Source organism: Micromonospora sp. NPDC023956 (assembly GCF_040639195.1).
Taxonomy (GTDB): Bacteria; Actinomycetota; Actinomycetes; order Mycobacteriales; family Micromonosporaceae; genus Micromonospora.
The window spans coordinates 1-114,992 of the sequence record NZ_JBEZZN010000007.1; the positions used below are offsets into that span (position 1 = coordinate 1).

General features: G+C 73.1%; 102 protein-coding genes and 2 tRNA genes (1 of these 104 running past the window's edge). 59 read left to right on the forward strand and 45 right to left on the reverse strand.

Annotated elements, in window-relative coordinates:
- Positions 1-94: 94 nt before the first annotated feature.
- The 3 genes from AB0F58_RS15380 to AB0F58_RS15390 form a co-directional block, all read right to left on the reverse strand.
- Positions 95-1,450, reverse strand: a complete 1,356-nt coding sequence (locus AB0F58_RS15380; RefSeq protein WP_357142744.1) for an AarF/ABC1/UbiB kinase family protein — start codon at positions 1,448-1,450, stop codon at positions 95-97.
- Between the two features lie 10 nt (positions 1,451-1,460).
- A complete protein-coding gene (locus AB0F58_RS15385; protein WP_357142745.1) occupies positions 1,461-2,570 on the reverse strand; it encodes a TOMM precursor leader peptide-binding protein in 1,110 nt (369 codons plus the stop codon).
- A gap of 190 nt (positions 2,571-2,760) precedes the next feature.
- Positions 2,761-2,928 (reverse strand): DUF5679 domain-containing protein, encoded by a 168-nt coding sequence (locus tag AB0F58_RS15390; RefSeq protein WP_170107818.1) that lies wholly within the window; start codon positions 2,926-2,928, stop codon positions 2,761-2,763.
- A gap of 530 nt (positions 2,929-3,458) precedes the next feature.
- Between AB0F58_RS15390 and AB0F58_RS15395 the strand changes: the two genes are divergently transcribed.
- Both AB0F58_RS15395 and AB0F58_RS15400 read left to right on the forward strand, forming a co-directional pair.
- The gene (locus AB0F58_RS15395) at positions 3,459-3,989 is read left to right on the forward strand and encodes a M48 family metallopeptidase (RefSeq protein WP_357142746.1); all 531 of its coding nucleotides are present in this window, start codon (positions 3,459-3,461) and stop codon (positions 3,987-3,989) included.
- A 147-nt stretch (positions 3,990-4,136) separates the two neighbouring features.
- Positions 4,137-4,745, forward strand: coding sequence for a hypothetical protein (locus AB0F58_RS15400; RefSeq protein WP_357142747.1), 609 nt, complete (start codon positions 4,137-4,139; stop codon positions 4,743-4,745).
- An 81-nt stretch (positions 4,746-4,826) separates the two neighbouring features.
- Here the strand turns inward: AB0F58_RS15400 and AB0F58_RS15405 are convergent, their stop codons facing one another.
- The gene (locus AB0F58_RS15405) at positions 4,827-6,110 is read right to left on the reverse strand and encodes a zinc-dependent metalloprotease (RefSeq protein WP_357142748.1); all 1,284 of its coding nucleotides are present in this window, start codon (positions 6,108-6,110) and stop codon (positions 4,827-4,829) included.
- Positions 6,111-6,311: 201 nt separating this feature from the next.
- On the opposite strand from AB0F58_RS15405, the gene AB0F58_RS15410 reads away from it, so the two are divergent.
- The 4 genes from AB0F58_RS15410 (at position 6,312) to AB0F58_RS15425 (ending at position 12,329) form a co-directional block, all read left to right on the forward strand.
- Complete coding sequence (locus AB0F58_RS15410) at positions 6,312-6,794, forward strand: hypothetical protein (RefSeq protein ID WP_357142749.1); 483 nt, start codon at positions 6,312-6,314, stop codon at positions 6,792-6,794.
- A gap of 77 nt (positions 6,795-6,871) precedes the next feature.
- The gene (locus tag AB0F58_RS15415) at positions 6,872-8,107 is read left to right on the forward strand and encodes an MFS transporter (RefSeq protein ID WP_357142750.1); all 1,236 of its coding nucleotides are present in this window, start codon (positions 6,872-6,874) and stop codon (positions 8,105-8,107) included.
- Between the two features lie 79 nt (positions 8,108-8,186).
- Positions 8,187-9,200, forward strand: coding sequence for a PDZ domain-containing protein (locus AB0F58_RS15420; RefSeq protein WP_357142751.1), 1,014 nt, complete (start codon positions 8,187-8,189; stop codon positions 9,198-9,200).
- A 138-nt stretch (positions 9,201-9,338) separates the two neighbouring features.
- Positions 9,339-12,329, forward strand: a complete 2,991-nt coding sequence (locus tag AB0F58_RS15425) for a UPF0182 family protein (protein WP_357142752.1) — start codon at positions 9,339-9,341, stop codon at positions 12,327-12,329.
- A 201-nt stretch (positions 12,330-12,530) separates the two neighbouring features.
- Here the strand turns inward: AB0F58_RS15425 and AB0F58_RS15430 are convergent, their stop codons facing one another.
- Positions 12,531-13,097: a hypothetical protein gene (locus AB0F58_RS15430; protein WP_357142753.1), complete on the reverse strand. Its 567-nt coding sequence runs from the start codon at positions 13,095-13,097 to the stop codon at positions 12,531-12,533.
- Between the two features lie 228 nt (positions 13,098-13,325).
- On the opposite strand from AB0F58_RS15430, the gene AB0F58_RS15435 reads away from it, so the two are divergent.
- From AB0F58_RS15435 to AB0F58_RS15450, 4 genes are all read left to right on the forward strand, one after another.
- Positions 13,326-13,402, forward strand: a tRNA-Met gene (locus AB0F58_RS15435).
- Positions 13,403-13,725: 323 nt separating this feature from the next.
- A tRNA-Met gene (locus AB0F58_RS15440) sits at positions 13,726-13,802 on the forward strand.
- A gap of 105 nt (positions 13,803-13,907) precedes the next feature.
- Positions 13,908-14,240: a glyoxalase superfamily protein gene (locus AB0F58_RS15445; RefSeq protein ID WP_357142754.1), complete on the forward strand. Its 333-nt coding sequence runs from the start codon at positions 13,908-13,910 to the stop codon at positions 14,238-14,240.
- A gap of 109 nt (positions 14,241-14,349) precedes the next feature.
- Entirely contained in the window at positions 14,350-14,601 is a 252-nt protein-coding gene (locus tag AB0F58_RS15450) for a hypothetical protein (RefSeq protein WP_357142755.1), read from the forward strand.
- A gap of 49 nt (positions 14,602-14,650) precedes the next feature.
- On the opposite strand, the gene AB0F58_RS15455 is transcribed toward AB0F58_RS15450, so the two are convergent.
- Complete coding sequence (locus AB0F58_RS15455; protein ID WP_357142756.1) at positions 14,651-15,985, reverse strand: extracellular solute-binding protein; 1,335 nt, start codon at positions 15,983-15,985, stop codon at positions 14,651-14,653.
- A 203-nt stretch (positions 15,986-16,188) separates the two neighbouring features.
- Here AB0F58_RS15455 and AB0F58_RS15460 point away from each other — a divergent pair, with 203 nt between their 5' ends.
- Positions 16,189-17,022 (forward strand): phosphoribosylaminoimidazolesuccinocarboxamide synthase, encoded by an 834-nt coding sequence (locus AB0F58_RS15460; protein WP_357142757.1) that lies wholly within the window; start codon positions 16,189-16,191, stop codon positions 17,020-17,022.
- A 107-nt stretch (positions 17,023-17,129) separates the two neighbouring features.
- On the opposite strand, the gene glpK is transcribed toward AB0F58_RS15460, so the two are convergent.
- Together glpK and AB0F58_RS15470 are read right to left on the reverse strand one after the other, a co-directional pair.
- Entirely contained in the window at positions 17,130-18,602 is a 1,473-nt protein-coding gene (gene glpK, locus AB0F58_RS15465; RefSeq protein ID WP_357142758.1) for a glycerol kinase GlpK, read from the reverse strand.
- 33 nt (positions 18,603-18,635) lie between these two features.
- Positions 18,636-19,097, reverse strand: coding sequence for an ATP-binding protein (locus AB0F58_RS15470; protein ID WP_357142759.1), 462 nt, complete (start codon positions 19,095-19,097; stop codon positions 18,636-18,638).
- A 121-nt stretch (positions 19,098-19,218) separates the two neighbouring features.
- On the opposite strand from AB0F58_RS15470, the gene AB0F58_RS15475 reads away from it, so the two are divergent.
- Complete coding sequence (locus AB0F58_RS15475) at positions 19,219-20,460, forward strand: DUF5931 domain-containing protein (RefSeq protein ID WP_357142760.1); 1,242 nt, start codon at positions 19,219-19,221, stop codon at positions 20,458-20,460.
- 55 nt (positions 20,461-20,515) lie between these two features.
- Positions 20,516-21,181: a response regulator transcription factor gene (locus tag AB0F58_RS15480; RefSeq protein WP_357142761.1), complete on the forward strand. Its 666-nt coding sequence runs from the start codon at positions 20,516-20,518 to the stop codon at positions 21,179-21,181.
- 29 nt (positions 21,182-21,210) lie between these two features.
- Here the strand turns inward: AB0F58_RS15480 and AB0F58_RS15485 are convergent, their stop codons facing one another.
- The 3 genes from AB0F58_RS15485 to AB0F58_RS15495 all read right to left on the reverse strand — a co-directional run bounded on the left by AB0F58_RS15485 (position 21,211) and on the right by AB0F58_RS15495 (position 23,618).
- Positions 21,211-21,783, reverse strand: a complete 573-nt coding sequence (locus AB0F58_RS15485) for a DUF5709 domain-containing protein (protein ID WP_357142762.1) — start codon at positions 21,781-21,783, stop codon at positions 21,211-21,213.
- Between the two features lie 69 nt (positions 21,784-21,852).
- Positions 21,853-22,572 (reverse strand): ATP-binding protein, encoded by a 720-nt coding sequence (locus tag AB0F58_RS15490; protein WP_357142763.1) that lies wholly within the window; start codon positions 22,570-22,572, stop codon positions 21,853-21,855.
- A gap of 59 nt (positions 22,573-22,631) precedes the next feature.
- Positions 22,632-23,618: an SDR family oxidoreductase gene (locus AB0F58_RS15495; RefSeq protein WP_357142764.1), complete on the reverse strand. Its 987-nt coding sequence runs from the start codon at positions 23,616-23,618 to the stop codon at positions 22,632-22,634.
- 231 nt (positions 23,619-23,849) lie between these two features.
- Here AB0F58_RS15495 and AB0F58_RS15500 point away from each other — a divergent pair, with 231 nt between their 5' ends.
- The gene (locus AB0F58_RS15500) at positions 23,850-25,049 is read left to right on the forward strand and encodes a glycosyltransferase (protein WP_357142765.1); all 1,200 of its coding nucleotides are present in this window, start codon (positions 23,850-23,852) and stop codon (positions 25,047-25,049) included.
- Here the strand turns inward: AB0F58_RS15500 and AB0F58_RS15505 are convergent.
- From AB0F58_RS15505 to aroA, 4 genes are all read right to left on the reverse strand, one after another.
- Complete coding sequence (locus tag AB0F58_RS15505; protein ID WP_357143236.1) at positions 25,007-26,014, reverse strand: hypothetical protein; 1,008 nt, start codon at positions 26,012-26,014, stop codon at positions 25,007-25,009. The genes AB0F58_RS15500 and AB0F58_RS15505 overlap by 43 nt on opposite strands.
- A 59-nt stretch (positions 26,015-26,073) precedes the next feature.
- A complete protein-coding gene (gene hisN / locus AB0F58_RS15510; protein WP_357142766.1) occupies positions 26,074-26,877 on the reverse strand; it encodes a histidinol-phosphatase in 804 nt (267 codons plus the stop codon).
- Between the two features lie 24 nt (positions 26,878-26,901).
- On the reverse strand, positions 26,902-27,783 hold the full coding sequence (gene rsgA, locus AB0F58_RS15515; protein ID WP_357143238.1) for a ribosome small subunit-dependent GTPase A: 882 nt from the start codon (positions 27,781-27,783) through the stop codon (positions 26,902-26,904).
- A 208-nt stretch (positions 27,784-27,991) separates the two neighbouring features.
- Positions 27,992-29,293 (reverse strand): 3-phosphoshikimate 1-carboxyvinyltransferase, encoded by a 1,302-nt coding sequence (gene aroA, locus AB0F58_RS15520; RefSeq protein WP_357142767.1) that lies wholly within the window; start codon positions 29,291-29,293, stop codon positions 27,992-27,994.
- 176 nt (positions 29,294-29,469) lie between these two features.
- Here aroA and AB0F58_RS15525 point away from each other — a divergent pair, with 176 nt between their 5' ends.
- The 8 genes from AB0F58_RS15525 (at position 29,470) to AB0F58_RS15560 (ending at position 36,011) form a co-directional block, all read left to right on the forward strand.
- Positions 29,470-30,198, forward strand: a complete 729-nt coding sequence (locus AB0F58_RS15525) for an SOS response-associated peptidase (RefSeq protein WP_357142768.1) — start codon at positions 29,470-29,472, stop codon at positions 30,196-30,198.
- A gap of 196 nt (positions 30,199-30,394) precedes the next feature.
- The gene (locus AB0F58_RS15530) at positions 30,395-30,787 is read left to right on the forward strand and encodes a WhiB family transcriptional regulator (protein WP_357142769.1); all 393 of its coding nucleotides are present in this window, start codon (positions 30,395-30,397) and stop codon (positions 30,785-30,787) included.
- Between the two features lie 44 nt (positions 30,788-30,831).
- Entirely contained in the window at positions 30,832-31,476 is a 645-nt protein-coding gene (locus tag AB0F58_RS15535; protein WP_357142770.1) for an alpha/beta family hydrolase, read from the forward strand.
- Between the two features lie 255 nt (positions 31,477-31,731).
- A complete protein-coding gene (locus tag AB0F58_RS15540; RefSeq protein WP_357142771.1) occupies positions 31,732-32,553 on the forward strand; it encodes a sigma-70 family RNA polymerase sigma factor in 822 nt (273 codons plus the stop codon).
- A gap of 1 nt (position 32,554) precedes the next feature.
- Positions 32,555-32,842 carry a mycothiol system anti-sigma-R factor gene (rsrA, locus tag AB0F58_RS15545; protein ID WP_357142772.1) on the forward strand — a complete coding sequence of 96 codons (288 nt, stop codon included), beginning with the start codon at positions 32,555-32,557 and terminating at the stop codon, positions 32,840-32,842.
- A gap of 510 nt (positions 32,843-33,352) precedes the next feature.
- Positions 33,353-33,568, forward strand: coding sequence for a biotin/lipoyl-binding carrier protein (locus AB0F58_RS15550; protein WP_357142773.1), 216 nt, complete (start codon positions 33,353-33,355; stop codon positions 33,566-33,568).
- 187 nt (positions 33,569-33,755) lie between these two features.
- Complete coding sequence (locus AB0F58_RS15555) at positions 33,756-34,064, forward strand: hypothetical protein (RefSeq protein ID WP_357142774.1); 309 nt, start codon at positions 33,756-33,758, stop codon at positions 34,062-34,064.
- Positions 34,065-34,250: 186 nt separating this feature from the next.
- Positions 34,251-36,011 carry a DHA2 family efflux MFS transporter permease subunit gene (locus tag AB0F58_RS15560; protein ID WP_357142775.1) on the forward strand — a complete coding sequence of 587 codons (1,761 nt, stop codon included), beginning with the start codon at positions 34,251-34,253 and terminating at the stop codon, positions 36,009-36,011.
- A gap of 54 nt (positions 36,012-36,065) precedes the next feature.
- Here the strand turns inward: AB0F58_RS15560 and AB0F58_RS15565 are convergent, their stop codons facing one another.
- On the reverse strand, positions 36,066-37,886 hold the full coding sequence (locus AB0F58_RS15565) for a tetratricopeptide repeat protein (RefSeq protein ID WP_357142776.1): 1,821 nt from the start codon (positions 37,884-37,886) through the stop codon (positions 36,066-36,068).
- 187 nt (positions 37,887-38,073) lie between these two features.
- Here AB0F58_RS15565 and AB0F58_RS15570 point away from each other — a divergent pair, with 187 nt between their 5' ends.
- Both AB0F58_RS15570 and AB0F58_RS15575 read left to right on the forward strand, forming a co-directional pair.
- Entirely contained in the window at positions 38,074-39,105 is a 1,032-nt protein-coding gene (locus tag AB0F58_RS15570) for an SIS domain-containing protein (RefSeq protein WP_357142777.1), read from the forward strand.
- Positions 39,106-39,166: 61 nt separating this feature from the next.
- The gene (locus tag AB0F58_RS15575) at positions 39,167-40,699 is read left to right on the forward strand and encodes a histidine kinase N-terminal domain-containing protein (RefSeq protein WP_357142778.1); all 1,533 of its coding nucleotides are present in this window, start codon (positions 39,167-39,169) and stop codon (positions 40,697-40,699) included.
- A gap of 29 nt (positions 40,700-40,728) precedes the next feature.
- On the opposite strand, the gene AB0F58_RS15580 is transcribed toward AB0F58_RS15575, so the two are convergent.
- Positions 40,729-42,294: a glycosyltransferase family 39 protein gene (locus tag AB0F58_RS15580; RefSeq protein WP_357142779.1), complete on the reverse strand. Its 1,566-nt coding sequence runs from the start codon at positions 42,292-42,294 to the stop codon at positions 40,729-40,731.
- A gap of 385 nt (positions 42,295-42,679) precedes the next feature.
- Between AB0F58_RS15580 and AB0F58_RS15585 the strand changes: the two genes are divergently transcribed.
- The 4 genes from AB0F58_RS15585 (at position 42,680) to AB0F58_RS15600 (ending at position 46,260) form a co-directional block, all read left to right on the forward strand.
- Complete coding sequence (locus AB0F58_RS15585; protein WP_357142780.1) at positions 42,680-44,392, forward strand: nitrite/sulfite reductase; 1,713 nt, start codon at positions 42,680-42,682, stop codon at positions 44,390-44,392.
- 49 nt (positions 44,393-44,441) lie between these two features.
- Positions 44,442-44,660, forward strand: coding sequence for a hypothetical protein (locus AB0F58_RS15590; protein WP_357143295.1), 219 nt, complete (start codon positions 44,442-44,444; stop codon positions 44,658-44,660).
- Positions 44,657-45,421 (forward strand): phosphoadenylyl-sulfate reductase, encoded by a 765-nt coding sequence (locus AB0F58_RS15595; protein WP_357142781.1) that lies wholly within the window; start codon positions 44,657-44,659, stop codon positions 45,419-45,421. Before AB0F58_RS15590 ends, AB0F58_RS15595 begins: the two co-directional genes overlap by 4 nt.
- 62 nt (positions 45,422-45,483) lie before the next feature.
- Positions 45,484-46,260, forward strand: coding sequence for a CbiX/SirB N-terminal domain-containing protein (locus AB0F58_RS15600; protein WP_357143240.1), 777 nt, complete (start codon positions 45,484-45,486; stop codon positions 46,258-46,260).
- A 124-nt stretch (positions 46,261-46,384) separates the two neighbouring features.
- Here AB0F58_RS15600 and AB0F58_RS15605 read toward each other — a convergent pair whose 3' ends face one another.
- A complete protein-coding gene (locus AB0F58_RS15605; protein WP_088982262.1) occupies positions 46,385-46,642 on the reverse strand; it encodes a WhiB family transcriptional regulator in 258 nt (85 codons plus the stop codon).
- Between the two features lie 423 nt (positions 46,643-47,065).
- Entirely contained in the window at positions 47,066-48,013 is a 948-nt protein-coding gene (locus tag AB0F58_RS15610) for a diacylglycerol kinase family protein (RefSeq protein WP_357142782.1), read from the reverse strand.
- Positions 48,014-48,054: 41 nt separating this feature from the next.
- Between AB0F58_RS15610 and AB0F58_RS15615 the strand changes: the two genes are divergently transcribed.
- Positions 48,055-48,447 (forward strand): hypothetical protein, encoded by a 393-nt coding sequence (locus AB0F58_RS15615; RefSeq protein WP_357142783.1) that lies wholly within the window; start codon positions 48,055-48,057, stop codon positions 48,445-48,447.
- Positions 48,448-48,499: 52 nt separating this feature from the next.
- Here AB0F58_RS15615 and AB0F58_RS15620 read toward each other — a convergent pair whose 3' ends face one another.
- Together AB0F58_RS15620 and sodN are read right to left on the reverse strand one after the other, a co-directional pair.
- Positions 48,500-48,904 (reverse strand): ATP-binding protein, encoded by a 405-nt coding sequence (locus AB0F58_RS15620; RefSeq protein WP_357143242.1) that lies wholly within the window; start codon positions 48,902-48,904, stop codon positions 48,500-48,502.
- 152 nt (positions 48,905-49,056) lie between these two features.
- Positions 49,057-49,461, reverse strand: a complete 405-nt coding sequence (gene sodN / locus AB0F58_RS15625) for a superoxide dismutase, Ni (protein ID WP_357142784.1) — start codon at positions 49,459-49,461, stop codon at positions 49,057-49,059.
- 84 nt (positions 49,462-49,545) lie between these two features.
- On the opposite strand from sodN, the gene AB0F58_RS15630 reads away from it, so the two are divergent.
- The 3 genes from AB0F58_RS15630 (at position 49,546) to AB0F58_RS15640 (ending at position 52,449) form a co-directional block, all read left to right on the forward strand.
- A complete protein-coding gene (locus AB0F58_RS15630; RefSeq protein WP_357142785.1) occupies positions 49,546-49,893 on the forward strand; it encodes a S24/S26 family peptidase in 348 nt (115 codons plus the stop codon).
- Positions 49,894-50,032: 139 nt separating this feature from the next.
- Positions 50,033-51,211 (forward strand): NADP-dependent malic enzyme, encoded by a 1,179-nt coding sequence (locus AB0F58_RS15635; protein WP_357142786.1) that lies wholly within the window; start codon positions 50,033-50,035, stop codon positions 51,209-51,211.
- A gap of 275 nt (positions 51,212-51,486) precedes the next feature.
- Positions 51,487-52,449, forward strand: coding sequence for a zinc-binding dehydrogenase (locus AB0F58_RS15640; RefSeq protein WP_357142787.1), 963 nt, complete (start codon positions 51,487-51,489; stop codon positions 52,447-52,449).
- Between the two features lie 75 nt (positions 52,450-52,524).
- Here AB0F58_RS15640 and AB0F58_RS15645 read toward each other — a convergent pair whose 3' ends face one another.
- Positions 52,525-53,568, reverse strand: a complete 1,044-nt coding sequence (locus AB0F58_RS15645) for a chlorophyllase (protein ID WP_357142788.1) — start codon at positions 53,566-53,568, stop codon at positions 52,525-52,527.
- Positions 53,569-53,675: 107 nt separating this feature from the next.
- Positions 53,676-54,569, reverse strand: a complete 894-nt coding sequence (locus tag AB0F58_RS15650; protein ID WP_357142789.1) for an alpha/beta hydrolase — start codon at positions 54,567-54,569, stop codon at positions 53,676-53,678.
- A gap of 143 nt (positions 54,570-54,712) precedes the next feature.
- On the opposite strand from AB0F58_RS15650, the gene AB0F58_RS15655 reads away from it, so the two are divergent.
- Complete coding sequence (locus tag AB0F58_RS15655) at positions 54,713-54,895, forward strand: hypothetical protein (protein ID WP_357142791.1); 183 nt, start codon at positions 54,713-54,715, stop codon at positions 54,893-54,895.
- A gap of 58 nt (positions 54,896-54,953) precedes the next feature.
- Here the strand turns inward: AB0F58_RS15655 and AB0F58_RS15660 are convergent, their stop codons facing one another.
- The 8 genes from AB0F58_RS15660 to AB0F58_RS15695 all read right to left on the reverse strand — a co-directional run bounded on the left by AB0F58_RS15660 (position 54,954) and on the right by AB0F58_RS15695 (position 65,952).
- Positions 54,954-56,072 (reverse strand): acetate kinase, encoded by a 1,119-nt coding sequence (locus tag AB0F58_RS15660; RefSeq protein ID WP_357142793.1) that lies wholly within the window; start codon positions 56,070-56,072, stop codon positions 54,954-54,956.
- Positions 56,069-58,141 carry a phosphate acetyltransferase gene (pta, locus tag AB0F58_RS15665; RefSeq protein ID WP_357142795.1) on the reverse strand — a complete coding sequence of 691 codons (2,073 nt, stop codon included), beginning with the start codon at positions 58,139-58,141 and terminating at the stop codon, positions 56,069-56,071. Before pta ends, AB0F58_RS15660 begins: the two co-directional genes overlap by 4 nt.
- A gap of 59 nt (positions 58,142-58,200) precedes the next feature.
- Entirely contained in the window at positions 58,201-58,887 is a 687-nt protein-coding gene (locus AB0F58_RS15670; protein WP_357142797.1) for a DUF998 domain-containing protein, read from the reverse strand.
- Positions 58,888-59,003: 116 nt separating this feature from the next.
- Complete coding sequence (locus tag AB0F58_RS15675; RefSeq protein ID WP_357142799.1) at positions 59,004-59,183, reverse strand: DUF6104 family protein; 180 nt, start codon at positions 59,181-59,183, stop codon at positions 59,004-59,006.
- Between the two features lie 73 nt (positions 59,184-59,256).
- The gene (locus AB0F58_RS15680; protein WP_357142801.1) at positions 59,257-63,048 is read right to left on the reverse strand and encodes a multifunctional oxoglutarate decarboxylase/oxoglutarate dehydrogenase thiamine pyrophosphate-binding subunit/dihydrolipoyllysine-residue succinyltransferase subunit; all 3,792 of its coding nucleotides are present in this window, start codon (positions 63,046-63,048) and stop codon (positions 59,257-59,259) included.
- Between the two features lie 269 nt (positions 63,049-63,317).
- On the reverse strand, positions 63,318-64,145 hold the full coding sequence (locus AB0F58_RS15685; protein WP_357142803.1) for an ABC transporter permease: 828 nt from the start codon (positions 64,143-64,145) through the stop codon (positions 63,318-63,320).
- Positions 64,142-65,077, reverse strand: coding sequence for an ABC transporter ATP-binding protein (locus AB0F58_RS15690; protein ID WP_357142805.1), 936 nt, complete (start codon positions 65,075-65,077; stop codon positions 64,142-64,144). Before AB0F58_RS15690 ends, AB0F58_RS15685 begins: the two co-directional genes overlap by 4 nt.
- Positions 65,078-65,265: 188 nt before the next feature.
- Positions 65,266-65,952, reverse strand: a complete 687-nt coding sequence (locus AB0F58_RS15695; RefSeq protein WP_357142807.1) for a hypothetical protein — start codon at positions 65,950-65,952, stop codon at positions 65,266-65,268.
- Between the two features lie 231 nt (positions 65,953-66,183).
- Here AB0F58_RS15695 and AB0F58_RS15700 point away from each other — a divergent pair, with 231 nt between their 5' ends.
- The 7 genes from AB0F58_RS15700 (at position 66,184) to AB0F58_RS15730 (ending at position 73,925) form a co-directional block, all read left to right on the forward strand.
- Complete coding sequence (locus tag AB0F58_RS15700; RefSeq protein WP_357142809.1) at positions 66,184-66,987, forward strand: GNAT family N-acyltransferase; 804 nt, start codon at positions 66,184-66,186, stop codon at positions 66,985-66,987.
- Positions 66,984-67,835, forward strand: coding sequence for a lysophospholipid acyltransferase family protein (locus AB0F58_RS15705; RefSeq protein ID WP_357142811.1), 852 nt, complete (start codon positions 66,984-66,986; stop codon positions 67,833-67,835). Before AB0F58_RS15700 ends, AB0F58_RS15705 begins: the two co-directional genes overlap by 4 nt.
- Positions 67,836-67,922: 87 nt before the next feature.
- Positions 67,923-68,624 carry a response regulator transcription factor gene (locus AB0F58_RS15710; protein WP_145836801.1) on the forward strand — a complete coding sequence of 234 codons (702 nt, stop codon included), beginning with the start codon at positions 67,923-67,925 and terminating at the stop codon, positions 68,622-68,624.
- Positions 68,621-70,204 carry a HAMP domain-containing sensor histidine kinase gene (locus tag AB0F58_RS15715; protein WP_357142813.1) on the forward strand — a complete coding sequence of 528 codons (1,584 nt, stop codon included), beginning with the start codon at positions 68,621-68,623 and terminating at the stop codon, positions 70,202-70,204. The genes AB0F58_RS15710 and AB0F58_RS15715 overlap by 4 nt, the downstream gene beginning before the upstream one ends.
- Positions 70,205-70,266: 62 nt before the next feature.
- Complete coding sequence (locus tag AB0F58_RS15720; protein ID WP_357142815.1) at positions 70,267-71,925, forward strand: trypsin-like peptidase domain-containing protein; 1,659 nt, start codon at positions 70,267-70,269, stop codon at positions 71,923-71,925.
- Between the two features lie 159 nt (positions 71,926-72,084).
- Entirely contained in the window at positions 72,085-72,756 is a 672-nt protein-coding gene (locus AB0F58_RS15725) for a BON domain-containing protein (RefSeq protein ID WP_357142817.1), read from the forward strand.
- Positions 72,757-72,875: 119 nt separating this feature from the next.
- Positions 72,876-73,925: a glycosyltransferase family 4 protein gene (locus AB0F58_RS15730; protein WP_357142819.1), complete on the forward strand. Its 1,050-nt coding sequence runs from the start codon at positions 72,876-72,878 to the stop codon at positions 73,923-73,925.
- Between the two features lie 174 nt (positions 73,926-74,099).
- Here the strand turns inward: AB0F58_RS15730 and AB0F58_RS15735 are convergent, their stop codons facing one another.
- Complete coding sequence (locus AB0F58_RS15735) at positions 74,100-75,566, reverse strand: protein kinase (RefSeq protein WP_357142821.1); 1,467 nt, start codon at positions 75,564-75,566, stop codon at positions 74,100-74,102.
- A 200-nt stretch (positions 75,567-75,766) separates the two neighbouring features.
- On the opposite strand from AB0F58_RS15735, the gene AB0F58_RS15740 reads away from it, so the two are divergent.
- The 7 genes from AB0F58_RS15740 to AB0F58_RS15770 all read left to right on the forward strand — a co-directional run bounded on the left by AB0F58_RS15740 (position 75,767) and on the right by AB0F58_RS15770 (position 84,535).
- Positions 75,767-76,597, forward strand: a complete 831-nt coding sequence (locus AB0F58_RS15740; RefSeq protein WP_357142823.1) for a patatin-like phospholipase family protein — start codon at positions 75,767-75,769, stop codon at positions 76,595-76,597.
- Positions 76,597-77,643 (forward strand): 1-acyl-sn-glycerol-3-phosphate acyltransferase, encoded by a 1,047-nt coding sequence (locus tag AB0F58_RS15745; protein WP_357142825.1) that lies wholly within the window; start codon positions 76,597-76,599, stop codon positions 77,641-77,643. The genes AB0F58_RS15740 and AB0F58_RS15745 overlap by 1 nt, the downstream gene beginning before the upstream one ends.
- A 10-nt stretch (positions 77,644-77,653) precedes the next feature.
- Positions 77,654-77,974, forward strand: coding sequence for a divalent-cation tolerance protein CutA (cutA, locus tag AB0F58_RS15750; protein WP_357142827.1), 321 nt, complete (start codon positions 77,654-77,656; stop codon positions 77,972-77,974).
- A gap of 47 nt (positions 77,975-78,021) precedes the next feature.
- The gene (locus tag AB0F58_RS15755) at positions 78,022-81,747 is read left to right on the forward strand and encodes a hypothetical protein (protein WP_357142829.1); all 3,726 of its coding nucleotides are present in this window, start codon (positions 78,022-78,024) and stop codon (positions 81,745-81,747) included.
- A 116-nt stretch (positions 81,748-81,863) separates the two neighbouring features.
- Positions 81,864-82,913: an acyl-CoA desaturase gene (locus tag AB0F58_RS15760; protein WP_357142831.1), complete on the forward strand. Its 1,050-nt coding sequence runs from the start codon at positions 81,864-81,866 to the stop codon at positions 82,911-82,913.
- A 177-nt stretch (positions 82,914-83,090) separates the two neighbouring features.
- Complete coding sequence (locus tag AB0F58_RS15765; protein ID WP_357142833.1) at positions 83,091-83,384, forward strand: 4a-hydroxytetrahydrobiopterin dehydratase; 294 nt, start codon at positions 83,091-83,093, stop codon at positions 83,382-83,384.
- Positions 83,381-84,535, forward strand: coding sequence for an FHA domain-containing protein (locus AB0F58_RS15770; RefSeq protein WP_357142835.1), 1,155 nt, complete (start codon positions 83,381-83,383; stop codon positions 84,533-84,535). The genes AB0F58_RS15765 and AB0F58_RS15770 overlap by 4 nt, the downstream gene beginning before the upstream one ends.
- A 105-nt stretch (positions 84,536-84,640) precedes the next feature.
- On the opposite strand, the gene rocD is transcribed toward AB0F58_RS15770, so the two are convergent.
- The 3 genes from rocD to AB0F58_RS15785 form a co-directional block, all read right to left on the reverse strand.
- A complete protein-coding gene (gene rocD / locus AB0F58_RS15775; protein ID WP_357143244.1) occupies positions 84,641-85,861 on the reverse strand; it encodes an ornithine--oxo-acid transaminase in 1,221 nt (406 codons plus the stop codon).
- Complete coding sequence (gene ddaH / locus AB0F58_RS15780; RefSeq protein ID WP_357143246.1) at positions 85,861-86,676, reverse strand: dimethylargininase; 816 nt, start codon at positions 86,674-86,676, stop codon at positions 85,861-85,863. Before ddaH ends, rocD begins: the two co-directional genes overlap by 1 nt.
- A 360-nt stretch (positions 86,677-87,036) precedes the next feature.
- Positions 87,037-87,930, reverse strand: a complete 894-nt coding sequence (locus AB0F58_RS15785; protein WP_357142837.1) for a thrombospondin — start codon at positions 87,928-87,930, stop codon at positions 87,037-87,039.
- Positions 87,931-88,290: 360 nt separating this feature from the next.
- On the opposite strand from AB0F58_RS15785, the gene AB0F58_RS15790 reads away from it, so the two are divergent.
- The 3 genes from AB0F58_RS15790 (at position 88,291) to AB0F58_RS15800 (ending at position 97,993) form a co-directional block, all read left to right on the forward strand.
- Positions 88,291-89,565: a glycosyltransferase family 4 protein gene (locus AB0F58_RS15790; RefSeq protein WP_357143248.1), complete on the forward strand. Its 1,275-nt coding sequence runs from the start codon at positions 88,291-88,293 to the stop codon at positions 89,563-89,565.
- 295 nt (positions 89,566-89,860) lie between these two features.
- A complete protein-coding gene (locus AB0F58_RS15795) occupies positions 89,861-97,549 on the forward strand; it encodes a polymorphic toxin-type HINT domain-containing protein (RefSeq protein WP_357142839.1) in 7,689 nt (2,562 codons plus the stop codon).
- A gap of 3 nt (positions 97,550-97,552) precedes the next feature.
- Positions 97,553-97,993: a hypothetical protein gene (locus AB0F58_RS15800; RefSeq protein WP_357142841.1), complete on the forward strand. Its 441-nt coding sequence runs from the start codon at positions 97,553-97,555 to the stop codon at positions 97,991-97,993.
- Positions 97,994-98,081: 88 nt separating this feature from the next.
- Here the strand turns inward: AB0F58_RS15800 and AB0F58_RS15805 are convergent, their stop codons facing one another.
- Positions 98,082-99,173, reverse strand: a complete 1,092-nt coding sequence (locus AB0F58_RS15805; protein WP_357142843.1) for an IS630 family transposase — start codon at positions 99,171-99,173, stop codon at positions 98,082-98,084.
- A gap of 321 nt (positions 99,174-99,494) precedes the next feature.
- Here AB0F58_RS15805 and AB0F58_RS15810 point away from each other — a divergent pair, with 321 nt between their 5' ends.
- Positions 99,495-100,445, forward strand: a complete 951-nt coding sequence (locus AB0F58_RS15810) for a phosphotransferase (RefSeq protein ID WP_357142845.1) — start codon at positions 99,495-99,497, stop codon at positions 100,443-100,445.
- 42 nt (positions 100,446-100,487) lie between these two features.
- Here the strand turns inward: AB0F58_RS15810 and AB0F58_RS15815 are convergent, their stop codons facing one another.
- Positions 100,488-100,835: a hypothetical protein gene (locus tag AB0F58_RS15815; RefSeq protein ID WP_357143250.1), complete on the reverse strand. Its 348-nt coding sequence runs from the start codon at positions 100,833-100,835 to the stop codon at positions 100,488-100,490.
- Between the two features lie 558 nt (positions 100,836-101,393).
- Between AB0F58_RS15815 and AB0F58_RS15820 the strand changes: the two genes are divergently transcribed.
- Positions 101,394-101,609 (forward strand): sigma factor-like helix-turn-helix DNA-binding protein, encoded by a 216-nt coding sequence (locus AB0F58_RS15820; protein WP_357142847.1) that lies wholly within the window; start codon positions 101,394-101,396, stop codon positions 101,607-101,609.
- Between the two features lie 431 nt (positions 101,610-102,040).
- A complete protein-coding gene (locus AB0F58_RS15825) occupies positions 102,041-102,850 on the forward strand; it encodes a DNA-formamidopyrimidine glycosylase family protein (protein ID WP_357142849.1) in 810 nt (269 codons plus the stop codon).
- A gap of 179 nt (positions 102,851-103,029) precedes the next feature.
- Here the strand turns inward: AB0F58_RS15825 and AB0F58_RS15830 are convergent, their stop codons facing one another.
- Entirely contained in the window at positions 103,030-103,158 is a 129-nt protein-coding gene (locus AB0F58_RS15830) for a hypothetical protein (RefSeq protein ID WP_357142851.1), read from the reverse strand.
- Positions 103,159-103,351: 193 nt separating this feature from the next.
- Here AB0F58_RS15830 and AB0F58_RS15835 point away from each other — a divergent pair, with 193 nt between their 5' ends.
- Positions 103,352-103,765, forward strand: a complete 414-nt coding sequence (locus tag AB0F58_RS15835; RefSeq protein ID WP_357142853.1) for a spore-associated protein A — start codon at positions 103,352-103,354, stop codon at positions 103,763-103,765.
- A gap of 130 nt (positions 103,766-103,895) precedes the next feature.
- On the opposite strand, the gene AB0F58_RS15840 is transcribed toward AB0F58_RS15835, so the two are convergent.
- The 3 genes from AB0F58_RS15840 to AB0F58_RS15850 form a co-directional block, all read right to left on the reverse strand.
- The gene (locus AB0F58_RS15840) at positions 103,896-105,317 is read right to left on the reverse strand and encodes a WGR domain-containing protein (protein ID WP_357142854.1); all 1,422 of its coding nucleotides are present in this window, start codon (positions 105,315-105,317) and stop codon (positions 103,896-103,898) included.
- A gap of 112 nt (positions 105,318-105,429) precedes the next feature.
- Positions 105,430-106,302: an aminoglycoside phosphotransferase family protein gene (locus AB0F58_RS15845; protein WP_357142856.1), complete on the reverse strand. Its 873-nt coding sequence runs from the start codon at positions 106,300-106,302 to the stop codon at positions 105,430-105,432.
- Between the two features lie 148 nt (positions 106,303-106,450).
- Positions 106,451-106,717, reverse strand: coding sequence for a helix-turn-helix transcriptional regulator (locus AB0F58_RS15850; protein ID WP_357142858.1), 267 nt, complete (start codon positions 106,715-106,717; stop codon positions 106,451-106,453).
- A gap of 76 nt (positions 106,718-106,793) precedes the next feature.
- On the opposite strand from AB0F58_RS15850, the gene map reads away from it, so the two are divergent.
- A complete protein-coding gene (gene map / locus AB0F58_RS15855; RefSeq protein WP_357142860.1) occupies positions 106,794-107,612 on the forward strand; it encodes a type I methionyl aminopeptidase in 819 nt (272 codons plus the stop codon).
- A 38-nt stretch (positions 107,613-107,650) separates the two neighbouring features.
- Here the strand turns inward: map and AB0F58_RS15860 are convergent, their stop codons facing one another.
- Together AB0F58_RS15860 and AB0F58_RS15865 are read right to left on the reverse strand one after the other, a co-directional pair.
- Entirely contained in the window at positions 107,651-109,018 is a 1,368-nt protein-coding gene (locus tag AB0F58_RS15860) for an FAD-dependent oxidoreductase (protein ID WP_357142862.1), read from the reverse strand.
- 4 nt (positions 109,019-109,022) lie between these two features.
- A complete protein-coding gene (locus tag AB0F58_RS15865; RefSeq protein ID WP_357142864.1) occupies positions 109,023-110,192 on the reverse strand; it encodes a glutamate--cysteine ligase in 1,170 nt (389 codons plus the stop codon).
- Between the two features lie 138 nt (positions 110,193-110,330).
- On the opposite strand from AB0F58_RS15865, the gene AB0F58_RS15870 reads away from it, so the two are divergent.
- The 3 genes from AB0F58_RS15870 to AB0F58_RS15880 all read left to right on the forward strand — a co-directional run bounded on the left by AB0F58_RS15870 (position 110,331) and on the right by AB0F58_RS15880 (position 113,140).
- Positions 110,331-110,630 (forward strand): DUF6412 domain-containing protein, encoded by a 300-nt coding sequence (locus tag AB0F58_RS15870; RefSeq protein ID WP_357142866.1) that lies wholly within the window; start codon positions 110,331-110,333, stop codon positions 110,628-110,630.
- A 161-nt stretch (positions 110,631-110,791) separates the two neighbouring features.
- Complete coding sequence (locus AB0F58_RS15875) at positions 110,792-111,688, forward strand: membrane protein insertase YidC (protein ID WP_357142868.1); 897 nt, start codon at positions 110,792-110,794, stop codon at positions 111,686-111,688.
- Positions 111,689-111,751: 63 nt separating this feature from the next.
- The gene (locus AB0F58_RS15880) at positions 111,752-113,140 is read left to right on the forward strand and encodes a cellulose binding domain-containing protein (protein ID WP_357142870.1); all 1,389 of its coding nucleotides are present in this window, start codon (positions 111,752-111,754) and stop codon (positions 113,138-113,140) included.
- Positions 113,141-113,196: 56 nt separating this feature from the next.
- On the opposite strand, the gene AB0F58_RS15885 is transcribed toward AB0F58_RS15880, so the two are convergent.
- Complete coding sequence (locus AB0F58_RS15885) at positions 113,197-113,865, reverse strand: DedA family protein (RefSeq protein ID WP_357142872.1); 669 nt, start codon at positions 113,863-113,865, stop codon at positions 113,197-113,199.
- 137 nt (positions 113,866-114,002) lie between these two features.
- Entirely contained in the window at positions 114,003-114,605 is a 603-nt protein-coding gene (locus AB0F58_RS15890; protein ID WP_357142874.1) for a DUF1349 domain-containing protein, read from the reverse strand.
- Between the two features lie 93 nt (positions 114,606-114,698).
- On the opposite strand from AB0F58_RS15890, the gene AB0F58_RS15895 reads away from it, so the two are divergent.
- Positions 114,699-114,992, forward strand: partial view of an alpha-amylase family protein gene (locus AB0F58_RS15895; protein WP_357142876.1) — the 5' portion only. It continues 1,359 nt past the right edge of the window; the window shows 294 of its 1,653 coding nt (coding positions 1-294); it begins with the start codon at positions 114,699-114,701; the stop codon falls past the right edge of the window.

The following is a 114,992-nucleotide window of genomic DNA, read 5'->3' on the forward strand; positions in this document are numbered from 1 at the left end:
TTCAGGCTCACCTGCCGTGTACCGGGAGAGAGGACCGTCCCATGCGAGTGCCCAGCCGAGGTCCGGGGCGACCCGGCCCGCCCCCCGTGTCGTCTCAGGCGACCGGGGCGAACCCGGGCAGCCAGCGTTCGAGGATGCCCCGGTAGGGGGCCTTCGCCTCCAGCTGACAGAGCACCCCGATGGAGCCGAGCGTGACCCGGTGGATGAGCAGGTACGACGGGGGCAGGTTGAGCTGCCGGCCCAACTGGTAGGCCGGTGACCGGGGGTTGGCGATCCGGGCCGCCTCCGCGCGCAGCCAGGCCCGGGTGAACTGGAACTCCTCCGTCGCCACCGGCTCCAGCATCGGCCGGACGAAGTCCAGCACCGCCTGCGCGTCGATCGGCTCGTTCGCGGGGACGAAGCCCTCGGCCCGCAGCCCCTGCACCACCGCGTCGGCCTCGCCGCGCAGGGCGAGACCGGCGAGCCGCCCGATCGGTTCCGGCGTGCCCTCCGGCATCCGGGCCACCGCGCCGAAGTCGATCACACCGAGACGGCCGTCGGGCAGCATCCGGAAGTTGCCCGGGTGCGGGTCGGCGTGCAGCAGCCCGGCCCGAGCCGGGGCGGAGAGGTGCAGGACGGCCATCAGCCGGCCGGCCCGGTCACGCTCCTCCGGGGTGCCCTCGCGGATGATCTGCGCCAGCGGGGTGCCCTCCACCCACTCGGTGACCAGCACCCGGGGTGCGGCGACGACGACCGCCGGAATGAAGATCTCCGGATCGTCCGCGTACGCCGCCGCGAAGGCGCGCTGGGACTCCGCCTCCAGCTCGTAGTCGAGTTCCTCGGTGATCCGCTCGCGCAACTCGGCGAGGAGGGGCTTGACGTCCAGACCGGGCTGGATCGCGCGGAACATGCCGCCCAGCCGGGAGAGCTGCTTCAGGTCCGCCAGGAGGGCGTCCCCGGCGCCCGGATACTGGATCTTGACCGCGACCGGACGCCCGGTCGGGGCGGCCCCCGACCGGCGTCGTCCGGTGCTCGGCTCCCGCCAGACCGCCCGGTGCACCTGGCCGATGCTGGCCGCCGCGGCAGGGGTGTCGTCGAACTCCAGGAAGCGGTCCCGCCAGTCCGGCCCGAGCTGCTCGACGAGCACCCGGTGCACGGTGGCCGCCGGCAACGGTGGAGCTGCCTCCTGCAACTTGGTCAACGCCTGCCGGTACGGCGCGGCGACCTCCTCCGGGAGGGCGGCCTCGAACACCGACAGCGCCTGCCCGAACTTCATCGCCCCGCCCTTGAGCTGCCCGAGAACGCTGAACAACTGCTCGGCGGTGCGCTGCTGGATCTCGGCGGAGATCACCTCGGAGGCGAGCCCGGTGACGCGCTTACCCATGCCGAGGACGGTCCGTCCGGCGAAGCCGAGCGGCAGTGCGGCGAGCTTGGCGGTCCGGGACACGGCCCGGCGCGGGATGTCGGTCACTCGGCCATTGTTACCGACCGGACCGCCCCGCTGCTGCTCTGCGGCCGGGCCGGGGCGAGTGGGGTGGGTCTCGCCGCACGTCCACGCACCCGCAGTCCGGGTGCGGAGGCCAGACCCGCCGCCGGAACCGGCCGGCCCCGCCGACCTCGACCGCCGCGCCGACCGTCTCGGGAGCCCCGCCGTCGAGGTGGCTGAGCGCCTCCGCCGTGGCCAGGGCGACGGCGGCGAGGAGGGTCGTGACGCCGCAGGCGGGGCTCGGATCGTCACCGGCGAGCTGGGCGGCGAGTCCGGGCCAGGCCGGATCCCGGTCCAGCCGGTGCCGGTCGAGGCAGTCGAGACAGGGCCCGACCGGCGGACGGACCAACGGGCCGATCACCGGTACGCCGTCGCGCAGCGAGAGCATCAGGTGTGGCTGCCGGCGGCGGGCGAACCCGGCGGCGAGCAGCGCGGCCGGCCGGTCGGTGCCCACCTGGACCACCAGGTCGGCGCGGCGTCGCCGGACCGGGCTGGTGACGGTGCCCGCCGCGGTACGGGCGATCGCGTCGGCCACCGCCTCGGCGGTGTGCCGACCGACGTCCCCGGGCAGGAGCCCGGTGCCGGCCAGGTCGGCCGGGCGCACCCGGCCGCCCAGGTCGGGGTCGACGTGCCCGACGCCGGCCTGGGCCAGCGCCACGGCGACCGGACCGCCCAGCCGTCCCGAGCCGGTGACCACCACCCGGGCGGCCCGGCGTCGCCGGAGCACCTGGGCGGGGGTGCCGGGCAGGTCGCCGGCACCGAGGGCGAGCGCGCCGGCCTCGTCGCGCAGCCGCGCCCGCTCCGGGTCGGCGAGGCCGGTGGGGAGCAGGGTGTGTGCGGCGACCACCAGCCCGGCGGCCCGGAGCGTCTCCAGCAGGGTCCGCGCGTCGTCGCGGTCGACCCGGATCCGGGTGGCGTGGTCGAGGATGTGGCGTTCGCTGTGGGCCCCGTCGAGCAGGTCGAGCAACCGGACGGCACGCGGGTTGGCCACCTCGAGCAGGACGGCCCGGCCGGGGTCCAGACCGAGTTGCAGCGTGTGCCGGTCGCGCCAGAGTCGGGTGAGGCCGGGTAGCAGCGTCGGTCGGTGGAGAGTGGCACGCGTCATGGTTACCAATGGTGAGCGTGTCCAGACGATCCGTCGATCGTTGTCCACAGCCCGGCAGCGCTCTCTCCAGGGTTGTCCACAGGCCGTGCGTAGTTATCCACAACCAGTCGGTAACATGCTTGGTCGCCGAAGGGTCACGGCCGGGAGGGGGCGGCCCTGCGGGACGCCCCCTCCCGGGTCGGTCTGACGGTCAGACCTTCGCCTTGCCGAGAATCCGGTTCACTGTTGTGCCACAGACCGGGCACTTGCCCTTGGCCATGTTCATGCCGGTCTTGGAGACCTCGACCTTGCCCTCGAAGTCGCGCTTCTCCTTGCACTTGACGCAGTAACCGTTGTAGGTCTGGGCCTGGTCGGCCACGGTGCCCTCCTCGTCTCGTCCGCCGGGCAATGCCGGCGGCTGCCCGGCGGCGGGCCTCGCGGGCTCCGGCGCTGGGGTCATCTGCGCGGTCACGCTCGTGACCGCTGGTCCGGCGGACCCTACCCAGGTGCGGGTGGATCCATGTCAAAGATCCATCGACACTGTGAGCTAGTCGACGTCGAGAGTGTGCATGCCGAAATACGTCGGATAAGTGAGTTTGGCGGGGACACGCCGGGCGAACCGCCCCGAAGTGGCCGTCGGGCACCCCCGGTGCCACCGACCCACCGAAGATCACCTACCGTGGGACGGTCGGTCCGGGTTCCGGCCCGACCGCCACCGAGCGTGATCGGATCGCCGTCCCGGCCCGGGTCCGACTGCCCCGGGGACGCCCCCGCAAACATTTTTTTCGGACTGGACGCCATCAACCTGGAGTTTCCGGGCGCGCGTCGGTGGGTTGACCCTTGCGGACCCCTGGTCAGAACGCATTAGCTTTCCCATGTGGCAGGAACACGAGGCTGCGCAGGCCAGTGATGGCAGGCGCGCGGAAGCCCGTCGTCGAGGTGCGACGCAGTCAGCGTCGGCGACGCACGGTGTCCGCATACCGGGACGGGGAACGAGTGGTCGTCCTGATTCCCGACCAGTTCTCCCGGGCCGAGGAGACCGAGTGGGTCGACCGGATGCTCGCCCGGCTCGCCGCTCGCGAGGGCCGGCCGGCCCGTACCGACGGTGAGCTGGCCCAGCGGGCCACCCGACTGATCAGCCTCTACCTCCCGGAGCACGGCTCGGCGGCGGTTCCCGCCAGCGTCCGCTGGGTGACCAACCAGACCGGCCGCTGGGGGTCCTGCACCCCCGCCGACCGGACCATCCGGATCTCGCACCGCCTCCAGGACATGCCCGACTGGGTCATCGACTACGTCCTCCTGCACGAGCTGGCCCACCTCATCGTGCCGAGCCACAACGCGTCGTTCTGGGCGCTGGTCTGCCGCTATCCCAAGGCCGAACGGGCCCGTGGCTACCTGGAGGGGGTCGCCTCGGCGACCGGCGTGCCGCTGACCGACTGACCGCCCCGCACCGGCTCCGGCCGCCCCGCACCGGCTCGGCGGCCCGCCCGGCCCGCCGCTGACGCCACGTGTGGACGACGACGGTCACGCCACGGCTGTGGACGACGGCGTGGATCACGCCACGGACGGAGAGGCTAGGGTCGGACCGTGACCCGACGAGTGGTGGTGGCCCTGCTCGCCCCGGTGGCCTGGTCGCCGCCGGGCGTCGACCAGGCGGTCTGGCGGCACGCCCTGGCGGAGGACGTGGTGGACCTTCTCGCCACCCTTCAGGAGGTGGAGACGGCGGTCGCGGTGACCCGCGCGGACCGGTCGTTGGCCGAGGCGGTGGTCTGGCCCGGTACTCCGGTGGTCGAGGTGGCGGTACCGACCGTCGACGCGGTCCTCGCCGCCTTGGACGGCTACGACCAGGCCGCGGTGATCGCGGCCGACGCGCCGGACCTGCCCGGTCTCACCGTCGGCAAGCTGCTGCGCCCGTTGACCACCCGGCCCGTCGCGGTGGCCCCGGTCGAGGGGACCGGGCCGGGCCTGCTCGGTCTCGCCGCCCGGCTGCCCGTGCCGGAGTGGCTGCCGGAAGTCGACCTGGACGACGCCGTACCCGCCACGATCCGCTCCGCGGCCCCGGACCCGGCCGACGTCGCGGTCACCGCCGCCTGGCGTCGGCTACGTGGACCGGCCGACCTCGCCACCCTCGATCCTGCGGTGGAGGGCTGGGAGGCGACCCGGGCGCTGCTCAGCACCGGCCACCACCCCGCCTGACCGCCAGCCCCGCCCCAGCCCGCCGGCCGGGCGGAGCACGCCGGAGCGCGCCCGTTGGTGGAAGCGGGCGGGGGAACGGGGTCAGGGGCGGTCGGTGTCCGGCGGTGGCGTGCCGCCACCCGGCGGCTGCTCCTCCGGGCCGCCCGGCGCGGTGAAGTCGAAATCGTCGAGTTCGGCGAAGTCGAGCTGCGAGCGGGCGAAGGCGTCCGGGTCGGCGAATTCCTCACCCGAGGGGAGCAGATCCGGGTGTCCCCACACGGCGTCGCGGCCGGCGATGCCACGGTGCTCGGTCAGGGCCGCCCAGAGCGCCGCCGCCTCGCGCAGGCGGCGCGGACGCAGCTCCAGCCCGACCAGGGCGGCGAAGGTCTGTTCCGCGGGGCCACCGGCCGCCCGCCGACGACGGAACGCCTCGCCGAGGGCGACGACGTTCGGCAGCCGGCCACCGGCCGCGTTGTCCACCACGTGGCAGACCCATCCCTCGACCAGCGCCAGAGCGGTCTCCAGGCGGGCCAGGGAGGCCTTCTGCGCCGGGGTGTCCTCCGGCGTGAAGATGCCCTCCAGGGCGATCGCCCGCATCGACTCCGGGTCGCTCGGGTCGACCCGGCCCATCGCCTCCTCGATGGCCTCCCGGTTGACCCGGATGCCGGCGGCGTACGTCTCGACGGAGCTGAGCACGTGTCCGCGCAGCCACGGGACGTGCTGGAAGAGACGCTGGTGGGCGGCCTCGCGCAGGGCGACGTAGAGGCGGACCTCGTCCTCGGGCAGCTCCAGGCCCTCGCCGTACTGCTTGATGTTGGCCGGGATGAGCGCGGCCGTGCCGGCCGGACCGAGCGGGAGCCCGATGTCGCCGGCGGAGAGCACCTCGGCGGCGAGCGAGCCGAGTGCCTGCCCGAGCTGCCCACCGAAGAGCGCGCCGCCGAGGGTGGCGACCATCGACTGCATCGGGCCGAGCTGGGCCCGCGCCTCCGGCGGCACGAGGTCGCCCATCGCGCCCACCATCCGGCTGGCCACCGGGTCGCAGAGCTTGCGCCAGACGTCGAGGGTCTTGTAGATCCACTCGTTACGGTTCCAGGCGACCGGGGTCTGGATGCCCGACGGCCACGACGAGACCGGCTCCAGCCAGAGGTCGGCCAGACGCAGCGCCTCCTCGACGGCGTTGCGCTCGTACGGCGTGACGGCCGGATCGCCGGCGGCGGCGAGCTGGCTGGCCGCCACCTGCCGGGCCAGGTCCCAGTTGACCGGCCCGCTGCCCGGTGCCGAGAGCAGGTGCTGCAACTGGCTCATGAACTGCTGCATCTGCGCAGGGTCGTTGGGGTCTGGTGGTTGCCCACCCGGGAGCGCGAAACCGAACGGAATATCAGGCACGGCTCTACGGTACGCGCGCCGCGCCGCTGGTCGCCGCCACCGGCGTTGCGCTGAGGGCGAAGTCGCGACCCGACCCGCACCACGGGCTACGCGGTGGTGTCGCCCGGCGGTGGCGGTACGGCGGGAACCCGGCCGGCGCTGCGCCTGCCGACCGGGTGCAGCGGCCGGTGAGCGGATGATCTGTCAATGTAACGTTGACAGATGCTGCCGGAGCTGACCCAGTTGGCCGAGACCACCGTCGAGCGTGTTCGGCTGGACGAGCGTGAGCTGGAACTGATCGACCGCGCACGTCATGCGGGCGCGACGTGGGCGGAGGTGGCCGCCGCGCTCGGTCTCGGCAGCCGGCAGGCCGCGGAGCAGCGCCGTCAGCGCCTGGCGAACCTGCGCCGGTCGCGGCGGCAGGAGCAGGACCTCGGGTACTCGGCGCGGATCGCGGCGATCCGGGACGCGGTCGGTGAACTCGGGCGCTGGATCGGGGCGGATCGCCGGTGGGACGGGCGGTTCCGGCGGGCGGCTCTGGTGCGCCGGACGACGGAACTGGCTCTCGACGCCGACCCGGGCCCGCTGTACGCGTTGGCCGCGCTCCTCGTGGTCGACCTCGCCGAGGCGGGTGGGGGGCGGTTGCCGGTGCCGGTGGAGACGGTCGCGGTGCGGCTGCGCGCGCTTATGTCAATAGAAGATTGACGGGCGGCGGCAATATTGCCTGGGCCTCACTCAACAGTGAGGATTTGAGTCTTCCTGACTCAACCTTCGGAGGTCCCGTGCGCCGCAACGCAGCGTTGTTCGTGACGATCTCGCTGCTCTCCGGCTTCGGCAGCAGCGCCATGTCCCTGGTGGCCGGGATCTGGATCCTCGACCTCACCCGTTCCACCGGACTCGCGGCTCTCGCCGGGCTCTGCGTGTACGCGCCGGTGCTGGCCGGGCCGTGGCTGGGCGGCCTGCTCGACCGGCTACCGCGGCGACCACTGGTGATCGCGGTCAACCTCGCGCTGGCCATCGTCCTGCTGAGTCTGCTCACGGTGCGGGGGCCGGGCCAGACCTGGCTCATCTTCGCCGTCTCCGGCGCCTACGGCGTCAGCTACGTGCTGATCGACGCGGGCGAGACGGCACTGCTGCCCGCCGCGCTGTCGCCCACGGAACTCGGTGACGTCAACGGCTGGCGGTCCAGTGCCCAGGAGGGCACCAAGCTCGTGGCACCCCTGGCCGGCGCGGGTCTCTACGCCTGGCACGGCGGCCACGCGGTCGTCGTGCTCAGCGCGGCGACCCCGGTGGTGGTCGCCATCCTGTACGCGGCCGTACGACTCCGGCAGTCGACCACCGACGCGCCGACGCGGCGGCCCGGCCCGCGCGCGGGGCTCGCCGTCCTCCTCGCCGGGCGGACGACGCGGGTCTCCGTCGCGCTCGCCGCGGTGGCGATCGCCATGTCCGGCTTCACCACCGCGGCGAACTACGCGATGGTCACCACGGAGCTGGGCCTGGCGACGACGTTCCTCGGCGTACTGCTCAGCAGCCAGGGCGCCGGGTCCGTCCTCGGTGGCCTCGTCGTGGGTCGCCTCCTCGCCCGGTGGAGTCCGGTCACCGTCGGTGTCGCCGGCACGGCGCTGTTCGGGGTCAGCTGTCTGGTGCGCTGTCTGCCCTGGTGGCCCGGCCTCGTGGTCGCTTCGGTCGTCGCCGGGGTCGCCCTGCCCTGGGCCCTGGTCGCTGCGGTGACCGCGGTACAGACGCGCGCGCCGGCGGCGATGCTCGGCCGGGTGGCCGCGACCGCCAACACCGCGATGTTCGGCCCGATCGCGCTCGCGATCCCCCTCGGCTCCGCCGCGGTCGGCCTCGGTGGCCGCCCGGTGCTCGTCACCGCCGCCGTGATCTGCCTGGCCGCGGCGGCCGGCGCGACCCGCCGTCCCGGCAGCCGGCGGAGCGCCGACCGGGCCCCGGCTGCGTCGTCGGCCACCCCGGCTGCGTCGTCGCCCACCCCGGAGCAGCCCGCGCGACGTGCCTGAACAGTCCCGCTCCGTGGGTTTCCGACCGGTCGGTTCGGCAGCCCCGGCCGGCCCCCGACCGGTCGGTACGCTCTGCCGCATGAGACGTCGCGGTGTCACGGTCCTGCTCGGTGCTCTGCTCACCACCCTGCTCAGCATCGGCGTGCTCGCGGCGCCGATCCCGTACGTGGTGCTCGGCCCCGGACCGACCGTCGACACCCTCGGCACGCAGGACGGAGAGGAGATCATCAAGGTCGACGGCCGGGAGACCTCCACCTCGGCGGGACAGCTCCGGCTGACCACCGTGGGCGTGCAGCCCTCGGTGAAACTGCGCTCGGCGATCGCCGGCTGGTTCTCGCCGGAACGGGCGGTGGTGCCCCGGGAACTGGTCTACCCGCCGGGACAGAGCCGCGAGCAGGTCGAGGAGCGCAACGCCGAGGAGTTCACCGCGTCGCAGACCAGCGCCGAGACGGCCGCGCTGCGCAAGCTCGGCTACCCGGTCCAGGTGGTCGTCCGGACGGTGACCGCGGACGGCCCCTCGGCCGGACGCCTCCAGGCCGGTGACGTGATCACCTCGATCGACGGCGAGCCGGTGACCAGCGCCAACGGGCTGACCCAGCTGATCCGGTCCCGTCCGGTCGGCGCGGCGCTGGCGGTCGGCTTCACCCGGGGCGGCGTCGCCGGCACGGCCACCGTGACCAGCCGGGACCAGGACGGTCGTCCGCGCGTCGGGATCGAGATCGAGCAGCAGCAGCCACACCCGTTCACCCTGGAGATCGATCTGGGGGACATCGGTGGACCGAGCGCCGGACTGATGTTCGCGCTGGGCATCGTCGACAAGCTGGACCCGGCGGACCTGACCGGCGGTCGGGTCGTCGCCGGCACCGGCACCATCGACGACGAGGGCCGGGTCGGACCGATCGGCGGCATCGCCCAGAAGCTGGTGGGGGCCAAGCAGGCCGGAGCGAAGGTCTTCCTGGTCCCCGAGGGGAACTGCGCGGAAGCGGTGAGCAACGCACAGCCCGGACTGCCGTTACTGAAGGTGGGCACGCTGGACGAGGCGCTGACCGCCCTGGAGACACTGCGCGCCGGGGGACAGCCGACCCGCTGCTGACCCGGGCGGTCGGCGGGCCGGCACGTCCGGAGCAACCACGACCGTCGGCGGCTCGACCTTGACCGGGAGTGTCCAGGAACACCACGTACTCTTGTGGCCTGGTCGGATCCGGTCACAACGAGCGTGCGGAGCCAAACAGTGGTCAAGCAGAGTGCCCCCCTGCCCAGGATGAGCCGACGCGGGCGCGTCACGATCGGGGTCCTGATCGGGGTGTTCGTACTCTTCACCCTGCTCGGCTGGGGTGTCCAGGCGTGGACGGACTGGCTCTGGTTCGGCGAGGTCGACTACAAGCAGGTCTTCACCGGTGTGCTGGTCACCCGGCTGCTGCTCTTCCTGGCCGTCGGCCTGGCCATGGCGGTGGTGGTCGGCGGCAACCTGTGGCTGGCCCACCGGCTGCGCCCCAGGCTGCGTCCGCACTCCCCGGAGCAGGCCACCCTGGAGCGGTACCGGATGCTTCTCGGGCCGCGGATCGGCACCTGGATCCTGGCCGTCAGCACCGTGGTGGCCCTCTTCGCCGGGCTCTCGGCGCAGAGCCGGTGGAGCCAGTGGCTGCTCTTCCGCAACGGCGGGGACTTCGGCGTCAAGGATCCCGAGTTCGGCGTGGACGTCGGCTTCTACGTCTTCCAGCTGCCGTTCCTGCGTTACCTGCTCGGGGTGGGCTTCACCGCCGTGGTGCTCGCGGTGGTCGGCGCGCTCGCCGTGCACTACGTCTTCGGCGGGGTGCGCCTCCAGGGCGTCGGCGACCGGATGACCAACGCCGCCCGCGCCCACCTGACCACCCTGGTCGCGGTCTTCGTCCTGTTCAAGGCGGTCGCGTACGTGCTGGACCGCCGGGCGATGCTGCTCGAGTACAACGACAGCGCCAAGCTGTACGGCGCCGGGTACGCGGACGTCAACGCGCTGCTGCCGGCGAAGGAGATCCTGGCCTACATCTCGATCGTGGTGGCCATCGCGATCATCATCTTCTCCAACGCGGTGATGCGGAACCTGGTGTGGCCGGGCATCTCGCTCGCCCTGCTGGGCCTCTCCGCGGTGGCGATCGGCGGCATCTACCCCTGGGCGGTGCAGACCTTCGAGGTCAAGCCGAGCGCCCGGGACAAGGAGGCCCCGTACATCCAGCGCAGCATCGACGCGACCCGGGCGGCGTTCAGCCTGGCCGACACCAAGACCACGCCGTACGGGGCGAACAACCTGACGCCACCGGCGTCGCTCGCCACCGACAAGTCCGTGGTGCCGAACGCCCGGCTGCTCGACCCGCAGCTGGTCTCCGAGACCTACACCCAGTTGCAGCAGGTCCGGGGCTTCTACGACTTCGGCCCCAAGCTCGACATCGACCGGTACACGGTCAACGGCCAGACCCGGGACTACGTGGTCGGCATGCGCGAGATCAACTACGGCGAGCTGACCGACCAGCAGAACAACTGGATCAACAAGCACACCGTCTACACCCACGGCTTCGGTCTGGTCGGTGCGCCGGCCAACCAGGTGGTCTGCGGCGGTCAGCCGTACTTCGTCTCCGGCTTCCTCGGCGAGAAGGAGCAGGAGCGCTGCTCCGCGCAGACCGACCAGATCCCGACCGAGCAGCCCCGGATCTACTACGGCGAGCGGATGACCGCCGACGACTACGCCATCGTCGGACAGGCCAGCGAGGACCGCAACGCCGAGTTCGACCGGCCGACCCCGACCACCGGCGGCGAGCAGTACTACACCTACACCGGTTCGGGCGGGGTGGAGATCGGCTCGTTCGCCCGCCGGCTGCTCTACGCGATCAAGGAGCAGGAGTCGAACTTCCTCCTCTCCGAGGCGGTCAACGAGAACTCCAAGCTGCTCTACGTCCGTAACCCCCGGGACCGGGTGGAGAAGGTCGCGCCGTTCCTCACCATCGACGGCGACCCGTACCCGGCGGTGGTCGACGGGCGGATCCAGTGGATCATCGACGCCTACACCACGTCGGCCACCTATCCCTACGCCGAGCGGGTCAACCTCCAGCAGGAGACCACCGACGAGCTGACCGGGCGGGGCACGTTCCAGCTCGCCCGGGAGAACGTCAACTACATCCGCAACTCGGTCAAGGCCACCGTCGACGCCTACGACGGCACCGTCAAGCTCTACGAGTTCGACGAGACCGACCCCGTGCTCAAGGCGTGGAACAAGGCGTTCGGTGGCGACCTGGTCGTACCCCGGGCGGAGATCCCGACCGAGCTGGCCGCGCACTTCCGCTACCCGGCGGACATGTTCAAGGTGCAGCGCAACCTGCTGACCCGGTTCCACGTCACCAACCCGGGTGACTTCTACTCCGGCCAGGACTTCTGGCAGGTCCCGAACGTCCCGGACGCACCGGACAGCGGGCAGAAGCAGCCGCCGTACTACCTCTACACCCAGCTGCCAGCCCAGGACGCGCCCCGGTTCCAGCTCACCTCGGCGGTCACCCCGAACGGCCGGCAGAACCTCGCCGCGTTGATCTCGGGATCGTACGTGGACGGCAAGCCGCGGCTGGAGGTGCTGGAGCTGCCGGACCAGACCGCCGTCTCCGGGCCGGTGCAGGTGCACCAGCGCATGACCAACTCCGTCGACACCATCCGGCAGCAGCTCAACCTGCTCTCCTCCAACCAGGCCCAGGTGCAGTACGGCAACCTGCTCTCCCTACCGTTCGAGAACGGGATGCTCTACGTCGAGCCGGTCTACGTGAAGAGCAACCAGGAGGACGCGTACCCGCTGCTGCAGAAGGTGCTCCTCTCCTACGGTGACGGCGGTTCCTACGTGGTGCTCGCCAACAATCTCGAGGAGGGCATCAAGCAGCTCGTCGAGCAGGGCAAGAAGGCGGCTGCGGGCAACCCGCCCCCGCCACCGGCCGACGGGGGCGACACCGGGAACCCGCCCCCGCCGACGACCGGGGCCCCCACGACCGGTGAGCTGGCCGAGGCCGCCAAGCAGGTGCAGGACGCCATCGCGGAGGTCAAGGCCGCCCAGACCTCCGGTGACTTCGAGCGGTACGGCCGGGCGCTGAAGAGCCTGGACAGCGCGATGACGGCGTTCCAGCAGGCGCAGCAGAAGGCGGCGGCGACCGGCGCCCCGACCCCGGCGCCCACCAGTCCCAGCCCTTCGGCCTCGGGGACGCCCGGCGGGTAGTTCGGTTCCCGTTCTCGGCTCCCTGCCGCGCAGGGGCCGAACGGCGGGCGGTCGCCCTCCCGGTAGGCGCTCCCCGGCCGTCAGTTTGGCAACGACACAGTGGCCGGTCCATCTGGACCGGCCACTGTGTCGTGCATGCGGGGCTACGGAACCGCTAGGGAACCGCGTTGCGACGTCAGGTGCGACGTCCGGACGACCTCGTCAGCACCAGGGTGCCGCGGTGGCGTACAGCACCACCTTGGGGATTTGGTATTCGCCGCCCAGGTCCCAGGACTCTCCGTCGCAGAAGGCCCAGTTCGCGCCGGTGGTTCCGTAGTACACGATGCCCGACCAGCCGCCAGCGGTGAACCGCGTGGAGGGAAGGTTGTTGGTGTAGGTGCCCGAGCAGTTCAACGAGATGGTGTTCACCGAGTAGAAATACGCCTTGAAGTAGGTCGACTGGCAACCGAGGGTGCCGACCGGAGTCGCCCATTCAGGGTTGTCTGCCAGCATTTCCGCTCGCTGCGCGATCAACGCAGGAATCCGTTCGGTTTCCGTGTCCGGCTTGGCGGCGACCGCCGGGCTTGCAGAGAATGCCATGGTCAGCGCCGCCAGCAGAGCTACGAGAGCGCTGACCGGCGACCTGCGACTGGCAACCTGTGTTTTCAATGGAGACCCTTCCCCGTGTGTTTCGGGCACCCCAAGCTCCAGATTCCAGCAGGTCGGCGATTCGGCAAGATGTCGAAATCCAAGAATCTGTGCCTGTGGGCGCCCTTCGTTTGCCGTCACCAACCTGAATAGAAGGTAATGGATCTAACCCAGCGTGTCAATGACGCTGCTCTGAGTTGCTTGACGTGCGCTGTCGGTCGGTCGCGGAATCGTTCCGACTGGCGGGAGCGCGGCGATGTGTTCGCAGTGCGGGACGGGCGCGTCGGGAGTGCCGCGGCGGTCCGGATCCGGTGGAACTGGCACCGTTTTGCGTCCGCTGGCGCGGGTGCGCTAGGGTTAACGTACCGACGCGGGGTGGAGCAGCTCGGTAGCTCGCTGGGCTCATAACCCAGAGGTCGCAGGTTCAAATCCTGTCCCCGCTACCACGACGAACGGCCCTCCGGATTCCACCGGAGGGCCGTTCGCTTTTCTGTCCCGTCGCCCGTCGCCCGTCGCCCGTCGCCCGTCGCCCGTCGCCCGTCGCCCGTCGCCCGTCGCCCGTCGCCCGTCGCCCGTCGCCCGTCATCCGTCATCCGGGTACTGTCCCCCCTCCCTCCCGGGCGACTCGCGCCCGGCAGGCGGGTCTGCGCTCCGGCAGCGTCGTGACCTGGGCGGGTGTGGAGAAGGGCGGGCGTGGTGCCGGCCGGAGGGGCAGGTACGGCCCCCGCCGGACACCCGGCTCGGGGATGCGATAGAGTGGTCATACCGACGCGGGGTGGAGCAGCTCGGTAGCTCGCTGGGCTCATAACCCAGAGGTCGCAGGTTCAAATCCTGTCCCCGCTACCACGACGAACGGCCCTCCGGATTCTACCGGGGGGCCGTTCTCCGTCGATGCTCTGGCCGGCCGGCGCGGGAGCGTCAGCCGGCCGCCGGGTCTGCCACCGTGGGGTAGTGCCGGAACAGTTGACGCCGATTCTGCGGACCGCCGCCGCCGGGGCGGCCCGGGTCTGGTACGCCCGACTCGGGTTCGCCACCGACTGGGAGCACCGCTTCGCGCCGGACCTGCCGTTGTTCGTGTCGATTTCCCGGGGGCCGGTCCGGATCTTCCTCTCCGAGCACGAGGGGGACGCCCGTCCCGACACCCTGCTCTACCTCCACCTGTCCGACCTGACGGCGGTGGCGGCGGAGTTCGCCGTACCGGTGGGGGAAGCCCCGTGGGGGCCGGAGATCGAGCTGCGCGATCCGGACGGCAATCGGCTGCGGATCGGCCTCGCGGAGGACTGACGGGGTCCGGCGGGACGGTACGGTCGATCCGAGCCTGCCTCTGCGCCGACGGCGGCACCGGAAAGATGATCGGGGTGCCGTTCTTGCCTACCTCGGCGAGGATGGGGGCATGTCTTCCTGGAACAGATGGTGGGGCCGGCTGGGTGCCGTCCTCGGTACGGTGGTGCTCTCCGTGTTCGTGCCGGTCGCCGCGTGGGCGTCCACCGGCCCCGGTGAGCTGGTCGTGGAAGCGGCGCGACGGCGCTCCCGCGGCGGTGGTTTCGGCCTGATCGGCCTGCTCTGCTGCCTCGTCGTGGTGGCGGTGGTGGTGGTACTGCTGCTGCGCATGATGCGCGGCCGACGGGGCCCCGGGCCCCGCTGAGCCGGCTCGGGCGGGCCGCGCGCCGGCCCGCCCGCCGCCGGACCGGTGGTCAGACGGCCAACGCGGCGGCGGCCTGTGCCATGAACCGCCAGGCGGCGGCCCGGATCGTCGACCGCCCGGACTGCACGGACTCGGCGGCGGTGACCAGCAGCCCGCGGATCCGGGCGTGCCCGGTGGGCGGCGGCGGCGGTGCGGTGCCGAACGCGTCGGCGACACCGAGTTCGAAGGTCGCCGAGGCCCGGACCGAGGCATCCCGGATGGTCGGCTCCACGAACTTGCGGATGTTGAGGTGCGGGCTCAGACCCCGTTCGTAGCCGAGCACCCGACCGGCGGCCACGTTCGTGGTCAGGAAGTTGATCACGTCGACGACCAGGTCCGGGTGGCGGGTGCCCCGGAAACCGGCCCAGTACATCGACGCCCGCGCCCACTGCGCGGCGGCCGGGCCGGGGCAGCTGACGATGCCCAGCTCGTCCCGGCTGTGGCGCTGAAGGTCGACCAGTTGGTTCGACCAGGCGAACGAGGCGGCGGTATGTCCGGTGACCACGAGCTGGCGGGCGGGTTCGCCGCCGTTCGCCTGCTGCACCAGCGCCGCGCTCGGGGTGGCGCGGGCGACCCGGGCCCGCTGCCACAACTCGAACCAGTCGATCAACTCGGGGGAGTCGAACCCGAGCTTGCGGCCCTGGTAGAACTCCTTGCCCCGGGATCTCAGCCAGAGCCAGAGCGCCCGGTGGTCGCCGGAGGGATCCATGGTGCCGGCGACCCTGCCGTCGCTGGCCCGGGTCACCCGGGCCGCCCAGGTGAGGTACTCCGGGTAGCTCATCCCGCTGCGCGGGGCGGGCTGGCCCAGCCGGCGCAGCAGGTCCTGGTTGAAGATCAGCCCGGCCGAGTTCTGCGCGGCGGCCACCGCCATCGTGCGTCCCGCGACCTGGCCGTACCGGACGAGTCCGTCGGGCAGGCCGCCCAGGTCCAGCCGGTGGTCGGCGACGTATCCGGACAGGTCCAGCAGGATGTCGCGCCGGGCGTACTCGGTGAGGAACGTGTCGTCGATCTGGAACATGTCCGGGACGTTGCCCCCCACCGCCTGAGTGGCGAGCCGCTCGTAGTAGCCGCCGATCCCCTGCCAGGTGACCCGGAAGGTCACCTGCGGGTTCCGGTCGGAGTAGAGCCGCAGCGCCTGCTCGGTCAGTTGGGCGCGGCGGGCGCTGCCCCACCAGAACACCGACAGTTCGACCGGGCCGCTCTCGACCAGGGCCGCCGGTTCGCTCCGGCAGCCGGTCAGCCCGCCGGCCGCGGCGACCGGCAGGCCGCCCAGACCGAGGAGGACCCGCCGTCGCCCCGGGTCGGCGCCGGTGCGGCGAGCGGTCGGGTACGGGACTGCGGACACGGTCGACTCCTGGGACGCGGGATGGATTCGGATCATTGACCCAGGTGACGCCGTAAGGTGTCAACGTCCGGCGGGACGGGACCTCCCGCCCGGAAAGCCAGGGTGCCCAGCCGAGTCCGCGCGGTGTGCCGGTGCGGCCCGTGGCGCCGGGTGCGGCCGGACGGGGAACGGGGCGGGTGGAGTCGCGTGGTCTACTAGGCCGCGTGGAACTACTGCACTCCGGCAAGGTACGGGACGTCTACGCCGACGGGGACGACCTCGTCCTGGTCGCCTCGGACCGGATCTCCGTCTACGACGTGGTGCTGCCGACCCCCGTCCCGGACAAGGGACGGCTGCTCACCGCGCTCTCGGTCTGGTGGTTCGGGCAGCTCGCGGACATCGTCCCGAACCACGTCGTGTCCACCACGGACGTGCCGGCCGAGTTCGCCGGGCGGGCGATCCGCTGCCGCCGGCTGGAGATGGTCCCGGTCGAGTGCGTCGCCCGGGGCTACCTGACCGGGGGCGGCCTGAAGGAGTACGAGCGCACCGGCGCGGTTTCCGGGGTCGAGTTGCCCCGAGGGCTCGTGGAAGCGTCGATCCTGCCCGAGCCGATCTTCACGCCGTCGACCAAGGCACCGCTGGGGGAGCACGACGAGCCGATCACCTACGAGCAGGTGGCGGCGAAGCTCGGCCGGGAGACCGCCGAGCGGCTGCGGCAGATCACCGTCGAGGTCTACTGCCGGGGCGCGGAGATCGCCGCCGACCGGGGCATCCTGGTCGCCGACACCAAGATCGAGCTGGGCTGGGCCCCGGACGGCACCCTCGTCCTCGCCGACGAGGTCCTCACCTCCGACTCGTCCCGGTTCTGGCCGGCCGAGTCGTACCAGCCGGGCCGGCCCCAGTTCTCCTACGACAAGCAGTACGTCCGGGACTGGGCGGCCGGCAGCGGCTGGGACAAGCAGGCCCCGGCCCCCGAGGTGCCGGCCGAGGTGGTCGAGGCGACCCGGGCCCGCTACGTCGACGTCTACGAGAAGCTGACCGGCAACCGCTGGACCTGACCGGCCCGGCGGTTCGCCCCGGCCGTTGGGGGCGCCCGGCTCGCCCCGGTCGGTGAGGGTGCCCCCGGACCCGGCGGTTCTCTCCAGTCGGTGCGGCGGTGTACCGGTCAGTCGACCCAGTCAAGGGTGCGCTGCACCGCCTTGTGCCAGTTGCGCAGCTCCCGCTCGCGGTGACCCGCGTCCATGTCGGGCGTCCACTGCGCGTCGGACCGCCACTGGCCGCGCAGGGTGGCCAGGTCCGGCCAGAAGCCGACCGCCAGGCCGGCCGCGTACGCGGCGCCGAGGCAGGTGGTCTCGGTGATCCGGGACCGCACCACCGGCACCTCCAGCACGTCGGCCAGGAACTGCATGAGCAGCGCGTTGGCGGTCATCCCGCCGTCCACCCGCAGCCGGCGCAGCGCCACGTCGGAGTCGGCGTTCATCGCGTCCACGACGTCGCGGGTCTGCCAGGCGGAGGCCTCCAGCACCGCTCGGGCCAGGTGTCCCCGGGTGATGTAGCCGGTCAGCCCGGCCACCACGCCCCGGGCGTCGCTGCGCCAGTACGGGGCGAACAGCCCGGAGAAGGCCGGGACGACGTAGCAGCCGCCGTTGTCGTCGACGGTGCGGGCCAGCTCCTCGACCTCGGAGGCGGTGGAGATCAGCCCGAGGTTGTCCCGGAGCCACTGCACCAGTGACCCGGTGACCGCGATCGCCCCCTCCAGCGCGTACGTCGCCGGCTGCCCGCCGATCCGGTAGGCGACCGTGGTGAGCAGGCCGTGGCTCGACGGCACCGGGGAAGCCCCGGTGTTGAGCAGCAGGAAGCTGCCCGTGCCGTAGGTGCACTTCGCCTCACCGGGCTGGAAACAGGTCTGCCCGAACAGGGCGGCCTGCTGGTCGCCGAGGGCGCTGGCCACCGGCACCCCGGCGAGCACGCCGGACGCCGTGCCGTACACCTCGGCGGAGGAGCGGATCTCGGGCAGCACGCCGGCCGGCACGCCCAGCGCGTCGAGCAGTTCCGGATCCCAGGCCAGGGTGCGGAGGTCCATCAGCAGGGTCCGGCTGGCGTTGGTCACGTCGGTGACGTGCCGGCCGGTCAGCTTCCAGATCAGCCAGCTGTCCATCGTGCCGAAGAGCACCTCACCGGCCTCGGCGCGTTCCCGCAGCCCGTCGACGTGGTCGAGCAGCCAGCGCAGCTTCGGCCCGGCGAAGTAGGTGGCCAGCGGCAGGCCGGTGCGGGAGCGGAACAGCTCCTCGTCCAGGTCCCGCAGGATCGGTTCGGTGCGGGTGTCCTGCCAGACGATCGCGTTGGCGACCGGCCGACCGGTGGCGCGGTCCCAGACGACCGTCGTCTCCCGCTGGTTGGTGATGCCGACCGCGGCGAGCGCCTCCGGGCCGAGGCCGGCGTCCGTCAGCGCCTCCCGGACCACCCGCTCCACGTTGGTCCAGATCTCCTCGGCGTCGTGCTCCACCCAGCCGGGCTGCGGGAAGACCTGCCGGTGCTCGCGCTGGGCGACGGCGACGATCTCCCCGGCGCGGTCGAAGACGATGCAGCGGGAGGAGGTGGTGCCCTGATCGATGGCGGCGACGTGTTCCGGGGTCACCCGGAGCACCGTACCGGTGCCGGGCCGCCCGCGTCAGTCCCCGCGCCCGGTGGGCTGCGGGGCCTGGAGGGCGGTGCTGATCCGTACGGTGGTGCCGGCCGGGCCGGTCTCCACCTGCATGCTGTCGCTGAGTTCCCGGGCCAGCCAGAGCCCCCAGCCCCCGGCGGTGTCCGGGGCCGGCCGCCGCCGGTCGTGCAGGCGCTGGGCGCTGATCCCCTGGCCGTGGTCGGAGACCTCGCAGAGCACGCTGTTCCCGTCCCGCCAGAGCCGCAGCCAGCCCCGGCCGCCGCCGTGCCGCACCGCGTTCGTGATCAGTTCGTTGACGGCCAGTACGAAGTCGTCCAGGCGCTGACCGGCGAGTCCGGTGGCATGCGCGCAGGAGGTGACGGAGTGTCGCAACTCCGTCACCTGGGCCTGGTCGAAGGCTTCGGCGATCAGCAGGGAACGTTCGATGGGCACCACCGTACGCGGTGTGCGACGTTCGGCGTTCGTCATGGCCCGCACCGCCGCTGGGGTCTCGAGGTTTTTCGTGGCATTTCCACCCTACGTCAGGGTATGTCGTGGGGCGCGTCACGAATCCGTCGCCCCCTGACGTCGATGTGGCATCCTGCTGCCCATGTCGACCCCGCCCGGCGGGCTGGAGGTGCCGCTCTGGCGGGCCATCGCCGTCTACCGCGTCGCCGCCCTGGGGTACGTCTGCGTCGTGGTCCTGCGCGATCACGACCGGTACGCCCACCCGCTGGCCGCCGGACCGGTGCTGGCGGCGATCGCCGGCTGGACCGCGTTCACCGCGTACGCGTACGCCCGCCCGGCCCGGCGGGGCTGGCCACTGCTCCTGGCGGATCTCGGCGTCGTCCTCGGCATCCTGCTGCTCAGCCCCGGGGTGGTCGGGCCCGCGGCGCTCGCCGCCGGGGTACCCGCCCTCGCCGTGGCCTGGCTCGGCGGCCCGGTGCTGGCCTGGGCGGTCTCCGGTGGCCGGCGGCGGGGTGCGGTGGCCGCCCTGGTGCTCGGCGCCGGTGACCTCGTGGTCCGGGGCTGGTTCAGCCCGTCGGCCCTGAACGGTGTGGTCCTGCTGCTGCTCGCCGGCGTGGTGGTCGGGCACGTGGCCCGGCTGGCGGTGACCGCCGGGCACCGGTTGCAGCGGGCGGTCGAACTGGAGGCGGCGACCCGGGAGCGGGAACGGCTCGCCCGGGACATCCACGACTCGGTGCTGCAGGTGCTGGCGCTGGTACAGCGACGCGGCGCACAGCTCGACGGCGAGGCCGGCGAACTGGCCCGGCTCGCCGGCGAGCAGGAGGCGGCCCTGCGCGCCCTGATCGCCACCGGCCCGCCGGCTCCCCGGCCGCCGTTCGGGCCGGTGGCTCCCGGCTCGTCGCTGGTCGCCGCGTCGTCGTCCGGTCCGGCGGCCGGCCGGTCCGGGGACCCGGCAGCCGGACGCGCGGGCGCCGCGCCGGGTGGCGGCACGGCCGAGGACGGGCCGCGCGACCTGCGGGACCTGCTCCGCCGGTTCGCCGGGCCGGCGGTGTCGTTGGCCGCCCCGGCCACGGCGGTACCGCTGCCGGCGTACGCCGCGCGGGAGGTGGCCGCCGCCGTGGCGGCGGCCCTGGACAACGTCGCCCGCCACGCCGACGGCAGAGCCTGGGTGCTGCTGGAGGACGAGGGGACGCTGGTGCGCGTCTCGGTCCGCGACGCCGGCCCGGGTATTCCTCCCGGCCGGCTGGACGAGGCCGCCGCCCAGGGACGTCTCGGCGTGGCCCAGTCGATCCGGGGTCGGCTGGCCGACCTCGGCGGCAGCACGACGATCACCTCCGTCCCGGGCGAGGGCACCGAGATCGAGCTGGTGGTGCCCCGCGGGTGAGCCGACCGGCCGACCGGTGGGGCCGTCGTCCCCGACGGCGGCCTAGGGTGGCGGGATGGGCGAGGTCGAGGTGGTCCGGGTGATGGTGGTCGACGACCACCCGATGTGGCGCAACGGGGTGGCCCGGGACCTCACCGAGGCCGGTCACCTGGTGGTCGCCAGCACCGGCGAGGGCCGTCAGGCGGTCCGGATCGCCCCCGCCGCCCGACCCGACGTCGTCGTCCTCGACCTGCACCTGCCCGACGCGGGCGGGGTCGAGGTGATCCGTGGCCTGCGGGCGGCGCTGCCCGAGGTGCGGGTGCTGATGCTCTCCGCCAGCGGGGAGGAACAGGACGTGCTGGAGGCGGTGAAGGCCGGCGCCACCGGTTACCTGCTGAAGTCGGCTGCGGCGGCCGATTTCCTGGACGCCGTCCGGCGCACCGCGCGCGGGGAGGCGGTCTTCACTCCGGGCCTCGCCGGCCTGGTGCTCGGCGAGTACCGCCGGCTGGCCGCCCGGCCGGGCACGCCGACCGGCGACGACGCAGCACCCCGGCTCACCGACCGGGAGACCGAGGTGCTGCGGCTGGTCGCCAAGGGGCTGTCGTACAAGCAGATCGCCGCGCGGCTGGGCCTGTCGCACCGGACGGTGCAGAACCACGTGCAGAACACGCTGGGCAAGCTGCACCTGCACAACCGGGTCGAGCTGACCCGTTACGCCATCTCCCGCGGCCTCGACGACTGAGCCCGACCCCCCTTGCGCCGGGCGGCGGGTCAGTGCGCCTCGGGCGGGCGGGTCTCGTGGATGGCCAGCTCCTCGGCGCTCGCCCCACCGCCGGCCGCCCCGGCGTCGTAGGCGACGGAGTCGGTCTCGGTGTCGCTGCGTACCCCCTCGTCCGGCTCGACCAGCCGTCCGACCTGGGCGTCGCCGACCCCGCCGAGCTGCCCGTGGTCGTAGAGAGAGACCGGGGAGTGCGGGTCGGAGGTGGGACCGGGATTCATCACGTCGGCGTCGAGCTGGGCCTGCGCGGCGGCCTCCTCGCTGTCCGCCTCGGCCGCGATGTCCGGGTCGACCGGGCCGGCCAGCGGGTCGTCGGCCGGACGCTCGTACCGTTCCCGGTCGAGCTTGTAGTCCAGCGACTCGCCGTCGAGCTGTTCCTCGGCGGTGGAACCGAACCGGTCCACCGCCACCGGCGTGCGGTCGCCGGGCAGCTGTGCCGGGTCCGGGCCGTCCGCCTCGCGACCGGTCTCGACGTCGTCGTTGGCGGTGGAGTCGTCGTCGGCGGTGTCGGGCAGGCCGTCCGCCTCGGGGTCGGACACGGGGGTCGGGTACTCGTCGTCGCGCATGGTTGGTCCCTACCCGTTGCCCACCCGGCGTAACCGCGTCCGGGCCGCCGAGACGGTGACAGAAGGGGACTAGCCGGTCGGATTCACCTCGTCCTCGGCGTGCAGGACCGCCCAGACCAGCTTCCCCTCCGGCAGCGGAGTGCATCCCCAGCGCCGGGCCACGGTGTCGATCAGCAGCAGCCCCCGGCCACCGGTCGAGGTCAGCGGGGCGGGTCCGGTGTAGTGGGGTGCGCGCGGGGAGTGGTCCCGGACGCCCAGCCGCAGCACGCGGTGGCCGGGGGCGAGCCGCACCGTCATCGGGGTCCGGGCGTGGGCCACCACGTTGTTGACCATTTCGGTGACCGCGATCATCCCCGGTTCTATCAGGTCGGGCAGACCCCACCGGGCACAGCTGGCGGCGACCAGTTCGCGCGCCTGCCGGGCCGCGCCGACCGCGGGCAGCAGGTCCAGGGTGAGCGCGTCACCGGAGGGCAGCCCGGCGAGTGCCGTGTCCGGACTCGACCAGACCGGTGCCCCGTCGACCGTCCAGCCGCCGGCCGGGTCGCAGACGAGCAGATCCGCGGCGGGCCAGTCGGCGACCGTCCGGCGGACCTCGGCGAAGACCGTACGGGCGGCGGGGTCGGTGATCCGGAGCCCGGAGACGTCCACCACCACCGGACCGGGGTGGTCGCCGAGTCGGGCGAGGAGGGCGTCCCGGACCTCGACCACACCGGTGCCGTCCAGCCTTCCGGTGAGCCGGACCAGTGCGGGTCCGTCCGTCTCCCCCTCGCAGCGCACGTCCGTCGGCATAGTCGCCCTATTGTGCACGCCACCAGGGGGGCGCGCATCCGGCCGGTCCGGGGGCGAGGTCACGGCTCCGACCGGTTGCGTCGGGCCAGGACGGCCGCGGTGCCGGCGGCGGCGAGACCGAGGGCGGTGCCGGCCCGGACCAGGTGCCGGCGGCGACCGTGCCAACCGCCTTCCGGCTCGGCCGTGGCGTCGGCCCGGAACACGTTGCCGCCACTGTCGGGGTGGACCGCCGGTCCGAGCTGGGTGCGGGCGGCGTACCAGCCCAGGACCCGTTCGGTCAGCGCCGGGGTCAGCCGCCACTGGAGGCCGAGCAGGCGCGCGGCTCCGCCCGCGTACGCCTCCCGGCGGGGCCGGCGGATCAGCCGGACGATCGTCTCGGCCACCAGCTCGGGCGGGTAGACCGGCGGGGGCGGGGTCAGCTCGCGGCCGGTGTGGTTCGCCGCGTGCGCGAAGAACGGCGTGTCGATGCTGGCCGGCAGCACCGTGCAGATCGACACGGCGTGCCGCCCGGTGACCCGGAGTTCCTGCCGGACCGTGTCGGCGAACCCCCGGATCCCGTGCTTCGTGGCGTTGTACGCCGACTGGTACGGCATCGCCACCTCGGCCAGCACCGAGGCGTTGTTGACCACCACCCCGCCACCGGCCGCGAGCAGGTACGGCAGCGCGGCCCGGGTGCCGTGCACCACGCCGAGCAGGTTCACCTCGACCACCCGGCGGAACTCGTCGGCCGGGATCTCGTCGAACAGCCCCACCGCACTGACCGCCGCGTTGTTCACCCAGGCGTCGATCCGGCCGAACTCCGCCGCCGCGGCGGCGGCGAGATGCCCGACCCGCGCCGGGTCCGTGACGTCGGTGGGCACGGCCAGCGCCCGCCCGCCCGCCCGTCGACAGCGCTCGGCCACCTCCTCCAGGGCGCCCGCGCTCCGCGCGGCGAGCACCACGGCGGCACCCCGGCGGGCCAGGGCGCAGGCGGTCGCCGCGCCGATGCCGCTGGAAGCTCCCGTGATCACCACGGTCGAATCGTCGAGGCTGCGGGTGAGAGGCATTCTTCGGCGGTACCCCCGTGCACCCGTTGCATACCTGCCCGCGACGTTTTCTTCCTGTTCGCGGTTTTGGTACAGCCTCGTCGGGGCGGACGGGGCGGGTGTTCCGGACGGGGCATCGCCGCCCGTCACCGGTCCGACCGATCCTGATCTGCCAGGTTTCGACTCCTTGGCCCCAGGTTAATGGGACCCTCTGACCGGAGGACCGTAGCTCGTGATCGCATGGAGGTGACCATGCGCGTCGGCCTAGTCTGCGCGCACGCCGGGCCCGTCCGATGTGCCGACGGTCCTGTCGTCGGCACACACCAGCACATCGCCCGGATCGCCGCCGAACTCGCCGTCCGTGGCCACGACGTCCGGCTCTACGAACGACGCGTCGACCCCGACGTGCCCGCGTCCGTCGACCGGGACGGCTACCGCCTGGAACTGGTCCCGGTCGGTCCGCCCGCGCCCACCCCCACCGCCCGGCTGGTGCCGTACGTGGCCGAGTTCGGCCAGTGGCTCGCCGAACGGTGGGCCGGTGACTGGCATCCGGACGTGGTGCACGGGCACTACTGGGTCGGCGGGCTGGCCGCCGCGCACGCGGCCATGGAGGGCGACGTGCCGGTGGTGCAGACCTTCCACTCGCTCGGCATCGAGCAGCTGCGCCACCTCGGTCGGGAGTACTCCGGGCCGGGGGAGCGGATCCCGCTGGAGCGGGCCCTGACCCGTGCCGTGGACATGGCCGTGGCCCAGTGCAACGACGAGGTCGACGAGCTGACCCGGATGGGGCTGCAACGGGCCTCGGTGGCGCTCGTGCCGACCGGGGTGGACACCACGCAGTTCCACCCCGACGGGGAGGCCGCGCCCCGGGAACAGCGGCCCCGGATCCTCACCGTCGGCGGTCTGACCCCGTCCAGTGGCCATGACGACATGGTCCGGGCGATGCGGCTGGTCGGCGACGCGGAACTGGTGATCGCCGGGGGACCGCCGCTCGAGCAGCTCGGCCGGCACGCCGAGGCCCGCCGGCTGCGCGAGCTGGCCGAACGGGCCGGCGTCGCCGAGCAGGTCCGCCTGATCGGCGCGGTGCCGCACGACCAGATGGCCACCTGGTACCGGTCGGCCGACGTGGTCGTGTGCACCCCGCACTACGCCTCCGCCGGGCGGGTCTCGCTGGAGGCGATGGCCTGCGGTGTGCCGGTGGTCGGCTACGCGATGGGCGGCATCGCCGACGCGGTGGTGGACGAGGTCACCGGACGGCTGGTGCCGCCCGGGGACGTCCGCGTCCTGGGGGTGGCCCTGCGTCGTCTCCTCGCCGACCACGCCAGCCGGTTCGCCTACGGGCACGCGGCGGTGGACCGGGTTCGGTGCAGCTACACGTGGGAACGGACCGCCAGCGCTCTGGAACGTCTCTACGAGCGGGTGGTCGGCCGCCGCAAACCGGTGGAGGCGTGAGCGGCGCTGGCGTGAGCGGCGTGCCGGGGTGGTAGCAGGGGCCCCCGGCCACCACCCGCTGCTGAGGAGGAGGCCCCTGCCGCCACCTCGACCCCGAGGTGGGACGGGTGGGAGGGGACCCGCGCGGCCGGGAGGACCGGCCGGACACGGCGGTCGGCGGCCGGTCGGTGGTGCTGCGGTTCGGCGTACCGGGTCAGGCCGATCACCGCGACCAGGGTGCCCAGGAAGCCGACGGCGGCCAGCCACTCCCGGCCGGGCCAGATCTTGTCGTTGAGCAGGAGCAGCCCGACGATCGCGGCGGGCACCGCCCCGGCGGCGTCCATCGCGGCCACCGCCGCCGTGGTCGACCCGCGCTGCATCGCCAGGCCGAGCAGGAGCTGCCCGACCACCGAGTGCGCGATCAGCAGGTAGAGCAGTGGGTCGCGGAGGAAGGCCTCGGTCGAGTGCACCGACGCCAGCGGACGGGCGGCCACCGCGGCGGCGGAGAACGCCAGCCCCGCCAGCGAGCCGAGCGCCACCGAACCCGGCGCGCCGTGCAGGCGTACCGCGAAGAAGCCGAGCAGGGCGACGGCGGCCAGGGTGACCGTCAGACCGACCAGCCCGGCCGCACCGAGCTGCTTGGACGGCGCGGGGCGGGCGGCCAGCACCAGCGCGGTGATCCCGCCGAAGAGCAGACCGAGCAGCGCCACCTCGGCCCTCGGCAGCCGCCACTTCAACACCAGCACGCCCAACACCGCGGTGACCCCCAGCCCGGCCGCCACGCTGGCCTGTACCAGGAAGAGCGGCAGGTCCCGGCGGGCCAGGAAGGCCAGCACGAACCCGGCCACCTGGAAGGTGAGTCCGACCAGGTAGGTGGGGTGGCAGGCCAGCCGCAGCAGCAGGCCCGGGTGGAAGCTCTGGTGCACGGTCGTGCGCGCGGCGGCGACGGACTGGAGGAGGTTGGCGACGCCGTACGCGACGATCATCGCCGCGAGGAAGCACCAACCGGAGGTAGACACCCGGCGAGGATAGTTGGTGCCCCGGTTCAGCGCTCGGTAGGCCGACCCAGCCGGTCGAGGATGTCGGGGTGCAGAACGCCGTTGGTCGCCACCGAGCTGCCGTCGCCGGGAGCGGGGGTACCGGCCAGGTCGGTGAGGGCGCCGCCCGCCTCGGTGACGATCGGCACCAGCGCGGCGATGTCCCACAGCGACAGTTCCGGCTCGACCATCACGTCCAGCGCCCCCTCGGCGAGCAGCATGTAGCCGTAGAAGTCGCCGTACGCCCGGCTGCGCCAGGTGTCCCGCATGAGCTGGAGCATCGGCTCCAGCCGTCCGGTCGCCTCCCAGGCGTCCAGCGAGGCGTAGCAGAAACTCGCGTCGGCGAGGTGGGCCACCCCGGAGACCCGGATCGGCTCGCCGTGCGCGGCGTCCGGACCGGCGTACGCGCCCGCGCCGGTCGCCGCCCACCAGCGCCGCCCCAGCGCCGGGGCGGAGACCAGCCCGAGCACCGGCCGGTCACCCTCGAGCAGGGCGACCAGGGTGGCCCAGATCGGCACCCCCCGGACGAAGTTCTTGGTGCCGTCGATCGGGTCGACCACCCAGCGCCGTCCCGCCGGCCCGGTCGCGGGCTGCTCGCCGTACTCCTCACCGATCAGGCCGTCGGCCGGGCGGTGCGTGGCGAGCAGGGCGCGGATCTCCCGCTCCACGGCGGTGTCCGCGTCGGAGACCGGGGTCAGGTCGGGCTTCGCCTCCACCCGGAGGTCGAGCGCGCGGAACCGGGCCGTCGACACGGCGTCGGCGGCGTCGGCGAGCAGGTGGGCGAGGGCGAGGTCGTCGGCGTACCCGGTCATGGGGTGACGGTAGCGGCGTCCCCGTCACGCCGGGCCGTGCGGGTCGGCCTCCGTCCGCACGTCGGTCTCCCCGGCCCGCGAGGCGAGCAGCCGGCGGTACGACGCCAGGCGGCGCGCGTCCGCCCTCCCGGCGGCCACCCAGGCATCCAGCGCGCAGTTCTCCTGGTCGGCGGTGTGCTCGCAGTTCGCCGGGCAGTCGGCGGTCGCCTCCACCAGGTCGGGGAAGCCGTGCAGCAGGCTCTCCGCCGAGACGTGCGCCAGCCCGAAGCTGCGCACCCCGGGGGTGTCCACGATCCAGCCCGGGTCGGTGTCGGTGTCGGGTACCGGGGGCAGTCGCAGCGCCACCGCGCTGGTCGAGGTGTGCCGGCCCCGGCCGATCGCGCTGACCGTGCCGACCGCCCGGTGGGCCGCCGGCACCAGCCGGTTGACCAGTGTCGACTTGCCCACGCCGGAGTGTCCGACCAGGACCGAGATCCGTCCGGCGAGCAGTTCGCGCAGCTCGGTCAGGTCGGAGTCCGGCCGGACGAGCACGTGTGGCAGGTCCAGTTCGGTGTAGTACCCGAGGACCGCCTCCGGGCCGGCCAGGTCGGCCTTGGTCAGGCAGAGCAGCGGTTCGACGCCCGCGTCGTACGCGGCCACCAGGCAGCGGTCGATGAAACCGGTACGCGGTGGCGGGTCCGACAGCGAGTTGACGATCACCAGCTGGTCGGCGTTCGCCACCACGACGCGTTCCAACCGCCCTTCGGGGGTGGTCTCGTCGTCGTCGGCGGTGCGCCGCAGCACCGAGCGGCGCTCGTCGATCCGGACGATCCGGGCCAGCGCGCCGTCCGCCCCGGAGGTGTCGCCGACCAGACCGACCCGGTCACCGACCACCACCGACCGGCGGCCCAGCTCGCGGGCGCGCATCGCGGTGACGACGGGCGTCTCCGGGTCGTCGTCGGGGAGGACGCAGGTGTACCGGCCCCGGTCGACGGCGATCACGAACGCGTCGACCGCGTCGGCGTGCTGGGGGCGGGTCCGGGTACGCGGACGGGAGGACCGACCGGGCCGGACCCGCACGTCCTCTTCGTCGTACTCGCGCCGTCGTCTGGTCGCCAGGACCGCCCCCTGTCCGTCAGTTCCCGCCGGTCACCATCCTCGACCATAGTGCCGGGAACTCCGGCATGGTCTTGGAGGTGCACGACACGTCGTCGAGTTCGACGCCCGGCACGGCCAGTCCGGTCACCGCGGCGGCGTGCGCCATCCGGTGGTCGTGGTAGGTGCGGAAGGTTCCGCCGCGCAGCGGCCGGGGCCGGATCTCCAACCCGTCGGGGGACTCGGTGACGTCCGCGCCGAGCCCGGCGAACTCCCGGGCCAGCGCGGCGATCCGGTCGGTCTCGTGGCCCCGGATGTGTTCGACGCCGGTGAAGACCGACGGGGAGTCGGCGAGCATGGCGAGCGCGGTCAGCACCGGGGTCAGCTCGCTGACGTCGGAGAGGTCGGCGGTGATGCCGTGCACCGCGCCGGTGCCCCGCACGGTCAGCCCGGCCGTGGAGAGGGTCACCTCCCCGCCCATCTCGTGCAGCAGCGCACGGAGCCGTTCGACCGGCTGGGCGCTGCTGCGCGGCCAGCCCCGGAGAGTCACCTCACCTCCGGTGACCAGCGCGGCGGCGAAGAACGGGACGGCGCCGGAGAGGTCCGGCTCGATCTCCCAGACCCGCCCGCTGAGCGGACCGGGCTCGACGGTCCAGACGTCCGGCGTGCCGTCGTCCACGGCCGCGCCGGCGGCCCGGAGCATCTGCACGGTCATCCGCAGGTGCGGCGCGGACGGGACCGGGGGACCCACGTGCCGGACCACCACGCCCCGGTCGAAGCGCGCGGCGGCCAGCAGCAGCCCGGAGACGAGCTGGCTGGAGGCGGAGGCGTCGATCACCACCTCGCCGCCGGTCACCCGGCCGGTGCCGAGGACGGTCAGCGGCAGGCTGCCCGGACCGACGGCGTCGATCCGGACGCCGAGCGACCGCAGCGCCCCGACCAGCGGGCCGAGCGGGCGGGTCCGGGCCGCCGGGTCGCCGTCGAAGGTGACCCGGCCGTCGGTCAGCCCGGCGACGGGCGGCACGAAGCGCATCACCGTGCCGGCCAGGCCGACGTCGACGTGCGCCGGACCGACCAGCCGGTGCGGCCGGACCAGCCAGCGGTCGTCGTCGGCGATCGACATGTGCGCGCCCATCGCCCGCAGCGCGCCGGCCATCAGCTCGGTGTCCCGGGCCCGGAGCGCCCCCAACAGGGTGGACGGCCCGCTGGCCAGGGCGCCGAGCACCAGGGCCCGGGCGGTCAGCGACTTGGAGCCGGGCAGGCGGAGCGTCGCCGCGACCGGGTCACTGGCGGTCGGTGCGGTCCACGGCTGCAACGGACGGGTCGCGGTCAGATTCCCCACGGTCACATTCTGCCGGTTTCCCGGCCCCGGTGGACGGGGCCGGTCCGCCGCCTCCCGGTGGGCGGGACGCGGTCGTCCGGCCGCCGGCGGGTCGCCGGTCGTCCAGCGCCGGCGGGAGCCGTCCCTCCGTTGTCGGCGGGACGGTCGGAGTCGGCCGGGCGGGTTAGCGTGTGCACATGTGCGGCAGGTACGCGACCACCCGTGATTCCGGGACGTTGAGCCAGCTCTTCGAGGCGTACGACGACACCGGCGACCGGCTGCGGCCGGACTGGAACGTCGCGCCGACGAAACCGGTGCCGGTGGTCCGGGTCGACGACGAGGGCACCCGGGCCCTGTCGATGGCCCGCTGGGGACTGCTGCCCCCGTGGGCGACCTCCCCGGCGGCCGGGGCGCGCATGATCAACGCCCGGGTGGAGACGGTGGCGACCAGCCGGGCGTACGCCGCCCCGTTCGCCCGCCGCCGCTGCCTGGTGCCCGCCGACGGCTGGTACGAGTGGGCCCGTACCGGAGATGGCAAGCAGCCCTGCTACCTGACCCGGACCGACGGCGACGTGCTCGCCCTCGCCGGGATCTGGTCGGTGTGGCGGGGGCCGGACGGTCCCCGGCTCACCTGTAGCGTGCTCACCACCGCCGCCCTGGGCGTGCTGGCCGACGTGCACGACCGGATGCCGGTGCTCCTCCCGCCGGATCGCTGGGGCCGGTGGCTCGCCCCCAACACCGACCCGACCGCCCTGCTCGGCGCGGACGAGACGTGGCTGGCCGGACTGGAGGTCCGTCCGGTCGGAGCGGCGGTGGGCAACGTCCGCAACGGCGGGCCGGAGCTGACCACCCGGGTGCCCGGTGTGCCGGTGCCGCGTCGCCGTCCGCCGGTGGCGGAGACGGCCGACGAAATGACGCTGTTCTGAACGACGTCGGCGCATTGTCGGGTACTGATTTGCCAGAGTTGTGGGCGAATCGTGGTGCGAATATCCGCCCATTTTCCGGCAGACTCTTGTCCCCGTGTGTCCAAGTGCGATAGAACACAGCGCCGGTAGTGGGTGTCGATCGCACGGTGCGATCGACCATCGCCGATCTAGCCGGTCCCACGGGGGAGGTGGGTTGATGACACGGGCGCGAATGCCCCGACCGCACGAAGTGGCCGCCGCGCGGCGCGATCCGCGACTGCTGCGGGCCCTGCGCGAACGACGCCAGGATGACGCGTGGCGCACCAAGGGAACCTGCCGCAGCGTGGACCCGGAGACGTTCTTTCCGGCGCCGAACGAGCCGGCCGACGCGGCGGTGGCGCTCTGCCGCTCCTGCGAGGTGCAGGGCTCCTGCCTGGCCTGGGCGCTGGAGGCCGGGGACTATCACGGGGTCTGGGGTGGCACCACACCCCGGGAACGGCGGGCGATGCTGGTCGCCTGGCGCAGCGAGGTCGAACCGGATCCGGACGCCGCCGACGAGGCCGGCCCGCCGGTCCGTGACCGGCTGCTGGCCCTGGTGCCGCTCTCCTGACCCGCGCCGGGTCGCCCGGCGGCGCTCCGGCGCAGAATGGGCCGGTGCGACACCGCGTGCAGGTCGAGACGCCCCGTGGCCCGGCGTGGCTGGACACCGATCCGCCGATCGGGCCGGTGACGAGCCTGCTCGTGCTCGGGCACGGCGCCGGCGGCGGGGTGGACGCACCCGACCTGGTCGCGCTCCGGGACGCGGCGGTGCCGGCCGGGGTGCTCGTCGTCCGGGTCACCCAGCCGTACCGGGTCGCCGGGCGGCGTGCCCCGGCCCCCGCCGGCCACCTCGACGAGGCCTGGACGGCGGTGCTGGCCGAGCTGCGCCGGATCCACCCCGCCGTGCCGGCGCTCCTGGTGGGCGGACGCTCCAGCGGTGCGCGGGTGGCCTGCCGGACGGCCCGCGCGGTCGGCGCGTCGGGCGTGGTCGCCCTGGCGTTCCCGCTGCACCCGCCGGGCCGGCCGGAGCGCTCGCGGGCGGCGGAACTCGACACCGGGCTGCCCACGCTGGTGGTCAACGGGGACCGCGACCCCTTCGGGGTGCCGGACGCGGGACCGCCCGTGCGGGTGGTGGTCCGCCCGGGGGAGCGGCACGACCTGCGCGGCGACCCGACGGGCACCGCCGCCGTGGTGGTCGACTGGCTGCACGCCCGGGGGTGGGCCGACCGCCCCGGGGACGGTCCCGCCGACCGGCCGTGAACCTTTCGGGATCCGCGCCGTCCGGCCGCGCGCTCCGGGTACGGGCCCGCGTGGCGGCCGTGACCCCCGCCGAGGACGGGTCGTTGCATCGATTGGTGCCGGCTTCCGTGGCGGGCACCGCCCTCCCAGGCCCTTCCTGGTCCCAGTGTTCACCCCCCGGTGCCGCTGGGGCCGGGAACGGGGGCGGAATGTGTCGCCGGTGGGTCGGTGTTGCACCCCCTGGACGGGGTTGCGGACAACCGAGAGGGGTGACCGGTGTCGACCGGTACACGGAGCCGGGAACGGGACGAGCGGGACGCGCGTCGGTTGCGCCGGCTGCTGGACGGGCCGACGTGGTCCGCGACGGCGTCGGTCGTGGGCGGTGGCGTGAGCACCAGCACACCGGTGGAAAGTGAATCTGCGGACAGGTCCGTACGCGTATTCTCGGCGGGAAGGCATCCGACGCGAGGGGATGTGCGGTTGACCACCGAGAAGACGGACGAGCGCCGGGCGCGCTTCGAGCGCGACGCGCTGCCCTTCGTCGACCAGCTCTACGCGGCGGCGTTGCGGATGACCCGCAACCCGGCCGACGCGGAGGACCTGCTCCAGGAGATGTTCCTGAAGGCGTACGCCGCCTTCCACCAGTTCGAGCAGGGGACGAATCTCAAGGCCTGGCTCTACCGGATCCTGACCAACACGTACATCAACTCCTACCGGAAACGGCAGCGGCAGCCGATCCAGGCGCCGACCGAGGAGATCACCGACTGGCAGCTCGCCGAGGCCGAGTCGCACACCTCCAGCGGTCTGCGTTCCGCCGAGACCGAGGCGCTGGACCGGCTCCCGGACACCGACGTCAAGGAGGCGCTGCAACAGCTTCCGGAGGAGTTCCGGCTGGCCGTCTACCTCACCGACGTCGAGGGCTTCTCCTACAAGGAGGTCGCCGAGATCATGGGCACGCCCATCGGTACGGTGATGTCCCGACTGCACCGGGGTCGACGTAATCTGCGGAAGCTGCTGGAGCGCTACGCGGCGGAACGCGGTTTCTCCGCCGCCCGTTCCTCCGGTGGTCCGACCACCGCCGCCGGTCGGGAGGTGTGACGTGAGCTGTGGGGAGCCGCACGAGACGGACTGCCGCGAGGTGCTCGCGGAGGTCTACCTCTACCTGGATCTGGAGTGCGCGGAGGAACGCCGCCTACTGATTCGCGACCACCTGGACGAGTGCAGCCCCTGCCTGCGGGAGTACGGCATCGAGCAGGAGGTCAAGGCGCTGGTGGCCCGCTGCTGCGGCAACGAGACCGCACCGGCGGAGCTGCGGGAGCGGCTCCGGGTCCGGCTCAGCGAGCTGGTCGTCTTCGAGGCCTCCGAGTCCCGCGAACTGGCCGACTGACCGGCCGGCTGCTCACCGGCGCGCTCCGGCGACGGACACCACACACCGGTGGCCCGGGTCGACTCCGACCCGGGCCACCGGTGTTTGTCCCGAACGCGCGACCGGTGCTCGACCGGTCCCGTCGATCAGGAGTTGGGGCGCTTGCCGTGGTTGGCGGCGCTCTTCTTACGGGCCTTCTTCTTGCGGGCCTTCTTCGCCATGGTGACCTCCTTGTGACGAGTCCTGGTGGGCCGCTGCGCGACCGGGGAGCCGGTCGCACCGGTCTCTCGACGCCTGCGGGCCGACCCGCTGATGCTAGTGCCGCCGGTCCCTGTCCCACCGGCTGGGGCGTCATCCGGTGTTCTCCCGGCGGATCGGCGCCCCGGGTCGGCCACCTCGTCCGCGGTCGTGCCGACCCGGCCCGTGGCCCCGCCCGGACGACGCCGTCCACCTGCCACACGTGCCGCGCGAGGGGCCGACACGTGATTGGATACCGTTCGCAAGCAACCCGTGGAGAGGGAGGGCCGTCCGATGGCCGACGAGATCCGTGCCGAGATGGTGGCCAACGTCTGGAAGGTCGTCGCGTCGGCCGGGGACGCCGTGTCCGAGGGGGACACGCTGGTGATCCTGGAGTCGATGAAGATGGAAATCCCGGTGGTGGCCGAGAGCGACGGTGTGGTCCGGCAGCTCGCCGTCAACGAGGGCGACGTCGTCCAGGACGGTGACCTGATCGCGGTGATCGACTGACGGTCCGCCCGCCTGCGGGGCGGACGGCGGACCGGGTCGCCCCACGTCCCGGTGGCCCTCGGACAGTTCGGTGGAATTCACCTGACGCAACTTCTTCATCGCGATGACACATTCGTCAGTAGATGTTGACTCCCGTCGATGGGACTGGCAGGCTCGACACATCCACCGAACAGAGAACGGAGCTGTCATGCGCATGTTCCGCAGGGTCCTCGCGGCCACCGCCGTCGCCGGTGCGTTCACCGTGTCGATGCTGGCGGGTGCCGCCCCGGCGTCCGCCGCCAGCGAGGGCGCGCAGGCGGTCGGCTGGTACAACGGCTACGGATCCAGCTCCACCTCCTCGATGGCCATCTACATGGCGGAGAACGACGCCAAGTGGAAGGCGGAGCTGGCGGGTTTCAACGCGTTCCTCGACTGCCGGACGACCTACAGCAACGTCACGCCGTCCGGGCCGTACTACTACAACGCGAACGTGCAGATCTACTGCTACAAGTTCTGACGGTCGGCTCTCCGGGCTGACCCACGCGGCGCGTCCGTCGGTTCCCGGCGGACGCGCCGTCGGCGTTCTCAGCTGTGCCCCGGCTCACCCGGTCCACCGACGGCAACCGGCAGCGACCTGCGGCCTCCGGGGCGTAAGCTGACCGACCGGTCGGCACGTCGGTCGGTCGCGCATCCGGGGGAGCCCATGAGCCAGGCCAAGCAGTCCGTCGCCGGGCCTCCGAACGTCCGGCTCGTCCTCGTCGCGCTGATGATCGCGATGATGCTGGCGATGCTCGACAACATGATCATCAGTACCGCGCTGCCGCGGATCGTCGGCGAGTTCGGCGGGCTCGACCACTTCACCTGGGTGGTGACCGCGTACGTCCTCGGCACCACCGTCTCCACCCCGATCTGGGGCAAGCTGGGCGACCTGTACGGCCGCAAGGCGGTCTTCCTCAGCTCGGTCGGCGTCTTCCTGTTCGGCTCGGCGCTCTGCGGCATGGCCGGTCTGACGGTGCTCGGCGGCGCGGACAGCGGGATGACCCAGCTCATCGCCTTCCGCGCGGTGCAGGGCCTGGGCGCCGGCGGGCTGATGGTCGGGGTCATGGCGATCATCGGTGATCTCGTCCCGCCCCGGGAACGGGGCCGTTACCAGGGCCTCTTCGCCGGCGTCATGGCGATCGCCATGGTCGCCGGTCCGCTCGTCGGCGGATTCATCACCGACCACCTCTCCTGGCGGTGGGCCTTCTACGTCAACCTCCCGCTCGGCGGGGTGGCCCTGGTGCTGCTGATCGTCACCCTGCGGCTGCCGAGGTACCGCACCGAGCACCGGATCGACTGGCTGGGCGCCGCGCTGCTGTCGGTCGGCATCACCGCGCTGGTGCTGATCACCACCTGGGGTGGCAACCAGTACGCCTGGCTCTCCCCGCAGATCCTCGGCCTGGCGGCCGTCGCGCTGCTCACCCTCGGTGCCTTCGTCCTGGTCGAGCGGCGGGTGGCCGAGCCCATCCTGCCGCTGGGCCTGTTCGCGAACCGGAACTTCGCCCTGGTCTCGGTGATGGGCTTCCTGCTGGGCTTCGCGATGTTCGGGGCGATGAACTTCCTGCCGCTGTACCAGCAGACCGTGCAGGGAGCCTCGGCCACCGAGAGCGGACTGCTCCTGCTGCCCCTGATGTTCGGCATGCTGGTGGTGTCGCTGGTCGTCGGCCGGGCGATCACCCGCACCGGCCGGTACCGGATCTTCCCGATCGTCGGCGGCGTGGTGATGACCGTGGGCCTGGCCCTGTTCACCCTGCTGGACGCCGGCACCAGCCGGGTCGAGGCCGGGCTCTTCATGGTCGTGTTCGGAGCCGGCATGGGTCTCCTCATGCAGACCACGATGCTGATCGCGCAGAACAGCGTCGAGCAGCGGGATCTCGGCGCGGCCAGTGGCGCGGCCACCTTCTTCCGCTCCATCGGTGGCTCCTTCGGCATCTCCCTCTTCGGCGCGGTCTTCGCCAACCGCCTCGCCGACTCCCCGGCCGGGGCGGCGCTCAGCGGCGACGGGGGTGAGCAGGGGGTGGATCCGGCGGCGCTGAACGCGCTCCCCGGACCCCTGCGGGTGGCCGTCCTCGGCGGCCTGGCCGACTCCATCGCGCACGTCTTCGTCTGGGCGGTGTTCTTCGCCGTGGCGATCCCGGTGGTCGCCTGGTTCATCCGGGAGATCCCGCTCCGGTCCGGTCCCGAGATCCCCGCCGGTGACGGCGCCGGGGCGGTGTCCCCCGACGCCGCCCAGAACGTGCCGGGCGTGGGCGCCGGAACCCCCTCGCCCGCCGGCGGTCGCGCCCTCTCGCCGGAAACCGGCGATCCGGCGGCCCGTGCCGGCGCGGGAGGTGTCCCACCGGACACCGCCGGGAGCCCGTCCCCGGCGACCGCCGGCCGGGGCACCCGGAGCATTCCCGGGCTGCCGCCCGACCCGCTGCGCTGACCGACCACCGGAGCCGGCAGCGGCGCGACGTCGACCGGCCCCGGACCGGTGTGGTCAGCGCCGGCGGAGGCGGCGCGTGAGTCGACGCCAGAGCCGGCGCAGCGGGTGCGCGGCCGGCGGCTCGCCGATCACCTGACCGGCCAGCACGGTGCTCGCCTCGTCGAGGTCGGGCGTGGCGAGCGCCAGATGGGCCAGCGAGACGAGGATCGGCACCGGACGTTCCCGGCCCACCGTGACCGCGTCGGCGAGTCGCGCGGCCATCACCCCGGCCACGTCGGGGCGGACCGACGGGTCGACCCAGGCGGCGGTGACCAGTGCGAAGAGGGCGGCCTCGGTGGTCCAGTCCTCCACGCCCCAGACCAGGTCGAGCAGCATCCGGCGGCGGGTCGAGCCGGCCCACGGCTCGTCGGTGCGGTGGTGCAGCAGCCCCAGGCAGGCCCACACCTGTACGCAGCGCACCCAGAGGGACGGATCCTGACCGAGCACGATGCCGAGCGCGGTGGGCGGGGCGGCCGGCGGGTGCGCCAGCAGGCCGAGCAGGTCGACCCCGTCCAGGGTGGCCAGCCCGACCGCCGCGTCGTACGCCGCCGGGGGGTGCGGCCAGGCGGGGTGGGCGAGCTGCTGGATCCGTTCCACCGCGACGGCCGAGGGTTTCGGCACCAGCGGCACGACGCCGTCGCCGGTGTACCGCCACAGCGGACGTACCCCGGCCCGCCGGGGGGTGCGCGGGTCCGGTCCGGTCACCTCGGCCGCCGCCACCCGCAGGCCGGGCCGGCTCACGGAGAGGGTGCGCAGCGCGCTCGGCGGCGGCGGGGCGGGCAACCGCAGGGGCGGCCCGCCGGTGGGCTGGTCGGTGGCGGTGAGTCGGCGCAGCGCCTCCACCGCCGGCCCGCCGGCCGGGGTGAGCTGGCCGAGCCAGGGCCGCCCCCGGCAGCACTCGGCGAGGTCGCCGTGCTCGTGGGAGTCGTCGGGGTGGTCCCGGGTGAAGTCGGCGAGCGCCACCAGGTGTCCGACCCGGCCGTCGCGCTGGTGCCGCAGCCGGTGGGCGGTGTGCACCGCGCAGTCGAAGGTCGGATCCCGGGCCAGCGCCCGGTCGATCCAGGCCAGTGCCTCGTCGAGACGGCCGTTGTCGGCCAGGGTGCCGGCGATGTCGGCGTAGACCGCGAGGTCGTCGGGGTCGTGTTCGACGGCGCGGCCGAGCGCGGCGAGCGCCTCGCGGGTGCGGCCGGCGCTGCGGTACGCGTACCCGAGCCAGACCTCGCCCAGTTTGGACGGCTGCGCGCGGACCCCCCGGTCGGCCCAGCGGATCGCCAGCTCGACCTCGCCGACCCGCCGGGCCAGCGCGGACGCCGCCCCCAGCAGCAGGCCGTGCTCGGTGTGCACGGTGACCGCGTGCCGGGCCAGGGTGAGGTACGGCCGCAGGGGCGCGCGGGCGGCCTTCGGCACCGGATCGGGCACGGCCGCGCAGACCTGCATGAGGATCCGTGCGCCCCGTTCCGGGTCGAGTCGTTCCGCCAGCTCCGGCTCGGTGACCCAGGGCACGCCGGCCCAGTCGGCCTGCGGGGTGTGCCCGGTCGCGGCGGCGAGCAGTTCCAGTCCCTCGCCGGCCCGGCCGGCGGCGGCCAGCAGGTGGGCGCGGGCGACCACCGCCCCGACGAAGACGTGCTGCTCGAGGGGGAAGAGGTCGATGCCGCCGCCGCTGATCGCGGCGATCCGGGCCAGCGTCTCGTGCACCTCGGGCATGGTCGGGGCGTACGCGATCGCGCCCGCGACGTGACCGGCGGCGTGCCGCAGGTCGCCCTGGTCCAGTGCGAGCCGGGCCAGGGCCAGTTCTCCCTCGGCGGAAAGGCGGGGGTCGTCCTCTCCCTCGGACACGGTGCCCTTTCACTCGGCGTGGTTCTCGGGTGCGGCCAGCGTAGGGGATGACCGGCTTCCCTGGGACCCCTCTGCGCATTCATGCTCGTTGCGTTGTCGCCACGGGGCAAAAAATGCAACACTGAGCATGAAGCGCGCGGAAACGCGCAGGAGAGGGAGGTTACCGGTGACGGTTCCGGGAGCGGGAATGACCGCCGACATCGAGGAGCAGCCGGCCGGCTTCGCGCGGCTGCTCTCCGCCGAACTCGCCGGGCCGATCGCCCGGGTGGCCGCGGTGATCGCCCGGCGGCGACCCCGGCACGTGGTCTTCACCGCGCGCGGCACCTCCGACCACGCCGCGCTCTACGGGGCGTACCTCACCGAGATCCGGCTCGGCATTCCCGCCGGGCTCGCATCGCCGAGCACGATCACCGTCTTCGGTGCCCGGCCGGACCTCTCCGACGCCCTCGTCGTCGGGGTGAGCCAGAGCGGCGGCTCACCCGACCTGGTCGAGGTGCTCCGGGTGGCCCGGTCCTCCGGAGCGCTCACCCTCGCCGTCACGAACGCCCCAGGGTCGCCGTTGGCCGAGGCCGCCGAGCTCAGCGTCGACATCGCCGCCGGGCACGAGCGGGCCGTCGCCGCCACCAAGACGTACACCGCCGAGCTGTTGGCCCTGCTGCTGCTGGTCGAGGGGATCCGCAACGGCGACGGCACCCTGCCGGCCGACGAGCGCGCGGCGCTCGACGCCCTGCCCGACCTCGCCGCGCGCACCCTCGCCGACCCCACCCCGACCCAGCTCGCCGCCCGCTACCGGTTCGCCGCGCGCCTGGTCACCACCGGTCGGGGGTACGCCTACCCGACCGCCCGTGAGGCGGCGCTGAAGCTGATGGAGACCTCCTACCTGCCGGCGCTCGCCTTCTCCGGGGCGGACCTGCTGCACGGCCCGCTCGCGATGACCGACCCGGACGTGCCGGTGCTGGCCGTGGTCGGCTCCGGCCCCGGCGGACGCTCCATGCGCGAGGTGCTGCCCCGGCTCGGCGAGCGCCGCGCCGACGTGGTGGTGGTCGGCTCGGCCGACGTCGAGGGAGCCACCCGGATGGTCGTCCCCGAGGTCGACGAGCGGTACGCGCCGCTGCTCGACATCCTGCCGTTGCAGCGGCTGGCGCTCAGCCTGGCGCTCGCCCGGGGCGAGGACCCGGACGCACCGCGGGGGTTGAAGAAGGTCACCGCGACGATGTGACCGGGCCGCCCGCGCGGCGGCCGGCCGGACGACGCGCAGCCCAGCGTGGCACGCTGTCCGGGTGTCCACGCTGCGCGAACTCGCCGAGGAGCACACCCAGCTCCGCCCGGCCGACGTCGACCACCTGCACCGGATCGCCGGCGACTGGCAGCTCCTGTCCGACCTGTCCTTCGCCGACCTGCTCCTCTGGGTGCCCGTCGACGGCGACGAGAGTTTCCTCTGCGTCGCCCAGGTCCGCCCGACCACCGCCCCGACCGCGTACCTCGACGACCAGGTGGGGCGGATCGTCGGCGGGCCGGAGGTGGCCCACCTGACGATCGCGTACACCCAGGGCCGGATCTGGCGGGAGGGCGACCCGGTCTGGTACGGCGACGTCCCCGCCCGGCACGAGGCGGTACCGGTGCGGCTGCGCACCGCCGACGGCGAGGCGGGTGAGGTGATCGCCGTGGTCGGCCGGGACACCAACCTCTCCACCGCCCGCACCCCCAGCCAGCTCGAACTGAACTACCTGACCACCGCCGACGACCTGGCCCAGATGCTCGCCGACGGCACCTTCCCACCGCCCCGGCACCCGGGCGAGACGACCTCCGCGCCCCGGGTCGGCGACGGGCTGGTCCGGCTCGACGCCAGCGGCAAGGTCACCTACGCCAGCCCGAACGCGCAGTCGGCGTACCGGCGGCTCGGATTCGCCTCGCACCTGGTCGGCGAGGATCTGGCGGTGCTGCACCGCCGGCTCGCCACCGATCCCCTGGAGGGAACCGACGCGGCCAACGGCATCCTCGCCGCGCTGCGGGGTGAGGCCCCACCCCGCCGCGAGATCGACGCCCGGGGGGCGACCATGCTCACCCGGGCGCTGCCGCTGATGCCGGCCGGGGTGCCGATCGGCGCGCTGGTGCTGGTCCGCGACATCACCGAGGTCCGCCGTCGGGACCGCGCGCTGATCACCAAGGACGCCACCATCCGGGAGATCCACCACCGGGTGAAGAACAATCTTCAGACCGTGGCGGCCCTGCTGCGGCTCCAGGCCCGCCGGGTCGGCATCCCGGCCGCCCGCGCGGCGCTGGAGGAGTCGGTACGCCGGGTCGCCTCGATCGCGCTGGTCCACGAAACCCTCTCCATGTCCAGCGACGAGGCGGTCGAGTTCGACGGGATCGTGGACCGGGTGGCCCGCGCGGCGGCCGAGGTCGCGGCCACCGACACCCCGGTGCGGATGCGCCGGGAGGGCAGCTTCGGCGTGCTGCCTGCCGAGATCGCCACCTCGCTGGTGATGGTCCTCAACGAACTGCTGCTCAACGCCGTGGAGCACGGCTTCCCGCCCAGCGACGCCGCCCCCGAGCCGGGCACCGTGCCCGCCGGGGCGGAGGTGGTGGTCTCCGCGCACCGCTTCCGCAAGCAGCTGCACGTGACCGTGGACGACAACGGCCGGGGGCTGCCCGCCGACTTCGACGCCGAGCGCGGCGGCAACCTGGGCCTCCAGATCGTCCGCGCCCTGGCCACCGGGGAGTTGCGGGGCACCATCGAGCTGCGCAACCGCGCCGGCGGCGGCACCGAGGCGGTGCTGGTCGTCCCGCTCGCCGCAACCCGCCCCCGCTGAGAGGGCCGGGGCGGTGGCCGGCAACCACCTCAGCCCGGCCGGGCGAGCAGGACGACGGTGACGCCCGGCACCGTCCAGCGGTCGGTGGGGGAGAAGCGGTCGAGCGCCTCCCGCTTCGCGGTCGGCAGGGCGGCGGTCGGGTCGGCCCGGTGACCGGCCACCACCAGCCACACCCGGTCCACCCCGGCCAGGCAGCGGGCCGGTCGCGGGCACTCCACCGCGCGCAGGTCGCCGGCCCGAACCGGGTCGAGGACCGCCAGCACGTCGCGGGGCCGCTCGTCGCCGAGGTGGTACGCCAGACCGAGGTCGAGGAAGAGGAAACCGTCCCGGGAGCCGTAGACGACCCCGTCGCCGGGGCGCTGCCCGGCGGCGACGACCCGGGCCGCCGCACGGTAGTCGACCTGGGCGGAGCGGGGCCAGTCGTGGGTACGGCGCAGGTCGAGCTGGGCCGGCGCGCCGAGGGCGGCGGTGAGGCCGACCACCGCCAGGGCGGGGACCGGGCGTACCGAGGCGAGTAGCGCCCCGGCCGGCAGACAGAGGAACGGCGTGGTGAAGACCAGGTAGCGCGGCACCCAGACGGGGGTCACCAGCCCGGCGACGAAGAGCAGCGCGGCCGGGGCCGCCACCGCCACCAACATCACCCACCCCCACCTCCGGTCGACGGGTGCCCCCGTCGGCCCGCCGCCGACCACCGGTCGGGCGGTGTCGCTCTCGACCGGGGCGTGGCCAGTGCGTTGGGCGGTGTCGGTCGCGCGGGCGGTGTCGGCCCGGCCCTGCTCGGCCTGCCGGGCGGTGCCGAGCAGGGCCAGGCCGACCAGCAGACCGCCCACCGCGGCGCTGGCGGTCAGCGAGCCGGGCAGCCCGGCCAGGTCGCCGAGGCGGGCCGGATCCACCCAGCCCAACTGGCGGGACTGCTGCCGTCGGGCGAGCAGCGCCAGCGGGACCGCGACCGCCACCGCCGGCACCAGGGCGAGCAGCCAGTGGCGGAACGCCCTGCCGGGCACCGCCGGGGCGTGCGCGACGAGCAGGGCCAGCGCGACCAGGTGTGCCAGGCCGAGGGCGGTCACCACCCCGGCGTACGCCGCCCACCGGCCCCGGCCCGGCCGGCGCAGTGCCGCCACCAGCAGCACGGTCGCGGCCACCGCCAGCAGGGTGGCGAGGGCGTACGGTCGGGCTTCCTGCGCGTACCGGGAGGTGCTCGGCAACACCGCGAAGAGGAGCCCGCCCAGCCGACCGGCCCGGGTCCCGAACAGGCGCTCCCCGAGGACGGCGGTGAGGCCGGCCGCCCCGGTGATGGCCAGCGCGGACGGGATCCGCAGCGCCGTCACCGAGTCCCCGAAGAGCGCCACCCAGCCGTGGGCGAACAGGTAGTACGGGGCGACCGTGGCGTCGACGGTGGCCGCCAGCCGGGCCAGGTCGGGCAGTGGACGGGTGGCCGCGCTCCAGGTGGCCAACTCGTCCCGCCACGGCTGGGCGTGCCCGACCCCGGTGCCGGTGACGACGAGAGTCAGCAGCGTCGGCCAGAGCCACACCGGGCGGCCGGCGCGCCGTAGCCGCTCCCGCCGTCCGCCCGGTACGTCGGATCCGCCGACCACACCCCGAAGCGTCGCACGCGGCGCCCGCCGACGACCCGGTGATCGGAGTAGGTCGATCTGTCCGGCCGGGTCCGGAGTGCGTGTTCCGAGGTGGCCCGTGATGTGGGATGGCGCACCGGGACCTTGGCCGGGTTCTCGCGGGTGTGGCAGCATGGGCGACATGACCGCCGCTGTCGATCGTCGCCTCGTGGCCCGCCGCCACGTCGACTACGGTCGCGTCCGCAGCGCCATCTGTCCGGCCTACTGACGACGCCCGACCACCCGTCTCGGGCGCGCATCCGCGCCGGCTCTCCGACACCGTTGTCTCCCCGCCCGGTAATCCCGGGCCGGCCGGCGCGTCCCGCGCTCGTACCGACGCGATCACCAGACAACGGAGGACGCCGCGATGGCCGTCAACAGCACCCCGGCTCGGCCCGAGCGCCCGGTGGCGACCGCCGCCCGAGCCCCCCGCCGCCCCCGGGGTGAGGGGCAGTGGGCGCTCGGGCACCGGGAGCCCCTCAACCCGAACGAGCGGATGAAGAAGGACGACGACCCGCTCAACGTCCGCGCCCGGATCGAGAACATCTACGCCCACCGGGGCTTCGCCTCGATCGACCCCCAGGACCTGCGCGGCCGGTTCCGCTGGTGGGGCCTCTACACCCAGCGCAAGGCCGGCATCGACGGTGGTCGTACCGCCGTGCTGGAGCCGCACGAGCTGGAGGACGAGTTCTTCATGCTCCGGGTGCGCGTCGACGGCGGGCAGCTCAGCCTGGCGCAGCTGCGGGTGGTCGCCGACATCTCCCGGGAGTTCGCCCGGGACACCGCCGACATCACCGACCGGCAGAACATCCAGTACCACTGGATCCGGGTGGAGGACATGCCGGAGATCTGGCGGCGGCTGGAGTCGGTCGGCCTCCAGACCACCGAGGCGTGCGGGGACTGTCCCCGGATCGTGCTCGGGAGCCCGGTCGCCGGGGTGGCCCGCGACGAGGTGCTCGACCCGACCCCGGCGGTCGACGAGATCGTCCGCCGGTACGTCGGCGACAAGGAGTACTCCAACCTGCCCCGCAAGTTCAAGTCCTCGATCTCCTGGCTGGTCGACACCCCGTACGAGGCGAACGACATCGCCTTCCTCGGGGTGGAGCACCCCGACCACGGCCCCGGCTTCGACGTCTGGGTCGGGGGCGGGCTCTCCACGAATCCGATGCTCGCCAAGCGTCTCGGCGTCTGGGTGCCGCTGGGCGAGGTGCCCGACGTGTGGGCCGGCGTGGTCGGCATCTTCCGCGACTACGGCTACCGCCGGCTGCGCAACCGCGCCCGGCTGAAGTTCCTGGTCGCCGACTGGGGGGTGGAGAAGTTCCGGGAGGTGCTGGAGAAGGAGTACCTCGGCCGGGCGCTGCTGGACGGTCCCGCGCCGGACCTCCCGTCCCGCCCGATCGACCACGTCGGGGTGCGCCAGCAGGCCGACGGGCGGAACTACGTCGGGGCCGCCCCGGTGGTCGGGCGGGTCTCCGGTACCCAGCTCGCCCACCTCGCCGACGTGGTCGAGGCGCACGGCAGCGACCGGGTGCGGCTCACCCCGTACCAGAAGCTGCTGGTGCTGGACGTGCCACCGGAGCGGACCGCCGCGCTGGTGACGGCGCTGCGCGGGATCGGCCTGGAGGCCGAGCCGTCCGCGTGGCGGCGCGGCACGATGGCCTGCACCGGCATCGAGTACTGCAAGCTCGCGATCGTCGAGACCAAGGCGCGGGGCGAGGAGCTGGTGGCCCGGCTGGAGGAGCGGCTGCGCGGGTTCGACGCGGACATCTCCATCCACATCAACGGCTGCCCGAACGCCTGCGCCCGGACCCAGGTCGCCGACATCGGCCTGAAGGGCCAGCTCGTGGTCGGTCCGGACGGCCGCCAGGTCGAGGGTTTCCAGGTGCACCTGGGCGGCGGGCTCGGCATGGCGCAGGGGCAGACCTCCGGCTTCGGCCGCAAGCTGCGCGGTCTGAAGACCACGGCCGAGGAACTGCCGGAGTACGTGGAACGGGTGGCCCGGCGGTACCTGGCCGGCCGGACCGAGGGGGAGACGTTCGCCAACTGGGTGGTCCGGGTCGACGAGGAGGAACTCCGATGAGCGGGCGAAGCAGGCGCGTCAGTGCGTCCCGTCCCCACGAGGTGACCCGATGAGCGAGAGCCGGTCGGTGCCGCTGTACTGCCCGTACTGCGGTGAGGAGGACCTGCGGCCGAGCGAGGCCGGGCACGGCGCGTGGGAGTGCCACGCCTGCGTCCGGGTCTTCACGGTGCGGTTCACCGGTCTGCTCTCCCGGGCGGCCGGCGGGCCGGCGGGAGAGGTGGCGGCCGGGCCGGGTACCGGACCGTTGCCCGGGGCGGTGGCGCGATGAGCGGCCTGGTGTCGGCCGCCGGGCTCGGGCTGGTCGGCCCCGGTCGGCCCGCCCCGGCGGAGCCGGGCCGGCGCAGCCCGGACGAGCTGCGGGAGCTGGCCACCCGGGCCGGACGGGAGCTGGAGGGCGCGCCGGCCCTGGAGATCGCCCGTTGGGCGGCGGAGACCTTCGGCGACCGGTTGTGCGTCACCAGTTCGATGGCGGACGCCGTCCTGGCCCACCTGGTGTCCCGGGTCGCGCCCGGGGTCGACGTGGTCTTCCTCGACACCGGGCTGCACTTCCCGGAGACGCTGCGGATCCGCGACGAGGTGGCCCGGACGTTGCCGGTGAACGTCCGCTCGATCCGTCCCCGGCTGACCGTGGGGCAGCAGGACGGCGAGTACGGTCCCCGGCTGTTCAACAAGTCGCCGGACGAATGCTGCCGGCTGCGCAAGGTGGAGCCGCTGGAACGGGCACTGGCCGGCTACGACGCCTGGGCGGCCGGGCTGCGCCGGGACGAGTCGCCCACCCGGGCGAACACCCCGGTGGTCGGCTACGACGAGCGGCGCGGCCGGGTGAAGGTCAACCCCATCGCGACCTGGACCCAGGCGGACGTGGACGGCTACGTCGTCCGGCACCGGGTGCCGGTGAACGACCTGTTCCGGCAGGGCTACGGATCGATCGGGTGCTGGCCGTGCACCCGGCGGACGAAGGCGGGCGAGGATCCGCGCGCCGGCCGCTGGGCGATGTTCGAGAAGACCGAGTGCGGACTGCACGCCTGATCCCGGGGGCGGCGGGGCGGGCCGGCGGCACACCGGCTGCCTTCCCGGGCTGGTCGGCACGGGTGCCCGCCGCCGGCACGGCGGCGGTGACCCGGTCCGAGCCGGTCGTGCTGGTCGCCCACGGCAGTCGGGACCCCCGCGCCGCCGCCGCGATCCGGACGCTGGCCCACGCGGTCGCCGTCGCCCGTCCCGGCGCGGTGGTCCTGCCGAGCTGGCTGGACCACACCGCACCCACGCCGGTGGAGGTACTCCGGGGGCTGGCCGTCGCCGGGCACGCACGGGCGGTGCTGGTGCCGTTGCTGTTGACCGCCGCCTACCACCGGCGGGTGGACGTTCCGGCGGCGGTGGCGGAGGCCGGTGCCGCCGGGCCGCCGATGGCGGTCCGGGTGACCGACGTCCTCGGCCCGACCGATGGGGTGGTGGACGCCACACTTCTCGGCGGGCTGCGGCACCGGCTCGCCGAGGCGGGAGCGGGGCGGTTCGACGCACTGGTGCTGGCGGCGGCGGGCACCCGGGACGCGCGGGCACGCGCCTCGGTGGGACGGGTCGCCGCCGCACTCGGTGCGAGCTACGGGGTGCCCTGCCGGGTGGCGTACGCCTCGGCCGCCGCGCCGACCGTCGACGCGGCGGTGGCCCGGTTCCGGGCGGCGGGGGCCGGGCGGGTGGCGGTGTCGGCGTACTTCCTGGCGCCGGGACTGTTCCACGACGCGGTGACGGCGGCGGCGCGGGCAGCCGGCGCGGTGGCGGTCGCCGCCCCGCTGACCGGCACCACGGACCTGGTCCGCCTGCTGCTGACCCGCATCACCGCGTCCGCGCGGCCCGTCGACCCCATCGGTTGACCGGCTCAGCCGGCGGTCGTCCGGTGATCGACGTCGCCGTCGGTCGCGGGACGACCGGGCGGGAAACGGGGGAATGAAGACGCCCCGCCAGCAGGGCTGGCGGGGCGTCCCGTGGTGTGTGTGGTCAGGCGGAGTGAGCGCGCAGCACCCGGAGACCGCCGCGGCGCTTCACGGCGCGACGCTCCTCCTCGCTCATTCCGCCCCAGACGCCGGCGTCCTGACCGGACTCCAGTGCCCACTTCAGGCACTCGTCGGTCACGGAGCACCGCCGGCAGACGGCCTTGGCCTGCTCGACCTGCAGCAGGGCCGGCCCGGACGTCCCGATCGGGAAGAACAGCTCCGGGTCCTCGTCGCGGCAGGCAGCATGGTGGCGCCAGTCCATGGCGGCAACACTCCTCATTCTGGGTGGTTGGCAGTTTCTTGCTGTTTCCGTTTTCCTATTTGCATCCGCACTGCCGATGGTGACGGTTCGCGTTCATCTAATCAGCAATGCGTGAGCAGGCCGTTAGCCCTGGGACACTGTGGAGCGACTCGACAAGCCGAGCAATCCGTGCAATGTCCCGGTAACTCAAGTCCGCTTGTGAATGCTTTCACGAACTACCGGAATGTCAAGGGTGACGCTCCGAAAAACTTCTCGGCGGTGAGCAAGCTCACGACCTTTTGTCCGGTTTCCCGGACCGGCCCCACCGCACCGCCCCGTAGCCGAGGATCAATATAGTACAGTCCGCGCGACATTGCAGGCATATCCGGCAGCTCGCCCTCCCGGCGCGTCGCCGTCGCGCCAACCAAGAGCCGTACCCCAGACTCAGCAGATTACTCTCAGTGCGTCGGGTACGGATGTGAATCTAACTTTCTCCCGCTCTCCAAGGTAGTCCCCATCGAGCTGGAACGCCTGCGGACGGGCCGCGACCAAGGTGAACTCGGCCACGTCGTGCAGGCGGAGCACCTGTCGCCCCCGGGGGTCCGGGTGCCGGGAGAACATCTGAGTCACCGTGCGTGACGTACTCGCCACCCTTAGCTGACGAAGCGCCATCACGTCAAGACCGAGGTCGAATGAGGCGTCCGGGTTCGGGTTGATCTCCCGCTCGCCGAGATACGTCCAAGGGGCCGTGTTCTGGATGATGGCGGTGGCCAACTCGCCTTCCGACTCCGCTCCCGGACGCTCCAACCGGATCATCGGATGGCGCCGGTCGGAGCCGAGGAAGTACTGATTCACCGCAGCGCGAAGATATAGCGACGGAGTGGAAACACGGCCCCGCTTCCGTGCCATTTCCACGCGATGCACGACCGCCGCGTCGAGCCCGAAGCCGGCGCAGAAGGTGAAGTAGCGATCACCGGCCAGGCCGAGTCCGATCGTCCGGGAACGGCCCAATCGGAGCCCTTCCAAGATCATGCTGGTGCCGTCGGGCCATTCCCGGGGCAGCCCCAGCGCCCGCGCGAAGACGTTGGTCGACCCACCCGGCACCGTGGCGAGCGCGGGCAGGCGGTCGGCGGACGTGCCCCCGGTGACGGTCGGCGGGTCCGCCGTCATCAGGCCGTTGACCACCTCGTTCACCGTGCCGTCGCCACCGAGCGTGACGACCAGGTCGACGCCCTCCTCGGCCGCCTCCCGGGCCAGGTCCGTGGCGTGCCCCCGGCGACGGGTGTACCGCACCGAGAGGTCCACCTCACTGCGCAGCGCCCGAACCAGCACGTCCCGGCTGCGTTCGCTGGTGGTGGTGGCCTTCGGGTTGACTACCAGGACGGCCCGCATGGCCGGACTGTACCGCGATCCCGCGCGGGTATCGTGTCGCCGTGACGATCGACTCCGACCCGGTGCCCACCACGCTGAGTTGGGCGGTCCGCCTGTTACGGGGCGAGGCGGTCGCCCTCGGACTGGTCGCCGTCTGGCTGGTCTACGAGAACCTGACCGCCGAGGCGGCCGACCTCACCCTGGCCGTGCTCGTCACCGTCTTCGCGGCCGGCGGCGCGCTCGCGCTCTGGGCTCTCGGCACCGCGCTGACCCGACGTCGGGTGGGCGCCCGCGCCCCCGCGATCGTGCTCCAGCTCATGCTCCTGCCGATCGGCTGGTACATGATCCAGGGCGGGCTGGGCTGGCTCGGGGTGCCGTTGATGGCGCTCGGCGTGGGGGTGTGCGCGCTCCTGCTCGCCCCGGCCACCACCCGGGCGTTCGGCCTGCTGGACTGAGGACGTCGGCCGACCGGGCGTGGCCCGGCGGTCGACGGTGGTCCGGGTGGCGTCAGTGGGTGGCGCGGCGGGTGAGCAGCGAGATGGTGGCCCGCCCGTCGTGGGCGGTCGCGGCGGCCGACGTGGTCAGCGCGGTGAGCACCTTCCAGGCGAAGGAGGACTCGGCCGGCAGCTTCGCGCCCCGGACGGTCGGCACGGTCACCTCGACCGTCAGCGCGTCCTCGGTGACCGCGAAGGAACACTCCAGCTCGGCGTCGCGGGTGGCGATCGCGAGCAGCATGGCGCAGGCCTCGTCGACCGCGATCCGCAGGTCCTCGATCTCGTCGAGGGCGAACTGGAGACGCGCGGCGAGGCCGGCGGTCGCGGTGCGCAGCACGCTGAGGTAGCCGCCGTCCGCAGGTACGGTGAGGTGTACGACGTCCTCGTCGGCCGCCGTCCGCCCGGTCAGTTGAGTCACGCTCATCCCCCCGGTCGCGGACTCTACCCGGTCGGGGTCGGTGCCGCTTCGTCAGCGGTGGTCCGGGCCGCGAGTCGCCGCACCACGGCGACGACGGCCGGTACGCCCCGCGGGGCGTACCGGCCGGATCATCGGTGCGGCTGCACCGAGGGTCACGCCTGCTTGGTCTCCCAGAAGATCTTGGAGATCTCGTCGATCTTCTGGAGCAGTTCGTCGGCCTTGGCCGGGTCCACGGTGCCCTTCGCGCCGCTGGCACCGGCCAGCTTGGTGGCCTCGTTGAACAGTGCGTGCAGGTTGGGGTACTTCTCGAAGTGCGCCGGCTTGAAGTAGTCCGTCCACAGCACCCACAGGTGGTGCTTGACCAGGTCGGAGCGCTGCTCCTTGATGATCAGGGCGCGGGTGCGGAACTCGGGGTCGGTGTTCGCCTGGTACTTCTCGCAGATCGCCTTGACCGACTCGGCCTCGATCCGGGCCTGTGCCGGGTCGTAGACGCCGCACGGCAGGTCGCAGTGGGCGCTGGCGGTCACGCGCGGGGTGAAGATGCGGGGAAGACGCATCGGGATCCTCCATAAGACGTTTGCGATGATCCGAGATGACATTACTCCTGGAGTTGCTCCCCGACGGTGCGGAGGTGAAACCCGGTGACCGCAGGTGGCGGTGTCACACCCCGGCCGCGCGGGCCGCTCACCGCCGTACTGGTGACCGGACCCTCGATGGCCCCGACGTTGCGCCACGGCGACGCGCTGCTGGTCCGGCGCGGCGGTCGCGCCGTCCGTCCGGGCGACATCGTGGTCGCGGTCTTCCGCGCCCGGCCGGACCTGCTGGTGGTCAAGCGCGCGGTCCGTCCGGCCGACGGAGGCTGGTGGGTACGCGGCGACAACGAGTTCGTCACCGACGACTCCCGCGTGCACGGCGTGGCCGACGTGTGGGGACGGGTGGTGGCGCGCTACTGGCCGCGACCTCGGTGCTTCAGTGACCGACGGTTATGACCCTACTCACGTTCGAGGTTCATGCCGGACACTATGCTCGGGCAGTGCCCGGGTGACCCCCGCACCGCGCGCCGCCCGCTGCCGCTGACCACGTGGCCCGGCTGGCCGGTCCATCTGCTCGACAGATCCTGGAGTCACCATGTCATCGTCTCTTGTGGACCCCGCTGATCCCGTCTTCCGGCTGCACGCCGGCGGCAAGATGGCCGTCACCTCGACGGTGCCCTTGACCAGCCGGGAGGATCTCTCGCTCGCCTACACACCGGGCGTCGCCCGGGTCTGCGAGGCCATCGCCGCCGATCCCACCCTGGTGAACGACTACACCTGGGTGTCGCACACCGTCGCGGTGGTGACCGACGGATCGGCCGTACTCGGCCTGGGCAACATCGGTCCCCGCGCCGCGATGCCGGTGATGGAGGGCAAGGCGGTGCTGTTCAAGCAGTTCGGTGGCGTGGACGCCGTGCCGATCTGCCTGGACACCCAGGACGTGGACGAGATCATCACGGCGGTGACCGCCCTGGCCCCCTCGTTCGGCGGGATCAACCTGGAGGACATCAGCGCGCCACGCTGCTTCGAGATCGAGCGCCGCCTCGACGAGGCCCTCGACATCCCGGTCTTCCACGACGACCAGCACGGCACGGCCATCGTCGTGCTGGCCGCCCTGCGCAACGCGGCCCGCCTGCTCAACCGCAAACTCGGTGACCTGCGGGTCACGGTCAGCGGTGCCGGCGCGGCCGGGATCGCGGTGACCAGGATGCTGATCGCCGGGGGCGTCAACCCGGACGACGTGGTGATGTGCGACTCGCGGGGCATCATCGGCCGGGACCGTGGTGACCTCACCGCGACCAAGGCCGAACTGGCCGCCGTCACCAACGCCGCCGGGCGGCGGGGCGACATCACCGAGGCGCTGCGCGACGCCGACGTCCTGATCGGCGTCTCCGGTGGCCAGATCCCGGAGGCGGCGGTCGCCGGAATGGCCGCGGGCGGCATCGTCTTCGCCCTGGCCAACCCCACCCCGGAGGTGCACCCCGAGGTGGCCGCACGGCACGTCGAGGTGGTCGCCACCGGCCGCAGCGACTACCCCAACCAGATCAACAACGTGCTCGCCTTCCCCGGCGTGTTCCGGGGCGCGCTGGATGCCCGAGCCACCCGGATCACCGAGAACATGAAGGTGGCGGCGGCCGACGCGATCGCCGAAGTGGTCAGCGAGACGCTGACCGCGGACGCGATCGTGCCCTCTCCGCTCGACCCCCGGGTCGCCCCGGCCGTCGCGGCGGCGGTCGCCGAGGCGGCCCGGGTGGACGGCGTCGCCCGCGCCTGACCGGTGGCAGGGGTTCCCTGTCACCGTTCGTTGACGGGTCCCCGGCCGCCACCCTGGCGGGCGCGGGCCCTCCGCGTCCGGGTGTCGGGCCGGCGGGCCCTCCGCGTCCGGGTGTCGGGCCGGCGGGCCCTCCGCGTCGTGGGCCATTCCCCACCGTCCGGTGGGGAATGGCCGGACGATCCGAGCGAAACGGACGGGACCGGGTACGCGGCGGAGCAGTTCGGTGGCCCAGCGTCACGGGCCGGGGGCTGCGCGTCCCCGCCATCCTTGTTACCGTGCCGATCATGCGTGCTGCCTTCGCCTCCCGATTCGACGACGCCGACCCGCTCGCCGCGCTCACCGTGGGGGAGCAGCCCGACCCGCCCCACTGGTCCGACGACTGGGTGACCGTCCGGGTCCTGGCCAGCTCGCTCAACCACCACGACCTCTGGTCGCTGCGCGGCGTCGGCCTGGGCGAGGACCGGCTGCCGATGACCCTGGGCTGCGACGCGGTGGGCGTCGACCCGGACGGCAACGAGGTCGTCGTCTACCCGGTGATCGCCGACCCGGGCGACCCGCGCGGCATCTCCCTCCTCTCCGAGCACGCCCAGGGCACTCTCGCCGAGCGGGTGGCCGCGCCCCGGTCGAACCTGCTGCCGCTGCCCGCCGGGCTCTCCGCGACGGACGCCGCCTGCCTGCCGACCGCCTGGCTGACCGCCTGGCGGATGCTCAGGACCGTGGGCCGGGTCGACGAGGGTGACGCGGTGCTCGTACAGGGTGCCGGTGGCGGGGTCGCCACGGCCGCCGTGGCACTCGCCCTGGCGATGGGGAAGCGGGTCTACGCGACCAGCCGGGACGCGGCCAAGCGGGAGCGGATCGCCGCGCTCGGCGCCACCGCCGTGCAGCCGGGGGCCCGGCTGCCGGAGCGGGTCGACGTGGTCATCGAGACGGTCGGCGCGGCCACCTTCGACCACTCGCTGAAGTCGGCCGCGCCGATGGCCCGGATCGTCGTCTCCGGGGCGACCGCCGGGCACGAGCCGAAGGTCAACCTGCGTCGGATCTTCGCCATGCAGTTGCAGATCCTGGGCACCTCGATGGGCTCGTCGGACGAGTTGGCGCAACTCCTCGCCTTCTGCGCCGAGCACGGGGTGCGGCCGGTCGTCGACAGCGTGCACCCGTTCAGCCAGGTGACCGACGCCTTCGCCCGGCTGCACTCCGGTGACGTCTTCGGCAAGGTCGTCGTCGACCACACCCGCTGACGTCGGCGGCGCCCCGCTCCGGCCACGGTCGTGGGGCGCCCGCCGGTCCCAGTGCTCCGCCGGCCGTCCGCCGGCTCAGAGGCGGTCGTCGAGGGTGGCGAGACCACCCCGGGCCGCGTCCACCGGCAGCCGGCCCCTGGCCGCCTCGTCGCCGTAGAGGCTCCAGTGCAGGAAGCCGACGGTGGTGTCCGCGACGACCCGCAGGGATGCCGTGTCGGAGAGCAGGGCCCGCCCGTGGTCGCCCCGGGGCAGGCTCAGCATCGCCTTCGGCCAGGGCACCCGGTCGTAGGCGGCCCGGCCGGCGGCGTAGTCGACCACCTCGTCGAGGTGACCGTGCACGAAGAGCTGCGGGGCGGCGCTGCCGGCGAACGCACTGCCCACGCCGAGGGTGGTGCCGGCGAGGACCACGCCGGCGGCGAGTCGTTCGTCCCGGCCCGCGGTGAACAGGCCGATGGTGGTCACCCCGCCCGCGGAGTGCCCGGCGGCGGCCACCCGGTCGGTCGCCAACCGTCCGCGCAGCGGGTCACCGGCCCGCTCGTCCAGGCGCAGCACCTCGGTGAGCACGTACGACACGTCGGCCGGCTGGTTCAGCACGTCGAGCGGGTTGACCTGGGCGGATCCCCGGCCGGTGTGGGGGAAGGTCGGCGCGGCCACCACGAAACCCGCCGCCGCCCACCGGGTGAGCAGGGCGGCGTAGTCGGCGGGCCGGGCGCTCAGGCCGTGGCTGAACACGACCACCGGGAAACGGCCCTCGGCGACCGCAGCCGACCGCCCGGCCGCGCCGCCGGCCTCGCCCCGGGCCGGGTACCAGAGGGTCACCGGCAGGGGCCGGTCGCCGTCCCGGTTCAGCGGGAGCTGGCGTACGCCGACCGCGAACGGCTGCTCCGGTGCCCGCCGGCCGGGCGCCCCCGGACCGGGCGCCCCCGGACCGGGCGCCCCCGGACCGGGCGCCCCCGGACCGGGCGCCCCCGGACCGGGCGCCCCCGGACCGGGCGTGGCGGTCGCCGACGGCTCGGCCGGCGGGGACCAGGTGGCCGGGGCGGTGTCCGTCGAGCACGCGGCGAGCCCCACCGTGAGCAGCGTGGTGGCGACGAGCGCAGGGGTACGGCGGCGGGACATGCCCTCGATTGTGCCTGGCGTTCCGACCGGGCGACCTGCTCAGCGGGACGCCGAGGCGACCGGGCTGCCTGCTCGGTGGTGCACCCCGGGGCAACCCGGCCGGCGGCTCAGCGGGGGACGCCGAGGTGGTCCTCGAAGGTGGTGACCCCGGGCAGCCGCGCGCCGGCGGCGATCCGCCGTCCGGCCGCCGGGTCGTCGTAGAGCCGCCAGCGCAGCAGGTCGGTGGTGGCGGCGAGGACCTGCGCGAACCCGGGGCGCCCGGGGGTGAGGTACTCACCGTGCCCCTGGCCGGGCAGGGTCAGGAACGCCCGGGGCCAGTCGGAGCGGTCGTACCCGGCCCGGCCGACGTGCCAGGGCACGATCTGGTCGGCTCCGCCGTGCACGAAGAGCAGGGCGGCCGGTGGCCCGGCGAAGCTGCCCGCCATGCCGCCTCCGGCGATGATGACGCCCGCCCGCAGCCGGGCCGGATGGCCGGAGGCGAACATGCCGGCGGTGGTGAAACCCCCGGCCGAGTGCCCGGCGGCGGCGACCCGGCCGGTGTCCAGGTGCCCGGCGAGCGGGTCGCCGCGGTCGCCGTCCAACCGGATCAGGTGACGGATCACCCGCCAGGCGTCCGCCGGCTGGTTGCGGACGTCCGCCCGGTCGAACCGCGGCGAGCGCAGGCTGGTGTTCGGGTAGGTCGGGGCGGCCACCACGAAACCCGCCGCCGCCCACCGGGTGGTCAGCGCGGTGTGCAGCGCGGGCACGCTGCGCAGCCCGTGGCTGTACAGCACCACGGGGAACCGGCCCGGCGCGACCGCCCGGTCCGCCGCCGGGTACCAGACGGTCACCGACAGCGGGCGGGCCGACCGGGGTTCGACGGTGAGCGTCCGCACGCCGACCTCGTACGCCTGCCGGGGAACCGGACGGGGCGACGGGGTCACGCCGGGAGCGGCGGCGGCCGTGCCACACCCGGCCAGCAGCACCGTCAGCAGCACGGCGAGCAGGCGCGGCAGCTTCATGCACCGACGGTAGGGGGAGGCGGGACGGTCCGCTCCCGCCTTCCGGACCGGGTCCGCCCACCACCCGGTCGGTCCCGTCGACCCGGTCGGCGTCCGGACGGTTCGCCGTGCCGGGGTTGCGTGACTTCGCTACCCTCGTCGGCATGGCTGACGCCTCCGTCGACCCGGGTGGGAACATCGAGCCGTATCGCGCCTTCGTGCCCGCCCCCGAGCTGGCCAACCCGATCGGCCCGCCGGTGTCGGAGTCGTCGAAGCCCTCGCTGATCGGTGCGGTGGTGGTGGCCGCGCTGCTGCTCGCCCTGGCCTTCTGGATCGCCCTGAGCTGACCCGCGCGGCCCGCTCAGCCTTCCTGCCCGGCCTGCCCGGCCTTCCTGCCCGGCCTACTCAGCCGGCATCGAGCACGGCGCGGGCCGCTCGGGCGATCTCCCGTTCCTCGTCGGTGCCGACCACGCAGACGGCGACCTCGGAACCGTCCGGTGAGACGATCCGGTCCCCGTCGCCGGTGGTGTTGCGCGCCGGGTCGACGCTGATTCCCAGCCGCTCCAGCCCGGCCAGCGCGGCGGCGCGGACCGGCGCGGCGTGCTCGCCCACCCCGGCCGTGAAGGTGACCGCGTCGACCCGGCCGAGCAGGGCGTAGTACGCCCCCACGTAGCCGGTGATCCGTCGGCAGTAGACGTCGAAGGCGAGTACCGCCGCCGGTTCGCCGTCGGCGCGGCGGGCCAGCACCTCCCGCATGTCGTTGGCCCCGGCCAGCCCGAGCAGGCCGCTGCGGTGGTTGAGCAGGTCGTCCAGCTCGTCCACCCCCAGACCGCCCGCGCGGTGCAGGTGGAAGAGGATCGCCGGATCGAGGTCCCCGCTGCGGGTGCCCATCACCAGGCCCTCCAGCGGTGACATCCCCATCGAGGTGGCGACGCTGCGTCCGCCGGCCACCGCGCAGGCGCTCGCCCCGTTCCCCAGGTGCAGGGTGATGGTGTTGGTCCGTTCGTACGCCCGGCCGAGCAGCTCGGCGGTGCGCCGGGAGACGTACGCGTGCGAGGTCCCGTGGAAGCCGTACCGGCGGACGCCGTACCGCGCGGCGATCTCCCGGTCGACGGCGTAGGTCGCGGCGGCCTCGGGCAGGGTGTGGTGGAACGCGGTGTCGAAGACCGCGACCTGCGGGGTGTCCGGCAGCAGGTCGCGGGTGACCTCGATGCCGGCCAGGTTCGCCGGGTTGTGCAGCGGGGCGAGCGGGAACAGGTCGCGGATCGCGGCGAGCACCCCGTCGTCGATCCGGACCGGCTCGGTGAAGCGCAGACCCCCGTGCACCACCCGGTGCCCGACCGCGACCAGGCCGGTCAGGTCCAGCCCGGCGAGGATCTCCCGGACCGCGCCGGAGTGGTCCGCCGGGCCGCCGCCGGGCTCGCCGATCCGTTCGACGGTGCCCTGGTCCTGTACGGCGTCCCCGTCGTAGAGGCGGTACTTCACCGACGACGACCCGCTGTTGAGCACGAGCACCCGACTCACGACGACTCCCCGCTGCCGGCGGCCTGGATGGCGGTGATCGCCACCGTGTTGACGATGTCGGCGACGGTGGCCCCCCGGGACAGGTCGTTGACCGGCCGACGGAGGCCCTGCATCACCGGGCCGACCGCGACCGCGCCGGCCGACCGCTGGACCGCCTTGTACGTGTTGTTGCCGGTGTTCAGGTCCGGGAAGACGAAGACCGTGGCCCGCCCGGCCACCGCGCTCTCCGGCAGCTTGGTGGCCGCCACCCGGGGGTCGATCGCCGCGTCGTACTGGATCGGCCCTTCGACCAGCAGGTCCGGCCGGCGCTCCCGGACCAGTTTCGTGGCCGCGGCGACCTTCTCCACGTCCGCGCCCGCACCCGAGCTGCCGGTGGAGTAGGAGAGCATGGCGACCCGCGGATCGATGCCGAACCGGGCGGCGGTGTCGGCGGAGGAGATCGCGATGTCGGCGAGCTGGGCGGCGTCCGGGTCGGGGTTGACCGCGCAGTCGCCGTAGACCAGCACCCGGTCGGCCAGGAGCATGAAGAAGACGCTGGAGGCCACCGAGAGCCCCGGCACGGTACGGATGATCTCGAAGGCGGGCCGGATGGTGGCCGCGGTGGTGTGCGTCGCCCCGGAGACCATGCCGTCGGCGTGCCCGGTCTGCACCATCATCGTGCCGAAGTAGTTCGGCTGCGCCACGATGTCGTGCGCCAGCTCGACCGTCATGCCCCGGTGGGCGCGCAGTTGCGCGTAACGCTCGGCGAACTCGTCGCGCCACCCGCTGGTGACCGGGTCGACCACCTCGGCGTCGCCGATGTCGACGCCCAGTTCCCGGGTGCGCCGGGCGACGTCGTCGGGACGGCCCAGCAGGGTCAGCCCGGCCACGCCCCGGCGGAGCAGGATCTCGGCGGCCCGTAGGATCCGTTCCTCCGACCCCTCGGGCAGCACCAGCCGCCGCTGTCGCGCGCGGGCCCGGTCGATCAGGTCGTACTCGAACATCAGCGGGGTGACCCGCGCGGACCGGGTGACCGCCAGTCGGCGGGCCAGGTCGACGGTGTCCACGTGCGACTCGAACGCGCCGAGCGCGGCCTCCACCTTGCGCGGGTGCGCCGGGCTGGGCCGTCCCTCGATCCGGTTGGACGCGGAGATCGTGTCGTAGCTGTCGGTCGGCACCGACAGCACCGCCAGGCCGGTGTTCATCCGCTCGACCAGCCGCATCGCCCGGGGGTCCGGCCGCTCGCCGAGGGTGAGCACCAGCCCGGCCACCGAGACCTGCCCGGCCACGTGGGCGGCGCTCGCCGCCACCAGCAGGTCGTCCCGGTCCCCCGGTGTGATCACCAGGCAGCCGTCGGTCAGGTGCTCCAACAGGGTCGGCACGTGCGCCGCGCCGACCACGTAGTCGAGCACGTCCCGGCCGAGCGCGGTGTCGTCCCCGGCGAGCAGGGTGGCGCCGAGCGCCGCCGCAACCTCGGCCACGGTCGGCGCCGACACGGTCGGCACCTCCGGGATCGCGTACGCCGGGACGGGCAGTTCGGGCAGCGTCATCGGCCCGGACACCCGGTTGGCGATGACCGCCAGCACGGTCGCGCCCAGGTCGGCCAGGTCGTGATACGCCCCCCGGGCCGCCGCCGCGACCGCCTCCGGCTGCTGACCGAAGCCGTCCACCACCGGTACCACCACACTGCCGAACTCGGTGGCCAGCCGGGCGTTGAAGGCCAGCGCGCGCGGGTTGCCCGGGTCGCCGCTGCCGTCGAGGTCGCTGCCGACCACCACCATCGCCGGGCAGCGCCGCTCCACCGCGCGGTACCGCTCGACGATCCGGCTGATCAGCTCCTCCCGCCGGCCGTCGCCGACCAGCCGGGCCGCCTCCGCGTGCGTGGTGCCGGACAGGTCGGCGACCGGTGGCGCGATCCGGTAGCGGTCGCCGAGCAGGGCGAGGATCGGGTCCGGTGCGGTGCCGGCTACCAGCGGCCGGAAGGCGCCGATCCGCTCGACCTGCCGGGAGAGGAGTTCGGCGAGCCCGAGCGCGATGGTCGACTTGCCGCCACCCGAGCTCACGCTGGTGAGGTAGACACTGCGCGCCACGCCCTCACGCTACAAGATCGCACCGGGGGCCGCCCGGGTCCTTGGTCCCGGTCCGGCGCTCACGACACGGCCGGTGCGGCCGGCCGGGGCGTCGTCTCCTCCCGGGGCGGGTGGGAGGCCCGGAAGATCGCGTCGCTACGGGCCAGCCAGGCCGCGCCGAAGGCGAACACCGCGACCGCCTCGCACCAGAGCACCGGCCGGAGGGTGTCACGGACGTCGTCGGGCAGGGCGGTGCTGGCCACGGCGAGCCCGATCGCCGCGATGATCAGGAACCCGCAGGCACGGTAGAAGCCGTTGCCGGGCACCGGGTCCGGGCGGACCGTCGGGTCGGCCCGGGTGAACAGGACCAGGCAGAAGACGGCGAGCAGCAGGAACAGCACCGCCGCGCAGACCTGGTGCACCACACCGACGAGCCGCTCGGCGCCCGTCGGGTCGCCCGGCGCGGTCGGGAAGAGCGCCACCGCGATCGCCAGCACCCCGGCGATCGTGCTGAGCAGGTCGTCGGGCCACCGGTGGCGGTAGCAGATCAGGAACACGCCGATCGCGCACATGCTGCCGACGAAGACGTCCCGCAGCGGGCTGTGGTAATAGCCGCTGAGCGACCCGAGCAGGGCGGGCCGGCCGACGACGAGGGCGTACCCGACGGTCGACACGATCGGCAGGGCGATGCCGACGGCACCGATGCCGACCCGGAGGCGGCGTACGGTCACCGCATCCTGGGGCGGTCGGGGGGACTGGGCACTCACATCCGCCTCCCTGGGCCGGGGCGGCGCGCGGTCCGGCCGGCCGGCCGGACCGTGGGCGCTGCCTATCAGTGCACCTGACGGTGACGCTGCGTGTCAATCACCCCGGCCGGTGGAGGTCAGTCCTCGTCCTCGTCGTCCAGCCGGGCGAGCCAGGTGGCGAAGCGTTCGATCGGCGTCTCGAACTCCGGGTTCAGGTCGACGAAGTCGCGCAGCCGCTCGCCCAGCCACTCGACCGACACGGACTCCTCTCCGCGCCGCTGGACCAGTTCCTCGATACCACGGTCGGTGAAGTACACGGTGCTCTCCTCGACATGCCGCTGGGGCAGGCCCGGCCGGTGTCGGCGGGCGCTGCCCCAGCGTGGGACGGACTCAGGGACGGGGCAGGGCCGCTTCGATGAGCGCGGTCTGCTCGACGTCGTGCATCTTCGCCGAGCCGACGGCGGGGGCCGCCGCGGCCGGCCGGGAGATCCGCCGCAGCCGGACGTCGTCCAGGTGCTCCAGCAGGTTGAGCGCGACGAAGCTCCAGGCGCCCTGGTTGGCCGGCTCCTCCTGCACCCAGGCGAAGTCCTCGGCGTTCGGGTACGCGGCGAGCGCTGCCCGGATCTCCTCCACCGGCAGCGGGTACAGCTGCTCGATCCGGATGATCGCGGTGTCCGTGACGCCCCGTTCGGCGCGGGCCTGGAACAGGTCGTAGTAGACCTTGCCCGAGCAGAGCAGCACCCGCTTCACCTGCTCCGGAGCGGGTGCGGCACCGTCGCGCAGCACCGGCTGGAAGGTGCCCGAGGTGAACTCCTCCACCTGGGAGATGCAGAGCTTGTGCCGCAGCAACGACTTCGGCGTGAACACCACCAGCGGCTTGCGCTTCGGCGACAGGGCCTGGCGACGCAGCAGGTGGAAGTAGTTCGCCGGGGTGGTCGGGATGGCCACCCGCATGTTGTCCTCGGCGCACATCTGGAGGAACCGCTCGGGGCGGCCGGAGGTGTGGTCCGGGCCCTGCCCCTCGTGGCCGTGCGGCAGCAGCAGGGTCACCGCGGAACGCTGGCCCCACTTCACCTCGCCGGAGGAGATGAACTCGTCGATCACCGACTGGGCGCCGTTGACGAAGTCGCCGAACTGGGCCTCCCAGCAGACCAGCGCGTTGATGTTCTCCACCGAGTAGCCGTACTCGAAGCCCATCGCGGCGTACTCGCTGAGCAGCGAGTCGTGCACGAAGAACCGGGAACGCTCGCCGTCGGCGGTGAGCGACTTCAGGGGGAGGTAGTCGTCGCCGGTCTTCGCGTCGACCACCGCCGCGTGCCGCTGTACGAAGGTGCCCCGGCGGGAGTCCTGCCCGGCGAGCCGGACGGTGACCCCGTCGTGCAGCAGCGTGCCGAAGGCGATGATCTCGCCGAAGCCCCAGTCGATCCCGCCCTCGACGGACATCTTCGCCCGGCGGTCGAGCAGTTGCTGGATCCGCTTGTGCGGCGTGAAGCCCTCGGGGAGGTTGACGTGCGCGTCCCCGACCGCCTTGACCACGGCGGCGTCGGTCGCCGTCTCCACCTGCGGCTCCGGCTCGTCCTCGCGGCGCGGCCGGGCGAGCTGCTTGGGGGCCGACGCGGCGTCCCGGGTGGCCTTGAAGACCCGCTCCAGCTGGGCCTGGTAGTCGCGGAGCAGTTCCTCCGCGTCCTCCACGGTGATGTCGCCCCGACCGATCAGCTCCTCGGTGTAGAGCTTGCGCACCGAGCGCTTCGAGTCGATGATCTTGTACATCTGGGGGTTGGACATCGAGGGGTCGTCGCCCTCGTTGTGCCCGCGCCGCCGGTAGCAGACCAGGTCGATGACGACGTCCTTGTTGAACGCCTGACGGTACTCGAAGGCCAGCCGGGCGACCCGGACCACGGCCTCGGGGTCGTCGCCGTTGACGTGGAAGATCGGCGCCTGGATCATCCGGGCCACGTCGGTGCTGTACAAGCTCGACCGCGAGTACTCCGGGGCGGTGGTGAATCCGACCTGGTTGTTGACCACCACGTGCACGGTGCCACCGGTGCGGTAGCCGCGCAGCTGGGAGAGGTTGAGCGTCTCGGCGACCACACCCTGCCCGGCGAAGGCGGCGTCACCGTGCACCGCCAGCGGCAGCACGGTGTAGCCCTCCAGCTTCAGGTCGATCCGGTCCTGCTTGGCCCGGACGATGCCCTCCAGCACCGGGTCGACCGCCTCCAGGTGCGACGGGTTCGCCACCACCGAGACCTTGACCTGGTGCGCGCCGTCCGGCGTGCTGAACTTGCCGTTCTGGCCGAGGTGGTACTTGACGTCGCCGGAGCCCTGGGTCGAGCGCGGGTCGAGGTGCCCCTCGAACTCCGAGAAGATCTTCTCGTACGGCTTGCCGACCACGTTGGCCAGCACGTTCAGCCGGCCCCGGTGGGCCATCCCGATGACGACCTCGTCCAGCCCCGCCTCGGCGGAGGACTCCAGCACCTCACCGAGGAGCGGGATCAGCGACTCGCCGCCCTCCAGCGAGAAGCGCTTCTGACCGACGTACTTGGTCTGAAGGAAGGTCTCGAACGCCTCGGCGGCGTTGAGCCGGTTGAGCACGTGCTTCTGCTCGTCGGCGGACGGCTTCTCGTACCGGCGCTCGATCCGCTCCTGGATCCAGCGCCGCTCCTCCGGGTCCTGGATGTGCATGTACTCGATGCCGATCCGGCGGCAGTACGAGTCGCGCAGCACGCCGAGGATGTCGCGCAGCTTCATCCGCCGACGGCCGGCGAAGCCGTTGACCGGGAACTCGCGGTCCAGGTCCCAGAGGGTGAGCCCGTGCTGGAGCACGTCCAGGTCCGGGTGCTTGCGGATCTTGAATTCCAGCGGGTCGGTGTCGGCCATCAGGTGGCCGCGCACCCGGTACGCGTGGATCAGCTCGTGCACCCGGGCGGTCTTGTTGATCTGACCCTCGTTGTTGACCGCGACGTCCCGCACCCAGCGCACCGGCTCGTACGGGATCCGCAGCGAGGTGAAGATCTGGTCGTAGAAGCCGTGCTCGCCGAGGAGCAGCTCGTGCATGACCTTGAGGAACTCGCCGGACTGCGCGCCCTGGATGATCCGGTGGTCGTACGTGCTGGTCAGCGAGATGACCTTGCTGACCGCCAGCTCCGCCAGGGTGGCCTCGCTCATGCCCTGGTACGGCGCCGGGTACTCCATGGCGCCGACGCCGATGATCGCGCTCTGCCCCTGCATCAGTCGCGGGATCGAGTGCACCGTGCCGATGCCGCCCGGGTTGGTCAGCGAGATCGTGGTGCCGGAGTGGTCGTCCATGGTCAGCTCGTTGCGGCGGGCGCGCCGGACCACGTCCTCGTACGCCTGCCAGAACTGCCGGAAGTCCATCTGCTCGCAGGCCTTGATGGAGGGGACCACCAGGTTGCGGGTGCCGTCCGGCTTGGTCAGGTCGATGGCGATGCCGAGGTTGACGTGCTCGGGCGTGACCACCGCCGGCTTGCCGTCGACCTCGGTGAAGGAGTTGTTCATCTCCGGGTGCTGGACCAGCGCCCGGACCATCGCGTACCCGATCAGGTGGGTGAAGCTGACCTTGCCGCCTCGGCCCCGGGCCAGGTGGTTGTTGATGACGATGCGGTTGTCCACCAGGAGCTTCGCCGGCACGGCCCGGACGCTCGTCGCGGTCGGCACGTTCAGCGAGGCGTCCATGTTCTGGACGATCCGCGCGGCGACGCCGCGCAGCGGGGTGGTGCGGGGGCCGCTCGGCGCCGTGGGGGCGGCCTTGGCGGCCGGCTTGGCCGGGGCGGCCTTCTCGGGGGCGGCCTTCTCCGCGGCGGGCTTGGCCGGAGCCGGCTTGGCGGGCGCGGCGGCCTTGGCCGGGGGCTTCGCCTGCGGTGCGGCGGTCCGGCCGTTGTCCGGCTGCCCGGCGGCCGGGCGGTCACCGTCGCTGCGGGTCGTGGTCGCGGCGGGCTCCTGCTCCCCGGCTTGCTCCGCCTTGGCGGCGGGCGGCGCCTTCTTCGGCGTCGCTGCCGGGCTGCCGGCACCCGGACCGGGCCGGTAGTCGGCGAAGAAGTCGTGCCAGGCCGAATCGACGCTGTTGGGGTCGGCGAGGTAGCGCTGGTACATCTCCTCGACGATCCACTCGTTCGGGCCGAAACCCGCCAGTGGGTTCTCCTGCGAAGTCTGCTGGGTCGACACGGCCGGTAATCGCCTCTTTCACGCGGGTTGTGTGTCTCGCGGCGTCCGCGGGCAGTCCCCGGGGGGAGCGGGGAGCGGACAGACGGCTCCCAGGCTACGCCGTGCGCGTGCCGGAGGCATTTCCGCCTCCGGCCCGTGTCACGTTTCACAGAAGACGCCAGAAATTCACCAACTGCCGCGTACGACGTCGCCTCCTGCTAAGGAGATCGAACCGGGTGGGGACGGCGTGCACACGCCGTCCCCACCCGGGCCCGGGACGAGCACCGACGTCAGGAGATGTCCCGCCGACGGGTGATCATGACGCCGGCCAGTCCGGCGGCGACCGCGTAGGCGACCAGCACCAGCGCGCCCGTCCACCACGGCGGCAGCATCGGCGAGTCGATGCCGCTGATCATGATCTGGGAGGCCATCGCCGGCCAGACCACCTGCCACTCCAGGATCGCCTCGGAGTCGAGCAGGTTGGACAGGAGCAGGAACAGCAGCCCCACGACCTGCGTGCCGACCAGGTAGACCACCGAGGCGGTGACCACCGCGCCGAGCTGGTTGGTGATCAGCGTGCCGAGACCCACCCCGAGGATCGTCCAGATCGCGTACGCCAGCAGGTTGAGCAGCAGGGCCCGGTGGACCTCCCACTCGCCGAGCTGGGTGCCGAAGTCGTTGGCGGACATGAAGATCACGCCAGCGACCAGGGCGATCACCGTGGTGACCAGCCAGAACACGAAGCCCATCAGGGACGCCGCGATCAGCTTGCTCGCGATCACCGAGGTGCGCCGGGGGGTGCTGAGGAACGTGGTGGTGGCCGTCTGGTGGAAGAACTCGTTGGTCACCATCAGGATGCCGATCAGCATCACCAGGAGCAGGCCGAAGAACTGGCCCGAGGTGTAGAGGTTCGCCGCCTGCCCGGCCACGTCGGCCTGGGCCGCCGCCTCCTCCGGCGGAAGGCCGATGTCGGCGGGGTCGCCGGTGAGCGAGACGTGGGTGACCCAGGCGTTGAACGCGAACGCGATCACCGTCGCGAGGAAGGCTCCGATCGCCAGCAACCACCAGGTGCTGGTCGTCCGGATCTTGACTAGTTCGGACCGGACCAGGTTCATCATCGGATGTCCGCCTTTCCGGCCGTCAGGTCCAGGAAGACCCGTTCCAGGTCGGGTCGTTCCGGCGTCAGTTCGTGCAGCTCGACCTGGGCGGCCAGGGCGGCCCGACCGACCGCTGCGGCGTCCACCCCGGTGACCAGGAGCGCGCCCTGGCCGTCCGGCTCGACCGTGGCGGAAAGCGCGGCCAGCGCCGTGACCAGTGCCTCCGCCTGCGGGGTCCGGACCCGTACCCGCGCCCCCTGGGTCATCGACCCGAGGACCTCCTGGACCGGCCCCTGCCGGACCAGCCGCCCGGCCGCGATGATCACCACGTCGTCGGCGAGCAACTGCATCTCGGAGAGCAGGTGGCTGGAGACCAGCACCGTCTTCCCCTGGTGGGCCAGGTCCTTGAGGAAGCCCCGCATCCAGCGGATCCCCTCCGGGTCGAGGCCGTTGGCCGGCTCGTCCAGGATCAGCACCCCGGGGTCGCCCAGCATTGCCGCGGCGATGCCAAGTCGCTGTTTCATGCCCAGCGAGTAGCCCTTGAACTTGCGCTTGGCGGCCGGCGTCAGGCCGACCATGGCCAGCGCCTCGTCGGCCCGCTGTGCGGGCAGGCCGGCCGCCGCGCAGATCACCCGGAGGTGGTTGACCCCGGTACGCCCCTTGTGTGCGCTGGACGCCTCCAGGACCGCGCCGACGTGCCGGAGCGGCTGTGCCAGGTCGGCGTAGCGCGCCCCGCTGATGGTGGCCGTCCCTGCGGTCGGGGTGACCAGGTTCAGCAGCATCCGCAGTGTGGTGGTCTTACCCGCGCCGTTCGGCCCGAGGAAGCCGGTCACCCTCCCGGGCTGCACGGTGAACGACAGATCGTCGACCGCGCGCACGGTTCGGTACTGCTTCGTCAGGCCGGACACCACGATCCGACCCCGGTCGGCGGGACTCCGCTGCCCGTCAGACATCTTTCTCCTCTCCCTGGCGCAGAGAAGCGCCGTTACACAGCGTGACGGCTGGACCGGGCGAGGTCAATAACGCTCCGCTCTGAGATGTGTCTCCACCTCAGGCAGGACCCGGTCCTCCCCAGGGACGAGACGGTCACTCCGAGTGGTTGAGTGGACACGTTCCTGCGGACTGCTCCCGGTGCCGGCGGTCACCCGGCGGTCAGGGCGATCCAGGTGGCGCGGGCGTGCGCCAGGAGGGTGCCGTCCGGGCCGTACAGGCTGGAGGCCACCAGCGCCTTGCGCCCCTCACCGCCGCTCGCCGCGCCGGTCACCACGCACTCGTCGCCGGGCCGGGGCAGCGCGGCGACGTGCACCGCGATCCGACCCAGCACGTACGGGCGCCCGGGGGCGATCACCGCCCAGCCGCCGGGGCAGTCCAGCGCCGCCCAGACCGTCGCCGGACGGACCTCGGCGGGCACCCGGAACGGCGCCGCCGTCCGGCCGTCGGGCAGCCGCCCGGGGAAGATCCGCAGGCCGTCCGGGTGCTCCGGGCCGCACACGTAACAGCCGGGGAAGGGATGGTCGGTGAAGCCGGGATAGTCGGCGGCGGCGGCCCGCGCGGTGGCCGGGTCCACCGCCGGCACCGTCGGCGCGAACCCGGCGACCGTCGCCACCTGGGCCACCAGCGCCCCGTCCGGGTCGTGGACCTCGTGCCGGCCGGGCTGGTCGGCGACGGGCACCGCGCGCAGCGGCACCCCCAGCGGCGGCGGCCGGCGCAGGGTCACCTCGACCGGGTCCGTGTCGTGCCCGCCGCCGGTCGCGGTGGCGAAGATCCCGGCGCTCCAGCCGCCGTTGCCGGAACCCGGTGGTCCGTTGTGCCGCGCCTCGATGATCATCCCGTGGGTCCTCCGTCGCCCGGTCCGGCGGCGGTGCCGGACCTGCGGGCAGCCTGCCACGTCCACCGGCCCGCCGACAGGCCGGAAAGACGGCCGGCTCGGCCTCGGCGTCGGCGTCGGTCACGTCGAGGCCGCCCGGCCCGGTTCCCTCGCCCGGCCGGCGACAGGCGTTCATCCGATCGACATCCGCCGAACCGGCGCCCGGCAACCCGGACCACCTACACAGTGCTCATGGCCGTTCCGCACCCCGCTGGCAACCCCCTGACCACCAGCGGATACACCCTGCACATCGCCGATGACCCGACCGAGGTGGCGGCCGCCCAGCGGCTGCGGCACGAGGTGTTCGGCACCGAACTCGGCGCCACCCTGCGCTCCGGCGCCGCCGGGCTGGACACCGACGACCTCGACCCGTGGTGCGACCACCTGATCGTCCGCCAGGAGCGGACCGGGACGGTGGTCGGCACGTACCGGCTGCTGCCGCCGGGACGCACCGACCGCCGGTACGCCGAGCAGGAGTTCGACCTGACCGGGCTCGACCCGCTCCGCGACGACCTGGTGGAGGCCGGTCGTTCCTGCGTGCACCCGGACCACCGCTCCGGCGCGGTGATCAACCTCATGTGGGCCGGTATCGCCCGCTACCTGCACCTGCGGGGACGCCGCTGGCTGGGCGGCTGTGCCTCGGTGCCGGTGACCGACGGCGGGCGTACCGTCGCCGGGGTGTGGGAGCAGGTCCGGGCCGGGCACCTCGCGCCACCGCTGTTGCGGGTGCGCCCGCACCGTCCCTGGTTCGCCGAGCCGGGCGCCCAGTCGCCGCCCGGGGGCGCGGACCGACCGGCGATGCCGCCGCTGCTGCGCGGATACCTGCGGCTGGGCGCCTGGGTCTGCGGCGAACCCGCCTACGACCCGGACTTCGCGGTGGCCGACTTCTACGTGCTGCTCAGCCTGGACCGGATGAACCCGCGCTACCTGCGGCACTTCCTCGGGGAGCCGGCGGCCGACCCGACCCCGTCCCGCCGGACGGGGGTCACCGCGTGAGCACCGCCGGGTACGACCTGTGGCGTCCACTCTCCGCGTGCGGCGTGGACTGTCTGCCGGCCGACGGGCACCCGCCGGCCGTACCGGTCGCCCGGCGGCTGGTCCGGCTGCTGGCCGTCCTCGGAATGCTGCTGGCCGGGGCCGCGCTCGCCGCCGTCCTTCCGCTGACGCCCGCGCCCGCCCGCCGCTTCGGCTGCCGGGCCTGGGCGCACGGGACGGCACGGGCGTTCGGGGTCCGGCTGGTGATCCGGGGGCGGTCGCCGCGCGGTCGGGCGCTGCTGGTCGCCAACCACGTCTCCTGGCTGGACGTCGTGGCGCTGCTCGCGGTCGCCCCGGCCCGGCTGCTGGCCAAACGGGAGGTGCGGGCCTGGCCCCTGGTCGGCCTGCTCGCCCGGGGATCGGGCACGGTCTTCGTCGACCGCGCCCGCCCCCGGGCGCTGCCGGCCACCGTGCGCCGGGTGGCCGACCTGCTCCGGGCGGGCCGGCAGGTCGCGGTCTACCCGGAGGGCACCACCTGGTGCGGTACCGTCGACCCGGTCCACGTCCGGCCCCGGCCCGGCTTCCGGCCGGCGGTGTTCCAGGCGGCGCTCGACACCGGCGCACCGGTCGTACCGGTGCGGATCGGCTACCGCTGCGGCTCGGCGAACGTCGACTCCACCGTCCCGGCGTTCCTCGGCGAGGAGAACCTCTGGCGGTCGGTCCGACGGGTGCTCGCCGCACGCGACCTGGTGGTGACGGTGACCGTCGGCGCGGCCCTGCACCCCGAGGCCGGGGCGGACCGGCGGGCCCTGGCCCGGACGGCGGAGTCCGCGTTACGGCTGATGCCGGTGTGGAAGAGTGGCGCCTGAGTCCGGATTCCCGTCCCCGATCCGGCTTTCAGGGTTTTTGCAGGAAGCGTCCAGCCCGGGTGCAGCGTCGTCACGGATGATGGCCACATGGCCCCTACCCAGACCGAGGCGCGGCTGCTCGTCGTCGAGGACGACCCGAACATCCTCGAACTCCTCTCCGCGAGCCTGCGTTTCGCCGGCTTCGACGTGGCGACGGCGACCAGCGGCAGCGCGGCGTTGAACGCCGCCAAGGACCACCGCCCGGACCTGGTCGTCCTCGACGTGATGCTGCCCGACCTGGACGGCTTCGAGGTGATCCGGATGCTCCGCGAGGGTGGCACCCGGACACCGGTGGTCTTCCTCACCGCGCGGGACGCCACCGACGACAAGATCCGGGGCCTGACGCTGGGCGGCGACGACTACGTCACCAAGCCGTTCAGCCTGGAGGAGCTGACCGCCCGGATCCGGGCGGTGCTGCGGCGCACGGTCACCGGGGAACACTCGCCGTCCCGCCTCACCTTCGCCGACCTGGAACTGGACGAGGAGACCCACGAGGTGCACCGCGCCGGGCAGCGGGTGCAGCTCTCGCCGACCGAGTTCAAGCTGCTGCGCTACCTGATGCTCAACGCCAACCGGGTGCTGTCCAAGGCGCAGATCCTCGACCACGTCTGGAACTACGACTTCCGGGGTGACGACAACATCGTCGAGTCGTACATCTCCTACCTGCGGCGGAAGGTGGACAACACCCAGCCTCGCCTGATCCACACACTGCGCGGGGTCGGCTACGTGCTGCGCAAGCCGGCGGCGTGAACGTCGTCTACCAGGCGAAGGGACGACTGCGGGCCGTACCGCTCCGGGTCAAGCTGGTCGCGGCCGTGCTCGCCCTGGTCGCCGCCGCCCTCCTGGTGATCAGCTCGCTGACCACCTTCTTCCTCCGCAGCTACCTGGTCGACCAGGTCGACGCGGAACTGCGGAACAACGAGACGTCCATCCGGCTGGCGATCAGCCGTCTGCTGTCCGAGGGGAACCCGCAGCAGGCGGACCTCCCGACCGACTACTCCGTCGCCGTGATCGACGCCGACGGAGTCGACCCGGTGCGGTACGACATCAGCAACCTGGGCCCGGACGACCTGCCCGCCCTGTCGGACACCCTCACCGAGGCCCAGGGGCGCGTCGGCAAGCCGTTCACGGTGCGCGCCCAGGACGGCGAGATCCGCTGGCGGGTGCTCTACATCCAGGTACCCGACGGCAGGGTGCTCGCCATCGGGCAGCACCTCACCGACGTGGACCGGGCGGTCAAGCAACTCGTCTGGATAGACCTGCTGGTCGGTGGGGCGGTGCTGGTGCTGCTCGCCTCGATCGGCGCGGCGATCGTCCGGACCAGCCTGAAACCGCTGGTGGACATCGAACGGACGGCCGGCGCGATCGCCGGCGGCGACCTGACCCGACGGGTGCCCGACCCGGAGCAGGGCAGTGAGTGCCCCACCTCCGAACTGGGCCGGCTCTCCCGGGCGCTGAACTCGATGCTCGCCCAGATCGAGGCGGCCTTCACCGCGCGGGCCGCCTCGGAGGCGTCGGCGCGCTGGGCCGAGGCCGCCGCCCGGGACGCCGCCGAGGCGGCGCGGGCCTCGGAGGCGCGGGCGATCCGCTCCGAGGAACGGATGCGGCAGTTCGTCGCGGACGCGTCGCACGAGCTGCGGACCCCGCTGACCACCATCCGGGGCTTCGCCGAGCTGTACCGGCAGGGCGCGGCCCGCGAACCCGGGGAGACCGCCGGCCTGCTGCGCCGGATCGAGGACGAGGCCGCCCGGATGGGGCTGCTCGTCGAGGATCTGCTGCTGCTGGCACGGCTGGACCGGGAGCGACCGCTGTCGCTGGCCCCGGTCGAGCTGCCGGTGCTCGCCGCCGACGCGGTCCAGGCCGCCCGGGTGGTCGCCCCGGACCGCCGGATCGATCTGGACATCGCCCCGAACTCCGGCCCGCTGGTGGTCCGGGGCGACGACGCCCGGTTGCGACAGATCATCGGCAACCTGATGACCAACGCGCTGACCCACACCCCGCCGGACGCGTCGGTGACCCTGCGGCTGCGCGCCGAGGAGGGAACGGCCGTGGTGGAGGTGGCCGACACCGGCCCGGGGCTCTCCGAGGAGCAGGCCGAGCGGGTCTTCGAGCGGTTCTACCGGGCCGACGCCGCACGTACCCGACGGGTGGGCGGAGCCAACGGGACCGGATTGGGACTGGCCATCGTGGCCGCGCTGGTCGCCGTCCACCAGGGCACCGTCGAGACGGTGCCGACCCCGGGCGGTGGCGCGACGTTCCGGGTCCGCCTGCCGCTCGTCCCGGAGGAGCCGGGCGACTCCGCCGAGGAACCGGCCAGCGACGGCCGGTGATTTTCAGGCAACATTCAGGCGGGTTCCAGGCTGAACGCAGCCCCCGAGGGGAAAGTGGAGACATGACCGAGTACGAGACCGACCCGCAGCGGCGACCGGCCGACGTCGAGCCGGTGCATCCCACCGCCGAGCTGCCCCGCGCCGAGCACGCGCAGTCGCCGTACGCCCCGGACGCCGCCGTGGTGTCCGTCGACCGTTCCGGGACCGACGCGCCGACGGCGACGCCCCCCACCACCGACGCGCCGCCGACCGGGTCCACCGCACCGGCAGACGCGCCCCCGTCCTCCGCCACCGCCCCGCACGGCGCTCCCGGCCCGGCTCCGTCGCCGGTGGGTGCTCCCGCGCCCACCCGGCACGGCGTCCCCGGCCCGGCTCCGTCCCTGCACGGCGCTCCCGGCCCGGCCCCGCACGGTGGCCCCGACCGGTACCCGGCGGGTGTACCGCAGGGCTGGCGCCCGGCCGACCAGACGCCCCCCGCCGCCCCGCCCTATCCGGGCCAGGTGTCGGCCCAGCCGGGTCATCCCTCCTCCGGCGGCCCCTACCCGAACGCGCCCTGGTACCCGGCGCACCAGGGCGGTTGGCCCGCCGGCCACGCGGGTCAGCCCGGCCCGTCTGGACCCCTGCCGCCCGGTGGACCGGTGCCGCCGTGGGCACAGGGTCCGGCTCCCCGACCCCACACCCCACCGGGCCGGGTGGCCAAGTTCGTCGCGGCCGGGGTCGCCGCGCTGGCCCTGATGGTCGGCTCCGGTGTCGGTGGCGGCGCCATCGCGCTGGCCCTGTTCGAGGATGCCGGCACCAAGGTGACCTACTCGGCCGCCCCGGTGCTCAACGGCGCCGACCTGCCCAAGATCGCCGCTGGCGTGCAGAACAGCGTGGTCTCGATCCAGGCCGGCAGCGGGGAGGGGTCCGGCGTCATCCTCAGCGCCGACGGGTTCGTGCTGACCAACAACCACGTGGTCGCCTCCGCCGGTGGGGAGACGGTGCAGGTGGTCTTCGCCGACGGGAAGAAGGCCGACGCGAAGCTGGTCGGCACCGACCCCAGGACCGACCTCGCCGTGGTGAAGGCGTCCGGCGTCTCCGGCCTCCAGGCGGCCAAGCTGGGCGACAGCGACGCGATGCAGGTCGGCGACCAGGTGCTCGCCCTGGGCAGCCCGCTCGGCCTCCAGGGCTCGGTGACCGCCGGCATCATCAGCGCCCGGGACCGGACCATCCGGGCCGGCAGCCAGCAGGACCCGCAGGCCGGCGGCAGCTCCATCTCCGGCCTGCTCCAGACCGACGCCCCGATCAACCCGGGCAACTCCGGCGGCGCGCTGGTCAACACCCGGGGCGAGGTGATCGGCATCAACACCGCGATCGCCACCAGCGGCCAGAGCAGCGGCAACATCGGCGTCGGCTTCGCCATCCCGAGCAACAAGGCCAAGCTCGTCGCCGAGCAGCTCCAGCGGGGCGAGAAGGTCAGCCACCCCTCGCTCGGGGTCAGCGTCACCGGTGCGGAGGGCGGCGGCGCGCTGGTCTCGACGGTCAACCCGGGCAGCGCCGCCGAGAAGGCCGGGCTGCGCCAGGGCGACGTGATCACCAAGTTCGGCGACAAGACCATCGGCGACTCGAACGACCTGGTGGCGGCCGTGCAGGCCGGCAAGGTCGGCGACCGGGTGGAGATCGAGTACCGCCGTGACGGCGCCACCGCCACCGCCACCGCCACGCTCGCCGAGGCGTCCTGACCAAGCTGTCTCCTCCCCGCTGACGGCGGGCGGCGGAACCGAGGGGGTCGGTTCCGTCGCCCGCCGTCTCTTCGTCCCCGCCCGGACCGGGTGAGGCCACCTCACCCCGGTCGCGGGCAGCGTCGACGGCATCCGTGGGCGGCAGGGGAGGGACGTGGGATGACCAGAGCGACGGGACGACCCACCGACGGGCAGATCCAGCAGGACGTCTCCGAGGAGCTGCTCTGGGAGCCCCGGATCGCGTCGACCGGGGTCGGGGTGACCGTCCACGACGGGGTGGTGACGTTGACCGGCCAGGTGGGCAGCTACGCGGAACGGTGGGCCGCCGAGCGGAGCGCGCAGCGGGTGCGCGGGGTCCGGGCGGTCGCCGACGACCTCGACGTGCGTCTCGGCGTCGACGGGGAGCGCACCGACGCCGAGGTCGCACTCGCCGCGGTCCGCGCCCTCGAGTGGGACAGCTACGTACCGGCCGAGCGCTTCGACGTCACCGTCGCCGACGGCTGGGTGCTGCTCCGGGGCCAGGTGGAGTTCGGCTTCCAACGCCGCGCGGCCGAGCGCGAACTGCGTCGGCTGCGCGGCGTCCGGGGGATCACCAACCTGGTCCGGGTCAGTCCCCGGGGCGCGTCCACCGGAGAGGAACTGCGCCGGCGGATCCGACGGACGCTGCTGCGCCGGGTCGGTACGGAGGGGGTCACGGTCGAGGTGGCCGGGGCCGCCGTGCTGCTCGCCGGCACGGTGCTCACCGCGGCCGACCGGGACGAGGCGGACCGGATCGCCTGGTCCACCCCGGGTGTCCGTGTGGTGCGTACCGAGGTGGCCGTCGCCGGCTGACCCGACGGGCCGCTCGTTTACCCCCGGCGGTGACGGGAAGACGTCGCCCGGGACCTCACAGGGGAGGCGTCGTCGTGAACCACTCGTCCGTCGTGCGCGATGGGCCCTTGCGGATCGCCATGGTGGTTCCCCCGTGGTACCCGGTGCCCCCCTCCGGCTACGGCGGGCTCGAGCAGGTGGTGGCCGGTCTGGTCGACGGCCTGGTCGACCGGGGGCACCGGGTGACGCTCTTCGGCGCGGGCCCCGGCCACGGCACGGACGCGACCTACGTCCCGACGGTCGGCGAACTCCAGCACGAGCGGCTCGGCGAGGCCCTGCCGGAACTGGCCCACCTGGCCCGGGTGCGCCGCTGGCTCGACCCGGCCCGCTTCGACGTGGTCCACGACCACACCACGATCGGCCCGCTGCTGGCCGACCGGCGGGCCGTGCCCACGGTCGCCACCGTGCACGGCAACCCGGTCGGCGAGTACGGCGACGTGCTGAGCCACGTCTCACCCTCGGTCGGCCTGGTCGCCATCTCGCACACCCAGCGTCGGCTGAACCCGCGCCTGCCCTGGGCCGGGACCGTGCACAACGCCGTGGAGACCGCGCTCTTTCCGCGCAAGCAGGTGCCGGGTACCGGCCCGGTGCTCTGGCTGGCCCGGTTCAGCCCGGACAAGGGACCGGAGGTGGCCGTCGCGGCCTGCCGGGCGGCGGGGCTGCCCCTGGTGCTGGCCGGCAAGTGCAACGAGCCGGGCGAGCGTCGCCACTACACCGAGGTGGTCGAGCCGTTGCTCGGGCCGGACGTGCGGGTGGTGTTCGACGCCGACCGGGAGACCTGCCTGCGGCTGCTGGTGGACGCCCGCTGCCTGATCATGCCGATCCAGTGGGACGAGCCGTTCGGCATGGTGATGGTCGAGGCGATGGCGACCGGTACCCCGGTGGTCGCGCTGAACCGGGGTGCGGTGCCCGAACTGCTCCGCCCCGGGGTGACCGGACTGACCTGCGACCGGCCGGAGGACCTGCCGGGGGCGCTGCGCGAGGCGGACCGCCTGCGGCCGGAGGACTGCGTGGCGCACGTGGCGGAGCACTTCTCCGCCGCCGGGATGGCGCGTGGGTACGAGGCCGTGTACCGGCGGTCGCTCACCCGACCGCACGCCACCCTCGTCGAGCCGGTACCCGTCCGCTGACCGGACGTCCCTGGAGAAGGCCCGCCAGGTGAAGGAGCGTGCCCGGAGTTCGTCCGGAACGCCGCCGAGCCTGGGCGCAGAGGATCCCGCCGAGACCGCACAACACGTGGCGAGCCAGTCCGCGTAACGGAACGGCTCCCACCGGCACGCTCACCGGGTCGGGCGGCGCCGGGCTCAGGTCCGCGCGGCGGCGAGGCGTTGCAGGGCGGTGTCGAGCTGGCGGGCGTACCCGGGGGTGATCGCGCCCTCGCTGACCCGGCGCGCGACCTTCTCCCGCAGCTGCGCCACCGACTGCGTCACGTCGTGCTGGCCGACGGCTGCGGCGGAGGTCAGGTTGCGCAGGTGGTTGTCCAGGTCGAGACCGACGTCCTCGCGGATCTCGCCCGCCGTGACCCCGGCGTCGATGAGCTGGTCGAGTCGACCCACCGCGCTCTCCCACGTCTCCCCGCCCGGGGAGCCCGGAGACGGCGACGGCGGGTCCGTCGAGGGCCGGGACGGGCGTTCGCGGTCCGTCTCCGCCGGTCGGGGCGTTTCGCCGGTGGGCTCGGACGCCGGCCCGGTGGTCGGCTGGACCTGCGCGGGTGGGGGGTTGGTCCCGGGGTCGTCCGGCCAGGCCACCACGACCGGGACGAGCACCGCGACCGCCCCGACGGCCAGCCCGAGGACCCACCGGCCCGGCCGCCGCTCCGGTGGCGGGGCGGTCCGGACCCGGTCGGCCGGTATCCGGCCGGCAGCCGGCGGGGGCGGCGCGGGCACGGCCGGCGCGGGCCCGCCCGACGGCAGCGGCACGGTCTGCGCGGGCGCCGGTTCGGCGGCGAGCTGCCGGCCCAGCGCCTCGGCGACCTGCCGTGCGGTCGGACGTTCGGCCGGGTCCCGGGCCAGGCAGCGCAGGCAGGTCCGCGCCACCGCGGGCGGCAGGTCCGGTACGCCCGCCAGCGACGGCGCCTCCCGGGTCTCCAACGCCACGCTCAGCTGTTCCCAGGTGTCCGCCGGGTACGGCACCCGGCCGGTCAGCGTCTCGTAGAGCAGCACGCCGAGGGAGTAGACGTCGGTCGACGGCTGGGCGGGTGCCCCGTCGAGGCGTTCCGGCGCCACGTACGCGGGAGTGCCGAACGTACCGCCGTCCTCGTCCTCGTCCGGGGCGCCGATCCGGGTGGCGATGCCGAAGTCGAGGACCTTCGCGCCGACCTGGGTCATCATCACGTTGGCCGGGGTGATGTCCCGGTGCACGATGCCGAGCCGGTGGGCGGCGGCGAGGGCGTCGGCCACCTGCACGCCGATCTCCACCGCCTCGGCCCAGGGCAACGGCCCCTCGGTGAGCCGGCACTCCAGTTCCTCGCCGCTGAGCAGCTCCATCACCACGAACGAGGTGATCGTGCCGTCCGGGGCGATCGCCTCGCCGTAGTCGTGCACCGAGGTGACGTGCGGGTGGACGAGCTGCGCGGCGGACCGCGCCTCCTCCCGGACCATGTCCCGGAAGCGGGCGTCGGCGGCCAGCGACGGGGCGAGCACCTTCACCGCGACGATCCGGTCCAGCACCTCGTCCCGGGCCCGCCAGATCACCGACATGCCACCGGAGCCGATCCGGTCGACCAACCGGTACCGACGTGCCAGCAGGCTGCCGGCGTGAAGCGCTCCCATCACTGAACGCACCTGCCTCGGGTCGGAGCGGTATCAGGTTGCGGGAATGTGTCCGAGGTGTCAACGGGTGACCGGTTCGGCGGGACGGTACGGCCCCGTGCCCCGCCGCCGGGGCGGGACCGGACGCGGACCCGGCCACCCGGCGGGCCACCGTCCACCGGCCGACCGCCGACGGGCGTGGACGTGCCAGGATTGACGCCATGACTGGCGGTCCGGTGGCGTTCGTGCTGGGTGGTGGGGGAGTGCTGGGCGCGGTCGAGGTGGGCATGCTGCGTGCCCTCTTCCGCGCCGGGATCCGTCCCGACCTCGTGATCGGCACCTCGATCGGGGCGGTCAACGGGGCGCTGGTCGCCGCCGACCCGACCGAGACGGTGACCGACCGGCTGGTCCGGCTCTGGGCCTCCCCCGAGGCGAGCGAGGTGTACGGCGACTCGGTGGCCCGGCAGCTGCGCCGGTTCGCCGCCCGGACCCATCTGCACTCGCCCCGCCCGCTGCGCCGGCTGCTGGAGGCCGAGCTCGGCGCGGAAACCACCTTCGCCGACCTGAAGGTCCCCTTCCGGTGCTGCGCGGCGAGCATCGAACGCGCCGCCGAGCACTGGTTCAGCACCGGACCGGTGGTGCCCGCCGTGGTCGCCTCGGCCTCGGTGCCGGGGCTGCTCCCACCGGCCGAGATCGACGGGCAGCACTACGTGGACGGTGGCATCGTCAACTCGATCCCGATCGGTGAGGCGGTCGCGCTCGGCGCGCGGCAGGTCTTCGTCCTCCAGGTGGGGCGGATCGAACGGCCGCTGACCCCGCCCCGGCGACCGTGGGAGGTGGCCCAGGTCGCCTTCGAGATCGCCCGGCGGCACCGGTTCGCCCGGGAACTGGCGGCGCTGCCCGAGGGCGTCGAGGTGCACGTCCTGCCGACCGGCGGGCTCGAACCCCGGGACGACTCGCCGTGGGCGTACCGGGACATGGCCGCGGTGGGCCGGCGGATCAGCCGCGCGTACATCGCCTCCCGCGACTACCTCGCGGCGCTGGACCGCTGATGCCGCTGCCGCCGAGGTGGATCCGCCGGGTGCTGCTCGCCCCGGCCGTGGTGTTCCTCGCCTTCACGGTGGTCACCACGCTGCCGATCTGGCTGCTGGTCGCGGCGGCGCTGTCACCGTTCGTCCCCGGCCGGTTGCGCCCGCTGCGCCTGGTCTGGATCGGCGTCGTCTACCTGGTCTGGGACGCCGCCGCGCTGCTGGCCCTGTTCGGGCTCTGGATCGCCGCCGGCTTCGGCTGGCGCCTGCGTGCCCCCGCCTTCCAACGGGTGCACTACCTGCTCGCCGGCCGGTTCCTGCGGGTGCTCTTCTGGCAGGCCCGCTGGACGCTGCGGCTGAGCATCGACGTGGCCGGCACCGACCCGGACACTGCCCTGCCCGGCCGGCCGGAGCTGGTGCTCTGCCGACACGCCGGGCCGGGCGACTCGTTCATCCTGATCCACGCGCTGGTCAACTGGTTCTACCGGGAGCCGAGGATCGTCCTGAAGGACGCCCTCCAGTGGGACCCGGCGATCGACGTCCTGCTCAACCGGCTGCCGACCCGGTTCCTCGCGCCCGGGGGGCGCGGGGACGGCTCGGTGCTCGACCAGATCGGACACCTCGCCACCGGGCTGGACGACAACGACGCGTTCGTCATCTTCCCGGAGGGGGGCAACTTCACCCCCCGGCGGCGACTGCGGGCCATCGACCGGCTCCGCTCCCGGGGCCTGGAGGGGATGGCGGTGCGCGCCGAGCGGATGCGGCACGTGCTCGCGCCGCAGCCGGGCGGGGTGCTCGCCGCCCTCGACGCCGCCCCCGAGGCCGGGGTCATCTTCGTGGCGCACACCGGGCTGGACAAGATGCTGACCGTGGCGGACGTCTGGCGGGAACTGCCGATGGACAAGCGGATCGTGATGCGGTTCTGGTCGGTCCCGCCGGAGGAGGTCCCGACCGGACGCCAGGAGCGCATCGACTGGCTCTTCGACTGGTGGGCGCGGATCGACCGGTGGATCGAGGCCAACCGCGACGGTACGGCCGCGCTGAGCGGCGACGGGCCGGCCGGCGCGTAGGGTGCGCTGCGTGGAGCAGATCTGCGTGGTGACGACCGTGGTGGACGCGCGCTCGGTCGCGGACGTGTTGGCGGCGACCGCCGTGGCCGGGCGGCTGGCGGCCTGTGCCCAGGTAGGCGGGCAGGTGGACAGCACCTACTGGTGGCAGTCCGCGATGGAGACCAGTGCGGAGTGGTCGGTGCAGTTCAAGACCGCCCCGGACCGGGTGGACGCCCTCGTCGCCCAGATCCGCGCCAGCCATCCGTACGAGGTGCCGGAGATCCTGGTCAGCCGGGTGGCGAGCGGCAACCCGGACTACTCGACCTGGGTGCACGAGCAGACCCGGACCTGAGTACCCGCACTCTGGCCGGTGGTTCCCGGCCGGGGCAGGATGACCGGGTGCAGACCATCGGCTACCCCTGTCCGGCGTGCGCGGCACCGGCTGACCTGACCGCCGGCTGTCGGGCCTGCGGCCGGGGACCGGACCCGACCGCGGCCGAGGTGGTCCGGCTCGACGGGGAGATCACCGCCCTGGCCGGGCGGGTGGAGCAGGCGCGGCGGGCGTACCTGGATCTCGGCGTGGCCCTCGGCGCGGCCCAGCGCCGCCGGGCCGACCTCGCCGCGCGGGTCCGGGCGAGCAGGACGGCCCCCGCGCCGGCCGTGGCGACCCCGCCGCACCCCACGGTGCGCCCGTCCCGGCCCACGGCGGCCCCGACCCCGTCCGCCCCGATCCAGTTCGTCCCGACCCCGTCCGGCCCGCCTCCGGTCGGCCCGGTCGTCGCCGGTCCGGTTCCGGTGGGTCCGGTGCCGGTCGGTGCGGCGGCGGTGGGGGGCCGCGCCGCCGGACAGCGGGAGACGTCCGCCCGGACCGTGCAGGGGGTGCTGTTCGTCCTCGGCGGGCTGCTGCTCGGCACCGCGGCGATCGTCTTCACCGCGGTCGCGTGGGCGGCGGTGGGCATCATGGGCCGGGCGCTGATCCTGGCGGCGGTCACCGCGCTCGCGCTGGCCGTGCCGGCGGTCGTGGTGCGCCGGGGACTGCGCGGCACCGCGGAGACCGTCGCCGCGGTCGGGCTGCTGCTGGTGCTCCTCGACGGGTACGCCGCGTGGACGGTCGACCTGGCCGGGGTAGCCGGTTGGCCGGGAACCCGGTACGTCGCGCTGGTCGGGGGGGTCAGCGCGGCGGTCGCCGCCGGGTACGCGCTGCTCACCCGGCTGGCGGTGCCCTGGTTCGTGGCGCTGCTCGTGGCCCAGCCGGTGCTGCCGCTGCTCGCCGTCGAGGCCCGGCCGGGCGTCGCCGGATGGACGCTGGTGTTCGCCGGAGTCGCCCTGGTCGACCTGGCCGTGGTCGGCGTGCTGTCGCGCCGGTTCGGCCCCGCCCGGCTGCGCGGCGGCCGGGCCGGACCCACGTCGACCGGCAGCGTCCCGTCCGGCACCGTCCCGTCCGCCGGTCCGACCGGTGCCGTTCCGCCGGTCGCACCGGCCGGCACTGTTCCGCCGGGTGGACGGGCCGGCGCGGGTGGGGCCCTGGTCGTCGCGGGCCGGCTCACCGCCTGGGCCGGTTACGCCCTGGCGCTGGCCCCGGCGGCGGTCTGCGCGTTGGCCGCCCTGGTGCAGGGGGAGGCCTTCGGTACGCCGCTCGCGGCCGGGCTGCCGCTGCTGGTGGTGGCGATGATCCTGACCGGAGCCGCGCTGGTCGCCGGCGGCCCGGTGCTCCGGGCGGTCGCCGCCGCGTTGCTGGTGGTCGTCTCGGCTCCGGTGGTGCTCCGTCCGGTGGCCGAACTGCGTTCCTCGGTGCTGCTCGTCACCTCGGCGGTGGTGGTGATAGCGCTCGCCGCCGCCGTCCGGGCACTGCCCGCCGGGCTGCGCAGCGGCCCCCGGGCCGGCGCGCTGGTCGTGGCCGGGGTGATGGCGCACGTGGTCCTGGCGCCGACCGGTGGGCTGGCCGCCGCCGCGGTGCTCCGCTCCGCTCCGCCCTGGCAGGGCGCGACAGCCGGTCCCGATCTGCCCTGGGGATGGCAGCTCCCGGTCGCCGTGCTGCTGACCGTCGGGGCGGGTCTGCTCCTGCTGCCCCGGGTCGCCCGGTTCCCGGTCGTCCTCGGCGGCGGCGTGGTCGCGGTGCTCGCCCTGCCGGCCGTCCGGCCTACGCCCTGGCCGGTGGCGGTGGCCCTCGGGCTGGCCACCGGGGCGGTCCTGCTGCTCGTGGCGGTGTTCCGGCCGGGTGGCCGGGCGTACCAACCGTTGCTCACCGCCGTCGCCGGTGTCTTCCTGACCGGGCATGCCCTGCTCGTCGGCCTCGCCGCGCCGGTGGGGGCCGGTGCGGTCCTCGTCGGCATCATGATCATCGGACTGGTGGTGGCCGGCCGGGCACGGCAGCTGACGGGACCTGTCCGGCAGGTGGCCGGCCCGGCGCTGACCGTGGCGCTGCTCGCCGTACCGGCCCTGGTGGTGGTGACGCAGGTCGAACTGGACCCGTCGCTGTCCTGGCGGCTGCGCGGGCCGGCCGTCGCCGTCGGGCTGTTGCCCCTCGCGCTGGTCGCGGTCCGTCGACACTGGCCCGACCTCCAGCGGTACGCCGGCGCCGCGCTGGCCGGGGCGCTCCCGGTGGCCGGCCTCGCGCCGGTGGTCGTACCGGCCGGAGAATCGGTGCCGCTCTACCTGGCGGCGGCGGTGCTGGTAGCGGTGGTGGGGGCCGCCGTGGTTCGCCCCGCCGGTGGCCTGCGGGTGGTCGGCGTCGCGCTGACGGTGGCGGCCGGCGTGGCCCTCGTCCCGGCCGCCTTCCGGGTGCTGGTCGCCCCGTACGGCTGGCTCGGGTCGGTCTGGTCCGGCGTACCGGACGGGGTCGGACTGGCGCCCGGGGTGACTCCGCCGGGAATCTCCGCCGGGGCGGCTCTCCTGGTGCTGCTCGCGGCCGTGGCGCTGGCCGCCCGGCTCACCCCGCTCGGCCTGGACCGGGCGCTGCTGGTCGCCGTGCCGGTCGGTGCGGTGGCCGTGCCGGTGCTCCTCGCCGGGGCCGGCGTGCCCTGGCCGGTGCTGCCGGCGGTGTCCCTGCTGCTCGGCGCGGCAGCCCTGCTGGTCGCCACGCTCACCCCCGCCTCCACGGCTGTGGCACCTGCGCCGGCTGCCGGGTGGGCGCGCCCGGCCCCGCGCCGGCTGCTGCTGCCGGTGCTGGCCGGTACCGGACTGCCCCTGGCCGCAGCCGGGTTGGCCGGTCTGCTGCCGACCCGCGCCGGCACGCTCGCCGGGCTGGGGCTGACCCTGGTGGTCGCGGTCGTGGTGGGCGTCGCCGGTCGGGCCGCCACCGTCCGTCCGGTCGGCTGGGCGGGCGCGGCCCTCACCGCCACCGCCTTCGCGGTCACCGCCACCCGCGCCGCCGACCTGCCCCTGCGCACCGCCGGATCCGCCGTGCTCGCGGTGGCCGTGCTCGTGCTGGGCACCGCCGCCCTGCTGGCCCGGCGGCGACCCGGGGAGGGACTGGTGCTGGATGCTGCCGCCCAGGGCGTCGCCCTGACGGCGCTCCTGCTCACCGTCGGGTCGCGCCGGCACGCCGCCCTGGTCTGCGTGCTCTGGGGTACCGCCGTCGCGCTGCGGGCGCTGCGACCGGGCGAGTCGGCCGGTCGGCGGTGGATCTTCGCGGCCATCGCCGGGGGCAGCGAACTGCTCGGAGCGTGGCTGCTGCTCACCGTCGCGGAGGTCACGCTGCTGGAGGCGTACACGCTGCCGGCGGCCGGACTGGCCCTGCTCGCCGGGCTGGTCGCGCTGCGTACCCGGGCGGGCGTGAACAGCTGGACCGCCCTCGGCCCCGGGCTCGCCGCGGCGCTGCTGCCGAGCCTGGCGTCGGTCCTGGTGGGCGCGGATCCGCAGCCGTGGCGGCGGCTGCTGCTCGGTGCCGGTGCGCTCGGTGTGGTGCTGTTCGGCGCGGTCCGGCGCTGGCAGGCGCCGGTCGTGCTCGGCGGGGTCAGCCTGGTCCCGCTCGCCCTGCACGAGGTCGTCCGCAGCTGGGACCTGGTGCCCAGGTGGATCTTCCTCGCCCTCGGCGGTCTCGCGCTGATCGGACTCGCCACCACCTACGAGCGTCGCCGTCGGGATCTGGCCCGGCTGCGTTCCGCAGTGGGGAGAATGGGGTAGGGCCTGCCCTACCCATCATCCGGGGGATCGCAGGATTACCCAGCGCAACTGTCGTTCGGAGACTGGGTTCGGGCCGCCGGTCGGCGGTCCGACCAACCGAGGAGACGAGGACACAGATGACGCTCGGTTCGGTGGCGGACTCCCCGATACGACGGGGCAGTGACTACGCACGGTTGGCCCGGCGGATCAACGAGGCCGGCCTGCTGGCGCGACGGCCCGGCTGGTACGTGGTGAGCGGGGCGCTGACGGTGGCCCTCTTCGTCGGCGGCTGGGCGATGTTCGTCGCGGTCGGTGACAGTTGGGCGCAGCTCGGCGTCGCCGTGCTGCTCGCCGTCGCCACCACGCAGGTCGCCTTCCTGGGGCACGACGCGGGGCACCGGCAGATGTTCCGTCGACGTGGCGCGAGCGAGGTGGTCGGGCTGCTCGCCGGCAACCTGGCGGTCGGGCTCAGCTACGGCTGGTGGGTGGACAAGCACAACCGGCACCACGCCAACCCCAACCACGAGGGGGAGGACCCGGACGTCGGCGCGGGTGCGCTGGTCTGGACCCACGAGCAGGCGGCGGCGACCCGGGGCTTCGGGCGGTGGCTGGCCCGGTGGCAGGCGTGGCTGTTCTTCCCGATGCTGCTGCTGGAGGGGCTGGCGTTGCACGTGTCCAGCGTGCGCGCCGTCGTCGGGCGGGGCCCGGACGGCCGGTTCCGGACGCCGATGCGGCACCGGACGGTGGAGGGGCTGCTCCTGGCCGTGCACCTCGTGGGCTACGTCGCGCTGGTGGGCAGTGTCCTCTCCCCGGGGCGGGCGTTGGCGTTCGTCGCCGTGCACCAGGGGCTCTGGGGGCTCTACATGGGCTGCTCGTTCGCCCCGAACCACAAGGGCATGGCGATGCCGACCGAGGCGGACGACCTCGACTACCTGCGCCGACAGGTGCTCACCTCGCGCAACGTGCGGGGCAGCCGCCTGGTCGACGTCGCGCTCGGCGGCCTCAACTACCAGATCGAGCACCACCTCTTCCCGAACATGCCCCGGGGCAACCTGCGCCGGGCCCAACCGATCGTCCGCGCGTACTGCGCCGAGCAGGGCATCCCGTACGTCGAAACCGGCCTGTTCGAGTCGTACCGGCAGGCGCTGGCCCACCTGCACGAGGCCGGTCGCCCGGTGCGGGGCTGACCACCGCGCGCCCCGGGAGCTACCGCGCCGCTCCGGCGTCGTCGCCCCTCCGGTGCTCGCCGTCCGTCGCCGCTCCGGCACTCGCCGTCCGCCGGACGGTGTTCGGCGGTGGCCCGTTGCCGGTGCTCGCCGTTCGGGCGCAGCGGGGGTCGGCGCGGCCCCGGTAGGGTGCTGACCATGGCAGAGGTGCTCACCGCAGAGGCGGTACGAGACAGACTGGCCGCGTTGGCGGACTGGACGGGCGACCCTGCCGGCATCAGTCGCACCGTCCAGCTCGGCAGCTTCCCGGAGGCGATCGCGGTCGTCGACCGGGTGGCCGAGATCGCCGAGGAGCGGGACCATCACCCCGACATCGACATCCGGTGGCGGACCCTGACGTTCCGCTGCACCACCCACTCCGCCGGCGGTGTCACCGAACGTGACGTCGAGCTGGCCCGGCGGATCGACGAGATCGTCCGGAGCGCGCGATGAGATTCGAGATCAGCAAGGTGCTGGACGCGATCGAGGGACGTGTCTGCACCGATCCCGCCCTGGCCCGAGCGGTCGTCGATCTGGCCGAGGTGATCCGCTACCAGGATCTGGACGCCGGTCGGCCGGCGAGCATGCTGCGGCTCGGCATGGTCATCGACGCGCTGGCCCGCCAGCTGGAGGAGGACAGCGTCCCGGTCTACGCGGTCGTGCACCGGGCGCTGCTCTCCGACGCCGACCTGACCTCGAACGAGCGGATGGTGGTCCGCCGCTGGGCCGACGACGGCCTGGTGGAGGTGCTGGACCAGCCGGGTGACCGGATCCTGGAGGTCGCCGACCTGCTCGGTCTGCCGGTGCTCAGCCGGGCCCGCTTCGACGGGCTGCGCGGACGCTACCCGTGGGTGGTCGAGCAGCCGGGCCGGGTGGTCGCGCCGGTACCGGGACAGGGCGGCCCGACGTTCGCCGCGCACGTCGGCCCGGGTACGACCCCGGTGGCCGGCGAGCCGTCGCCGGTCGGGACGAAGCTGCTCGCCCGGCTGTGGCGCTGCCCCGAGCCGGGCTGTGCGCTCTTCGGCTCCGGGGGTGGCGGCGGCGCCTTCGCCGACCTGTCCCCCCGTACGGAGCGGAGCCCGGCCGCCCAGCCGCCGCCCACGCTGCGGACGGGCGCGCCGACCTGTCCCCGGCACAACACCCGGCTCGGTGACGCCGGGGCCCGCCCCCGGACCGAGGTCCTCGCGGTGCGTATCGGGGGCCTGGTCCGGCGTCGGTTCGTGCTCACGTCGGACGAGCCGGTGCTGGTGGGCCGGGCACCGGACCAGGCCAGCGGGATCGTGCTCGGCCAGTGGCTCAACGACGAGGCCCGGCGCTGGATCAGCCGCAGCCACCTCAAGTTCGAGCTGCGGGCCGGCACGGTGGTGGTCACCGACGTGAGCACCAACGGCAGCGGGATCCGTCCGGGCGGCTCGATGGCCGAGGCGGAGCGGATCCCCCTGGCCCCGCAGCAGTCCCGGGTGCTGGACCCGGGCGACATGGCGGAGCTGTATCCGGGGGTGCAGATCGGCCGACCGGGCGAGTTGCCCGCCGGTGCCCCCTACACCCCCGCCTCGGTGATGGCCGAAGCCCCCACCATGGCCATGCGCCTGCCCCGCCCCTGACCCCTGCCTCTCGATACCCGAGCACGAGATGGGCGGCGCTCCCGGGAGCGCCGCCCATCTCGTGCTCATCGAACTGGCCGGCGCGGAGCCGGGGTGGAACGGGGATCAGGAGGTGCCGGTGAGGACGGCGGTGAGCTGGGCGAGGGCGTGGTCGATCTCCTCGGCGGTGATCGTCAGGGGCGGGGCCAGACGGATCGTGGAGCCGTGGGTGTCCTTGGCGAGGATCCCCCGCTGCATCAACCGCTCGCACGCCTGACGACCGGTCATCAGCGCCGGGTCGATGTCCATCCCGGCCCAGAGGCCCCGACCCCGGACGGTGACCAGGCCCCGGCCGATCAGCTTCCGCAGTCCGGCGTGCAGCCGCTCGCCCAACTCGGCGGAACGGCGCTGGAACTCGCCGGTGGCCAGCAGCCGGACCACCTCGGTGGCGACCGCACAGGCCAGCGGGTTGCCGCCGAAGGTCGAGCCGTGCTGGCCGGGCTTGAGGACACCGAGCACGTCGGCGTTGGCGGCGACCGCGGAAACCGGCACGATGCCCCCGCCCAGCGCCTTGCCGAGCAGGTACATGTCGGGCACGACGCCCTCGTGGTCGCAGGCGAAGGTGTCGCCGGTGCGGCCCAGGCCGGACTGGATCTCGTCGGCCAGGAAGAGCACGTTGCGCTCGGTGCAGACCCGGCGCACACCCGGCAGGTAGCCCTCCGGCGGCACCACCACGCCCTGCTCGCCCTGGATGGGCTCGATCAGCACGGCGACCGTCTTGTCGTCGACGGCGGCGGCCAGCGCGTCCAGGTCGCCGTACGGGACCAGGGTGAACCCGGGGGTGTACGGGCCGAAGTCGTCCCGGGCGTCCTCGTCGGTGGAGAAGCTGACGATGGTGGTCGTCCGGCCGTGGAAGTTGCCCTCGGCGACGACGATGTTCGCCTGCCCGGCCGGTACGCCCTTGACCTGGTACCCCCACTTGCGGGCCACCTTGATGGCGGTCTCCACCGCCTCCGCGCCGGTGTTCATCGGCAGCACCAGCTCCTTGCCGCAGAGCTGGGCCAGCTCCCGGCAGAAGTCGGCGAACTGGTCGTGGATGAACGCCCGGCTGGTCAGGGTCAGCTTGTCGAGCTGGGCGTGCGCGGCGGCGATCAGCTGCGGGTGCCGGTGGCCGAAGTTGAGCGCGGAGTAGCCGGCCAGGCAGTCGAGGTAGCGCCGCCCGTCCACGTCGGTGAGCCAGGCACCCTCGGCGGACGAGATCACCACCGGCAGCGGGTGGTAGTTGTGCGCGGTCCACCGTTCGGCGTCCCGGACCGCATCCGGTGTCCGCAGCATGTCGTCGACGATCACTTGCCTGCCTTTCCCTGACGGAGTCGCAACGTGCAGCACTTCGGGCCACCGCCGGCCTTGCGCAGCTCGGACAGGTCGACACCGATGGTCTCGTAGCCCCGGTCGCGCAGTTGTGCGGCGAGGTCGGTGGCCTGGGCGGGCAGCACCACGTGCCGGCCGTCGCTGACCGCGTTCAGCCCCAGCACCTCGGCGTCGGCCATGGTCGCGTGCACCGCGTCCGGGAAGAGCCGGCGCAGCGCGGCCCGGCTGCCCGGCGAGAACGCCTCGGGCAGGTACGCCACGGTCCGCTCGTCGAGCACGGTGAGCGCGGTGTCCAGGTGGTAGAACCGGGGGTCGACCAGTTGGAGGGTGATCACCGGATACCCGAAGACCTCCTGCAACTGGGCGTGCGAGGCGTGCGCGGTGCGGAACCCGGTGCCGGCGAGCAGCAGGTCGCCGGCGAGCAGAATGTCGCCCTCACCCTCGTTGACGTGCTTCGGGTCGTGCATCTCGAAGCCGGCGGCCTCGAACCAGGACCGGTACGCGGGAGCCTCGTCGGCCCGCTGCGGGTCGCGGAACTGCACCGCCATCGCCCTGCCGTCGATCACGGTGCCGCCGTTGGCGGCGAAGACCATGTCGGGGAGACCGGGCACCGGCGTGATCTCCTCGACGGCGTGGCCGAGGTCGCGGTAGGTCTGCCGCAGCTGCTCCCACTGCCGGATCGCCAGGTCGGCGTCGACCGGCGCGGTGGGGTCCATCCAGGGGTTGATCGCGTAGTCGACGGCGAAGTACGTCGGCCGGCACATGAGAAAGCGCTGGCTGGTGGCGTCCATCGTCATTGTCCTGCTCCCGGGGGTCGGGCGCGCCCGGCCACTCGCGGCCTGCGGGCTGGCGCCGTTACGTCAACGCTATTCGCCCGAGAGCAGCGGTATCCACCCGTGAGGATTGCGTGAAGCGCAGGTTCATTGCGTCTGTGGGGGAGTAGCCCGGCGATTCGTTGCGTCAGGGCCCAGGCGTGTCGCAGCGGTCAGGACGCGGACCGGCGAGCGGGGCCGACGGCGTCGACCCCGTCGACCCCGGACATGTTTCAGGGGCGGCGAACCGCCGCCCCTGAAGAGATATCGCCCCCGCTGGTGAACCACCAGTTTGATCGGGCCCGACCGGTGAACCACCGGCACCGATAACAGTGCCCGTCAGACCCGGTCGACAAACTGTGAGTCAAGCCACTCCCGGAGACGGTTGACCACGTCGCCGTCGGTGGTCGGCCAGTCGTACTGGCCGGTCATCGCGAGCACGCCGAGCACCACGGCGGCGAGCCCGGCCGCGATGCCGAGCAGCGCGTCGGTCTTGCCGGCGACGTGGCGGCGGCGGGTGGCCATCAGGCCGAGGACGGCGAGCACCGCGCCGACCGCGCCGACGGCGATGCCGTACCCGGCGAGCGTGCCGGTGAGCACGAAGAGCAGCCCGACCACCCCGACGATGAGGCCCAGGGTGGCGAGCAGGCTGGCCCGTGGCTTCTTGCCGGCGGCCACCACCGCCGGCTCCGGGACGGGCCGGTCCGCGACGTCACGCGTCGGGTCCGGAGCATGCCGGTCCGCGCGCTCGAGGTCCGGATGGTCCCGGTCGACCGGACGCTCCCACGTCGGGTCGACCGGACGCTCCCGGGTCGGCCGCTCCAGGTCGGAGGTCCGCTCCATGGTGCTGGCGGTCGCGGTGCCCGTGGTCGGACCGGGCTCCGGTCGGGCGGCGTTCCGGTCCGGGTCCGCCTCCGTCGGGCGGGCGGTGGCCGCCCGCGCGGTCGCCGCCCGGGCCTCGGCCCGGCGCTCCGCCTCGGCCTCCCGGGGGTCCTGGACCCGCGTGGCCACCGACGGCGCCTCGGTCCGGTGGTCAGGGCCGTCGACGGTCGCGGCGGCGCTGCGGTACGTGGTCCGGTCACCGCCCCGGTCGGTGCCCATCGGTTCGGCGACCGGGGCGCTGGCCGGCGCGGTGGACGGCTCCCGGTCAGCGGGGCCGACGGCCTCCGGGGCGGTCCCGTTACCGTCCTGGGTGGCCGATTCGTTCCGGCGCGACAGCAGGGGAATCTTCACGACGAACACCTCCTGGTCGGTGCGTGGAGACCTCGGACGCGCCGCCGGCTGCCACGCGGTGATACCTCATGACGTACCCCCGCCCCTGCGCCGGCACACCTGTCCCCTCCCGGCGCCCCTCGACGGAAGTGCAGGTGAACGAGGGGCCGACCGGTTCGTTTCCCGCCTGGCGGGGCCGGACCGGCCGTAGGATCCTCAGCCGTGACCGGTGCGGGCAGCGACGACGACCGTGCTCCCGGTGCTGCCCGCGCAGGCAGCGACGGCCGTGCTTGTGGTGGCCGCGCCGGCAGCGACGGCCGTGCTCCGGGTGGTCGCGCCGGCCGCCACGACCGTGCCCCCGGTGTCCGGGGCCGCGTGGTGATGCTGGTCGACAACGCGGTGCACGGCGACTCCCGGGTGCAGAAGGCGGCCCGCTCGGCCGCCGCCGCCGGCTGGCACGTGACGCTGCTCGGTCGCTCGCCGGACGGCGTACCGCACGAGTGGCGGCTCGGCCGCGCCGAGGTGCGGCTGCTGCCGATGGGCGGCCCGGCCGGCGGGACCCGGGGACGGCGGGGACGCGCGGCGTCGGCGCTCGGCCCGCTGCGCGGGCCGGTGGAGTCGACGTACACCCGGTTCTGGTCGGTGGTCATGCGGGAGCGGGCCTGGCGGCGGCTCGAACCGTCCCTGTGGCAGTACGAGCGGGCGTACGGACCGGTGGTGGATGCCCTCGCACCGGACCTCGTGCACGCCCACGACTTCCGGATGCTCGGGGTGGGCGCGCGGGCGAAGCTGCGGGCCCGGGAACAGGGCCGGACCGTCCGGCTGCTCTGGGACGCGCACGAGTTCCTCCCCGGCCTCAAGCCCTGGCGGGACAACGTCCGCTGGCTGCCCGCCCACCGGGCACACGAACGGGAGTACGCCCCGTACGCCGACGCGGTGGTGACCGTCTCCGACGAACTGGCCCGGCTGTTGCAGGCCGAACACGGGCTCGCCGAGCGGCCGGCGGTGGTGCTCAACGCCCCGGACCCGCCGGACGGCGCGACCGGGACGGGGTCCCTGCGCCAGCGGTGCGGGATCGGGCCGGAGGTGCCACTGCTGGTCTACAGCGGGGCGGCGGCCCCGCAGCGCGGGCTGGGCGTGCTGGTGGAGGCGCTGCCCCGGCTGCCCGGCGCGCACCTCGCGTTCGTGGTGAACCGGCCGGACGGTGACTACGTCCGGAGCCTGATCGCGCAGGCGGGGGACCTCGGCGTCGCCGACCGGCTGCACGTCGGCGGCTACGTCGCCGCCGACGAGGTGGTGCCGCTGCTCGCCGGGGCGGACGTCGGGGTGATCCCGATCGAGCACTGGCCGAACCACGAGATCGCCCTGATCACGAAGTTCTTCGAGTACTCGCACGCCCGGCTGCCGATCGTGGTCAGCGACGTACGGACCATGGCGGAGACGGTCCGCCGTACCGGCCAGGGCGAGGTGTTCCGGGCCGGCGACGTCGCCGACCTGGTCCGCGCGGTCCGGACGGTGCTCGCCGACCCGGCCCGCCACCGGGCCGCCTACGACGTACCGGGCCTGCTGGAGTCCTGGTCCTGGCCGGCGCAGGCCGAGGTGCTCGACCGGGTCTACACGGCCCTGCTGCCCGCCGACCGACCCCGTCACCGCTGACCAGCGGGTAGCGCCGGTCGTCCGGCCGGAGGTTCTCGCGCTGGGCGGGCAGGTGCCACCGACGGGTCGCTATGGGGCGGGTCGGGATGACTGGGGGTATATGAGTGTTCACGCATACGGCGCGTGGGGGTGGTGGAAACGTTCTTGACCGGCCGGTTGGTTGATCTTAGGTTCTCGGCGCCCCTTAATTGATCATTCCCTCGCTGGAGCCCTGGTGCCTGCTGAACGCCGTGTACGCGCGCGTCGTCGTCTCCTCTGGTTGACGCCTGTCCTGGCCGGCGTCTTGGTGGTGTCGATGGCCGACTTCGTGCCGGTGGCGCCGGCTGCGGCGGTTCCCGGGAACGGGGGCGTCGGGGACCGGTCGGTGGCGGTGTCGGCGGTGCGGGCCGAGCAGTCGCGCCGGACGGAGGTCCAGCGGTGGCAGGCCGCGTCGGTGACCTTCCCGAAGGCGGCGTCGGTGATGGTGGACCTGCCGGTGCAGGCGTCGGGCGGCCGGCTGGGGACCGCGACCGTGGGCGGGCTGCCGGTGACGGTGTCGTCGGTGGAGCTTCCGTCGGACGTGCTGTCGGGTCGCGCGGTGTCCGGTCGGGCGGCCGGTCAGGGCGCGCCGTCCAGGGTGCGGGTCGAGGTGGTGGACCGGGCGGCGGCGGCTCGGGCCGGGGCCACGGTCGCCCTGAGGCTGTCCCGGGCGGACGGTCTGTCCGGCGAGGCCCGGGTCAGAGTGCAGGTCGGGTACGGCGACTTCCGGGACGCGTTCGGCGCGGACTGGGCGAACCGACTGGGCGTGGTGCTGCTGGCCGATTGTGCGGCGACGACGCCGGAGAAGGACGCCTGCAAGAGCCGCTCGCGGTTGGCGTCGGTCCACGACGCCTCGACCTCGACGGTGTCGGCGGACGTCGACCTGATGGCCGCACCCGCAGGGACCGGGGGTGAGCCGCTGGTCGAGCCGTCGCCGGTGGAGGCGAGCCCGGCGACGGTGGGTCTGCCCTCGGTGCAGGTGGCGGGTGCGGACTCGCCCATCGCCCAGCCGCCCTCCCCGCCGTCCGATCCGGAGCCGGTCCCGCCGGCCGGTGCAGGCCCGGCGTCGGCCACGGCAGGCGCGGATGACGGTGCGGTCATGGTGGCGTTGGTGGCGGGTGCGTCGTCGGAGACGGGGACGTTCGCGGCGACACAGTTGTCGCAGACCGCGTCCTGGCAGGCGGGCGGGTCGGCGGGCGGCTTCTCCTGGTCGTACCCGGTGACGGTGCCGTCGGTGCCCGGCGGCCTGACCCCGTCGGTGTCGCTGGGGTACTCCAGCGCGGCGGTGGACGGACAGACGGCCAACAACAACACCCAGCCCGGGTGGATCGGCGAGGGCTTCGGCTACGAGCCGGGATTCATCGAACGCTCCTACCGGCCGTGTGACGAGGACACCAACGTCACGCCGTACTGGCCGACCACGGCGTCGATGAAGGACCTGTGCTGGCGGCTGCCGAACGCGCGGCTGATGTGGAACGGCAAGTCGACCGAGTTGGTGCCGGACGACGCGAGCGGCTCGCCGCACGTGGCGACGCCGAAGGTCTGGCACCTGGCCGACGACGACTCGACGAAGGTGGAGTACGTCTCCGACAACGGGACGGGGATCACCGGGTACTGGAACAACGAGCGGTGGAAGCTGACCACCAAGGACGGTACGCAGTACTGGTTCGGGATGTCGGCGGTGCCTGGCTCCGGGGCGGCAACGTCGTCGGTGCTCGGGCTCGCGGTGATGGGGAACCACCGGTACGAACCGTGCTTCTCGGCGGCGGCGGTGACGTCGTCGTGGTGCCGTATCGCCTACCGCTGGAACCTCGACTACGTGGTCGACCCGCACGGCAACGCGATGTCGTACCACTACAACCGGGAAACCAACGGGCAGCGAATCTTCAACTCGGACGCGTCGTTCGTCGGCTACTACCGGGCCTCGACCCTGGCCCGCATCGAGTACGGCCTGCGCGCCGGCGCCCCGGAGACGGTCCCCGCGTCGGCCCGGGTCGTGTTCACCTCGTCGGACCGGTGCTGGGAGAACTGCTCCTCGCACGGCAGCAACTGGCCGGACGTGCCGTGGGATCTGGAGTGCACGGCGTACCCGTGCGACGGCCCGACGTTCTGGTCCACGAAGCGGCTGACCAGGATCGACACGCAGGTGCGGTCCGGCTCGTCGTACCGGACCATCGATTCGCACGCGCTGAACTCGACCGCGCCGGGCACGGGGCACGCTGGCGTCGTCGGTGTCCTGGCCCTGATGTCCATCCAGCGCACCGGTTCGGACTCGGGCACCGGAGTGACCGGCGGGAACATCACCACCCCGGCGGTGCAGTTCGACTACGGCGCGTCCATGCAGAACCGGGCGCTGTTCGAGACCGGCTCGGGTGCGGCAGAGTCGTGGAAGTTCCGACTGCGGCAGATCGACACCGAGGCCGGCGGCCAGATCAAGATCGGTTACAGCGGAGCGGATCCGGCGTGCGTGGGCGCGCAGACCACCCCGAACCCGGACAGCAACCCCCGGCGGTGCTTCCCGCAGGAGTACCAGGGGTCCTGGACGTGGTGGCACAAGTACGTGGTCACCCAGGTCATCGAACACGACACCCGGGGCGGCGCTCCGGACGTGGTCCGTGGCTACTCGTACAACATCACCCTGGACGGGCTGCGCGGCGGTGGTGGGTCGATCGGCTCGAACACCTCCGTGCTGTGGCGGCACGACCTCAACGCCTTCGCCACCGGACTGGCGCACCGGACGTGGTCACAGTGGGCCGGTTATCCGCTGGTGACCGAGACGGTCGGGTCCGGGTCGACGGCGTCGAAGACGACGAGCCTCTACTTCCGGGGCCTGGACGGCGACCGCACCGACCTCGGTGACGGCACCCGCAGCGTCACCACCACCGACACCGACCACGCGCCGGCCGGCGACGCCGCCTACCGGGGCGGGTTCCTCAAGCAGCGGATCACCTTCAACGGCGCGGCGGTGGCGGTGAAGGAGTTCTTCGACCCGACGTCGACCCGGACCGGGCTGCGGACGTTGAACGCGAGCTGGGCGGCCTCCGCCCCACTGGAGGCGTGGCGTACCCACACCGGCTGGCGCAAGTCGATGACCTGGGTGGCCGCGACCAGCGCGTGGCGGATCACGCAGACCCGGTGGCCCAGTTACGACGCCCACGGCAACGCCCTCCAGGAGGAACAACTCGGCGATCTCGGCACCAGCGCGGACGACGCCTGTGTCCGGACGACGACGAACCTGAACACCGGCGCGGACCTGCGCCGCTTCGACGGCGCGGCGGGCGCGGCGGCGCAGGGCACCTGGCTCGCCGACTTCGGCGGATTCGACCAGGCGTTCACCGGTGGGGACGTCAGCGGCGACGGCAAGACCGACCTGCTGGCCCGCCGCCGCAGCGACGGGGCGCTGTGGGTGTTCCGGGGCAACGGCACCGGCGGGTTCGACGCCGGCACCCAGGCGCTCACCGGCTGGAACATGTACGACAGCCTGCTCTCCCCGGGCGACTTCACCTCGGACGGCAAGAGCGACGTGATCGCCCGCAAGCCGGACGGCACGCTGTGGCTGCACACCGGCAACGGCACCGGCGGGTTCACCGCCACCGGAGTGCTGGTCGGCAGCGGCTGGGACACCTTCGACAAGCTCTTCTCCGTCGGTGACTTCTCCGCCAACGGCGTCGGTGACGTCATCGCCCGTACCCCCGAGGGTGACCTCTACCTGTACTCGGGCAACGGCTCGGGCGGCTGGACCAACGGCAACGGCGGCACCCTGATCGGTACCGGCTGGCAGGGCTTCGACGTGATCACCGGCTGGAAGGACTACTCCGGCGACGCCTACCCCGACATCCTCGTGCGCGGCGGCGGCGGATTACGCCGCTACCCGGGCAACGGCGCCGGAGGCTTCCTCACCGGTTCGGCCGACCTGCACTACGGCATGGCGGCCGGTGACACCGGCGGGGAACTGATCGCGGTCGGGGACATCACCGGCGACACGAGCCGGGACCTGATCGCCCGGATGCCGATGTACCAGGCCGGCACGGTCAAGCGGCAGCAGAGCACCGCCGGTACCTGCGCGGACACCCCCACCTTTCCTGCCGACGCGGTCGCCGACGTGCGCTACCACTACGACCAGCCGGGTGCCTCGTCCCCGAACCTGGACCGCAAGCCCTCCCAGGGGAACATCACCCGGGTCGACAACGTCGTCGACCACACCGGCGTCACCCCGAACTGGACCACCACCAGCGAGGCCGCCCACGACAGCCACGGCCGCCCGACCAGCGCCAAGGACGCCCTCGGCCGGGTCACCACCACGGAGTACACCGAGACCACCGGCCTGACCACCCAGATCCGGGTCACCAACGCGCTGTCGCACACCGCCACCACCAACCTCGCCCCCGGCCGTGGCCTGCCCGTCACCGTCGTCGACCCCAACACCAGGACCAGCACGGCCCAGTACGACTCCCTGGGCCGGCTGACGAAGACGTGGGCGCACCGACCCACCTCGGAGACCCCCGACGCCGAGTACACGTACAGCCTCAGCAACACCGCCGCGTCGTACGTCACCACGAAGGCGCTCGGCCCCAACGGAACCCAGGTGGTCTCCCACCAGATCCTGGACAGTCTGCTGCGTCCCCGGCAGACCCAGACCACCGCACCGGACGGCAAGCGGGTCGTCACCGACACCGTCTACGACAACCGGGGCCTGGTCGCCAAGGCGTCGCAGTTCTACAACAGCGCCTCCGGTCCCACCACCACCCTGGTCACTGCCGCCGACACCGCCATCGAGCGGCAGACCCGCTTCACCTACGACGCGCTCGGCCGGCAGACCGTCACGGCCACCTGGTCGCTGAACGTCCAGAAGTGGCAGACCACCACGGTGTACGACGGCGACCGCACCGCCACCGTCCCGCCCACCGGCGGCACCACCGTGCAGGACCTGGTCGACGCACACGGCAACGTGGTCGAGAAGCGCCAGTTCCACATCCACGGCAACCTGACCGGTGGCCATGACGCCACCACCTACACCTACAACCTGCGCGGTGACCTCACCGGCATGAGCGACCCGGCCGGCAACGACTGGAGCTACACCTACGACCTGCTCGGTCGGCAGACCCAGGCCGTCGACCCGGACGCCGGCACCACCACCACCGAGTACCACGACAACGGCCTGGTGGAGGCCACCACCGACGGGCGCAACAAGCGGCTGCACTACACCTACGACAACCTCGACCGGCGTACCGCCGTCCGCGAGGACTCTGCCACCGGCCGGCTGATGGCCGCCTGGACCTACGACACCGTCGCCAAGGGCCAGCTCACCAGCGCCACCCGGTACGACACCGACGGGCTCGCCTACACCACCAGCGTCGGCTCCTACGACCACGCCTACCGGCCGCTCTCCTCCACCGTCACCATCCCCGCGTCCACCGCCAACGGCGCCCTCGCCGGCACCTACAGCACCACGGCGACCTACAAGGTCAACGGGGCGCCGGCCACCGCCAGCCTGCCCGCCGTCGGCGGCCTACCCGCCGAGACGCTCACCTACGGCTACCTGAGCCAGGGACTGCTGACCTCGATGGGCTCGGCCCAGCAGACCTACCTGGCCGACGTCGACTACCACTACGACGGCCTGCCCCAGCGCACCTTCCTCGGCGCGGCCGGCAAGCAGGTCCGACTGAGCGCCACGTACGACCCGGCCACCCGCCGCCCGACGATCGCCCAGGTCGACACCGAGAACCAGACCACCGCCGGCACCTGGGTCGACCGGTACACCACCGAATACGCGTACCTGAACAACGGCGCGATCAGCATCATCGGCGGCAAGACCAACGGCCTCCGCGACCAGGTCGAGTGCTTCCGCTACGACCACCTCCAGCGGATGACCGAGGCGTGGACCGAGGCGGCCTGGAGCTGTGCCACCCCGCAACGTGCCGGAGCCGACCCGTACTGGCGGAAGTGGACCTTCGACAGCGTCGGCAACCGCACCACCCAGACCGACAAGCACCCCGGCGGCACCGACACCACCTGGACCTACACCACCCCCGCCGCCGGGCAGCCCCGACCGCACGCGGTCACCGGCGTGACCGCCACCGGCCCGCAGGCCGGCACCCCCACCCGCGCGTTCAGCTACGACAACGGCGGCAATACGCTGACCCGTACCTCCAGCACCGGCACCAGCCAGACCCTGACCTGGGACGCGGAAGGTCACCTGGCCACCCTCACCGAGGGCGGCCAGACCACCAGCTACCTGTACGACGCCGACGGCAACCGGCTCATCTCCCGCGCCCCCGGCAAGACCACCCTCTACCTCGGCAGCACCGAGCTGGTGGTCACGCCGTCCAGCGGCGGCCCGCTGGGCACCCGCTACTACGACGCCGTCGCGGTACGGGACGCCACCGGTGTCCGGTGGACGGTGAACAACCACCAGGGCAGCGGGCAGGTCCAGATCCACGCCGGGACGCTCGCCAGCGAACGCCGCCGGAACCTGCCGTACGGCGAGGAGCGCAGCACGACACCGGCCACCTGGCTCGGGACGAAGGGTTTCGTCGGCGGCACGGTGGACGCCACCGGCCTGACCCACCTCGGGGCCCGCGAGTACGACCCGACGCTCGGCCGCTTCATCTCCGTCGACCCCCTACAAGACCTCGCCGACCCGCAGCAGTGGCACGGCTACGCCTACGCCAACAACAGCCCCATCACCTTCAGCGACCCCTCCGGTCTCTACGCCTTCGAGGACGTGGATGGCGGTGGGTTGATTGCTTACGACAATGTGGTTTCCGGAGGAAGCGGCAATTCCGGCGGAGGAAACCCGAGCAACTACGGTGCCAATGGCGGCAACGGTGGGGGCGGCGACGGACCCGGTAAGCCCGGCAGCACCTCCACGCCGGAACCGGAGCCGTTCGCGTTCTACGTCACCTCCTACTACTGTCAGTACGGCTATTCGCCCGGCGGATGCCACATCACCTCCCGCTCCGACGAAGATATCGCTCGCGCGTACGCGGCGTATTTGTGCCACTACTATCAGGAATGCGGCGCCGATAACGCCTACCGGGCCGGGACAACCAAAACCGCACACGAGATCTGGAGCAACGTCCCGATCCTTGGGATTCCCTCCAGCATGTGGTTGGCCAATGATGCTCTCAAGCGCGGTGACTACGTCGGTGCCTCCCTCGAACTCGTCGGGCTGGTACCTCTCGCCAAGGGCCTGAAGGTCGCGAAGGGCATCAAGGGCGGCAAAGCTACGTCCTGTCACAAAAGCTTCAGCGGTGACACCGAAGTCCTGATGGCGGACGGCACCACCAAGTCCATCAAGGACGTCAAGGTCGCCGACTTCGTGTTCGCCACCGACCCGGCTACCGGGGAGGAGGGCCCCCGCGAGGTCACCCACGTGTGGGTTCACGAGGACCAACTCGTCGACCTCAAGGTGGATGGCGGCGACATCACCACCACCGAGGACCACCCCTTCTGGAACGTGACCGACCAGCAGTGGCAGGAAAGCCAGAACCTCGACCTCGGCGACCACCTCTACACCGCAACCGGAAAGTACCTCGTCATCAGCGGCCTCAACTGGGCCACCCTCCACCACGGCGCCGCCTACAACCTCACCGTCGACGACATCCACACGTATTACGTGCTCGCCGGCGCGAACCCGGTACTCGTGCACAACACCGGGCCGGGAGAATGTATCCCTGGCTATGAGAACCCTGGACATCACGATCCGCATGGCGGGCCGAACCCATACAATCCTAATAAGGGCGTCCTGCCGGCTGACGCGGCGGAGCAGTTTCAGAATAGTGTTCTTGTCGGCGAGGTTCGTTGGACGAAAATTGGTTCCGGCAAGAAAGCTGTCTACTACAGATATTCCAACGATGAGCATGGGAACTGGCACTGGAGCGGCAGCTCCAACGGACGTGATAATCGAGGTAACCCAGTGGAGATTCCGCTGAATCATATTCCTATTCAGGTTCGGCGGAGGTGAAGTTTGATATTCCTGGATGACAGTGGCCAGTTCGGATTGCTGGTGACTCCTCTCGCTGGCCATCGCATGTTCCGCTTCCAGCTCATCGTCGAGGGTCAACTGATTGGTGATAGTGAGGGGTGCATCCTTGGTTCGGTGATGGCGCAGCTCAAGAATCGGCCACGTATCGACGATGAAAGGCTTGATCTGCTGGGCATTGAATCCGCCCAGTTCATGGAGCTGCTGGCCGACGATGAGTTTCTTCATGATTCGACTATAATGTCGAGTGTTGAGTCACTGGACCGGTGGACAGTGTACAGTTATGTGCGCAAAAAGCGATTCGTCATCGTGGCGCAAGAAGTGTCGACACGAGAGTCGGGGCCAATTCTAACTGCGAGTGTCGATGAAGTTGCTTTCAATTCTATAGTCGACGCTGCCCGAGGTTATTGGCTAAATTCTCAGTGACGCGATGGCTGATCGCCATGGTACTGCGCGCGAGGGTTAAACTGGCGGATGGCGCACCTGGTGGGCTGCATCTGCTGCTAGTGCCTCGTCATGCAGCCTTGAACGGGTAATCCAGGCGGCGGATCTTGGAGTTGATTGCGAACCCGGTTTTCGGTCGGGCGTGTTGGTTGCGCCATCGGATGTAGGCGCCGATGGCGGCGTCCTGCTCGGGGTGGGTGCGGTGGTCGGTGCCGTTGAGGGCGAAGTAGCGCACGGCGGCGAACTCGGCCTCGATCCAGTTCAGCCAGGACGCGTAGGTCGGCAGGAACACCAGGTCGACCTGGTTGGCGGCGCACCAGGCGCGGACCTCGGGGTGCTTGTGTGGGGAGAAGTTGTCCAGGATCAGGTAGAGGTGCTGGTCGGGCCAGCGGTGGCGCAGGGTCTTGAGGAAGCTGAGGAACTCGCGCCAGCGTTTCCGGTCACGGATCCGGTAGTGCAGGCGTCCGGTGGCCAGATCGAGGGCGGCGATCATGTGCCGCACGCCCTGGTCACGCCGGTAGGTGGCCCGTAGTCGCACCGGTTGTCCGGCGGGTCGCCACCCGCGGCCGGGTCGGGGTTGCAGGTTCAGGGGTCCGAACTCGTCCACGCAGATCACCCTGCCGTCGACAGGCGGGTGGTCGTAGAGGTCGAGGATCCGGCGCATCTTCGCCGTGAAGTCCGGGTCGGTGCTGGCCTTCCACGTCTTGGTGGCCTGCCAGGACACTCCACGTTCGTGCAGGACACGGCGCACGGTCTCGACGCTGACCGTGGTGACGTGACCGGTGTCGATCAGGTAGTCACGCAGCTTGGCAAGCGACCAGCAGGAGAACGGCCGGCCGAGGAAACGGGGGTCGCACCGGGCGATGACGCAGATCCAGTCTCGGGTCTGCTCATCGATCCGTCTCGGTGCGCCCCCGCTCCATTTTGGGTCCAGCGCGTCGAACCCCCGATCGTTGAACGCGTGGATCACGTCCCGCACGTAGTCCTCGCTGGTCCGCAGCAGGTGGGCGATGTCCGGGGCCGGCTGTCCTTGGGCGGACATCAGCACCACGATCGCCCGACGAAGCTTCACTGGGTCCTTCGCCGTCCGGGTGATTCTCTGCAACCGCTGACCCTCGGCCATCGACACCTGCCGGACGAACACCTCCGGCCGTCTACCCACCGGCCGCCACCTCCCACGGTCGAACCGTTGGGAGACAGCCTGCCCGACAGATCCTCAGAACCAGCGGATTACACGATCAACGTTCCAAGACGAGGCACTAGCCTGGCGCGGTCCAGTAACTGTGCGCGATGGGCTTGCTGGCAGGGTGAGCCCACAATGCGGTCGTACGAGCCGCGTCGTTCGACGATTACTGCAGCATCTGAGATTCAGCCGTGGGCGTCCGAGCGTGGTTGGCGTGGGCCAGTGCGGTGGGCATAGCCGCAGCTCCACGAGGCGTAATCTCGGAGGCGCGTCACGACCCGCAAGTGAGATGATCTCGTCGTGACCGTGTTCATGCCGCCAGAGCAGCTCGCTGACCGGACCGCGCGTGCGGTCGACGCCGCCGTCCACGCCGGACGGAACCTCGGACTCACCGTGACTGAGCCGAAGGTGCTGTACGAGGTGTTCTCGGTGGTCGTCCACCTCGCACCGTCGCCGGTCGTGGCCCGGGTGCTCACGGTGCTGCCGCACTACGCGGACCTCGACAGTCAGGCGGTCCGGCAGCGGGCGGAACTGGAGGTGACCCGGTGGCTCGCGGACCGGGGCACGCCCGTCATCCCGCCCAGCCCGCTCGTCGCACCGGAACCCGTCCAGCGTGACGGGTTCTCGATGACGTTCTGGCAACTCGTCGAGGTGGACCCGGACGCCGAGCCCGACTACGTGGCGAACGCCGGGCTCGTCGCCGACCTGCACGCCGCCCTGCGTGACTATCCGGGGGACCTGGCGTTCCTGTCGGCTGCCGAACCCCGGTTCATCGAGGACGGCCTCGCTCTCCTGGAGGATCACCCCGACCTGCTCGACCCGGCCGACCTGGACCGTGCCCGCCGCGAATGGCAGGTCCTGGAACCCATCGTCAGTTCTCGCGAGACGTTCGAGCGCAGGTTCCCAGGAATCGACCTCCAGCCCATCCACGGCGACTGCCCGGCGGTGAACATCGTTCCGGAGGTGCGTGGGCTCCTGTACGCCGACTTCGAGATGGTCACGTTGGGACCGGTGGAGTGGGACCTCGCCGGCCTCGGCCCCGAGTGTGAGGCCGCCTACGACCGCGAGGCACGGCGCCGGGGACTGCGCGAGTTGGACAAGGATGTCCTGGGCTTCGTCAACGCGGTGGGGATGCTGCGGGGCGTCGCCTGCCTCGCGCTTGCGCCGCAACTGCCCATGCTGGCGGACGCCACCCGGCCGCTGATCGACCAGTGGCGGGCGATGCCGTTCGCGGGCGGGTTGACCGGCTGACGGAGGTTGGAAACCGGGACACCGTGGCCACGGCTGGCAGCGTCAGCCGTGGCCAGCCGTGCGCCGCGCCTGCGTCGCCCGGTGTTGCGGGGCGGCCGGTGGCAGCCCGGTCGGCCCGCGATTCCGGCGTACGGTCGGCAAGGTTGTCGGTCTGCGCGGTGCGGACGAGCGTTGCTGCATCCGCAGCCCGGCCGGCTGTACGAAGATCGACCGTCGGGCGACGGCGTCGCCGGTGTCGTCGAGCTGGTAGCCGTCGAGCCAGACCCAGCCGTCGAATGTGACCCAGTCGAGCACCCGGATCACCCGGAACATCATCGGCGTGACGAACTGAACGCTGGCCGCGCGGGTCACCAGCACCAGATCGCCTGCTCCGGGCAGGGGAGTGGTCATCGCCAGCCGAACACGGAGCGGTGTCGTCGCCACATCCTGATCCGGGCACGGGCGGCCTCCGCCATCGGACAGAACCCAAGTTCCGTGCAGCTCGGGCAACGGCTGTGACGGTGCCGGTCGAGGCAATACCAGGCCGACTGCACCAGGAACGGCACCTCGCGCCGTACCGGGTTCCCCGCTTGCCAGGCAAGCGACGCGCTCCGGTAGGGGCCATCAGCCGGTGAAGGGCCTTGCATCTCCGCCTCGTCCGACAGCGGGAGCGGCGCGGGACGTGGTGTGCGCCATAGCTGGTTGGCCAGGGTCTTCCATGGCGTCGGCATTCGCCGAAGTGGGCAGCGCCGCCAGGAGGAGAAGCCGCACGAACACCCAAGGTGTAGTCGGCATCGAAACACCGGGCGGTGTGCGGGGGCGAACGGAACCAGCCGTTCTCTCTGTGGTCGCGGCATGGCTTTACGCTGCCGTTCAACGTCGCCCTTGTCAAGCGTGTAGTACACGCTTGACAACTGGCTGTCCGTGCACTACACGTTTGACAACTTCACGCGTGGCTAACCTGCGGACGTGCCAGACCACCTGTACGGGCCGCAGGAAATTGGGGAGCGGCTCGGCGTCTCGCGGGAGCGGGTCCGACAGTTGACCCTCCGCCCGGACTGGCCCGCGCCCTACGACCGGCTTGCCATGGGGACGGTCTGGCGCAAGGAGGACGTCGAGAAGTGGATCGGGAAGCATCGCCCGCACCTGATCGAAGCTGACGAGGACGAGGCTGCGGACGCGTAGGCCGCAGGCCGAGGTGGCGGACGAGGCCCGGTACGTTGTCGTACCCGCCGTATTGCCTGGCTGCCGCCTACGCCGCAGGACGAAGTGCCCCCGACGTCGCCATGATCGCACTTCTCGTGACCGCTCCCGTCGTGCGGCTCGGGTTGGAGGCCACTCACCAGGCGGGAGTCCTCGCGGAGACCCCTGAGGGATACTTCGCCGCTGGACCGCTGGACCGCTGGACCGCTGGACCGCTGGACCGCTGGACCGCTGGACCACCCAACCCACGATCCACTCCATATCGGCGATATCGGGGTGTCCCGGCCGAGTGTCACCCCCACATCGCCAATCTGGTGCCGGCCGTCGTCGGGCCGACGGCTGTCCATCGGGCCGGCCGACATCGGGCCGGCCGTCCGTCAGGGCGGGATCGCTGCTGACTACCCTTGGTGGCCGTGCCCGAGGGACATTCCATTCACCGCCTGGCGAACCGGCACGCCGAGTTGTTCGCCGGGGAGAAGCCACAGGTCAGCAGTCCGCAGGGGCGCTTCGCCGAGGGGGCCGCGCTGATCTCCGGCACCCTGCTGGAGAGTACCGAGGCGTACGGCAAGCATCTGCTGCACCACTACGCCGCCGACGTGACGGTGCACATCCACCTCGGGCTCTACGGGAAGTTCACCGACGGGCCGGGGGAGCCGCCCGAGCCGGTCGGGCAGATCCGACTGCGGATGGTCGGCGACCGCCACTGGCTGGACCTGCGTGGCCCCACCGCCTGCGAGCTGCTCACCCCCGCTGAGGTCGACGCGCTGCGTGCCCGGCTCGGCCCGGATCCGCTGCGCGCCGACGCCGACCCGGCGCGGGCGTACGCCCGGATCTCCCGCAGCCCGACGCCGCTCGCCGCGCTCCTGCTCGACCAGTCGGTGGTGGCCGGCACGGGTCTGATCTTCGTGACCGAGGCGCTGTTCCGGGCCGGACTGCCGCCGCTGCTGCCCGGCCGGAACCTGACCCTGGCGGGCTGGCGGGCGCTCTGGGCCGACCTGGTCGAGCTGATGACCCTCGCCGTCGAGCGGGGCCGGATCGACACCGTCCGCCCGGGGCACCTGCCCGAGGCGATGGGCCGTGCGCCGCGGGTCGACCGGCACGGCGGGGAGGTGTACGTCTACCGCCGCAGCGGCGACCCCTGCCACGTCTGCGGGACGGCGGTCAGCCGGGGCGCGCTGGGCGGGCGCAACCTCTACTGGTGCGCCGCCTGCCAGGCCGGCTGACCCGGCCGGTGCCGCCGCCTCCGGATTCCGGCATGACGGGTGTCGTTTCGTCTGCGCCTGGGAACAGACAGCGCTCCTGTGCCACCCGTCCTCGATCCGACCGAACGGGAGCCGCCGCCGTGCTCTGCTTCTCGCGAGACAGGAGCTTGTGAACTCGTCGACGTCTCTTGAGGAGGGCGCTACGTGCGGTACGCCGGTGAGCGTGGCAGCGCGGACCGGGGCCCGGTGGCACCGCTCAGGAGCCGGTCGGCCGCGAACCGGATCTTCGCGTACCTGGTCATGCTCGGCTGGCACGAACTGGTGATCATCGCTTACTTCGTCCTCCTTGACCGGCAGTCTGGCGGCGGTGGCCGCTGGCCCTGTCCTGCGTTGAGAAGCACCCCCGCCCCGGACCGACACCACCAACACGCCAACGAACAGGGCCACGCCGGTTGGATCACAGCCCGCTCCAGCGCCGCGATCCAGCCAGCAGAGCCGCCTCGGCAGACACGGAGGAAACACATGAAGCTCGTCAGGACCACCGCCGCAACCGTCACCGTCGCCGCCGGGATGATGGCCGGAGTGTTGGCCGCGGCGCCCCCGGCGTACGCGGCCACCTACGGGGGCGAGTGCGGTTCCGGCTACGGTGTCGTGAACTCCGACGCGATCGGCTCCAAGGGGACCGTGTTCCTCACCTTCAACTCGGGGACGCGAAAGAACTGCGTGGTCGCCAAGCGGAACGCCGTCGGCTCGGCGGTGCTCATCGAGGCGGGCCTCGCGATTCACCCGGTCGGGACCCACTGGCCGGCCTACGACGGCGGCTACTACACGTCGTACGCCGGCCCGGTCTACCTGTCTGCGGCGGGCAAGTGCGTCGACTGGATGGGGCGCATCAGCGGCACCCAGGGGGGCAAGCGCGGCACCAACTGCGGCTGACGCTGGCCGGCGGCCAGGACAGGTGAGCCACCGGCCCACCGGTACGGCTTGCCCTGTTCGATCGATCTGGAAGCAGGTCGGCGAGGCTGGTCGGGTCGGCCCGCACCGCCGACCCGACCAGCGGCGCCGCTCAGACCAGCCGGCGGATGTCGCCGTACGCGCGGTAGAAGCCGCCCCGGCCGGACTCGCGGACCTCGGTGACCAGGTAGCGGGCCCCGCGCTCGCGGATGCCCTTGGGGAACTGCACGGACCAGTCCCGGTGGAAGCCGTCGGAGAGCACCTGGACGCGCAGCCGGCCGCGCTCCTCGATGCACTGCACGACCACCCCGCCCTCGGTGTGGTGGACCACCTCGACCGTGGTGGACGGGGCGGTGGCCGCCATCCGGGGTGGTGCCTTGACGTCCACCACCTGCGGGACGCTGCCGCCCTCGGCCGCCCGGATCGCCGACTCGCTGGCGTCGATGCAGGCCAGGTAGCCGCCGGTGGTGACCACGTAGAGGCGGTCCTCGTGGTACTGCATCGAGTATGCCGAGCCGCAGCCGGTGCCGAGCTTCCAGAGCCGGTTGCCGGCATCGTCGAAGCAGTAGATCGAGGAGTGGTTGTCCCCGGCGAAGACGTACCGGCCGTTCTCGGTGGCGGCGCAGGAGAAGACCGGGGCGTCGCACTGGTACGTCAGGTCGGCCCGGCCGTGCTTGGTCAGCCGGACCACCTGGCGGGTGCCGGTGCCGGCGAACACGTGGTCGCGTTCCTGCCAGCCGAAGAGGACCGAGCCGGTGCGGGTGTTCCACAGCTCCTGACCGGTCCGCCAGTCGTAGCCGGTCACGCCGGCCGAGTGGCCGTGGTAGATCGCGTCGTCGTCGCAGCGCACCATCCACGCCGCCGAGCCGCGCCCCGGCCGCCGCCAGAGGAACTCGTCCTCGTGGTCGACGGCGGAGATCCCGCCGCCCGCGTCGGAGACGCCGAGCACCCCGTCGTGGATGTCCAGCCAGTAGATGTCGATCTCCGGCGCGATGGTGTACGCCACCCGGGGCACCTTGCCGGAGAGGTCGTAGACGTTGCCGTCGTCGCAACCGGCGTAGATCCAGGCGTCGTCGGCGACGATGCACTTCACCCCGTCGGGCAGCCGGACCTGGCTGAGCACCTGGGCGTCGTGGCCGAGGGTGGTGATCACCCCGTGCTCGTTGCCCACCATGCAGTGCTCGCCGTCGACGAAGATGCCGAACGCCGGGGCGCCGGAGTGGTACCGCCAGAGCACCGGGGCGGTCCGTGCGGTGGAGTGGGTGCTGACGATCTGGCGGCGGCTGACCGCGCGCTTCTGCCGGACGCCGCGCACCGCCGGGGCGTACCCCTTGCGGACCTTCTCGCCGATCTTCTTCGCGGCGGCGGCGCGGGCCTTCGCGTTGTCCGCGAAGCTGCTGGTCTTGACCTGCCCCTGGTCCCCGATCCGGCCGTACCGGACGGTCAGCTCGGTGCCGTCCACCACGGTCTCGTAGAACTTGTGTGCTCCACCGTCGGACTCGGACAGTTCGAGGTAGGTCGTCTCCTGCGGCATCAGAAATCCTCCGGGGGCGGGCGACCGGCGGCGATCCGACCGGTACGTCGACAGCCCGCACACCGTAGCGCCGGCCACCGACAAGGCCGGCGGACGGGGGCTGACCTGCGGATCAGTCGTCGCCGAGCAGCCAGCGGACCACCTCGACCTGCGGGGGGAAGACCTGTCCCTCGCCGATGCTCCAGGCCAGCGTCTGGCCGATCGTCCAGCCCCGTACCCGGTCCCGGTCCAGCCCCAGGTCGGCGGTGAGCCGGTCCAGCCGGTACCGCACGGCCGCCGGCGAGTGGCCCAGCTCCGCGCCCCGCACCATCGGCACCACGCTGAACTCGCGCTCGCCCACCAGCGGCTTCGGGTCGATCACCAGCCACGGCGCACGCCCGGCCCGCAGCACGTTCCCGGCGTGCAGGTCCTGGTTGACCAGCACCTGCTCCCCCTGGGTCGGGGTCAGGCCGGCGAGCAGGTCGCGCGCGGCGTCGAGCAGGCGTCGCTCGTACGGCCGGCCGGCCCGCTCCCAGGTGTCCGGCAGCCGTTCCACCCAGCCGGCGGCCTCCTCGGCGAGCGGGGTGAACGGGGCTTGGGCCGGCTGCCAGAGCCGGGGGAGCAGGTCCACCACCACGTCGAGCGCCTCGTCCGGCGGGCGGTGGTGCAGCGGGTCGCCGGGCTCGCACCGCTCGACGAGCAGGGCCCGCCAGGCCGGCTCGTGCGCCAGCAACCGCACCGCGCCGTCGCCGTCCCACCGCGCCAGCGCCGCCGCCTCGTGCGCGCTGTCCGGGTCGGGATACTGGAGCTTGAGCACGGCGGGTGTGCCGTCCGGCAGGTCGGCGGCGACCGCCAGCGACACGAACGCCCCCGGGTACGTCGGGCCGAGCCGCAGCGACCAGCGGTCCACGCAGGCGGCCAGCCGTTCCGGCAGTACCGTCAGCCAATCCCGTCCGGCGGGCACCCGTCGTAGCCAGTCGAGGCGTCGGGGGATCTCCAGTTCCACCGGACCATTCTCGGGCCGGTCCGGCCCGGTCGGACAACCGTTTCCGGCGGGCCCGGTGTCCGTGGACGGGACCGGGCGCTGCTGCGGGACGTCGCCGACCGGTGCCTCGGCCTCGACCAGGAACGGCGGAGGCAACCGCGGTGGGTCGTCAGGACGCCTGACGGACGGGCATGTCGGCCAGCCAGACGTCGGCCAGGTCGCTGAGGGGGACGTCGAGCGCCCGGCTGAGGCCGACCACGGTGCCGAACGCCGGGGCGGGCAGGCGGCCGGCCTCGATCTTGCGCAGCGTCTCGGGGGAGATGCCGGCTGCCAGGGCCACCTCGACGAGGCTGCGGCCGGCCCGCGCGACCCGGAGGGCGGCTCCGAGGCGCTGGCCCGCTGCGATCTGTTCGGCGGTGAGTGGTTGGCGAACCATGCCAGCAGGTTATCCCACCGGAGCGCCGCCGACCTGGCGTGGTATAAAAATACCGCACACGGAGAGGGAGGTTGTCGTGATCGAGCTCAAGTCCGCCGACGAGATCGGCCGGATGGCGGTGACCGGCCAGTTCGTCGGCGAGCTGCTCGCCGAGCTGAGCGGTGTCGCCGCCGTCGGCGTCAACCTGATGGACCTCGAACACCACGCCCGCCGCCGCATCTCCGAGCGCGGCGCCGAATCCTGCTACTGGGACTACGCCCCCTCGTTCGGCCGCGGCCCGTTCCGTAACGTGCTGTGCCTCTCGGTCAACGACGCGGTGCTGCACGGTCTGCCGCACGACTACGTCCTGCGCGACGGTGACCTGCTCAGCATCGACATGGCGGTCGGCATCGACGGCTGGGTCGCCGACTCCGCGCTCTCCTTCGTCGTCGGCACCCCCGACCCGGCCGACCTGACCCTGATCGAGGCCACCGAGGTCGCTCTGGAGGCCGCCATCGCCGCCGCCCAGCCCGGCGGCCGCCTCGGCGACATCTCCGCCGCGATCGGCGGGGTCGCCCGCTCCTACGGCTACGGCGTCAACGCCGAGTTCGGCGGCCACGGCATCGGGCGCACCATGCACGAGTCCCCGCACGTCTCCAACGACGGCCGCGCCCGCCGGGGGATGCGACTCGACCCCGGCCTCACCCTCGCCATCGAGCCCTGGTTCTGCCGCTCCACCGACAAGATCAGGTTCGACCGGGACGGCTGGACGATCCGCTCCGCCGACGGCTCCCGCACCGCGCACTCCGAACACACCGTCGCCATCACGGCCGCCGGCCCCCAGGTCCTGACCCGCCGCCCCGCTCACGGCACCACCGCGCCCGATCCGACCAGGAAGCCCGCCACCACCTCCTGACCCACCGCCCGCCCCCTCGGCGGGCGGCATCGCGCGCCTCAGGCCAGGGCGTCGACCGCCTTGCGGGCGGCGATGAGCACCGGGTCCCAGACCGGGGCGTACGGCGGGGCGTAGCCCAGGTCGAGGCCGGTCATCGCGTCCACGGTCATGCCGTTCCACAGCGCCACGGCCAGCGTGTCGATCCGCTTGGCCGCCTCGGACCAGCCGACGATCTGCGCCCCGAGCAGCCGGCCGCTGGGCCTCTCGGCGATCAGCTTGACCGCCATCGTGCGGGCTCCGGGGTAGTAGCCGGCCCGGTTGGTCGACTCGGCGACCACCGAGACGAACTGGAAGCCGGCGGCGGTGGCGTCGGACTCCCGTAGGCCGGTCCGACCCACCTCCAGGTCACAGACCTTGGTCACCGCCGTGCCGATCACGCCGGGGAAGGTGGCGTAGCCGCCGCCGATGTTGATCCCGGCGATCCGGCCCTGCTTGTTGGCGTGGGTGCCGAGGGGGACGTTGACCGGCTGGCCACTGACCCGGTGCAGGGTCTCCACGCAGTCCCCGGCCGCCCACACCCCGTCCACGCCGATCACCCGCATCCGGCGGTCCACCCGGATTCCGCCGGACGGCCCGATCGGCAGGCCGGCGGCCTCGCCGAGGGCGACGTTCGGCCGCACCCCGAGGCCGAGGACGACGACGTCGGCCGGAAGCTCACCGGCGTCGGTGCACACCCCGGTGACCCGGCCGTCGGCGGTGCGCAGGCCGGTGACCGTCGTCCCGGTACGGATGTCGATGCCGAGCCCGCGCATCGCCTCCGCCACCATCCCGGCCATGTCCGGGTCCACCGTGGACATCGGCTGGTCGGCCTGTTCGACGAGGGTCACGTCCAGCCCGCGCACGATCAGCGCCTCGGCCATCTCCACGCCGATGTAGCCGCCGCCGACGACCACCGCGCGCCGGGGTTCCGGGTCACGTTCCAGCCAGTCGCGCAGCGCGTCGGCGTCGTCGAGGGTCTGCACCCCGAAGAGGCCGTCCGCGTCGACGCGGGCCCAGTCCGGGTGCACCGGGGTCGCACCGGTGGCGTACACCAGCGTGTCGAACCGCTCCCGGACCTCGCCGCCGCCGGTGAGGTCCCGGGCGACGACCTCGCGCCGGTCCAGGTCGATGGCGGTGACCTCGTGCCGGAGCCGGACGTCCATGTGGAACTCGTCCCGGAAGGTGGCCGGGTCCCGGGCGATCAGGTCGTCCCGCTCGTCGACCAACCCGCTGATCCAGTACGGGATGCCGCAGGCCGAGTAGGACGTGAAACGCCCCCGGTCGAACGCCACGATCTCCAGGTCGTCCGGACCGCGCCGCCGCCGGGCCTGGGACGCCGCCGCCATGCCCCCGGCGTCGGCGCCCACCACGATCAACCGTTCCGCCATCGGTTCAGTCTGTCACCGTCGGCGAGCCGCCGCGCGTCTGTCGCGCGACGTCCTCGACCACGTCGACGAGGCGGCCGGTGCGGGAGTGCACCATGCGCTGCCGGTCGGCCCCGGTGCCGTGCCGGCGTACCCCGGCGAGCAGGTCGTCGACGAGGTCGGCGTCCCCGTGCCGGTCCAGTTCGGGGTGGACCCGGTCGACGAGACGGTCCAGCAGCTCCCACGCCGGACCCACCTCGCCGGTGTGCGGGTCGACCGCCTTGCCGGCCAGCCCGTCGTGGGCGGCCCGCCAGTGGGCCGCGACCAGCAGGTGATGGTCGACCCGGGGCGCCGGACGACCGGCGTCGATCTCCGCCAGGGCGGTACCGACCAGGCCCCGGACCAGCGCGGCCACCAGGATCGTGTCGTCCAGGGACGGGCAGACGTCGCCGATGCGCAGCTCCACCGTCGGGTACTTCGCGGACAGCCGGGCGTACCAGTAGAGCATTCCCTCGTCCAGCATCATGCCGCTGCCGATGAGCTGCTGGATCAGCTGCTGGTAGTGGGCGTACGAGTCGAGCCAGGGGGTGGGGGCCACCGAGGGCCAGCGCTCCCACTCGATCGAGCGCCAGCTCGCGTAGCCGGTGTCCTCCCCGGCGGAGAAGGGGGAGTTGGTGGTGAGCGCGTGCAGGATCGGCATCCAGGGCCGGACGTGGTTGAGCACCTGTACGCCGGTGTCCGGGTCGGGGATGCCGACGTGCACGTGCATGCCGTTGTTGCCGGGGCCGGGCGCGAGCAGCCGGAACCGCTCGACCATCCGGTCGAAGCGCGGCTTGTCCACCACCGGCGGCACCGGGCCGTCGATCGGGCCGGTGCCGATGGCGAGCAGCCGGACGCCGGCCCGCTCGGCGGCGTCGGCGAGCCCGCCGCGCAGCAGCCCGAGGGAGTGCCGGATCGCCCCGAGGTCCAGGCCGGGTGGGCTGCCGATCTCGATCTGGCTGGTCTGGAACTCCCGCTCCACCTGGCCGGCCAGGTCGGCGGGTACCTGGTCCATCACCAGGTCGACGGCGGGCACGGCCACACCGGTGTGCGGGTCGACGAGGAGGAACTCCTCCTCGACGCCGACGGTGAGCAGATCGGGTCGGTCCGGCGTACTCGTCACGTCCTGGGTCGTCACCTGGCCGGTCACGGCCTTCACCACCTTCTTCCGGACCGCGTCGCTCGCGGGTGCTGGGTTCTGAGCTACCCAGCCGTACCCGGCCGGAAAACGTTGTCCCGGCGTGTCGATTCCGGCTCACCGACTCGGGTGGGTGACAGCGGGTCCTACGCTGTGCCCGTGGTGGCGGGGCTGTCGGTGGCGATCTGGGCCTGGGCGTACGCGCTCGGCCAGGTCGTCGTGCTCGCCGACCGGCCGGTCGAGCTGCTCGCCGGTGCGGCGGTCGGTGCGGCCCTGTTGCTCGCCACGATGGTGGCCGTCCTGGTCACGGTGGCCGGCGCAGCCGGCCCGCGGGCCGTCCGGCAGGCCCGCTCCCTGCGGGAACGGGCCCGTCGCCGACGGGTGCCCCGGCAGCTCGACCCGGACGCGCCCGGCCGTCCCCGTCCCCGCGCACCGGGGGTGTTCCCCGCGACCGCGTGACGCGTCGCCGGGTTCCCCGGCCCCGCCATCCGCCGCCCGCCAACCGGTCGGCCCGCACCGTCGGGCCCGCCCCGGCGTGCCGTCGGGTCCGTGCACGCGGTCGATTCCGCCCGTCATCCGTCCGTCGAGGACATCCGACCGGAATCGCAAGGGGTACCCCCATGTTCGCCTTCGCACCACTCGACGCCGTCGTCGGCGTCGCGTCCGACGCCGTCTCCACGCTCGCCACCGCGGTCACGCCGCTGGCCGGCGGGACCGCCACCGCCGTCGCCATCGTCGGTTTCACCGTCGCCGTCCGACTGCTGATCACGCCGCTCACCGTCGCGCAGGTGCGGGGGGAACGGCGGCGCGCGGCCCTCGCCCCCCGGGTCGGCGAGCTGCGTCGCCGGTACGGCAACGATCCGGCCCGACTGCAACGGGAACTGCTCGACCTGTACCGCTCCGCGGGGGCGAGCCCGCTGGCGGGCTGCCTGCCGGCCCTGCTCCAGGCGCCGTTCTTCCTGGTCATGTACCGCCTCTTCACCGCCGGTGACCCGGTGCCGCTGGCCGGACGGCTGGCCGGGGTGCCGTTGGGGCACCAGGTGGCCGACGGGCTCTCCGGAGCGGCCGGACCGCTCTGGGGCGTGCTCCTGGCCGCGCTGGTGGCCCTGGCCTGGCTGGCGTCGCGGCGGATGCGGCGGACCATGGCCGCCGGACCGGTGCCGGTCGCCGGCTCGCCGGCCGGCGACCCGTCCTCATCCGGTGGCTCGGCGTCGGGTGGCTCGTCCTCGTCCGCCGGGTCGGCGTCGGGTGGCTCGTCCTCGTCCGCCGGGTCGGCGTCGGGTGGCTCGTCCTCGTCCGCCGGGTCGGCGTCGCCAGGTGGGGTGGGCGGGGACGTCGGCGCGGTCGTCGGCCGGATCCTGCCGCTGCTGCCGTACGCGACGCTGCCGGTCGCGCTGGTGGTGCCGTTGGCGGGGGTGCTCTATCTGGTCACCACCACCGCGTTCACCGCCCTGGAGCACACCGTGCTGCGGCGCGACCGACGGACCTCGCGATCAGCCCTGGACAGAAACAGTTAACTTTCTTGATAATTACCGAACCTGTCGATGTCCATGGATGCCCGCTCGGGCGTGGAGGGTCCTGTGAAACGTTCCCGATCTCTTGTCCTCTCCCTGGTCGCAGCCTTGGTGGCGACCGTCGGCGCGGCCTGGGTGGCGTTGCCCGCCTTTGCCGCCGGAGCCAGCGCGACCTTCGTCAAGACCGCCGACTGGGGCACCGGTTGGGAGGGGAAGTACACCATCACCAACGGCGGCGGCAGCACCATCAACGGCTGGAACCTCACCTTTGAGCTCCCGGCCGGCACCACCCTCGGCTCCTACTGGGACGCCCTGCTCACCTCCTCCGGCCAGCGGCACACCTTCACCAACCGCTCCTGGAACGGCAGCATCGCCCCGGGCGCGTCGGTGTCGTTCGGCTTCCTCGCCACCGGCTCCGGCGCGCCGCGCAACTGCACCCTGAACGGCGCCGCCTGCGGGGGCGGCACGACCCCGACCACACCGCCGCCCACCAGCACGCCGCCGACGACCCCGCCGCCGACCACACCGCCCCCGACCACCCCGCCGCCCACCTCCGGTCTGCCCAAGCACGTGCTCACCGGCTACTGGCACAACTTCGACAACCCGGCCGTCGAGCTGCGCCTGCGCGACGTGCCGAACGAGTACGACGTGATCGCGGTCGCGTTCGCCGACGCCACCACCACGCCCGGCGCGGTGTCCTTCACGGTCGACCCGGGCCTGTCCGCCTCTCTCGGCGGCTACACCGACGCCGACTTCCGGGCGGACGTGCAGACCCTCCGCTCCCGGGGCAAGAAGGTGATCATCTCGGTCGGTGGTGAGACCGGGCGGGTCGCGGTCAACGATTCGGCCAGCGCGGTCGCCTTCGCCGACAGCGTGCACGCGCTCATCGGGCGGTACGGCTTCGACGGGGTCGACATCGACCTGGAGAACGGCCTGAACCCGACGTACATGGGCCAGGCGCTGCGGTCGCTGCGGTCGAAGGTCGGGGCGAACCTGATCATCACGATGGCCCCGCAGACCATCGACATGCAGTCGCCCCAGGGCAGCTACTTCAAGCTCGCCCTGGACATCCGGGACATCCTCACCGTGGTGCACACCCAGTTCTACAACTCCGGGGCGATGCTCGGCTGCGACCGTAACGCCGCGTACCCGCAGGGCACGGTGAACTTCATCGTGGCGCTCACCTGCATCCAGTTGGAGGCCGGGCTCCGCCCCGACCAGGTGGCGCTCGGACTGCCGGCCGGTCCGGGGGCGGCCGGTGGCGGCATCGTCCCGCCCAGCGTGGTCAACGCCGCCCTGGACTGCCTGGCCAAGGGCACCAACTGCGGCAGCTTCCGGCCGCCGCGCACCTACCCGGGCCTGCGCGGGGCGATGACCTGGTCGATCAACTGGGACGTCAGCAACGGCAACGGCTTCGCCCGTACCGTGAAGCCGCACCTGTCGACCCTGCCCTGAGCCGGTCGGCCCGGACGTCGCGCGTACCGGTCGGTGCGTCGGCGTCCGGGCCGTGGTCAGCGACCGGTGGTCACCGACTGCCGGTCGCGCCGGGCCCGGCGGCGGCGCTTCTTCACCGCCCAGCTGACGATCATGAGTACGAAGACGGCGAGGATGCCGTAGTCGAACCAGCTGCTGTACTTGTCGATCTCCTCCCAGCGCGAGCCGAGGGCGTACCCCAACCCGACGAAGATCGCGTTCCAGACACCGCTGCCCAGCGTGGTCAGCAGGCTGAACTCCACCAGTGGCATCCGGTTCGCCCCGGCCGGGATCGACACCAGGCTGCGCACCACCGGTGCCATCCGGCCGAACAGCACCGCCCAGCGGCCGTACCGCTCGAACCAGCGGTCCGCGCGCTCCAGGTCGTCCCGGTCCACCAGGGGGAGCCGGTCCAGCCAGCGCTTGAGCCGGTCCTCGCCGACGCCCGCGCCGACCCAGTAGAGGGCGAGCGCGCCGACCAGCGAGCCGACGGTGGCGGCCAGCCAGACCACCACCACGTTGAACCGGTCCTCGCCGGCCAGGTAGCCGGCCATCGCCAGGACGATCTCACTGGGGATCGGCGGGACGATGCTCTCCAGGGCGACCAGCAGGGCCACCCCGGGCGCGCCCATCGCCTCGATGACGCCGGCCACCCAGCCGGTCAGCCCGCCGAGTTGAGCCGGGTCGACATTGTCGGCGAGTGCCATGCGTGTCCTTCCGCCGAGAGCCCATCGATCCGGGGGTGGTACCCGATTCTGCGTCGGTCACACCTACGGGTGGCCGACGCGACCCGCTCCGGCGGGATCCGGCCCCGAACCGGCGGACGGGGGTGGTGCCGGGCGGCTCAGTCGTGCAGTGCGGCGTCGGCCGGCCCCCGCCGCCAGCCGGTGAAGCGTACGGTGAGGCCGCCGCGCGTCGGTGAACAGCAGAACGGACCGGCGGTGGCCACCGCCGTCGGTGCCAGCGGGGCGAGCCGGACCAGCCGCCACGGCTCGCCCGCCACCCGGGCGCGGACGGTCAGCGCGTCGCCGGCCCGGCTGGCCCGCACCGTCACCTCCCGACCGACCCACTCCGGCACCGGCGCGACCGACCAGTCCGAGACACCCCGGGTGACCACCGCGCCGAGCTGCGGCTGCCCGTCGGAGACCTCGACGCCGGCCTTGACCCAGTTCTCCTCGTCCACCCGGACCAGCACGCCGGCCTGGTCGAACTGCTCGGTGTAGTCCAGCCGGAAGCTCACCTCCACCGCGCTCCCGACGGCGAGGGGGGCGAGCAGGGCCGGGGCGTCGTCGTGGACGAACCCGTAGCTGGTGTGCCGCCAGAGATCGCTGGTCGCGGCGGGCTCGACGACGAGTTCGCCGGCCGGGGTCGCCTCGACGCGCACCGGCTGGCGGAGCCAGTTCCCCTCGGCCCAGTCGACCGGCCGCAGGCCGTCCTCACGTTCCATGCCCGGCAGGCTACCGGCCCGGCGTGCCGTCCGTCCCCTCGTCGAGCGTTGCTCGTGTTTGCCGAGGTGATCGACGGGAGAAGGTATGCCGGCATGGGTGACAGGTGGTACTCCGAGGCCGTCGTCTACTGCCTCGACATCGACACGTACGCGGACTCCGACGGCGACGGGATCGGCGACATCCGGGGCCTCATCGGCCGGCTGGACTACCTGGCCCGACTCGGCGTGACGTGTCTCTGGCTGCACCCGATCCACCCGTCGCCCAACAGGGACGACGGCTACGACGTCACCGACTTCTACAACGTGGACCCGCGCTTCGGCACCCTCGGTGACTTCGCCGAACTGCTGCACCAGGCGGCGAACCGGGGCATCCGCGTGATCATCGAC

Bases quoted from the DNA above. Each gene is read 5' to 3' on its own strand.
- AB0F58_RS15385 (WP_357142745.1), bottom strand. From the start codon at position 2,570: ATGACGCGTGCCACTCTCCACCGACCGACGCTGCTACCCGGCCTCACC.
- AB0F58_RS15395 (WP_357142746.1), top strand. From the start codon at position 3,459: ATGGCAGGCGCGCGGAAGCCCGTCGTCGAGGTGCGACGCAGTCAGCGT.
- AB0F58_RS15410 (WP_357142749.1), top strand. From the start codon at position 6,312: ATGCTGCCGGAGCTGACCCAGTTGGCCGAGACCACCGTCGAGCGTGTT.
- AB0F58_RS15420 (WP_357142751.1), top strand. From the start codon at position 8,187: ATGAGACGTCGCGGTGTCACGGTCCTGCTCGGTGCTCTGCTCACCACC.
- AB0F58_RS15450 (WP_357142755.1), top strand. From the start codon at position 14,350: ATGTCTTCCTGGAACAGATGGTGGGGCCGGCTGGGTGCCGTCCTCGGT.
- AB0F58_RS15470 (WP_357142759.1), bottom strand. From the start codon at position 19,097: ATGACGAACGCCGAACGTCGCACACCGCGTACGGTGGTGCCCATCGAA.
- AB0F58_RS15475 (WP_357142760.1), top strand. From the start codon at position 19,219: ATGTCGACCCCGCCCGGCGGGCTGGAGGTGCCGCTCTGGCGGGCCATC.
- AB0F58_RS15480 (WP_357142761.1), top strand. From the start codon at position 20,516: ATGGGCGAGGTCGAGGTGGTCCGGGTGATGGTGGTCGACGACCACCCG.
- AB0F58_RS15485 (WP_357142762.1), bottom strand. From the start codon at position 21,783: ATGCGCGACGACGAGTACCCGACCCCCGTGTCCGACCCCGAGGCGGAC.
- AB0F58_RS15490 (WP_357142763.1), bottom strand. From the start codon at position 22,572: ATGCCGACGGACGTGCGCTGCGAGGGGGAGACGGACGGACCCGCACTG.
- AB0F58_RS15495 (WP_357142764.1), bottom strand. From the start codon at position 23,618: ATGCCTCTCACCCGCAGCCTCGACGATTCGACCGTGGTGATCACGGGA.
- AB0F58_RS15500 (WP_357142765.1), top strand. From the start codon at position 23,850: ATGCGCGTCGGCCTAGTCTGCGCGCACGCCGGGCCCGTCCGATGTGCC.
- AB0F58_RS15505 (WP_357143236.1), bottom strand. From the start codon at position 26,014: ATGATCGTCGCGTACGGCGTCGCCAACCTCCTCCAGTCCGTCGCCGCC.
- hisN (WP_357142766.1), bottom strand. From the start codon at position 26,877: ATGACCGGGTACGCCGACGACCTCGCCCTCGCCCACCTGCTCGCCGAC.
- rsgA (WP_357143238.1), bottom strand. From the start codon at position 27,783: ATGCGCGCCCGCGAGCTGGGCCGCCGGTCGGTGGTGGTCGGTGACCGG.
- AB0F58_RS15525 (WP_357142768.1), top strand. From the start codon at position 29,470: ATGTGCGGCAGGTACGCGACCACCCGTGATTCCGGGACGTTGAGCCAG.
- AB0F58_RS15530 (WP_357142769.1), top strand. From the start codon at position 30,395: ATGACACGGGCGCGAATGCCCCGACCGCACGAAGTGGCCGCCGCGCGG.
- AB0F58_RS15550 (WP_357142773.1), top strand. From the start codon at position 33,353: ATGGCCGACGAGATCCGTGCCGAGATGGTGGCCAACGTCTGGAAGGTC.
- AB0F58_RS15555 (WP_357142774.1), top strand. From the start codon at position 33,756: ATGCGCATGTTCCGCAGGGTCCTCGCGGCCACCGCCGTCGCCGGTGCG.
- AB0F58_RS15560 (WP_357142775.1), top strand. From the start codon at position 34,251: ATGAGCCAGGCCAAGCAGTCCGTCGCCGGGCCTCCGAACGTCCGGCTC.
- AB0F58_RS15570 (WP_357142777.1), top strand. From the start codon at position 38,074: ATGACCGCCGACATCGAGGAGCAGCCGGCCGGCTTCGCGCGGCTGCTC.
- AB0F58_RS15585 (WP_357142780.1), top strand. From the start codon at position 42,680: ATGGCCGTCAACAGCACCCCGGCTCGGCCCGAGCGCCCGGTGGCGACC.
- AB0F58_RS15590 (WP_357143295.1), top strand. From the start codon at position 44,442: ATGAGCGAGAGCCGGTCGGTGCCGCTGTACTGCCCGTACTGCGGTGAG.
- AB0F58_RS15595 (WP_357142781.1), top strand. From the start codon at position 44,657: ATGAGCGGCCTGGTGTCGGCCGCCGGGCTCGGGCTGGTCGGCCCCGGT.
- AB0F58_RS15605 (WP_088982262.1), bottom strand. From the start codon at position 46,642: ATGGACTGGCGCCACCATGCTGCCTGCCGCGACGAGGACCCGGAGCTG.
- AB0F58_RS15610 (WP_357142782.1), bottom strand. From the start codon at position 48,013: ATGCGGGCCGTCCTGGTAGTCAACCCGAAGGCCACCACCACCAGCGAA.
- sodN (WP_357142784.1), bottom strand. From the start codon at position 49,461: ATGCGTCTTCCCCGCATCTTCACCCCGCGCGTGACCGCCAGCGCCCAC.
- AB0F58_RS15635 (WP_357142786.1), top strand. From the start codon at position 50,033: ATGTCATCGTCTCTTGTGGACCCCGCTGATCCCGTCTTCCGGCTGCAC.
- AB0F58_RS15645 (WP_357142788.1), bottom strand. From the start codon at position 53,568: ATGTCCCGCCGCCGTACCCCTGCGCTCGTCGCCACCACGCTGCTCACG.
- AB0F58_RS15650 (WP_357142789.1), bottom strand. From the start codon at position 54,569: ATGAAGCTGCCGCGCCTGCTCGCCGTGCTGCTGACGGTGCTGCTGGCC.
- AB0F58_RS15655 (WP_357142791.1), top strand. From the start codon at position 54,713: ATGGCTGACGCCTCCGTCGACCCGGGTGGGAACATCGAGCCGTATCGC.
- AB0F58_RS15685 (WP_357142803.1), bottom strand. From the start codon at position 64,145: ATGATGAACCTGGTCCGGTCCGAACTAGTCAAGATCCGGACGACCAGC.
- AB0F58_RS15690 (WP_357142805.1), bottom strand. From the start codon at position 65,077: ATGTCTGACGGGCAGCGGAGTCCCGCCGACCGGGGTCGGATCGTGGTG.
- AB0F58_RS15695 (WP_357142807.1), bottom strand. From the start codon at position 65,952: ATGATCATCGAGGCGCGGCACAACGGACCACCGGGTTCCGGCAACGGC.
- AB0F58_RS15700 (WP_357142809.1), top strand. From the start codon at position 66,184: ATGGCCGTTCCGCACCCCGCTGGCAACCCCCTGACCACCAGCGGATAC.
- AB0F58_RS15710 (WP_145836801.1), top strand. From the start codon at position 67,923: ATGGCCCCTACCCAGACCGAGGCGCGGCTGCTCGTCGTCGAGGACGAC.
- AB0F58_RS15720 (WP_357142815.1), top strand. From the start codon at position 70,267: ATGACCGAGTACGAGACCGACCCGCAGCGGCGACCGGCCGACGTCGAG.
- AB0F58_RS15725 (WP_357142817.1), top strand. From the start codon at position 72,085: ATGACCAGAGCGACGGGACGACCCACCGACGGGCAGATCCAGCAGGAC.
- AB0F58_RS15730 (WP_357142819.1), top strand. From the start codon at position 72,876: ATGGTGGTTCCCCCGTGGTACCCGGTGCCCCCCTCCGGCTACGGCGGG.
- AB0F58_RS15735 (WP_357142821.1), bottom strand. From the start codon at position 75,566: ATGGGAGCGCTTCACGCCGGCAGCCTGCTGGCACGTCGGTACCGGTTG.
- AB0F58_RS15740 (WP_357142823.1), top strand. From the start codon at position 75,767: ATGACTGGCGGTCCGGTGGCGTTCGTGCTGGGTGGTGGGGGAGTGCTG.
- AB0F58_RS15745 (WP_357142825.1), top strand. From the start codon at position 76,597: ATGCCGCTGCCGCCGAGGTGGATCCGCCGGGTGCTGCTCGCCCCGGCC.
- AB0F58_RS15760 (WP_357142831.1), top strand. From the start codon at position 81,864: ATGACGCTCGGTTCGGTGGCGGACTCCCCGATACGACGGGGCAGTGAC.
- AB0F58_RS15765 (WP_357142833.1), top strand. From the start codon at position 83,091: ATGGCAGAGGTGCTCACCGCAGAGGCGGTACGAGACAGACTGGCCGCG.
- AB0F58_RS15770 (WP_357142835.1), top strand. From the start codon at position 83,381: ATGAGATTCGAGATCAGCAAGGTGCTGGACGCGATCGAGGGACGTGTC.
- ddaH (WP_357143246.1), bottom strand. From the start codon at position 86,676: ATGGACGCCACCAGCCAGCGCTTTCTCATGTGCCGGCCGACGTACTTC.
- AB0F58_RS15790 (WP_357143248.1), top strand. From the start codon at position 88,291: ATGCTGGTCGACAACGCGGTGCACGGCGACTCCCGGGTGCAGAAGGCG.
- AB0F58_RS15795 (WP_357142839.1), top strand. From the start codon at position 89,861: ATGGCCGACTTCGTGCCGGTGGCGCCGGCTGCGGCGGTTCCCGGGAAC.
- AB0F58_RS15815 (WP_357143250.1), bottom strand. From the start codon at position 100,835: ATGACCACTCCCCTGCCCGGAGCAGGCGATCTGGTGCTGGTGACCCGC.
- AB0F58_RS15830 (WP_357142851.1), bottom strand. From the start codon at position 103,158: ATGATCACCAGTTCGTGCCAGCCGAGCATGACCAGGTACGCGAAGATC.
- AB0F58_RS15835 (WP_357142853.1), top strand. From the start codon at position 103,352: ATGAAGCTCGTCAGGACCACCGCCGCAACCGTCACCGTCGCCGCCGGG.
- AB0F58_RS15840 (WP_357142854.1), bottom strand. From the start codon at position 105,317: ATGCCGCAGGAGACGACCTACCTCGAACTGTCCGAGTCCGACGGTGGA.
- AB0F58_RS15850 (WP_357142858.1), bottom strand. From the start codon at position 106,717: ATGGTTCGCCAACCACTCACCGCCGAACAGATCGCAGCGGGCCAGCGC.
- AB0F58_RS15860 (WP_357142862.1), bottom strand. From the start codon at position 109,018: ATGGCGGAACGGTTGATCGTGGTGGGCGCCGACGCCGGGGGCATGGCG.
- AB0F58_RS15875 (WP_357142868.1), top strand. From the start codon at position 110,792: ATGTTCGCCTTCGCACCACTCGACGCCGTCGTCGGCGTCGCGTCCGAC.
- AB0F58_RS15885 (WP_357142872.1), bottom strand. From the start codon at position 113,865: ATGGCACTCGCCGACAATGTCGACCCGGCTCAACTCGGCGGGCTGACC.
- AB0F58_RS15890 (WP_357142874.1), bottom strand. From the start codon at position 114,605: ATGGAACGTGAGGACGGCCTGCGGCCGGTCGACTGGGCCGAGGGGAAC.